Genomic DNA, 114474 nt, shown 5'->3' on the forward strand with positions numbered 1-114474 from the left:
AAGCTAAGCCTTTCAGCGCCGATGGTACTGCAGGGGGGACCCTGTGGGAGAGTAGGACGCCGCCGAACAATTTTTGGGGAAAGCCCCGCACCAGGTTCCTTCGGGATCACGGTGCGGGGCTTTTCCGCGTTTAGGGGTGGTGTGAAGAAGGAGGCGAAGCCTTCCCTTCTTCACACCACCCTTTCTTACAGTCGGCCTCCGGCCTTCAGCTCAAGGTATGCGTCGGCCAGTGTCGGGGCCAGATTGTCCGGGGTGGCATCGACGACTGTGACGCCCTGACGCATCAGTTTTTCGGCGGTGCAGCGGCGTTGTTCCTGGGTCTTGCTGGCGGCAGCGGCTTCGTAGACGGCTTCGACGGTGCCGCGTCTGGCTGACATCTCCTGGATGTGGGGGTCGGCCACTGAGGCGACCAGCACTGTGTGGCGCTTGGTGAGCTGGGGAAGCACCGGGAGCAGGCCTTCTTCGACCGGCGCTGCGTCAAGGCTGGTCAGCAGGACGAGCAGCGAGCGGCGGGGCGCGTGATTCAGGGCAGCTGCGCTGAGGCCACGGGCGTCGGTCTCCACCAGAGTCGGTTCGAGCGGGGCCATGGCGTTGACCAGCGCGGGCAGGAGTTCACCTGCGGGACGGCCCTGGACTTGGGCGCGTACCCGGCGGTCGTACGCGAGGAGGTCGACCCGGTCGCCGGCTCGCGAGGCGAGGGCGGCGAGCAGCAGAGCGGCGTCCATGGAGGCGTCGAGCCGGGGTACGTCTCCCACGCGGCCGGCCGAAGTGCGCCCCGTGTCGAGGACGACGAGGATGTGGCGGTCGCGCTCCGGGCGCCAGGTGCGTACGGCGACATTTCCCTGGCGGGCGGTTGCCCGCCAGTCGATGGAGCGGGTGTCGTCGCCGGGGACGTACGCGCGGAGGCTGTCGAACTCGGTGCCTTCCCCGCGGGTCAACACGCTGGTACGGCCGTCGAGTTCGCGGAGTCGGGCCAGCCGGGACGGCAGGTGCTTGCGGCTCGCGAACGGCGGCAGGGCGCGGACCGTCCAGGGGACCTGGTGGCTGCCCTGTCGGGCGGCCAGGCCGAGGGGGCCGTAGGAGCGGATCGTGATGCGGTCCGCCCGGCGGTCGCCGCGGCGGGTCGGCCGCAGCACGGTGGACAGTCGGCGCCGTTCGCCGGCCGGGATCGTCAACGGGTGCCGTGATGCTGTCTGTTCGGTGCCGGAAGGCCAACTGCTGGGCGGCCAGGCGTCCCTGAGCTGGGCGCGGAGACGGCGGTTCGACGGGTTGGTGACGGTGAGGACGACCTCGGCGGCTTCACCGAGTCGAACTGACGTATCACCACTTCGAGTGAACTGGAGCTTTTGCACTGGCGCGGCACATGCGTAGTCGCACAGAATTGCGAGTGCAAGGGGAGCGTTGACCGCCAGCATGCCGGTCCAGCCCGGGGCGAAGACACCGGCCGGGATGGAGCCGAGGGCGGCCAGGAGTGCGGAGCGTCCGGTGAGGGCCATGAGTCGCCTCAGCGGGGCACGGGGACGTGGGCGAGGACCGAAGTGATGACGGAGTCGGCGGTGACGCCCTCCATCTCGGCTTCGGGGCGCAGTTGGATGCGGTGGCGAAGTGTGGGGAGTGCCAGGGCTTTCACATCGTCCGGGATGACATAGTCCCGGCCGGTGAGCCAGGCCCAGGCCCGAGCCGTGGAGAGCAGGGCGGTGGCGCCTCGCGGGGAGACCCCGAGGCTGAGCGAGGGGGACTCACGCGTGGCACGACAGATATCGACGACATAGCCGGTGATCTCGGCGGAGACCGAGGTCTTGGCGACGGCGGCGCGGGCGGCTTCGAGGTCGGCGGGACCGGCCACGGGGCGTACGCCTGCCGCCTTCAGATCGCGAGGGTTGAAGCCGTCCGCGTGGCGGGTCAGTACGTCTATCTCGTCCTGGCGTGAGGGCAGCGGGACCGTCAACTTCAGGAGGAATCGGTCCAGTTGGGCCTCCGGGAGGGGGTACGTGCCCTCGTACTCGACCGGGTTCTGAGTGGCGGCCACCAGGAACGGGTTCGGCAGGAGGCGTGGGATGCCGTCGACCGTGACCTGTCGTTCCTCCATGGCCTCGAGGAGGGAGGACTGGGTCTTGGGCGGGGTGCGGTTGATCTCGTCCGCGAGCAGCAGGTTGGTGAAGACAGGACCGGGCTGGAAGGAGAACTCGGCGGTGCGGGCGTCGTAGATGAGAGAGCCCGTGACATCGCTCGGCATCAGATCGGGGGTGAACTGGACGCGCTTGGTGTCGAGTTCGAGGGAGGCTGCCAACGCGCGCACCAGGAGGGTCTTGGCGACGCCCGGCACCCCTTCGAGCAGCACATGGCCGCGGCAGAGGAGGGCGACGACGAGGCCGGTGACGGCGGAGTCCTGGCCGACCACGGCCTTGGCGATCTCGGCGCGCAGGGCTTCCAGCGAAGCGCGGGCGCTGTCCGGGTGCGCTGCGGTCTCCGGGGTGCGGTCGCTCATGAAGTGCGTACCTCTCTTTCGAGGGCGTCCAGTTCGTCCGCGAGGCGGACAAGTGCGGCGTCGTCGGCCGGTGTTGGGCCGAAGAGCAGGGAATGGGGGTCGCGGCCAACGGCGGGGAGCCGGGCCGAGACGGCGGGGACGAGAAGTTCGGGGGAGTGCGCCGACGAGGCGGGCACGCCGAGGAGGGGGGCCAGCCGGGCGCGGACGGCCGATCGGAGGGTGTCGGCGGCACGGTCGCGCGCCTTGGTCTTGCGGTAGAGGCGGGCGCGGCCCTCGGTGGCCTCGGACGCGCGGACGGCGACCGGGAGTTGCTCGGTCACGAGAGGGCCGAGCCGACGCGCTCGCCAGAGGGCGGCGAGTACGGCGGCGAGGGCGAGTTGGAGGGTGGCCCAGCGCCATCCGGACGGGATCAGGTCGAAGAAGGAGCGTTTGCCGCCGTCGGTGGCGGACGCATCACCCAACGAGGGGAGGTACCAGACCAGATGGGGACGAGTGCCGAGCAGTTGGAGGGCGAGGGAGGCGTTGCCCTCCTTGTCGAGCCGGTGGTTGAGGAGGATGTCGGGGGCGCCGAGGAGAATGGTGTCGCCCCGGCCCTGGGCCGTGGTGCGGAGCAGAGTGGGCAGGCCGTCCGCCGGGTAGCAGCCCTCGTCGTTCTCGCCGTCGGCCGAGTAGCGGACGCCGCCGGTGTCCGCGCGTCCGGCGCGGGTCGCTGTGGGCTGGGCGCAGGCGGGGTCGCGGGGCTTTACGGAGACGGGGGCCTCGGCGCGTACACCGGGGGCGAGGATGCCCAGGGACGGCGGGCCGGGTGCGATGAGGATCGTACGGCCGCCCGAGTCGGCGGTGGCGGTGCGGAGTTGGCGCTGCTGGTCCTCCGTCAGGAGATCGGGGACCGTGACCAGGAGCGTGTTGTCGGGGCCGGTGGCCGCCGTTGCCTCATCGAGGGTGGTGACGACCCGCGTGGAGACTCGCTGGGTCTTGAGGAGTTGGGCGACGGCGCGGCTGCCGTACTGATCGGCGGAGCGCGGGTCGAGGCTGCCGTGCTGGGCGTCGGAGCGCATCGCGGCGAGTGCGACGCCGGCCGCGATCAGGATCGCGAGGGCCAGGAGCAAGCCGCGGGTTCGGGTCCACAACTGGCGTGGTGTGACCGAGGTGGAGGTGGCGGCGGTCGTGGCGGTGGTCATTCGGCGGTCCCTTGGGCCGCGTCGCTCAACGCGGGCTTGGTGCGTTCGAGGTCCCGGTCGAGGTCGCGCAACCCCAGATACGCCGCTTCGTCCGCTGTGCGCCCGCCGTATGTGACGTCGTCGAATATGCGGGCCGCTTCGGCGGCGGCCTCGTCGGCGGTGCGGCCGGGGCGGGGGTCGAGGAGCGCGCGTTCCTCCAACGAGCGGACGATGGCACGCATCCGTTCCTGCACGGCCTCGTTCCAGCGGCGGGCTTCGGCGTGGGCCTCGGCCGCGGTGCGGTGTTCGGCGGCGCTGCGCGGGCGGTCGGCGAAGAGGGTTCCGCCCGAGGTGGAGGTCCGCTGCGGGGTGCCGAGGCGCCACCAGAGGGCGGCGATCAGAGCGAGCACGGCGATGACGATCACGAGCAGGCCGAGTGGGCCGCCGGGGACCGCACCGGAGGCCGAGTCGAAGAGCGAACCGACCCAGTCCCAGAACTTGTTGAGGACACGCTGGAGCAGGCTCGGGTCGTTCTGGTGGTACACCGGGTCGGACAGCTCGCGCCTGGCCGCTTCTCGGGCCGGGTCGCGAGGAATGTCCACCGGAGGTGCGCCGGATGCGCCGTTCAGTAGTCGTGCCGTGATGAAGCCCCCCGCTTCTGACACCCCATCAGCTCCCGGGTGTCTCGTAGCCGGGGACGCCCGCGGCGCGGGCGAGTTCGAGGTCGAGGGCCTCGCGGCGGATGCGCTGGTCGATGTAGAGCAGAACGCTCACACCGGCGGCGATGGGGTAGGTGATGGCGGAGGCGATCACGGCTCCGATGCCGGAGACGATCAGGTAGGCCCAGCCGAACTGCGGGGTGCCCCCGTTGAGGATGTCGCTGAAGGAGTTGCTGTCCACCGCCATCGCGATCGCGGAGAACGGGAACACGATGATCATCGAGACGATGGTCATCAGGATCGACGTCAGCAGCATGATGCCGAAGATGCGCCACCAGGAGCCGTTGACCAGCTTGGTGGAGCGGCGCAGGGACTGGACGATGCTCTGCCGTTCCAGCATCAGGGCCGGCGACGCGAGGCTGAACCGGATGTAGAGCCACAGGGCGACCACGGACGCGGCGAGACCGCCGAGCACGGCGAGTGCCGCGCCGCCGCCTCCGCCGATGAGGACCCCGGGAAGGATGCCGACGGCCATGATCGCGGCGAGCATGACGAACAGGAGGCTGAGCAGACCGAGCAGGCTCAGCAGCCGCGGGCGGGCCTCGGTCCAGGCGTCGCCCAGGCTCACCGGGCGGCCGAGGACGGAACGGCTGACCACGATGGTGAGTACGGCCGTGGTGAAGAGCGTCGCGAGCTGGCCGATGATCAGGGGCGGTGTCAGGTCGATCAGGCTGGACCGCAGCGCGTCGAAGGCCTGGTTGACGGCTTCGGTGCCGGTGGCGTTCGGGTCGACCGTGGCGGGGGCCGGCAGGATGAAGCGCGTGGCGAGGATCTGGGCCAGCTGCGAGATCACCGCGACGGTCAGCGTCAGACCGAGGACCGTGCGCCAATGGGCGCGCGCCGTGGAGACCGCGCCGTCCAGGATCTCTCCGACGCCCAGCGGACGCAGCGGGATGACACCCGGCTTGGCGGCGGGCGGGCGTCCGTAGTTCTGGTTCCAGTTGCCGCCCGGGGGCTGCCTCGGCACCTGGCCCCAGCCGCCGTGCCCCTGCTGGGGGCCACCCCAGCCGGGTGCCGGCGGGGGCGGCGTCTGGCCGGCGCCCGGCGCGGACCACTGGGCGGCCGGGGGCTGGTCCTGCGACCACTTCGAGGAGGCTCGGGCCCGGTCCGACGGCTCGGGCTGCGTGGGCGCGCCGGAGTTGTCGCCGTCGGAAGGGGCCGATCCGGGCGAGGCCCAGCCCGGAGAGTCGTTCACGGTGGTCCACCTCGTGGATTGGTCGCGGGACCGGCTGCGCGCGCCGGTTCCTTCGGGTTGGCTGCCATCGTGCCACGTGGACCGGGACCGCGGACCGGCCGCGGTATCTCGTTGGCACCTTCAATTGTCGGTGGCTCACGGGGCAGACTGGGCGGATGGCTGATCAGGACGTGCGAACCACGATGGAGCCCGGTGCCACGGGGCTGCCCTCGCTGCGCTGGGACGAGCCGCCGGAGGGCCCCGTGCTGGTCCTTCTCGACCAGACCCGGCTGCCCGCCGAGGAGGTGGAGCTCGTCTGCACGGATGTGCCGGGGCTGGTGCGGGCCATCCAGACGCTGGCCGTACGCGGCGCCCCGCTGCTCGGCATCGCCGGGGCGTACGGGGTGGCGCTCGCCGCGGCACGCGGGTACGACGTGGACGAGGCTGCGGCGCTGCTCGCGGAGGCTCGGCCCACCGCCGTCAACCTCGGCTACGGGGTGCGGCTGGCGGCCGGGGCGTACCGTGCCGCTGTCGAGAAGGGCGCGGGGCCGGTGGAGGCCGGGGCGGTGGCGCTGGCCGCCGCCAAGGAGCTGCACCGGGCCGATGCCGAGGCAAGCGCGCGGATGGCCGGGCACGGGCTTGCGCTCCTTGACGAACTGCTGCCCGGTGGCAGCCACCGCATCCTCACGCACTGCAACACCGGCCGACTGGTCTCCGGCGGCGAGGGCACCGCCTTCGCGGTCGCGCTGGCCGCACATCGGGTGGGCAGGCTGCGGCGGCTGTGGGTGGACGAGACGCGGCCGCTGTTGCAGGGGGCGAGGCTGACGGCGTACGAAGCGGCGGGCAGCGGGATGCCGTACAGCCTGCTGAGCGACAACGCGGCCGGGTCGCTGTTCGCGTCCGGTGAGGTGGATGCTGTGCTCATCGGCGCCGACCGGATCGCGGGCGACGGCTCGGTGGCGAACAAGGTGGGCAGTTATCCGCTCGCGGTGCTCGCCAAGTACCACCACGTGCCGTTCATCGTGGTCGCGCCGGTCACCACGGTGGATCTGGACACCCCGGACGGCGCCTCGATCGAGGTCGAGCAGCGGCCCGGCCAGGAGGTGACGGAGCTCACTGCCCCGCAGCTTCCCGGGGGCGGCTGGGGGGCCGGTTCCGGCCTCGCGGTGGCGCCGCTGGGGACGCAGGCGTACAACCCCGCCTTCGATGTGACACCACCCGAACTGGTCACGGCGATCGTCACGGAGGAAGGTGTGCTGTCCCCGGTGACAGGCGGCGGGCTGAGGGAGCTGTGTGCCAGGTCACGCCAGGTAACGATTAGCTAATGGGATGATGACGTTTATGAAGGGACGCGTCCTTGTCGTCGACGACGACACCGCACTGGCCGAGATGCTCGGCATTGTGTTGCGTGGAGAAGGTTTTGAGCCGTCGTTCGTAGCGGATGGCGACAAGGCACTGGCGGCATTCCGTGACGCCAAGCCCGACCTGGTGCTGCTCGATCTCATGCTGCCCGGACGGGACGGCATCGAGGTCTGCAGGCTGATCAGGGCCGAGTCGGGTGTGCCGATCGTCATGCTCACCGCCAAGAGCGACACCGTTGACGTGGTCGTCGGTCTGGAGTCAGGAGCCGATGACTACATCGTGAAGCCGTTCAAGCCGAAGGAGCTGGTCGCCCGGATCCGGGCCCGGCTGCGTAGGTCGGAGGAGCCGGCGCCCGAGCAGCTCGCGATAGGCGATCTGGTGATCGACGTGGCCGGGCACTCGGTGAAGCGGGACGGGCAGTCGATCGCGCTGACCCCGCTCGAGTTCGACCTGCTGGTCGCGCTCGCCCGCAAGCCGTGGCAGGTGTTCACTCGTGAGGTACTCCTCGAACAGGTCTGGGGCTACCGGCACGCGGCGGACACCCGGCTGGTGAACGTGCATGTCCAGCGGCTTCGTTCGAAGGTCGAGAAGGACCCCGAGCGGCCGGAGATCGTGGTGACCGTCCGCGGGGTCGGTTACAAGGCAGGACTGAGCTGAGATGACCCAAGAAGCTGGGCGCAAGACGTCCTGGGGCGGCCGGTTGCTCCAGGACGGAGCGCCCGGCGGTCCGGTGCTGCGCCTCGTCGTGCGCTGGGTGCGGCGGCCGCTGCTGCCCGCCGCGCGGCTGTGGCGGCGCAACATCCAGCTGCGGGTGGTCGCGGCCACCCTGTTGATGTCGCTGGGTGTGGTCGTGCTGCTCGGCTTCGTGGTCATCGGGGCGGTGCGCAACGGCCTGCTCGAAACCAAGGAGAAGGCGGCCGAGAGCCAGTCCGCGGGCGGATTCTCGGTGGCGAAGGACAAGGCCGGCACGCCCGTCTCGTCCGGCGACGACTCCACCGCGGGCGGTCGTGGCTCCGGCTCCTCGGTGAGCTGGCGCAACGACCTGGTGACCCAGCTCGCGAGCAGCGGCCAGGGCGCGTTCTACGTCGTCGCCCTGGGGTCGGCCTCGGCGGATTCGGACTCCGCGTCCAGCAACCGGGGGCCGCGCGCCTCCGGCTATGTGGACCCCCTCGCGAGCGTTCCGCAGAACCTGCGCGACAGCGTCGACGAGGGAACCGGCGCGTTCAAGACGTACACCTCCATCAAGTTCACCGACGGTCAGGACGCCGAGCCCGGTCTGGTGGTGGGCACCCGCCTCAAGGACGTCGACGGGCAGTCGTACCAGCTCTACTACCTCTTCCCGCTGGTGCAGGAGGAGAAGTCGCTCACCCTCGTCAAGACGACGCTGGCGACCGCCGGGCTCTTCGTCGTGGTGCTGCTCGGGGCGATCGCCTGGCTCGTGGTGCGCCAAGTGGTGACGCCGGTCCGGATGGCGGCCGGAGTCGCCGAGCGGCTCTCCACGGGCGTGCTCAGAGAGCGCATGAAGGTCACCGGTGAGGACGACATCGCCCGGCTCGGCGAGGCCTTCAACAAGATGGCGCAGAACCTTCAGGTCAAGATCAACCAGCTGGAGGAGCTGTCGCGGATGCAGCGGCGGTTCGTCTCCGACGTCTCTCACGAGCTGCGCACACCGCTGACGACCGTACGGATGGCAGCCGATGTCATCCATGAGGCGCGGGTCGACTTCGATCCGGTGACGGCGCGCTCGGCCGAGCTCCTCGCCGGGCAGCTGGACCGTTTCGAGTCGCTGCTCGCCGACCTCCTGGAAATCAGCCGCTTCGACGCGGGCGCGGCGGCCCTCGAAGCCGAGCCGATAGACCTGCGGGAGGTCGTGCGCCGGGTGATCGAGGGCGCCGAGCCGCTGGCCGAGCGCAAGGGAACCCGGATACGGGTCGTCGGCGACGAACAGCCGGTGGTCGCCGAGGCCGATGCCCGCCGCGTGGAGCGGGTGCTGCGCAACCTGGTCGTCAACGCCGTCGAGCACGGCGAGGGCAGGGACGTGGTGGTACGGCTCGCGGCGGCCGGCGGGGCCGTGGCGGTCGCGGTGCGCGACTACGGCGTGGGACTCAAGCCCGGTGAGGCGACCCGGGTGTTCAACCGGTTCTGGCGGGCCGATCCGGCGCGCGCCCGTACCACCGGTGGTACGGGGCTGGGCCTGTCCATCGCCGTCGAGGACGCGCGGCTGCACGCCGGCTGGCTGCAGGCCTGGGGAGAGCCGGGCGGCGGTTCGCAGTTCCGGCTGACCCTGCCGCGTACCGCCGACGAACCGTTGCGCGGATCGCCGATACCGCTGGAGCCGGAGGACTCGCGGGCGGCCCGTGAGCGCGCCAAGGCGGAGGCCGCGTCGGACCAGGCGCAGGGCAACCGGCTCTCGACCGTGCCGACGCCGCGGCTGGACCGTTCGACGCTGCCCGTGCCGCCCACCGCCCCGGCGCGTCCGCGCACCTCGGGTCCCGGGGCGAGCCCGGCCGGGCTGCCCGGAGGCGGCGGGGGCCGGGTGGTGGCCCGGCTCGGCGACGGGGAGCCGCCCGCACGGCCCGCCGCGGAACGTCCGGAGCAGCTCAGTGAAGCGACTGACCAGGAGGGATCGGCCCGTGGGCGCTGAGCGGGGGAGGGGCTTCGGCAAGCTGCCGCGGTTGGCGGTCGTGCTGGGCAGCGGGGCGTTGCTCGTGTCGGGCTGCGCGTCCATGCCGAGCAGCGGCGATGTGCACGGGGTCTCGGCGTCCCAGCGGGCCGATTCGCAGGTGCAGGTGTACGCCGTGCCGCCGCGGCCCGGGGCCGATCCCAATGAGATCGTCTCGGGCTTCCTGGAGGCGATGACCAGCGACGATCCGCAGTTCGCGATGGCCCGCCAGTATCTGACCGCGAAGGCGGCGCGGGACTGGCAGCCCAGCGAGGTCACGGTCCTCGCCGGCGGCCCGGACCCCCAGCCCAACCGGTCCAGCGACCGGGGCGCGGACTCGAACGGCTTCACCTTCACGGTGTCCGGCAAACCCGTAGCCGTCGTCGACCAGCAGCACGCGTACCAGCCGGCCAAGCCGCAGGACACCTACAGCCAGACGATCCACCTGGTGCGGCAGAGCGGCCAGGACGGGACGGGCAAGGAGTGGCGCATCGACGCGCTGCCGGAGGGACTGCTGCTCGGGCAGTCCGACTTCCAGCGCATCTACCGCTCCGTCAACACCTACTACTTCGCCGCGGGGCAGGACCGGCTGGTCGCCGACCCGGTGTACGTGCGCCAGCGCAACGACCCCGAGACGCAGATGAACCTGATCACGCAGACGGTGCAGTCGGTCCTGAACGGCCCGACCAACTGGCTGAAACCGGTGGTCACTTCGAAGTTTCCGTCCGGTACGGGACTCAAGAGCGACACCAAGTCGCTCGCCCTGGACGACCGCAACGCGCTGAAGGTGCCGCTGAACGAGCGGGCCTCGAACGCCGGTGAGGCGCAGTGCAAGCGGATGGCGGCCCAACTCCTGTTCACCCTGCGGGATCTGACGACCACTCGGATAGGCCAGGTGGAGCTCGACCGGGCCAACGGCTCGCAGCTGTGTGTGCTCAGCGGCGACCAGGCCGAGACGTACGCGCCGGACCGCATGTCGACCAGTCCCGGCCAGTACTTCGTGGACGCGGGCGGTCATGTGGCGCGCATGCGGGCCGCCGCCGCGAGCGCGGACAGCTCCGGCGGCACCGACGGGTCGAGCGGTACGGACGGTTCGGACGCCGCGGTGGTGACGGAGCCGGTGCAGGGCCCGTTCGGCAAGGGTGAGCAGCAGGTGCGTACGGTCGCGGTCTCGCGGGACGAGAAGCGGGCGGCCGGGGTGTCGGCGGACGGCAAGTCCCTGTTCGTGGCCCCGCTCGCGGCCGGCGCCGAGCTCGTGAGGACGCCGGTGACCAGCGACGACAGGGATGCGAAGAGCGGCGGCCTCTCGGCGCCGAGCTGGGACGGGCGCGGCGACCTGTGGGTGGCCGACCGCAATCCGGCCAGGCCGAGGCTGCTGCGCCTCGCCCAGGGCACGGGGGAGCCCGAGACAGTCGATGTCGCCGGTCTCAACGGTGCGCGCATCGAGCAGGTGCGGATGTCGGCGGACGGTGTACGGGTCGCGCTGCTCGTTTTCGAGGGCGGCCGTAAGACGCTGCGGATCGGCCGGGTCGAGCGGACCGGCGACGGCGACAAGAGTGTGGTCTCGGTGGTCGAACTGCGCGCCGGGGCACCGCAGATGGAGGACGTGACCGCCGTGTCCTGGGCCGGGCGCAGCCGCCTCGTGGTGGTCGGCAAGGAGTTCGGCGGGGTCTCCCAGCAGCTGCGCTATGTGCAGACGGACGGCTCGACCTCGGCGTCCGGCACGCTGCCGAGCGTCAACAAGGTGACGGACGTCGCGGCCACGGACGACGACCGGATGCCGCTGGTGGCGCATTCTCAGGAGGACGGCATCGTCCGGCTGCCGCCCGGCGCGAACTGGAGGACGGCCGTCAAGAAGGGCTCGGCGCCCGCCTATCCGGGGTAGCCGGGGCCGGTTGTCCACAGGGGTGGCCGGGGCTCGCGCCCCTTGGCACAGTGGATGCATGCGGGGGTGGTGGCAGGAGTTCTCCGGCCTTGTGCTGCCGACCGCGTGCGGCGGCTGCGGCAGGCCGCGCACGGCGCTGTGCGAGCGGTGCCGGGCGGCGCTGCTCGGTGCGCCCGCGCGCCGGGTGCGGCCGGCGCCGGAGCCCGCCGGGCTGCCCGTGGTGTACGCGGCGGCGCCGTACGAGGACGCCGTGCGGGCGGTGCTGCTCGGCCACAAGGAGCGGGGCGCGCTCGGTCTTGCCGGGGTGCTCGGGCAGGCGCTGGCGGGGGCCGTGCGGGCGGCTGGCGGTCCCGGTGGGCCTGGGCCGTTGCTGCTGGTCCCGATGCCTTCGTCACGGCGTGCGGTGCGTGCCCGCGGGCACGACGCGGCCCGCCGGATGGCCCTGGCCGCGGCCGGGGAGCTGCGGCGGACGGGTACGGATGCCCGGGTGGCCGCGGTCCTGCGGCAGCGGCGTGCGGTGGTGGACCAGGCGGGGCTGAGCGCCCCGCAGCGGCTCGCGAATCTGTCCGGGGCGCTGGTGGTCGCGGGCGGCGGCGAGCGGCTGCTGAGGGGCGGCCGGGTGGTGCTGGTGGACGATCTGATGACGACGGGTGCGTCGCTGGTGGAGGCGGCGCGGGCGATCCGCACCGCGCAGGCGCACGGGTACGGAGATGGATGCCATGGGCAGGGAATTCCGGGATTTCCCCCCATCGGAGCATCGCCGTACCGGCCGGGGACGGGCGAGGCCCTGCGCGACGCAGGTGTTCCGCGCCCGGTGGCCGCGGTTGTCGCGGCCACTCCGGAATCCTTCGCAATAAACCGGAACTGACGGATAACTTGCATCGTTGCAGGTAGTGAGAGGGCGGAAACACCTGAGTGGAGGTACGTGCGAGTAGCGGGTGCCGAGAACCGGCCGGGCGAGCTATGTTCGGTTGTGAGGAATGGCGAAAGACCGTTCACTTAATGCACGGCTGAGCTTCGGCGCGTTTTCACTTACCCCCGACTTGGTGGGGTGGGGATCTTCTCGACGGGGGAGGAGGAGGTGATACGTCACCGAGTCCGAGGCCCCGGCACTCACCGGGGTCTGGTGCAAAAGGGAGCAGCTCCGCACTGAGGCGGAGCGATCCGGGAACGGAGTTCTGCGTGGACATCGTCGTCAAGGGCCGCAAGACCGAGGTGCCCGAGCGGTTCCGCAAGCACGTGGCCGAGAAGCTGAAGCTGGAGAAGATCCAGAAGCTCGACGGCAAGGTAATCAGCCTCGACGTCGAGGTGTCCAAGGAACACAACCCGCGGCAGGCGGACCGGTCGGACCGGGTGGAGATCACCCTCCACTCGCGCGGTCCCGTGATCCGCGCGGAGGCGGCGGCAGCAGACCCGTACGCGGCGCTCGACCTGGCGACCGGCAAGCTGGAGGCGCGGCTGCGCAAGCAGCACGACAAGCGCTACACGCGCCGGGGCAACGGCCGGCTCTCGGCCGCCGAGGTCGTCGATGCCGTACCGGGTGTGGCGCAGATGAACGGAAGCGGCGAGCCTGTGGACGGTTCGAAGGAAGAGCGCATTCCCACCACCAGGATCGGTTCGCTCGAAGTGCAGGGCGAAGGACCGCTGGTGGTTCGCGAGAAGACGCATGTCGCAGCCCCGATGACGCTCGACCAGGCGCTCTACGAGATGGAGCTGGTCGGGCACGACTTCTACCTGTTCGTCGACTCGGAGACGAAGCACCCCAGTGTCGTCTACCGGCGGCACGCCTACGACTACGGCGTCATCCACCTGGAGACCGACCCGCTCGCCGGTGAGGACGCGAGCGGTGCGGGCGGTGCCCTGGGCGGCTGATCCTGGCCGGAAAGGACCACGGGCAACCGCCGGTCGGCGCGCTGAACGCATGCGGACCGCGCGCCGTACCACCGGGTGAAGGTGCCCCTGGAGCGCTTGTGCGCCCCCAGGGGCACCACCGTGCGACCACTGGATCACCGTTCTGCAGGCCGGGCATGAAATCATGGCGTCGCACGCCAACCGCTGCTCCCTGGAGCGGGGTTGGTGCCGCGACACCAACTCGGGCCACGGCCTTCAGGGGGAGGAACGATGGCGGACAGCTTCGGGCCGGTGCACGGCGGTTCATACGCCGAAAGCCCGAACGGTGGGGACAGCGAGACCGGGATGGACGCGGGGGCGTCCCGCAAGGAGCCGATCCGGGTCCTGGTGGTGGACGACCACGCCCTCTTCCGCCGGGGGCTGGAGATCGTGCTGGCGGCCGAGGAGGACATCCAGGTCGTCGGCGAGGCCGGGGACGGGGCGGAGGCCGTGGACAAGGCCGCCGACCTGCTGCCGGACATCGTGCTGATGGACGTGCGGATGCCCCGGCGCGGCGGCATCGAGGCCTGCACCTCCATCAAGGAGGTGGCTCCCAGCGCGAAGATCATCATGCTGACGATCAGCGACGAGGAGGCCGACCTCTACGACGCGATCAAGGCGGGGGCAACGGGTTATCTCCTCAAGGAGATCTCCACCGACGAGGTGGCCACCGCCATCCGGGCGGTGGCCGACGGGCAGTCGCAGATCAGCCCCTCGATGGCCTCCAAGCTGCTCACCGAGTTCAAGTCGATGATCCAGCGCACCGACGAGCGGCGCCTGGTGCCCGCGCCCCGGCTCACCGACCGCGAGCTGGAGGTCCTCAAACTGGTCGCCACGGGGATGAACAACCGCGACATCGCGAAGGAGTTGTTCATCTCCGAGAACACCGTGAAGAACCATGTGCGCAACATCCTGGAGAAGCTCCAGCTGCACTCCAGGATGGAGGCGGTGGTCTACGCGATGCGCGAGAAGATCCTTGAGATCAGATAGCCAGCGCCGAGGTCAGCGCCGCCGCCTGCTGCGGGGTCCCGGCCCGTTCGATCCGTACGGAGTCGCAGCCCACCCACTCGGCGGCCTCCAACAGGGCCTGGGCCATGGGCCGGACGGCCTTTTCCGATGCCAGGGAGACCTGCTTGGCGACCAGGGTGCGCCCCTCGCGCGCCGGGTCGACCCGGCCGATCAGCCGGCCGCCCGAGAGCAGCGGCATCGCGAAGTAGCCGTGGACGCGCTTGGGCTTGGGGACGTACGCCTCCAGCCGGTGGGCGAAGCCGAAGATGCGCTCGGTGCGGGCGCGCTCCCAGATCAGCGAGTCGAACGGCGAGAGAAGTGTGGTGCGGTGGCGGCCGCGCGGCTCGGTGGCCAGCGCCTGCGGATCCGCCCAGGCGGGCTTGGACCAGCCCTGCACGGTGACCGGCACCAGACCCGAATCGGCGACCACCGCGTCGAACTGCTCGCCCTTGAGACGGTGGTAGTCGGCGATGTCCGCGCGGGTGCCGACCCCCAGTGACTGCCCGGCCAGCCGCACCAGGCGGCGCAGGCACTCCGTGTCGTCCAGGTCGTCGTGCAGCAGGGCGTCCGGAACGGCCCGCTCGGCCAGGTCGTACACGCGCTTCCAGCCGCGCCGCTCGGTGCACACCACCTCGCCGTACATCAGCGCCCGCTCGACGGCGACCTTCGACTCCGACCAGTCCCACCACTCGCCCTTGTTCTTGGCGCCGCCCAAGTCCGTTGCGGTGAGCGGGCCTTCGGCGCGCAGCTGCTTGATCACCTGCTCGTAGGCGCCGTCGGGCAGGTGGTGGTGCCAGTGCGGCCGGGAGCGGTAGGCGCGGCGGCGGAAGGCGAAGTGCGGCCACTCCTCGACGGGCAGCACGCAGGCCGCGTGCGACCAGTACTCGAAGGAGTGGCTGCCGCTCCAGTAGGCGTCCTCGACCGCCTTGCGGCCGACGGCGCCCAGGCGCGCGTACGGGATCAGCTCGTGCGAGCGGGCGAGCACGGAGATGGTGTCGAGCTGGACCGCGCCCAGGTGGCGCAGGATCCCGCGCACCCCGCCCCGGCGGTCGGGCGCGCCGAGGAAGCCCTGGGCCCGTAGGGCTATCCGGCGGGCCTCGTCGGCGGACAGTTCGGCGGCGGGAGGCGGCAGGCTCGTCATCCTCCGCACGATAGCCGCCGCCACTGACAACGCGGGGGCGAAGATCAGCTCTGCGCGGGCAGGTGCGGAAGCACGCCCGGCAGGCCCAGGTCGGACGGGAGCAGGGCGCCGATCCAGCTGTCCAGGCGGGCGCTCCGGTGCACGGCCGCCGAGCGCAGCGTGCCCTCCATGACGAAGCCGGCCCTCAGGGCGACCGCGCGGGAGGCCTCGTTGCCGACGACCGCCCGCCACTCCAGGCGGTCGACGGCGGCCCGCTCGAAGGCCCAGCGGGCGACCGCCAGAGCCGCCTCCGTCATATAGCCGCGGCCGCGGTGCTCCTTGGCCGCCCAGAAGCCCAGCTCCGCGAGGCCCGGCCCGCGCCGCGCCACGCCGATCATGGCGACCAGGGTCGTACCGTCCGCAGTAAGTACTGCGAAGGTGTAGTCGGTGTCGTTGCGCCAGCCGTCCGGGCCGAAGTTCGTGGTGAAGCTCTCCGCGTGCTCGCGCAGGTACGGGGAGGGCACGGTGGTCCAGCGCTGGATGTCGGGGTCCTGACAGGCCGCGTAGGCGGCATCCGCGTCCTCGGGGCCGACGGGGCGCAGCAGCAGGCGTGCGGTGGTGAGGGTGACGGGCTCCATCGGCCGATTCTCCGCGCGGGCGGGCCGGGGAGCCAACACATTTCGCCGCCCGACCGGCACCTTCGGCGGGTCCTGTCCGTTGTCGTAACGGCAGACCTCCCGGCGCGGGCGGGTCCTCGCATACGATGACCGTTGCTGTAGCTACACCCAACCGCTCACTCGACCGCGCCAGGCCCGACCGGCAAGGAGACCAACCCCCGTGTCCGTCCTCTCAAAGATCATGCGTGCAGGCGAAGGCAAGATCCTGCGCAAGCTGCACCGCATCGCGGACCAGGTCAACTCCATCGAAGAGGACTTCGTCAACCTCTCCGACGCCGAGCTGCGTGCCCTCACCGACGAATACAAGGAGCGGTACGCGGACGGCGAGAGCCTGGACGACCTGCTTCCCGAAGCCTTCGCGACCGTGCGGGAGGCGGCCAAGCGCGTCCTCGGCCAGCGTCATTACGACGTCCAGATGATGGGCGGCGCCGCCCTGCACCTCGGCTACGTGGCCGAGATGAAGACCGGTGAGGGCAAGACCCTCGTCGGCACGCTGCCGGCGTATCTGAACGCGCTGTCCGGCAAGGGCGTGCACCTGATCACGGTCAACGACTACCTGGCCGAGCGCGACTCCGAAATGATGGGCCGGGTGCACAAGTTCCTCGGTCTTGAGGTCGGTTGCATCCTGGCCAACATGTCGCCCGCCGAGCGCCGCGCGCAGTACAGCTGCGACATCACGTACGGCACGAACAACGAGTTCGGCTTCGACTACCTCCGCGACAACATGGCGTGGTCCCAGGACGAGCTCGTCCAGCGCGGCCACAACTTCGCGATCGTGGACGAGGTCGACTCGATCCTGGTGGACGAGGCCCGTACGCCGCTGATCATCTCCGGCCCGGCCGACCAGGCCACCAAGTGGTACGGCGACTTCGCCAAGCTGGTGACGCGCCTCACCAAGGGCGAGGCGGGCAACCCGCTGAAGGGCATCGAGGAGACCGGCGACTACGAGGTCGACGAGAAGAAGCGCACCGTCGCCATCCACGAGCCCGGCGTCGCCAAGGTCGAGGACTGGCTGGGCATCGACAACCTCTACGAGTCGGTGAACACCCCGCTCGTCGGTTACCTCAACAACGCCATCAAGGCGAAGGAACTGTTCAAGAACGACAAGGACTACGTCGTCATCGACGGCGAGGTCATGATCGTCGACGAGCACACCGGCCGTATCCTCGCCGGCCGCCGCTACAACGAGGGCATGCACCAGGCGATCGAGGCGAAGGAAGGGGTGGACATCAAGGACGAGAACCAGACGCTCGCCACGATCACCCTGCAGAACTTCTTCCGCCTCTACTCCAAGCTCTCCGGCATGACCGGCACGGCGATGACCGAGGCCGCCGAGTTCCACCAGATCTACAAGCTGGGCGTCGTGCCGATCCCGACGAACAAGCCCATGGTCCGCAAGGACCAGTCGGACCTGATCTACCGCACCGAGGTCGCCAAGTTCGACGCGGTCGTGGACGACATCGCCGAGAAGCACGAGAAGGGCCAGCCGATCCTGGTCGGCACCACCTCGGTCGAGAAGTCCGAGTACCTCTCGCAGCAGCTCTCCAAGCGCGGCATCCAGCACGAGGTGCTCAACGCCAAGCAGCACGACCGTGAGGCGATCATCGTCGCCCAGGCGGGCCGCAAGGGCGCCGTCACCGTCGCCACCAACATGGCCGGACGAGGCACCGACATCAAGCTCGGCGGCAACCCGGACGACCTCGCCGAGGCGGAGCTGCGCCAGGCGGGCCTCGACCCCGTGGAGCACGTCGAGGAGTGGGCCGCCGCGCTGCCCGCCGCCCTGGAGAAGGCCGAGGAGGCCGTCAAGGCCGAGTTCGAAGAGGTCAAGGACCTCGGCGGCCTGTACGTCCTCGGTACCGAGCGGCACGAGTCGCGGCGCATCGACAACCAGCTGCGCGGCCGCTCCGGCCGTCAGGGCGACCCGGGCGAGTCCCGCTTCTACCTCTCGCTCGGCGACGACCTGATGCGCCTGTTCAAGGCCCAGATGGTCGAGCGCGTCATGTCGATGGCCAACGTTCCGGACGACGTGCCGATCGAGAACAAGATGGTGACGCGCGCCATCGCCTCGGCCCAGTCGCAGGTCGAGCAGCAGAACTTCGAGACCCGCAAGAACGTCCTGAAGTACGACGAGGTGCTCAACCGCCAGCGCGAGGTCATCTACGGCGAGCGCCGCCGCGTCCTGGAGGGCGAGGACCTGCACGAGCAGGTGAAGCACTTCATGGACGACACCATCGACGCCTACATCCAGGCCGAGACCGTCGAGGGCTTCGCCGAGGAGTGGGACCTGGACCGGCTGTGGGGCGCGTTCAAGCAGCTCTACCCGGTGAAGGTCACCGTGGAGGAGCTGGAGGAGGCGGCGGGCGACCGGGCGGGCATCACCGCCGAGTTCATCGCCGAGTCCGTCAAGGACGACATCTACGAGCAGTACGCCTCCCGCGAGGAGCAGCTCGGCTCGGACATCATGCGCGAGCTGGAGCGCCGCGTGGTGCTCTCGGTCCTGGACCGCAAGTGGCGCGAGCACCTCTACGAGATGGACTACCTCCAGGAGGGCATCGGCCTGCGGGCCATGGCGCAGAAGGACCCGCTGGTCGAGTACCAGCGCGAGGGCTTCGACATGTTCAACGCCATGATGGAGGGCATCAAGGAGGAGTCGGTCGGCTACCTGTTCAACCTGGAGGTCCAGGTCGAGCAGCAGGTCGAGGAGGTCCCGGTCCAGGACACCGCGCCCGCCGAGGCGACCTCCCTCAGCAAGGAGGACGTCATTCCGGCCGCGCGTCCCGAGATCCGGGCGAAGGGTCTGGACGCCCCGCAGCGCCCGGACCGGCTGCACTTCTCGGCGCCGACGGTGGACGGCGAGGGCGGCGTGGTCGAGGGCGACTTCGACAACGGTGACGAGCCGGCCCGCTCGGAGGCGGACGGCATGACCCGCGCCGAGCGCCGCAAGGCCCAGAAGAGCACGGGCGGCCGTCGCCGCAAGAAGTAACGGGCGGCTGTACGTCGTGGAGGGGCCCGGCACGGGAAGGTGCCGGGCCCCCTCCGGCTATGCCGGGACGCGTTCGCCGCCGAGCTCGACGGCCGCGCAGCGCCAGCGCAGATCGGCGCCCTGCTCCAGGCGGAAGGCCATGGCGCGCACCTGCTCGCCCGCCGCGATGCAGGCGGCCGCCTCCACGATCCCGCGATCCAGCGGCGCCGCACGGCAGGACCGTACGACGGGACGGGTGCCGCGGGTGCGGAACGGGGTGCGCGGGGCGAGGCGTACCAGCTGCTCGTACGCGTCTCCCACGGTCAGGCCCAGCATCCAGTGCACCGGGCGTTCGCCGCTGAGCACCGCGAGCAGTTTCTGCGCGAACAGGTCGTGCGGGGTCAGGCGCTGCGGCCGCCGGGTCCCGGTGCTGCCGGGCCTGCGCTGGTCGCCGCGTCCCGCCGGCCCGGTCGTGGTCCTGCTCATGGCTGCCGCCCCCTTGGATACCAGTGAGTAACTTCTGTTGGGGATCTTGTACGGGGGCGACGGGAGCGGCCGCAAGGACCGTGCCCGGGGCGGAGCAGGGGCGTACGGATTCACCTATCCGGATGAATGGACGCTCCGTCTTCCCAGGTGGGGGCCGGTCCGGCCGGGTCCGGCGGGGACCGGCGGCCAGCGGGCACCGGCAGCTCGAAGGGGGACTCCCGCGCGTATCCTGAACCCGTCTCCCGACCGGATGAGACGACGAGAAGAGAGCGGTCTGCCATGCGCGTGTACGTACCCCTGACCATCTCCGGTCTTGCGACGGCACACGGAGCGGGAGAGCTCGGCCCCGGGCCGCTCACCGCGTACGCCGTCACCCCCGGACTGCGCGAGTGGTACGTCTCCGACGACATCGAGGAGCTGGAGTACGCGGCGCTCAGCCGGGCCGCGGCCGCCTCGCTGCGGCTGCTCGCCGGCGAGCCCGGCACGGCCCGGCGCCGCGTCGTGATCGCCGCGGACGTGCCGGACGGGACCGTGAGCGCCGACCCGGACCGGGGTCTGGACGCGAGCTCGCTGGGCGAAGTGCGGATCGCCTCGCCGGTGGCGCTGGCCAAGGCCGCCGCCGTGCACGTGGACGCCGAGGACGCGGTGGCCGATGTGACGGCCGCCGTGGAGGCGCTCGGCGCGGCCGACCACGGCGACGACGACGCCCAGTTCACCGTGGACGGTGCCGAAGACCACGAGCTGCTGTGGTTCGGGGTGCAGGAAATCCCCAACCTGATCGCCTGACCTGCGGATTCTCCGGCTCCCGGTCGGTTGTCAGTGCCGGTGGGTACCGTTCTGACATGGGGAACGGCAGGCAGTACACGGGGAAGCGCCCGGCGCATCTCGTCTGGGACTGGAACGGCACACTGCTCGATGACAACGCGGCGGTCATCGAGGCGACCAACGCCGCCTTCGCGGAGCTCGGCCTGGAGCCGATCACGCTGGAGCGGTACCGCGAGCTGTACTGCGTGCCGATACCCCGCTTCTACCAGCGCCTGATCGGGCGGCTGCCCACCGATGCCGAGTGGCTGGTCATGGACGCGGCCTTCCACCGGCAGTACTGGGCGCGGGCGGATGCCTGCGGGCTCACCGAGGGGGCGGCCGAGCTCCTCGCCGCGCGGCGGGCGGCCGGGCTGAGCCAGTCGCTGCTGTCCATGGCGCCCCACGAGCACCTGGTGCCGATCGTGCGGCGGCACGGCATCACCGAGCACTTCATACGGGTCGACGGACGCACCGGGCCCTCGCACGGCAGCAAGGCGGAGCACATGGTGCGCCACCTGACCGCACTGCGGGCCGCGGACGCGGACATATCCGGGGAGCGGGTCGTGGTCATCGGGGACGCGGTGGACGACGCGGTGGCCGCGGCCGCGGTGGGGGCGGGGGCGGTGCTGTTCACCGGGGGGTCGCACAGCCGGGCCAGCCTGGCGGTGGCGGGCGTCCCGGTGGTCGACTCGCTCGCCGAGGCGGTTGCTGTCGCGGAGGAGCTGGTCGGCTGACCGGGGTGGCTGCGGGGACCTGGGGGCTTCTGCCCCCAGACCCCCGCTCCTCAACTCCCCCAAAGCCCAAAGGGCCAGGGGGACCCCATGAGGGGTTTGGTTCTCCCTACGTGACCGGCGCCTTCGCCCGCAGCACCGTGAGGAACTCCCTCATCCAGGCGGAGTGGTCCGGCCACGCCCTGGAGGAGACCAGGGTGCCGTCCACCACCGCCTCCGCGTCCTGGAAGGTGGCGCCCGCCGCCTGCATGTCCAGCTCAAGGGCCGGATACGCGGTGACCCGGCGCCCGGTCAGACCCCCGATCGCGGCCGTGAGCAGCGGGCCGTGGCAGATCTGGGCGACCGGTTTGTCGGTGTCGAAGAAGGCCTTCAGGATCTTCCTCAGCTCCGGGTCGTTGCGGAGGTACTCGGGGGCCCGGCCGCCCGGGATCACCAGTGCGGCGTACTGGCCGGGGTCGACTTCCGTGAAGGCCAGGTCGGCGGGCCAGGTGTAGCCGGGCTTCTCCGTGTACGTGTCGAAGCCGGGCTCGAAGTCGTGGATCACGAAGCGGAGCTTCTTGCGGGCGGGGGCCGCGATGTGGACCTCGTACCCCTCCTCGCGCAGGCGCTGGTACGGGTAGAGGACCTCAAGGGACTCGGCGGCGTCGCCGGTCACGATCAGGATCTTGGCTGCCATGGGTGCACTCCCTCACCGGGGGCTGGAGGCTCAAAGGGACCTGTGGCTCAACGTAACTGGAGGTCGATCGCACATGCGGATTGCGTACCGGTCAACGTGCCCGCGTGGCGCGGGTTTGCCAAGAGGGCTCGTTCCGGCCGTCGTGTCCTGTCCAGACCGTCCAACTTCTGGCCCGAGCTTTGTACACATGAGGCTCGTGACGGTTCGGGGGTCAAGGGCGATAGCCTTGTCCCGTGATCAGCGCGATATGTCGCGGAGGCACTGACGCCTCTGCCCTGCGCCCGGAGCGCCACCGCGCCCGGGTAGTCGCTGATTTCCTCCACCCGGAAGCACGGCGCGACGCCACTGAATTGGCCGGTAAGCGCCCGGGTATCTCTCATCGCGGCATAGCGTCGACACCGACCGGACACCCCGCGTCGTGGCGTTGCGCCGCTTCTTTCCCCTACGTCACGCAACGGCGCGCGACAGGAGCCAGAGGACATGCAGACCAAGCTGGACGAAGCCAAGGCCGAGCTGCTCGCACGGGCGGCCCGGGTAGCTGAGAACAGCCCGGTCGGGGGGCCCGGCGGCCTGGGGGCAGACCCCCTCGCCGATCGGGCGGCCGCGACCGGGTCCACGAGCGGCGAAGGCCCTGACCAGGGCAGCCTGCTCGGGTACCTCCAGCGCTATTACCTGCACACCGCACCCGAGGACCTCGCCGACCGCGACCCGGTCGACGTCTTCGGCGCAGCTCTCTCCCACTACCGGCTCGCGGAGAACCGGCCGCAGGGCACCGCCAACGTCCGGGTGCACACCCCGACCGTCGAGGAGAACGGCTGGACCTGCAGCCACTCCGTGGTCGAGGTCGTCACCGACGACATGCCCTTCCTGGTCGACTCGGTCACCAACGAGCTGTCCCGGCAGGGCCGCGGCATCCACGTCGTGATCCACCCGCAGGTCGTCGCCCGGCGCGACCTCACCGGCAAGCTCATCGAGGTGCTGGACACCGGCGCGGAGACCGCCGAGCTGCCGCACGACGCGCTCATCGAGTCCTGGATCCACGTCGAGATCGACCGCGAGACCGACCGCGCCGACCTGAAGCAGATCACCGCCGATCTGCTCCGCGTCCTGTCCGACGTACGGGAAGCCGTCGAGGACTGGGAGAAGATGCGCGACGCCGCGCTGCGCATCGCCGACGAGCTGCCCAAGGAGCCGAAGGCCGGCGACCTGCGCGACCAGGAGGTCGACGAGGCCCGGGAGCTGCTTCGCTGGCTCTCCGCCGACCATTTCACCTTCCTCGGCTACCGCGAGTACCAGCTCACCGACGACGACTCCCTGTCCGCCGTCCCCGGCACCGGTCTCGGCATCCTGCGCTCCGACCCGCACCACGGCGAGGACGACGGGCACCCCGTCTCCCCGTCCTTCAGCCGGCTGCCCGCCGACGCCCGCGCCAAGGCCCGTGAGCACAAGCTCCTGGTGCTGACCAAGGCCAACAGCCGGGCCACCGTGCACCGGCCCTCCTACCTCGACTACGTCGGCGTGAAGAAGTTCGACGAGAAGGGCAACGTGGTCGGCGAGCGCCGCTTCCTCGGCCTGTTCTCCTCGGCCGCGTACACCGAGTCCGTCCGCCGCGTGCCGGTGGTGCGCCGCAAGGTGGACGAGGTGCTGCGGGGCGCCGGATTCTCGCCCAACAGCCACGACGGCCGCGACCTGCTCCAGATCCTGGAGACCTACCCGCGCGACGAGATCTTCCAGACCCCGGCCGACCAGCTGCGCTCCATCGTGACCTCCGTCCTGTACCTCCAGGAGCGGCGCCGCCTGCGCCTGTACCTGCGCCAGGACGAGTACGGCCGCTACTACTCGGCGCTGATCTACCTGCCGCGCGACCGCTACACCACGGGCGTACGCCTGCGGCTCATCGACATCCTCAAGGAGGAGCTCGGCGGCACCAGCGTCGACTTCACCGCCTGGAACACCGAGTCGATCCTGTCCCGACTGCACTTCGTGGTCCGCGTCCCGGCCGGTACCGAGCTCGCCGAGCTCACCGACGCCGACTCCGAGCGCATCGAGGCCCGCCTCGTCGAAGCCGCCCGCTCCTGGGCCGACGGCTTCTCCGACGCGCTGACCGCCGAGTGCGGCGAGGAGCGCGCCGCCGAGCTGCTGCGCCGCTACGGCCACGCCTTCCCCGAGGGCTACAAGGCCGACCACTCGCCGCGCGCCGCCGTCGCCGACCTCGTCCACCTGGAACAACTCACCCACGGGCGCAACGACTTCGCGCTCTCCCTGTACGAGCCGGTCGGCGCGGCCCCCGGCGAGCGCCGCTTCAAGATCTACCGGATCGGCGAGCAGGTCTCGCTGTCCGCGGTGCTCCCGGTGCTCCAGCGCCTCGGCGTCGAGGTCACCGACGAGCGTCCCTACGAGCTGCGCTGCGCGGACCGGACGCACGCCTGGATCTACGACTTCGGCCTGCGCCTGCCGAAGAAGACCAACGGCAACGGCGACTACCTCGCCGACGACGCCCGCGAGCGCTTCCAGGAGGCCTTCGCCGCGACCTGGACCGGCGCCGCCGAGAACGACGGCTTCAACTCCCTGGTGCTGCGGGCCGGTCTCAACTGGCGCCAGGCGATGGTGCTGCGCGCGTACGCCAAGTACCTGCGCCAGGCCGGTTCGACCTTCAGCCAGGACTACATGGAGGACACCCTCCGCGACAACGTCCACACCACCCGGCTGCTCGTCTCGCTCTTCGAGGCGAGGCTCTCGCCGGACCGCCAGCGGGCCGGCACCGAGCTCATCGACGGGCTCCTCGAAGAGCTCGACGGCGCGCTCGACCAGGTCGCCTCGCTCGACGAGGACCGGATCCTCAGGTCCTTCCTCACGGTCATCAAGGCGACGCTGCGGACCAACTTCTTCCAGAAGACGGCGGAGGGTGCTCCGCACGCGTACGTCTCGATGAAGTTCGACCCGCAGGCGATCCCCGATCTGCCCGCGCCCCGACCGCAGTTCGAGATCTGGGTGTACTCGCCGCGCGTCGAGGGCGTCCACCTGCGCTTCGGCAAGGTCGCCCGCGGCGGTCTGCGCTGGTCCGACCGGCGCGAGGACTTCCGCACCGAGATCCTCGGCCTGGTCAAGGCGCAGATGGTGAAGAACACCGTCATCGTGCCGGTCGGCGCCAAGGGCGGCTTCGTCGCCAAGCAGCTCCCGGACCCGTCGGTGGACCGCGACGCGTGGCTCGCCGAGGGCATCGCGAGCTACAAGACGTTCATCTCGGCGCTGCTCGACATCACCGACAACCTGGTCGCGGGCGAGGTCGTCCCGCCGTCCGACGTGGTGCGCCACGACGAGGACGACACCTACCTGGTGGTCGCCGCCGACAAGGGCACCGCGACGTTCTCGGACATCGCCAACGACGTGGCGATCAGCTACAACTTCTGGCTCGGCGACGCCTTCGCCTCCGGCGGCTCCGCCGGATACGACCACAAGGGCATGGGCATCACCGCGCGCGGCGCCTGGGAGTCCGTCGAGCGGCACTTCCGCGAGCTCGGCCACGACACGCAGAGCGAGGACTTCACGGTCGTCGGCGTCGGCGACATGTCGGGCGACGTGTTCGGCAACGGCATGCTGCTCTCCGAGCACATCCGCCTCGTCGCGGCCTTCGACCACCGGCACATCTTCCTCGACCCGAAGCCGGACGCGGCCGTCTCCTACGCCGAGCGCCGCCGCCTGTTCGACCTGCCGCGCTCCAGCTGGGCCGACTACAACAAGGAACTGCTCTCGCCGGGCGGCGGCATCCACCCGCGCACGGCCAAGTCGATCCCGCTGAACACGCACATCCGCGAGGCCCTCGGCATCGAGCCCGGCATCACCAAGCTGACCCCGGCCGAGCTGATGCAGGCGATCCTGAAGGCGCCGGTCGACCTGCTGTGGAACGGCGGCATCGGTACGTATGTGAAGTCGTCCGCGGAGTCCAACGCGGACGTCGGCGACAAGGCCAACGACGCGATCCGCGTCAATGGCGAGGACCTGCGGGTCAAGGTCGTCGGCGAGGGCGGCAACCTGGGGCTGACCCAGCTCGGCCGGATCGAGTTCGACCGCAAGGGCGGCCCCGAGGGCCAGGGCGGCAAGGTCAACACCGACGCCATCGACAACAGCGCGGGCGTGGACACCTCCGACCACGAGGTGAACATCAAGATCCTGCTCAACGGCCTGGTCGCGGACGGCGACATGACCGTCAAGCAGCGCAACAAGATCCTCGCCGCGATGACCGACGAGGTCGGCCGCCTGGTTCTGCGCAACAACTACGCGCAGAACACGGCGCTCGCCAACGCGGTCGCCCAGTCGCCCTCGCTGCTCCACGCGCACCAGCGGTTCATGCGGCGCCTGGGCCGTGACGGACACCTGGACCGGGCCCTGGAGTTCCTGCCCAACGACCGCCAGATCCGTGAACTCCTCAACGGCGGACGGGGATTGAGCCAGCCCGAGCTCGCGGTGCTGCTCGCGTACACCAAGATCACGGTGGCCGAAGAGCTGGTCCACACGGTGCTGCCGGACGACCCGTACCTCGCCAAGCTGCTGCACGCCTACTTCCCGCAGCAGCTCCGCGAGAAGTTCACCGAGGCCGTCGACGGGCACCCGCTGCGCCGCGAGATCATCACCACCGTGCTGGTCAACGACACCGTCAACATCGGCGGTTCGACCTTCCTGCACCGGCTGCGCGAGGAGACCGGGGCATCGCTCGAAGAGATCGTGCGGGCGCATGCCGCGGCCCGCGAGATCTTCGGCGTGAGCGCGGTGTGGGACGCCGTGGAGGCGCTCGACAACAAGGTCGACGCCGCGGTCCAGACCCGCATCCGGCTGCACTCGCGCCGCCTGGTCGAGCGCGGCACCCGCTGGCTGCTCAACAACCGGCCGCAGCCGCTCCAGATCGCCGAGACGATCGAGGACTTCTCGGCCGGTGTGACGCAGGTCTGGGACACGCTCGTGGATCTGCTCAAGGGCGCCGACCTGGAGTGGCACCAGGGCATCCTGGACGAGCTGACCGGCGGGGGGGTGCCCGAGGAGCTCGCGCGGCGGGTCGCCGGGTTCTCCTCGGCCTTCCCGGCGCTCGACATCGTGGCCATCGCGGCCCGTACCGGCAAGGAGCCGCTGCAGGTCGCCGAGGTCTACTACGACCTGGCCGACCGGCTGCGGATCACCCAGCTCCTCGACCGGATCATCGAGCTGCCGCGGGCCGACCGATGGCAGTCGATGGCCCGCGCCGCCATCCGCGAGGACCTGTTCGCGGCGCACGCCGGGCTGACCCAGGACGTGCTGTCGGTGGGCAACGGCTCCACGTCGCCGGAGCAGCGCTTCAAGGCGTGGGAGGAGAAGAACGCGGCGATCCTGGGGCGGGCGCGCACCACCCTGGAGGAGATCCAGTCCTCCGACGCGTTCGATCTGGCGAACCTGTCCGTCGCGATGCGGACGATGCGGACGCTGCTGCGTACGCACAGCTAGCGCTGGCGTGGCTGAGTGCGGGGGGCTGGGTCGGCACCCGGGGTCTTTGCCGAGGTCCTGGGGGCTCTGCCCCCAGACCTCCGCTCCTCAATTGCTGGAGAGGCTGGATTTTGCCGCGTAGGCAGCGGAGGCGGACCCGGTCCACAGGCGCCGGCAGGACAGCAGTGCGGCCGCGAGCAACAGGGTGTTGCGCGCGGCCATGATGCCGGTGCCCAGTGCCGTCCCCGCCATGACCTCGGCGTACAGGCAGGGGAAGGCGAGGGCGCTCAACGCGGCGGCGGGGAGCAGGAGTTGGGCGACCGGGCGCTGGGTGGTCCGGCGTGAGGTGAGGCAGACGGCGGCCAGGCCGAGCAGCCAGACCAGGTACTGGGGGCTGATCACCCGGCTGGTCACGGTGAACAGCAGCACCGCGCACAGCGCCGCGTCCAGCGGCACCGCCACCGTCCAGCGGCGGGCGCGCAGCCGCCAGAACAGCAGCCAGCAGAAGGCGAGCCCGGTCAGCGCCAGGCTGAGCGCGGCCAGGGCGGACACGTACCGGCCGGTGAACTCCATGGCCCCGTACTGGTAGACGACCCGGCCGGGATGGCCCGTGGCCAGGTGGGCGAGCTGGAGCGCGGTCCCGGCGAGGGACTCGATCTGGATGCCCCGGCCGCCCTGCTGGCGGGCGAAGTCCAGGGTGTGGCTGAACGCGAGCGCGAGTACCCCGAGCAGCGTCACGGCCGCTCCGAGCGCGCCGAGCAGGGCGCGGCGGGTGGTGCGGCCGGGCGGGGCGCCGATGAGGGAGAGCAGCGGCCACACCTTGACCAGGGCGCCCAGCCCCGCGAGCGCGCCGCCGAGTCCGGGGCGGCGCCGCAGCGCGAGCAGGGCGCCCACCGCGAGCGCGGTGACCTCCACGTCGTAGCGGCCGTACGGGATGTGCAGGAGCAGCGGGAGGCCGCCCACCCACAGCCGGACGCCGGCCGCGCTGCCGCCGGGCCGGGTCCCGGCCCGCGCCAGCAGCAGGGCGATCAGCGCGTCGCAGGCGAGGGTGAGGGCGGTGAAGGCCTGGAAGAAGGTGAGGAAGGGGACGAGCGCCGGGGTCAGGATCACCGCTCCCGCGCCGGGCGGGTACTGCCAGGTGGGGTCCCCGAAGGGGAAGGCGCCCGCGCTGAGCTCGTCGTACCAGCGGCGGTAGAGGACGGAGACCTCCCCGGCCACCCCGCCGACGCCGAGCCGGTCGCCGACCAGGAGGTGGAGCATGAGCGCGCGGGTGGCGAGCCAGCCGACGGCGAGCGCGGCGTGCTGGGTGCGGCGGCCGAGGGCGCCCGGGTCGGGCGCGGGCGCCGGGGCGGGGATGCGGACCCGCAGGGGCGGCGGAGGCAGCTGGGAGGGCGTCATCCCGGGGAAGTGTATGCACCCTTTGTTCAGATAGTGCGGGACGCCGCGACGGCGCCCCGCACGACGCCGTACCCGCTACTTCTTCTTCGTGAACTGCTCGTACGCCGCGATGACCTCGTCCGTCGGGCCGTCCATCCGCAGCGTGCCCGACTCCAGCCAGAGCGTCCGCTCGCAGGTCTCCTTGATCGAGGCGTTGCTGTGGCTGACCAGGAAGACCGTGCCCGCCTCCTTGCGCAGCTCGGTGATCCGATCCTGGCTGCGCCGCTGGAAGCTGGCGTCACCGGTGGCCAGGGCCTCGTCGATGAGCAGGACGTCGTGGTCCTTGGCGGCCGCGATGGAGAAGCGGAGCCGGGCGCCCATGCCGGAGGAGTACGTGCGCATCGGGAGCGAGATGAAGTCGCCCTTCTCGTTGATCCCGGAGAACTCGACGATGTCGTCGTAGCGGTCCCGGACCTGTTCGCGGGTCATGCCCATGGCGAGCCCGCCGAGGGTGACGTTGCGTTCGCCGGTCAGATCGGCCATCAGGGCCGCGTTCACGCCGAGCAGCGAGGGCTGGCCCTGGGTGTAGATCTTGCCCCGGGCGGTCGGCAGCAGGCCCGCGACCGCCTTGAGCAGGGTCGACTTGCCCGAGCCGTTGGAACCGATCAGGCCGATGGCCTCGCCCCTGCGGGCCACGAAGCTGACGCCCTTGACGGCGTGCACCTCGCGCATGCCGGGCGTCTCCTTGCGCGAGACGATCCGGTTGAGGGCGGCGGTGGCCCCGCCCTTGCCCTTGGCGCCGGTCCCGTTGACCTTGTAGATGATGTGCACGTCGTCGGCGATCACGGTCGGGGTGCCGATCGCCGCGGTGGTGGCGCCCGCCTCGCGCATCCTGGTCTCAGCCACGTCCGTACTGCTCCTCTGCCTTCCAGAAGTAGATGAAGCCCAGGGCCAGCGCGACGACCGCCCAGCCGCCGGCCACCGCCCACACGTGCGGGGGCAGCTGCTTGGCGTGGAAGCTCTTGATCATCGAGAACCGGACCAGGTCGATGTAGACCGCGGCCGGGTTGAGCCCGAGCAGCTGGCCCACCAGGTGCGGCATCTTCTTGAGCTGCGGGCCCAGGTTCCACATCACGCCGGACATGTACATCCAGGTGCGCAGGATGAACGGCATCACCTGGGCGATGTCCGGGGTCTTGGCGGTGATCCGGGCCATCACCAGCGACAGGCCCGTGCAGAACATCGACTGGAGGAGCAGCGCGGGGATCAGCAGCAGCCACGAGACGCCGGGCAGCTGGCCGAAGCCCATGATGATGATCGCCAGCGCGGCCAGTGAGAACAGCAGTTGCTGGAGCTGCTGGAGGGCGAGCGAGACGGGCAGCGAGGCGCGCGGGAAGTGCAGCGCCCGCACCAGGCCGATGTTGCCGGTGATCGCGCGGGTGCCGGCCATGATCGAGTTGGCCGTGAAGGTCCAGATGAAGACGCCCGTGACCAGCCACGGGATGTAGTCCGGCGTGCTCTTCTTGTTGCCCATCAGGATGCCGAAGATGAAGTAGTAGACCGCCGCGTTCAGGAGCGGCGTCATCAGCTGCCAGATCTGGCCCAGCTTCGCCTCGCTGTACTGCGCGGTCAGCTTGGCGGTGGCGAACGCGGTGATGAAGTGGCGCCGGTCCCACAGCTGCCGCACGTACTCGGGCAGCGACGGACGGGCGCCGCTCACCTTCAGCCCGTACTTGGCGGCCAGCTCGGCCGGGGTGAGGGCCTGGTCGCCGGTGTACCGGGCGCGCTGCGCCGGAATGGAGTCCGATGGTGCTGCGGTCTCGCGCGCAGCTGCGGTCTGGCTCACAACGGTCGCTTTCGGCTGGGGTGCCCCGGGAGGCTTCCGGGGGCAAGGTCGTCGCTGGCGATGGGACGGACCCGTATCGTCGCTACGGCGAGAGTAGGACGCCCTTACGTCGCAACGCAACCGTCTCGTCGCAACGCTATGCTCAAGCCATGACCAAGACGGACCCGGAGACCCCCGCGAACCGCCCGCAGACACGGCGCGCCCCGGCCGGCGCCGCGGTGCTGCGCGAGGACGTGACGGACGCCATCCGGGCGGCCGTCTTCGAGGAGCTCGCCGCGGTCGGTTTCGCCCGGATGTCCATCGAGGGCATCGCGCGCCGCGCCGGGGTCGGCAAGACCGCGGTCTACCGGCGCTGGAAGTCCAAGCTCAGCCTGGTGCTCGACCTGGTGTCGGCCTTCGCCGAACAGGGCCTGCCGCTGCCGCACACCGGCTCCCTGTACGGGGACATCCGCGCCCTGCTCGCGGTCGCCTCGCTCGCCCTGCGCCACCCGATCGCCTCGCAGGTCATCCCCGACCTGCTGGTCGAGTCCGTACGCCACCCGGAGATCGCGGACGCGATCAAGGCGGCGCTGCTCGACGGCCAGCAGGGCGTGGCCGCGGTCGTCGTGCGCGAGGCGGTGGAGCGGGGCGAGCTGCCCGTGGGCGCGGACCCCGACCGGGCGCTCGACCTGATCGTGGGTCCGCTGTACTGGCGCCTCGTGGTGGTCAAGGGTCCGCTGCCCAAGGGCTACCTGGACGATCTGGCCAAGTCGGCGGTGGCGGCGCTCAAGGCGGTGGCCTGAGGGCGGGGGTGGGTGGCTGTTCGGCTTCGGCTGCCTGCCGTGCGGGGCCAGCCCCCGGGCCCCTGCTGGGTGGCTGTTCGGCTGCCGGCCGTGCGTGGCTGGTCGCGCAGTTCCCCGCGCCCCTAAGGGGGTTCGGCTAGCCCCCGGACCCTCGGCTGGGTGGTTGTTCGGCTGCCGGCCGTGTGTGGCTGGTCACGCAGTTCCCCGCGCCCCTAAGGGGGTTCGGCTAGCCCCCCGGACCCTCGGCTGGGTGGTTGTATGGCTGCGGGCCGTGTGTGGCTGGTCGCGCAGTTCCCCGCGCCCCTAGCAGGGTTCCTCCCAGCCCCGGCGTGCCCCTCGCAGGGTTCTGCCCCCTCCGCGCCCCCTGGCGGGGTTCCGCTAGCTCCCCTCGCGCCCCTGGCGGGGTTCTGCTAGCCCCCCTCCGCGCCCCCTGGCGGGGTTCCGCTGGCCCCCCTCGCGCCCCCCCTGGAGGGGTGCTGCCCCCCGGGCCATCGGCTCAGTGGGTTGCTCGGGGTCCTGGGGTTGTGGGGGTGAACTCTGTGGTGTGGGTGCGTTGTTCGGGCAGGGTGGGGGTGGTGGGGGCCGGATCGTTGAGGAAGACGCGGCGCACCACGCGCTCGGCCGCGTAGCCGTCGTCGTACGGGCAGAAGCGGGACCGGAACGCGGCGCGCAGCTGGGCCGAGCGGGAGCCGCGCCAGTGCCCGGAGGCGAAGATGTCGATCAGCTCGTCCTCGGTCCGCGCGACCGCGCCCGGCGGGCAGGCCCGCAGGTCGAAGTAGGTGCCGCGGGCCGCCTCGTAGGCCTCGCGGTCGTCGTCGAGGATGACGATCGGCCGGTCCAGATTGGCGTAGTCGAACATCAGCGACGAGTAGTCCGTGACGAGCGCGTCCGAGACCAGGCAGAGCTCCTCGACCGACGGGTGCCCGGTGACGTCCAGGACGCGCGGCAGCGGGGTCCGGCTCAGCGGCGCGCCGTAGGCGAAGTGGGCACGGCTCAGCAGGAAGAACTCCGGGCCGAGCGCCGGGCCGAGCCGCTCCAGATCGAGCGGCAGGTGCTGGCTGCGGCTGTAGTCGCGGTACGTCGGCGCGTACAGCACGACGGTCGACTGCCCCGGGATGCCCAGCCGTTCGCGCAGCCGGGCCGAGTCGGCGGGGGTGGCGCGCCGCAGCACGTCGTTGCGCGGGCTGCCGTATTCGAGCGTGGTGTAAGCGGCCGGGAAGGCGCGCTCCTGGGTGAGGGTGGAGTGCCGGTTGGCCGAGAGGACGAAGTCCCACTTGTCGGCGTCCGCGAGCAGTCGCGCGAAGTCGGTGCCGCGCGAGGCCGCCGGACGGTCCGTCAGATCCAGGCCCACCGACTTGAGCGGCGTCCCGTGATGGGTCTGGAGCAGGACCTGCCCCGGCCGCTTGACCAGGCCGTGGTCGAACTCGACGTTGTTCACCAGGTACTTGGCGCGGGCCAGCGCCGACCAGTACCCGAAGCCGCCCGGCCGCAGCCGGCGGGTGGCCGGCGGCACGGTGGCGTCATGCTCGGGCGTGGTGATCCAGGCGGTCCGCACCCGGGGGACGAGTTCGCGGACCTTCGCCTCGATGGCGGCCGGGCTGCACGCGTAGCCGCGGTTCCAGTACGCCGCGAACACGGCCAGGTCGCCGCGGACCGGCAGGCGCAGCTGGACGCGGTAGTGCAGCCGTAGCGCGGCCGAGCGCACCGGGCGCAGCAGCGCGGCGCCGAACGCCCTGGTGCGGGTGCGCAGCGCGCGGATCCCCCGGAGCGTGCGGTACGTGCGGTAGGTGCCGAAGCGGACCCCGGCGTACCGCAGCCCCGCCGCGCCCGGCACCCGGTGGCGGCCGTAGTGGGCGCGGGCCAGCCGGAAGAACTCGGCGCGGGTGCGCGCGGAGAGCCCGGGTGCGGTCAGGACGGTGGCGGACGCCGCGGCGAAGTGGTCCGCCATCCTGCGCGCGAGCACCGGCCGCCAACCGGCGAGTTCCGGGCGGGAGTCGATGAAGGCGAAGACGCGGTCGTACTGGGGGAAGACGTCGAAGTGGCGGCCGGGCGCGGCGGCCGGGGCGCGGCGCAGGCGGTGGTGCACGCAGACCCGCTCCAGGGTGCTGAGCGAACCCGCCGCGAGGAGCGCCGCGTACGTCCAGGAGGTGTCCGTGCGCAGGCCGGGCGCGAAGGCGAGCCCCTCGCGTTCGACGAACTCGCGCTTGTACGCCTTGTTCCAGGCCGGCGTCGGCTGCTTCAACAGGGCGGGCCGGTCGGCCAGTTGGAAGGACGCGGGGCCGGACTCGGTCAGGTGCGGCGGAACCGGAAGGTGCTCGGTCTCGCCCGACCAGTGGGTGCGGGCCTGGCCGAAGACCAGGACGTCGGGATCGCCGGAGGCCTTGAGCCGGTCGGCGATGTCGCGCAGGGCGTGCGGGGCGAGGGTGTCGTCGCCGTCGAGGAACAGCAGGTAGTCACCGGTGGCGCGGGCGAGTCCGGCATTGCGCGCGGGGCCGGGGCCCTGGCCCGGGTCGGCCGGGTCGGCGGGGAGGTGCACGGCGGTGACCCGGGGGTCGCGGGCGGCGAACTCGTCGATGATCTCGCCGCAGGAGTCGGGGGAGCCCGCGTCGACCGCGATCACTTCCAGTTCGGACGCGGGGCTCCCGTCGCTCTCGTACGTCTGACTCAGTACCGATTCCAGACAGGCGTGGAGATACGCCTGGAGCTTGTACGCGGGCACGACGACGCTGAACCGGGGCAACGGACATCCTGGGGGCGTGAGAGGACACGGGCAGATGGCCCGTGAACGTCCGATGGAGTGACCGGGTTACGCCGTCGGTGCCGTCCGGGGTAGTCGCGGGAACGCGTGCTTGACGTGGCGTCATTCCAGCGGGGTGCTTGATCGAACGATCGGGTGAGCGGTCGGCCGGTCGGCTCGGTCGATCGCGCGATCAAGCGGTCGGGATTCGGTCGCCGGGCGGTTACTTGACCGCTCCCGCCATCACCCCGGAGACGAACTGCCGTTGGAAGGCGAAGAAGACGGCGAGCGGGATGACCATCGAGACGAAGGCGCCCGGTGCCAGGACGTCGATGTTGTTGCCGAACTGGCGGACCTGCTGCTGCAGGGCCACCGTGATCGGCGGGTGCTTGGAGTCGGCGAAGATCAGCGCGACCAGCATGTCGTTCCAGACCCACAGGAACTGGAATATGCCGAGCGAGGCGATCGCCGGGCCGCCGAGCGGCATCACCACCCGGGTGAAGAGCCGGATCTCGCCCGCCCCGTCGAGCCGGGCCGCTTCGAGCAGCTCCCTCGGGATCTCCGCGAAGAAGTTGCGCAGCAGGAAGATCGCGAAGGGCAGCCCGAAGGCGACATGGAAGACGATCACGCCGAACGTCGTCTCGAAGATCCCGATCTGCCCGAAGAGCTTGGCGACCGGTACGAGGGCGACCTGCACCGGCACGACGAGCAGGCTCACCACGACCATGAACCACCAGTCGCGCCCCGGGAAGTCCATCCAGGCGAAGGCGTACCCGGCGAACGAGCCGATGACGACGACCAGGACGGTGGCCGGGACGGTGATCAGGACGGTCGAGAGGAGGGAGTTGGTGATCGTGCTGTTGTCGAGCAGGTTCGCGTAGTTGTGGAAGGTGAGCCGGGACGGGTCGGTGAAGGTCTTCCACCAGCCCGTCGAGGCGATGTCGGCCGGGCCGCGCAGCGAGGAGAGCAGCAGCCCGACAGTCGGCATCAGCCAGAAGAGCCCGACCAGGATCAGGAACACGCGCAGCGCCCCGCCGCCCGCGCGCGCCGCGATCCGCGCGGGCAGCGACTGCCTGGCCTTGACGATCCCGTCGACAGCGGTCACCGCTTCGCCTCCCTGCGCATGCGCCGGATGTTGCTGTGCTGTCCCGGGGGCCGACCCCCGGACCCCCGGCCGGAGGCGGTCGCGGCGCCCGGCGTGCTCATCGCTTCGCCTCCCGTCGCATGCGACGGATGTTGAAGAGCATCACCGGGATCACAAGGAGCAGCAGCAGTACGGCGATTGCGCTGCCGATGCCCAGGTCCGCCTCGGTGCCGAAGGAGGAGCGGTAGAGCTGGAGGGCGAGGACGTTCGCGTCGGCCTGGCTGGAGCCCGGCGCGATGATGAAGACCAGGTCGAAGATCTTCAGGACGTTGATCATCAGGGTGACGAGGACCACCGCGAGCACCGGCGCAAGGAGCGGGACGGTCACCCGGCGGAACACCTGCCATTCGTTCGCGCCGTCCACCCGCGCCGCTTCGAGCAGCTCGCGCGGCAGCCCCGCGAGCCCGGCCGCGATGAGCACCATCGCGAACCCCGCCCACATCCAGATGTACGAGCCGATGATGGCCGGGGTGACCAGCGTCGGGCCGAGCCATTGGACGCCGTTGTACGGCTCGTGGAAGTTGCTTTCGGGGAGCCGGAGTTGAGCCCCGTCGGCCTTGGCCGGAAGGGAGAAGGTGCCGTCCGCGCCGGCGGTGGCGGAGGCGACGACCTTGTTGTCCTTGACGGCCTCGATCTTCATGCCCTTGAGGCCGAGCTCCTTGGGGTCGATGACGCCCGGGTGGCCGCCGCCGCCCTTGGTGAAGTCGAGCCAGACCGTGCCGGTGACCTTGCCCGGGTCGCTCTTGGCGGCCTTGGCGGGCCCGGCCGAGGTCGGCATCTTGTCGGCGGCGACCCCGACGAGGGGGAGCAGGACGGGCTGCCCCGCGTGCACGGTGTCCTTGGTGACGAACGTCCCGCCGCCCCCGTCCTTCAGCGGCGCGGTGGGCAGCGGATGCGCCTTCGGATATCCGGCCGACTCGGCGAACGTGTCGTGCACGCCCACCCACACGGCGTTGGCCACCCCGCGCGCCGGGTCCTGCTCGTACACCAGGCGGAAGATGATGCCCGCGGCGAGCATGGAGATCGCCATCGGCATGAAGACGATGAGCTTGAACGCCGTTCCCCAGCGCACCCGTTCGGTCAGTACGGCGAAGATCAGGCCGAGGGCGGTGGCGACGGTCGGGGCGCAGATCACCCAGATCGCGTTGTTCTTCACCGCGGTCCGGATGGTGTGGTCGGTGAACAGCGTCTTGTAGTTGTCGAGTCCGGCGAACGAATGGCCGCTCTGATCGAAGAACGATCGATAGATCGAGAACCCGATCGGATAGACGACGAGCGCACCGAGCAGTACGAGCGCGGGCAGCAGGAACGCTGCCGCGATCCACTTGCGGGTGCCGGTCACGCTCTTGACGTTCCTGGGCGCGGGAGGCGTGGCGGGAGACGGGGAGCCTCCCGCCGTGGCGGTCGTCATCGCCGGGTCAGTTCTTGAACGCCGCGGCCGCGTCGGCCTCCAGCCTGGACTGGGTGCCCGCGATGTCGGCCGGGTTCTTCAGGAAGTCCTGGAGATCCTTCCACTCGCCCTTGCCGGGGGTGCCGCCGAAGGACTGCGGAGCCTGGTCCGACATGTCGAAGCGCACATTGTCACCGGCCGCGATCAGCGACTTGGCGATATTGCGCTGCACGTCATTGGGGTACGCGCCGAAGTCCAGGGCCTTGTTGGGCGAGACGAAGCCGCCCGCCGAGGCCCAGATCCTGGCGGCGTCGGCGGAGGCCAGCCAGGTGAGCAGCGCCTGGGCGCCCTTGGTGTCCTTCAGCGCCACCGCGGCGTCGCCGCCGATCACCGTGGGCGACTTGGCGCCGACCGCGGGGAAGGGGAACACCTTGGCGTCGGTGCCGATCTTCGCCGAGGTCTGGGCGATGTTGACGGCGGCGAAGTCGCCCTCGAAGACCATCCCCGCCTTGGGCTGGTCGCCACCGGTGAAGGTCTGGGTGACGGAGGCGGGGAACTCGGTCTGGAGCGCGCCGTCGGTGCCGCCCGCGATGAGGTTCGGCTTCCCGAAGAGCTGGGCGATGGTGGTCAGCGCGTCCTTGACGGACGGGTCGGTCCACTTGATCGCGTGCTTGGCCAGCTGGTCGTACTTCTCCGGACCGGCCTGGGACAGATAGACGTTCTCGAACCAGTCCGTCAGGGTCCAGCCGTCCGCGCCGCCGATGGACACGGGCGTCACCCCGGAGGCGGAGATGGTGTCGGCGGTGGCGAGGAAGGCCTTCCACGTGGTGGGCTCACTGGCGCCCGCGTTCTGGAAGACCTTGGTGTTGTACCAGATCAGGGACTTGTTGGCGGCCTTGAAGTAGACGCCGTACTGCGTGCCGTTGACCGCGCCCAGGTCCTTCCACGCCTTGGAGTAGTTCGCGTCGAGCTGAGCCTTCACCTCGGCTCCGGCCGGCTTGGCCCACTTCTTCTCCACGGCCTGCTGGATCGCGCCGACCTGGGGGAGCATCGCCACATCGGGCGGACTGCCACCGGCGATCTTCGTGCCGAGGAAGTTGACGATGGGGTCCTGGGCGGGCACGAAGGTGACGGTGGCGCCGGTCCGCGACTCGAACTCCTTGAGCACCTTGACGAAGTTGGCCTGCTCGGGCCCGGTCCACACGGCGGCGACCTCGATCTTCTCCCCATTGAGCTTGGGAAGCTGCACCCCGCCGCCGGAGGAGGCGGAGGTGGAAGCGCTGGCGGTAGGGGTGCTCTTCTTCCCCCCGTCGCCGCACCCGGCCGCGCCGAGCGCGAGACCGCCGATGGCCAGGGCCGAAATGAGGGTGCGACCTGTTGTGGTGGTGCGCGTTGTACGAGTGCTGCGCATGCGTGCCCCGTCTCTCCCGTGCGCGTACGAACCGCCGCGCCCGGTGACGCAGGCGCCGCCGCTCTCGTCCCGTGCGACAGTCCTACGCCGGGTGCGGGGGCGCCGCAATACCGCGTTGGCGGTCAGGTTGGTGATCGTGATGGGCTTGTGACGTTGGGTCAAGCGGGCCGATCCCACCGGCCCGCGCGTAACGCGGGGTCGAACCCCGCGGGGTCTGGGGCTGAGCCGTTCAACTCCGGGTCACGGGCGGGCGAGTGGGCGGCCCCCTGGCCCCGGGAGCCACCCCGCACGTCCCGAACCCTCACCCCAGCGGAGCCACCCGAACGGCGTTCACCAACGACGCGGCCCGGTCGAGCGCGCTGGCGAGGAGGGCCAAGTCGGTGGGGCCGTTGCCCAGTTCGCGTACGGGGCGGCGGGCCGGAGGGTCGCCCATGCGCTCCCACTCAAGCACCACCACCGTCGGCCGCAGCGTGGCGGTACGCGGTATGCGCCCCGTGACCCGCCCGCCCTGGAACGGCACGGACTGCCCGTCCGCCTGGTGCAGCCGCCCCCGCCCGGGGGACGGCTCGTCCGGCGACGGTGAGGCCGGCGGCGGGTCGAGCACGACCCGGTGCCGGGCGCCCCGCGCCAGTTCGGTGTCGGCCGTGCGGTCGGGCCGGGCCGTGGTCGCCACCAGGTGCACCCCGAGCCGCTCGCCGTCGCGGGCCACCGCCTCCAGGGCCCGTACGACCGAACCCGCGGCCGGCCGCCCGGGGCTGCCCAGCGCGGGCGCGACCAGCGCGTCCAGGTCGTCGACGAGGACGACCAGGCGGGGCAGCGAGGGCCCCGCGTCGGTCTGGCTGCGCGACACCGGCCGCAGCCGCAGCGTGCTGCTGCCCGGAGTGTCGAGGTCGCCCCGGCTCTCCGCGGCGGACGGCTGCCGCTGCCCGACCAGCCGCCCGGCGATCTCCCGCTGCGTCTGCCACTCCGCGAACCCCACCCCGCCGAGGAATTCGGCCCGGCGCTTCAGCTCCGCCCCGAGGGCCTGCGCGAACTCCCGCATCCGTACCGGATCGGAGGCGATCAAGTGGGTTGATACATGCGGCAGTTCGGTGCAGGGGCGCAGTCCCTCCCCGCGTTCGCCGCCCGCGCCGTCGACCAGGATCAGGCCGAGCCGGTCCGGTCGCGCGCCCGCCGCGAGCGATGCGGCGACGGCGCGCAGCAGCTCCGTACGACCGCTGCCGACCGGTCCCTCCACGAGGAGGTGGGGGCCGTCGGACGCGAGGTCCACGCCGACCGGGCCGTGCGGCCCGGTGCCGAGCACCACCGCCCCGTCCGGCGCCGACTCCCAACGGGCCATCAGGGAGGCGGGAGTGGCCCGTGCGAGCCCCAACTCGTCCAGGAGCCGCGACGATTGGGGCAGTGAGGACGCCAGCCGTCCGGTGGCGGCGCCCGCTTCGCCGGTGCGCAGGGGGGCCAGCGCGCGGGCGAACCGTTCGGCCCAGGGGCGCGACACCGCGTCCACCGCGGCCACCGTGCCGTATCCCGCGGGCCGCCCGCCCGCGATGCGCAGCAGCCGCAGCGCCGTCGCCACATCGCCGCTGAGCAGCGCCACGGCCCCGCACTCGCGGAACGCCAGCGACGCCGCGCACGCCGTCTCGTACGTCGCCGCGAGGGGCGAGGAGGCGGACGCGGGCGGCGCCTCGGCCAGGCACAGCAGATGGATCCCGGCCGCCGCGCCCGCCGCCGCCAGCCGGGCGGTGGTCTCGCGCAGCGGCGCCGAGCCGGGGTCGCCGTCCACGACGACCACCGTGTACGGACCGGTGTGCCGGGCGGCCGCCTCGGCCACCGCCGTCTGGTCCGCCGAGGCCCAGCCGGGACCCAGTGGCCCCGCGTCGAGCCTTCGGACCAGCTCGGCGGTGCGCGCCGTCGCCTGGTCGCGGTCGTACGCCAGGAGCAGCCGGCAGTCCTGGCCGTGCGCGGGGCGGACCTGGGGCAGCCAGCCCAGCCAGTCCCACTCGGCGGTGCGCGCCTGGAGGCTGCGCGCCCGGTCCGTACTGATGAGGACGATCTCCAGCGTGGTCGGCGCGTGCAGCGCGGCGAGCTGGGCGATGGCCGCGCGGGCGAGCCCGGCCAGCCGCTCGCGCGGCCCCGCGAGCCCGAGCGAGCCGACCTCGCGCAGCCCCACCGTGACCGGCACGGCCGCCAGCTCGCCCCGGTCCGCGGTGCCGACCCGCACGGCGAGCGCCTCCGGGTGGCCCGGCTCCCGCTCCCACAGCCGGGGTCCGGGGCCGAGCGCCGTGAGCAGCAGCGCGGCCGGATCGGGCCAGCTCTCCGGCAGCGGCTCGGCCGCGGGCCGCTGCTGTTCGGCGGGCGCCTGCTCGGGCACCGTCTCGCCCCGGCCGCCGGTCAGCCGCCGGGCCCAGGCGCTTATCCCGCCGCGCCGACGGCCGCCGTCGGACAGGTCCGCGCGGGCGTGCTCGGTCTCGTCCGGACCCGGCAGCCGGCTCGCGGGCAGCCGGGTGCCGCGCGTCGGAGTGCCCTGGCGCCTGCTCTGCCGCGCCGGGTCCCGCTCGCCGTCCGGGCCGTCGTGTCCGTACGCCGAGGGCGCGCCCAGCGCGTCGAACCCGGGCCCGTACGACTCCTCGTGCGAGCGCGGCCCCGCCGGGTCCATGGACGTACCCGGAGAAGCCGGTGGCGTACCGAACGGGGACGGCGACGGTGATGTGCCGCCGAAAGGAGCCGGTGACGTACCGAAGGAGTAAGCCGTCTCGCCGGACGGGGGTCCCAACTGCGGTGCGGGAGAGCCCTGTTCACCGTGTCCGGCGGGTGACGCCGTTCTGGCCGGCGCCGGGGTCGGGGTGATGCGGAGGTGGCCCTCGCCGTCCGCTGTCGTCGGCAGGGACGGCTCCGCCTCGGGGCCGCCGGGGGAGAGCCGCAGGGCCGACTCGCCGATCCGCAGCAGCGCGCCCGGGGCGAGCCGGACCGGCCGGCTGCCGATCTCCGTGCCGTCGACCCGGGTGCCGTTGGTGGAGCCGAGGTCGGCGACGCTGACGCGGCCGTCCTCGCCGACCGTCACCGCGCAGTGCTGGCGGGAGACGTCCGGATCGTCCAGCGGGACGTCGGACTCGGTGGAGCGGCCGATCCCGACCCGGCCGCCGTGCAGCAGATGGACGCCGCCCGCGTCCGGACCCGCGACCACGTGCAGCCGGGCGGGGGCCGGGCCGTCGTGGGCCGGTTCGTCCGCGGCCGGGGTCGCGAGGGAGAGCACCGCTCCGTCGAGCAGCGGTGGCTCGCCGAGGATGCGGCGCTGTGCGTCGAGCCGTTCGCGGCCCGCGAACAGCACCACCGTCGCGCCCGAGACCTCCGCGCCGCAAGCGGCCGAGGCCAGGCCGGACGCGACGGCCGCGAGTGCCGTCCCCGCCGGGGCGGTGACGAGCACGTCGCAGGCGCGCGCCGCAGCGTGGCCGCTGCGCGGCGCGAGGACGGTCAGCCGGATCTGCATCGCCTCGGCGGTCCCTTCTGCGCGGGGGTGCCAAGAAGGGGAGCAGCGCTGTGATTCCCCCCACCCGGCACACATTTCGTGCTGAGGGCATCCTCGCACCTGCCACTGACAACACGCCCGTCGCCCACCTCGAATTGATCTTGATTGGTCGGCTGAGGGAGCAAAAGTGGACGGAAAAGTGGCTGGTTGCGACCGAGTGCGGCCTGAGCAGGGGATGTCGGGCACGGCCGTTCGGCAACCTTCCGTGCGAAGACAGCGTCTTGCCTGTGCAGCATGAGAAGACCGTGAACAACCTGGTGGCGCCGACCGTACGACCCGTCTGCGGCGTCGGGGGCGGCACTAGAGTGGGCCGGAAAACCCCCACAGCAAGTGAAGCGAGCAGCAGGGAGCGCATGACGTGCGGCCGGTAGGCAGCAAGTACCTGCTCGAGGAGCCGCTCGGACGCGGCGCCACGGGCACCGTCTGGCGAGCCCGCCAGCGCGAGACCGCGGGTTCCGAGGCATCCGTCGCGGGCCAGCCGGGCGAGACCGTCGCGATCAAGGTCCTGAAGGAAGAGCTCGCCAACGACGCGGACGTGGTGATGCGCTTCCTGCGCGAGCGCTCCGTCCTGCTGCGGCTGCGCCACGACAACATCGTGCGCACCCGCGACCTGGTCGTCGAGGGCGACATGCTCGCCCTGGTCATGGACCTGATCGACGGTCCCGACCTGCACCGCTACATCCGCGAGAACGGCCCGCTCACCCCGGTCGCCGCCGCCCTGCTCACCGCGCAGATCGCGGACGCGCTCGCCGCCAGCCACGCCGACGGCGTCGTCCACCGCGACCTGAAGCCCGCCAACGTCCTCCTGGACGAGCGCGACGGCGCGATGCACCCGATGCTCACCGACTTCGGTATCGCGCGCCTGGCGGACTCCCCGGGCCTGACCCGGACGCACGAGTTCGTGGGCACACCCGCCTATGTCGCGCCGGAGTCCGCCGAGGGCCGCCCGCAGACCTCCGCCGTCGACATCTACGGCGCCGGAATCCTGCTGTACGAGCTGGTCACCGGCCGTCCGCCGTTCGCGGGCGGCACCGCGCTCGAAGTCCTCCACCGCCATCTGAGCGAGGAGCCGCGCCGCCCCACCACCGTGCCGGGACCGCTGTGGACGGTCATCGAGCGCTGCCTCGGCAAGGACCCGGACCGGCGGCCGAGCGCGGAGAACCTGGCGCGCGGGCTGCGCGTGGTGGCCGCCGGCATCGGCGTCCACTCGACCGCCGCCCAGGTCGAGGCGGCGGACGGCGTGGGCGCCCTGCTCGCGCCCGACCCGGCGCCGGCCCCCGTGCCGGACGCTCCCGGCGCCGCCGACCCCACGCAGGTGCTGCCCAGTAACGCGGCCTCGTACGACCCGGCCGCGCGCACCTCGGTCATGCCGCACACGCCGGGCCGGCCCCCGCACGGCGGCGCCGCGGCCCCGACGACCGCCATGCCGCCCGTGCCGCCGGGCCAGCCCCCGCGCCCGGAGGAGCCGCACCCCTGGCAGTCCCAGCTCCAGGCGGCCCGCGACCGCAACGAGCAGACCCAGGTCGGCTTTCTGTCCCCCGAGCAGGACCCGCTGCGCCGCCGCCCGCACCGCCAGCAGCAGCCCCCGCAGGGCTACGGCCAGCAGAGCCAGCAGCCGTACGGCCAGCAGGCCCCGCAGGGCTACCAGCAGGGCCGGCCGCCCCAGCCGCCGCAGCGCCAGCAGTACGCCCCGCCGCCGCAGCCCTACCAGCACCAGCCTCAGCAGTACCCCGGTGCAAGCACCGGCTCCACTGGAGCGGCTGGCGCCGCGCGTTATCCTGCGCCTCCTCAGCGCCAGCAGTACGCGCCCCCGCAGCCCCCGCCGCAGCAGCCGCAGGCCCCGGCGCGCGAGCCCCGGGAGCCCCGCGAGCCGCGTCGGCGCAGCCCGAACCGGATGCGGATCCCGGGTCTTGGCTGTCTGAAGGGCTGCCTCTTCACGTTCCTGCTGCTCTTCGTCGCGGGCTGGCTGATCTGGGATCTGACGCCGCTCCAGGACTGGGTCGCGCAGGGCAAGGGCTACTGGCAGGCGATCGGTGACGGGATTTCGACGGTATCCGGCTGGATCAAGAGCATCAGCGGCTCCGGAAAGTAGTGCGTACCGGCCTGTGAACGGCCTGGCACCGGCCTGTGAACCGCCTGGCCGGGACGCGACTTCGTGGATTTGTCGACTTCCAGAGGGTGATTTCGGCGCCAGAAGTGAAGGTTGGCGTCCCGGCCGCGTAGCCTCAGCGTGCACAGCCAGCCGCTGAGGGAGCAGTCTTGGCACGGAATATCGGCAGCCGGTACACCGCCCACCAGATCCTGGGCCGCGGCAGCGCCGGCACGGTGTGGCTCGGCGACGGCCCCGAGGGCCCCGTCGCCATCAAGCTGCTGCGCGAGGATCTGGCCGCTGACCAGGAGCTGGTCGGCCGCTTCGTCCAGGAGCGCACCGCCCTGCTCGGCCTCGACCACCCCAACGTGGTGGGCGTGCGCGACCTGGTGGTGGACGGCAACGACCTCGCCCTGGTCATGGACCTGATCCGCGGCACCGACGTCCGCACCCGCCTGGACCGCGAACGCCGGCTCGCCCCCGAGGCGGCCGTCGCCATCGCGGCGGACGTCGCCGACGGCCTCGCCGCGGCCCACGCGGCGGGTGTCGTCCACCGGGACGTCAAGCCGGAGAACATCCTCCTGGACATGCAGGGCCCGCTCGGTCCCGGCGGCGCCCACCCCGCCCTGCTCACCGACTTCGGCGTCGCGAAGCTCATCGACACCCCGCGCCGGACCAAGGCGACGCGGATCATCGGCACCCCGGACTATCTGGCGCCGGAGATCGTCGAGGGCCTCCCGCCGCGCGCGGCGGTCGACATCTACGCCCTCGCGACGGTGCTGTACGAACTGCTCGCGGGCTTCACGCCGTTCGGCGGCGGCCACCCCGGCGCCGTCCTGCGCCGCCACGTGACCGAGACCGTGGTCCCGCTCCCCGGCATCCCGGACGAGCTGTGGCAGCTGATCGTCCAGTGCCTGGCCAAGGCCCCGGCCTCCCGCCTGCGCGCCTCGGAACTCTCGGTCCGGCTGCGCGAACTGCTCCCCCTGGTCGCCGGCATGCCCCCGCTCGACGTGGACGAGCCGGACGCGGACGAGGCCGAGGACGAGGAGGCGTACGAGGATCCGTACCCGACCACCCCCACCACCCCGCGCCGCGGCGCGGTCCCGCTGGTGCCCGGGGCGCCCCACGACTCCGCCAACCGCGACACCCACACCAGCATGCGCGTGCCCGCCCCCGACGAGCTGGCCGGCGGTCCGCTGGGCACCGCTCGCGCCCCCCGCTCCTCGGGCGCCCCGCGTCCCGGCTCGGCCCGCCACCGCGCCGACCAGGTCCGCAAGCGCCGCCTGGTCCTGACGTCGGCGGCGGTCGTCCTCGCGGCGGCCGTCGGCGTGGGCGGCTGGCTCGCCCTGAGTGACGATTCGGGCAAACAGCACCCGCCGCAGGACACCAAGAACTCCGCGCCCGTCGTCCCCTAGGGGGTGCCGACCGGACGGCCCGGGGAACGCCGGAGCGCGCAGCCGTTACGCTGGACCCGTGGCAGTCGTCGATGTATCCGAAGAGCTGAAGTCCCTCTCCTCGACCATGGGGTCGATCGAGGCCGTCCTGGACCTCGACAAGATGCGGGCGGACATCGCCGTGCTTGAGGAGCAGGCGGCCGCCCCGTCCCTGTGGGACGACCCGGAGGCGGCACAGAAGATCACCAGCAAGCTGTCGCACCTCCAGGCGGAGCTGCGCAAGACCGAGGCCCTGCGTGGCCGGATCGACGACCTCGGGGTGCTCTTCGAGCTCGCCGAGGAGATGGACGACCCGGACACCCGCACCGAGGCCGAGGCCGAGCTGGATTCCGTGCGCAAGGCGCTGGACGAGATGGAGGTCCGCACCCTCCTGTCCGGCGAGTACGACGCCCGTGAGGCGCTGGTCAACATCCGTGCCGAGGCCGGCGGCGTCGACGCCTCCGACTTCGCCGAGCGCCTCCAGCGCATGTACCTGCGCTGGGCCGAGCGGCACGGCTACAAGACCGAGGTTTACGAGACCTCGTACGCAGAAGAGGCCGGCATCAAGTCGACCACCTTCGTCGTCAACGCGCCCTACGCCTACGGCACGCTCTCGGTGGAGCAGGGCACGCACCGCCTGGTCCGCATCTCGCCCTTCGACAACCAGGGCCGCCGCCAGACGTCCTTCGCGGGCGTCGAGGTGCTGCCGGTGGTCGAGCAGTCCGACCACGTCGAGATCGACGAGTCCGAGCTGCGCATCGACGTGTACCGCGCGTCGGGTCCGGGCGGCCAGGGCGTCAACACCACGGACTCCGCGGTCCGCATCACCCACATCCCCACCGGCATCGTCGTCTCCTGCCAGAACGAGCGCTCGCAGATCCAGAACAAGGCGAGCGCGATGAACGTCCTCCAGGCCAAGCTCCTTGAGCGCCGCCGCCAGGAGGAGCAGGCGCTGATGGACTCCCTCAAGGGCGACGGCGGCAACTCCTGGGGCAACCAGATGCGTTCGTACGTCCTGCACCCGTACCAGATGGTCAAGGACCTCCGCACCGAGTTCGAGGTCGGCAACCCGCAGGCGGTCCTGGACGGCGAGATCGACGGCTTCCTGGAAGCGGGCATCCGCTGGCGCAAGCAGCAGGAGAAGTAGTCCCCGTACGCGGACGACGACGCCGGGCCCCCTCGTTCGGGGCCCGGCGTCGTCGCGTACCCGGCCTCAGCTCAGCGCGTCGAACACCGGCCCCGCGATGACCGCCCCCGCGACGGCCCCCACCACGGTCTGCGCGGGCGTGTGGTCCCGCAGCACCACCCGGGACCAGCCGACCAGGACGACGAGCGGCCACAGCGCGCACGCCCACGGCCCGTAGGCGAGGATCAGCATGGTGACGGCCCCGGACGAGACCGCCGTATGGAAGGAGATCTTCCAGAAGGCCGTGACGCCGAGGAACACCACCAGGCAGACCAGCATCGCGACGACGAGCGCGAGGACCTCGCGGGGTGCGTCGAAGACCCGCATCAGGGTCAGCCCGGTCGCGACCGAGAGCATGATGCCGGGGATGACGATCAGCCGGTCCTGACGGCGCCGGACATGACGGTCGCCCCAGTACCCGCGGCGCTCGCCCCAGGTGATCCACAGGATGGGTATGACGGCCGAGAACACCCCGGCGCACAGGCCCCAGGCGACCCCGCCGACGCGGCCGGCGTGCCAGCCGATGAGCAGGGTGACGGCGAGGATCCAGTTCTTGGGTTCCAGCGCGTCGGTGACGCGTGCGGCCCAGCCGCCGGCGTCTCGCTGCTCGGTGTCGGCTGCTGTGCTGGTCATGTGTGTCCCCGGTGGTGGTGCGGTGCGCGGTGGGGCCAGAGTATGCGGTGGCGCCGAATTCGCTGGCGCAAGCGGGGACATGGGCGACTCGGCGCTTTGTCGACATCGGAACTCGCCTGCGGGAGGGGCCAGTTCCGGTCTTCTGTCACAGTCGTATTCCCGTACGCCAGGCAAGTTGGGCGATTTCGGGCATCGCGTACGCAACGACCTTGACGCCATCTTTAAAACTGGCAAAGCTAACGCGCGGCATGCGTAATTCTGGGGCGCGTGTGACAGGGGAGGGGCCCTATTGCTCCCCCGGCGTTGCCGCCCCGGGCGCTGCTCCATGACGAGACAGCTACTGGGGGTAGCAAGCAGATGACCAAGAACACGCGGGTCCGCGTCGCTCGGATAGCAGCCGGTGCGGTGATTGCCGCCGGCGCGTCCCTGACCGCCGCGGGGGCGGCCCAGGCCGTCGGTGGCGAGTCCGTGAGCGGTGGGACCAGCACCAAGGCGGCCGTCGGCTCGCCCTGCGACAACCCCACCTCCCCGATCTGCACCACCACGGGCGGTTCGGGCTCGACCGGTTCCACGTCCTCCGGCACCACGGGTGACACCACCTCTGGTTCGACGGGCTCGACCGGTTCCACGTCCACCGGCTCGACCGGTGACACCACGTCCGGTTCGACGGGTTCCACGAGCTCGACCGGGTCCACGACCTCCGGTTCGACGGGCTCCACCGGCTCGACCGGTTCCACCACGTCCGGTTCGACCGGTTCCACGAGCTCGACGGGTTCGACGACCTCCGGTTCGACGGGTTCGACCGGCTCGACCGGTTCCACCACGTCCGGTTCGACCGGTTCGACCAGCTCGACGGGTTCGACGACCTCTGGTTCGACGGGTTCCACGAGCTCGACCGGGTCCACGACCTCGGGTTCGACCGGCTCGACCAGCTCGTCCGGTTCCACCACCTCGGGCTCCACGGGCTCGACCGGCAGCACCGGGTCCACGGGCAGCACGGGCTCGACCGGTTCCACCGGTTCCACGGGCTCGACCGGCAGCACCGGCTCCACCGGTTCGACGGGCGGCACCGGCTCGACCGGCAGCACGGGCTCGACGGGCACCACCGGGTCCACCGGCACCACTGGCAACACCGGCACCAACCCCGACACCCTCGGGTCGCAGCCGGTCGAGCAGGGCAAGCCCAAGGAGCAGCTGGCCGCCACCGGTGCGGGCGGGACCACCTTCCTGCTCATCGGCGCCGCGACCATGATCGCGGGTGGCGTCGGCTTCCGCCTCATGCCGCGTCTCGTCAGCGGCCGTAACGTCGCGTAAGCAGTAAGCGGCAGACAGTACGCAAGAGGGCCCCGGGCGCTGGATGGCACCCGGGGCCCTCTTGCGTGTACGGACCGCAGTCCAGGTGGCCTAGTGGGCCAGCAGGGCCAGCGCTCCCAGCAGCACGATCAGCAGGGTCAGCAGCGCCGCCGGGCTCAGGGACGCCCACGGATTGCTCTCCTGCTGCAGACGCTCCCGGTTCGCCCGGCACACGCGGCAGCGGCCCTCGCTCACAGGCGCCGCGCAGTTGGCGCACACCAGTCGGTCATAGGTCATGCGCTCTCCTCCTCCCGCGCGGCGGAGCCGGCGCATACAGCCATCAACCCGCTATCTCTCCGCTCAACGCTCAGGGAAACGCAACCGTTCCCCCTACCACTGTGCCAGCTCCCGCGCGTTTCGGCGCGCGCCGCCTGATTCATCCCGGTCCTGCACCCGCAACCCAAGGGACATAAGGGGCATCCTTGGACGTGGCCTGCGCGGCCTCGTCCGGTTCGCGTAAGGTCACGCACACCTATACTCCCGGCCGACCCGTGGTGCACCCGTGATCCGATTCGACAATGTCTCCAAGACCTATCCCAAGCAGAACCGACCAGCCCTGCGGGAAGTCTCCCTCGACATCGAGAAGGGGGAGTTCGTCTTCCTTGTCGGCTCGTCCGGTTCCGGGAAGTCGACCTTTCTGAGGCTCGTCCTGCGTGAGGAGCGCGCCAGCCACGGGCAGGTGCATGTGCTCGGCAAGGACCTGGCCCGGCTCTCCAACTGGAAGGTGCCGCACATGCGGCGCCAACTCGGCACGGTCTTCCAGGACTTCCGGCTGCTCCCCAACAAGACCGTCGCGGAGAACGTCGCGTTCGCCCAGGAGGTCATCGGCAAGCCGCGCGGCGAGATCCGCAAGGCCGTTCCGCAGGTGCTCGACCTCGTCGGGCTCGGCGGCAAGGAGGACCGCAGGCCCGGTGAGCTGTCGGGTGGTGAGCAGCAGCGCGTGGCGATCGCGCGCGCCTTCGTCAACCGGCCCATGCTGCTCATCGCGGACGAGCCGACCGGCAACCTCGACCCGCAGACCTCCGTCGGCATCATGAAGCTGCTCGACCGGATCAACCGGACCGGTACCACCGTCATCATGGCGACCCACGACCAGAACATCGTCGACCAGATGCGCAAGCGCGTCATCGAGCTGGAGTCCGGCCGCCTCGTACGCGACCAGGCGCGCGGCGTCTACGGCTACCAGCACTGAGCGCCGTAGAGCACTCGTCGAGCACTGAAAGGCTGAAATCGTCGCCATGCGCGCTCAGTTCGTTCTCTCGGAGATCGGGGTCGGTCTCCGCCGCAACCTGACCATGACGATCGCCGTCGTCGTCTCGGTCGCCCTGTCCCTCGCCCTGTTCGGCGGGACGCTGCTGATGCGGGACCAGGTCAACAGCATGAAGGACTACTGGTACGACAAGGTCAACGTCTCCCTCTTCCTCTGCAACAAGGCGGACGCCGAGAGCGTCACCCGGTGCGCCAAGGGCGCCGTGACGGCCCAGCAGAAGAAGGACATCGAGGCCGACCTCAAGAAGCTCGACATCGTCCAGAGCGTGGTGTACGAGTCGCAGGACGAGGCGTACAAGCACTACAAGGACCAGTACGGCAGCACCCCGATGGCCAGTTCCATCACCCCCGACCAGATGCCGGAGTCGTTCCGGGTCAAGCTGAAGGACCCGCAGAAGTACAAGGTGGTCGCGACCGCCTTCGCGGGCCGGGACGGCATCGAGTCGGTGCAGGACCAGCGCGGCACCCTGGACACCCTCTTCAAGATCCTCAACGGCATGAACGCGGCGGCCCTCGCGGTCATGACGATCATGCTGATCGTCGCCGTGATGCTGATCGTGAACACGGTCCGGGTCTCCGCGTTCAGCCGTCGCCGCGAGACCGGCATCATGCGCCTGGTGGGTGCGTCCAGCTTCTACATCCAGGCGCCGTTCATCATGGAGGCCGCGTTCGCCGGACTGCTCGGCGGCATCGGGGCGGCCGGACTCCTCGTCATGGCGCGCTACTTCATAATCGATCACGGCATGTCGCTGGCGCAGAACCTGAGTCTGATCAAGTTCATCGGCTGGAACGCCGTGCTGGCGAAGCTCCCGCTGGTGCTCGCCTCCAGCGTCCTGATGCCCGCCGTGGCGGCCTTCCTGGCGCTCCGCAAGTACCTCAAGGTCTGACCCCGCGTGTGACACACGCCCCGGGCGCCGTAGGAGCAACACCCCCTACGGCGCCCGACGTTTGTCCTAGACTCGGCGCCATGTCGGGTCCGGACTTCTGTCCCAAGTCCCGCGGCGTGCGCCGCGGGACGGCTCTGGCCTTGGTCTTCGCGGGCGTCCTCGCGACGGCGGCCGCGGCCGACTGCCTGCCGCGCGCCGGGCGGACCCCCGCCGTGTTACCGGCCGCCGCGGCCGGTAACCCGCGCGCGGGGCACCCGGCACGCGACGTGGACCGCACCGCCGATGACGTGTCCGGGGCGGCCGCCCGCGCCGAGGCCGACGGCAAGTCCCCCGCCCGCGCCGCCGAGGAGGCCGTCGGCCGCAGCGGCGACCGCTGGGGCGCGGTGTACGACAAGGCGCAGTACGAGCAGTACGCGGCCGCCCTCGACGGCAGGTACACCGGCGTCGGGCTCTGGGTCGGGCGCCTGGGCGACGGGCGGATCGCGGTGACCGGGGTCCAGCCCGGCGGGCCCGCCGCCCGCGCCGGCATCGAAGCCGGCGACGTCCTGCGCTCCGTCGACGGATGGGCGGCCGCCGGGCAGCCCGTCACGGACGTGGTCGCCCGGCTGCGCGGTGACGCGGCCGGCAGCAAGGTCGTCGTCGCCCTGCAGCGCGGCACCCGCGGCTGGAGCCGCACACTGGACCGGGCGGTCCTGGACACCGAGGCCGTGGACGTCCAGAACCTCTCCGCCACGGCCGTGATGATCAAGGTGGCGGCCTTCACCAAGGGCTCCGGCGAGCGGGTACGGTCCGCGGTGCGCCGGGCCCCCAAGGACGCCGGGATCCTGCTCGACCTGCGCGGCAACAGCGGCGGCCTGGTCACCGAGGCCGTCACCGCCGCCTCCGCCTTCCTCGACGGCGGTCTCGTCGCCACGTACGACGTGCACGGCAAGCAGCGGGCGCTGTACGCGGACGACGACGAGTGCACGGCGAGACCCCTGGTCGTGCTGATCGACGGCGGCACCATGAGCGCGGCCGAACTGCTCACCGGCGCGCTGCAGGACCGCGGCAGAGCGGTCACCGTCGGTTCGCGCACCTTCGGCAAGGGGTCGGTCCAGATGCCCACCGGCCTTCCGGGCGGGTCGGTCGCCGAGCTGACCGTCGGCCACTACCGCACCCCCGCGGGCCACGGGCTCGACGGCAAGGGCATCACCCCCGACCTGCCGGTCACCGACCAGCCCCTCCAGCACGCCGAGACCGTGCTGAGCGGCCTGGGCGGTACGTCGTAAACCTGTTGCGCCATAGTGCGAAAATGGCCGCACTATGGTTAAGAACACGGGCAAGGACAAAGAGAAGGACAGCAAGCGCAAGCTGGTCGCGCAGAACAAGAAGGCACGGCACGACTACCTCATCATCGACACCTACGAGTGCGGTCTGGTGCTGACCGGCACCGAGGTGAAGTCGCTGCGCCAGGGCCGGGCCTCGCTGGTCGACGGGTTCGTGCAGATCGACGGCGGCGAGGCCTGGCTGCACAACGTGCACGTGCCGGAGTACGCCCAGGGCACCTGGACCAACCACAGCGCGCGGCGCAAGCGGAAGCTGCTGCTGCACCGGGCCGAGATCGACAAGCTGGAGTCGAAGTCGGGGGAGTCGGGTCACACGATCGTGCCCCTCGCGCTGTACTTCAAGGACGGCCGGGCCAAGATCGAGATCGCCCTGGCGAAGGGCAAGAAGGAGTACGACAAGCGGCAGACGCTGCGCGAGAAGCAGGACCGGCGCGAGACGGACCGGGCCATCTCGGCCGTCAAGCGGAAGGAGCGGGCGAGCCTGCGTCAGCACCGCGCGGAATAGGCTGGCACCCTCGGGCATCGGTCACGTACGATGGACCGTGCACCTCACAGAAGGTGTACGTTTTGAAAACACAACATGGGGATGATCGGTTTCGACAGCGGATGTCGAAGCAGGGGAAGCGTGTCGAGGAAGCGGCAATGATCTCGTAAACCATATGTCGCAAACAATAATCGCCAACACCAAGCGCGATTCCTTCGCCCTCGCTGCCTAAGTAGCGACTTGCGAAGTGTCAGCCCGGGGCTGTTCCCGACCCGGATCCTGGCATCAGCTAGGGAACTAAACTTCTAGACCCGGTCACGGGGCCCAGAAGGAAATCCAACAGTGACTGGGCCCGTCGGCGACTTGTTCGCGTGATTGCCGGGGCCGAGAAAATCGCAGCGAACTGCACACGGAGAAGCCCTGTTTTTGCACCGTTGGACGCGGGTTCGATTCCCGCCATCTCCACAATTCCCATGTGAGGCAGAGGCCCGGTCGCTTTCGAGCGACCGGGCCTCTGTCGTGCTCGGGGTCGTACTCAGGCGACCGGCCGGCCGGTCAGCATGCCGAGGAGCTGGTCCATCTCGTTGCGCCAGAGGCGGTGCACGTTCATGCGGGTCGGCTTCGGGCGGCCGGGCAGCTGGCAGCGGAACGAGCTCCACAGGGTGTTCCGCTTGACGTCGCCGATCATCCGCATCGCCTCGGCCGGCGGGATCGCGAAGACGATCTCCTGCGGGCGGTTGCTCATCCGGCTGGCCCGGTGGAGCAGCACGGCCTGCTGGGTCACGGTGATGAAGTAGTACGTCAGGAAGGCCTGGCCTATGACGCCGAACATGCTCATCAACCAGACGCTGGGGCCCGCTATCGCCTGGATCGTGACGATCGGGCGGTCCTGCGGATTGGCTTGCATGATCGCCTCGGCGACCTGCTGCTGGATGGTCGACTTCTTCATGGCCATGGGGACGGGCCTTTCCTGATACGCCGCGCACTCAAGCGGAGGGGGACGCCCCGCTTCTCATCGGGGCGGTGCAGCGTACCGCCCGTGTCCCCAGACACACACCACCAGGGCGAGCACCGCCGCGCAGACCGGGACGGAGTAGCCCAGCGCGGCGCCCGCTCGCTCGATCACCTGGCCGCCGGTCGCGGAACCGGCCGCGATGCCGCCCAGGATCGCGGTGACGGCCAGGGTCATGCCCTCGTTCAACTGCCCCTCGGGGGTGCGGCGCTGGACCAGTGTCATGCCGGTGACCATCGTGGGCGCGGTGGCGGCGCCCGCGCACAGCAGGGCGGCCGCGAGCACCGCGAGCGAGCCGGTGGTCCGCGCCGCGAGCAGCGGCAGGCACATCAGCGCCGCCATGGCCGCGACGCAGGCCACGAGCCGCCGGGGCAGGCTGCGTGCCGGGCGCACCGACCCGAACAGGAGCCCGGCGGCGCACGATCCGGCCGCCTGGAGGGCGAGCACCGGGCCCGCCGCCGAGGCGTGGCCGAGCCCGGCGGCGTACGCGAGCGTCACCACCTCCAGGGAGCCGAACACCGCGCCGGTGGCGAAGAAGACCGCGAGCAGCGGGGCGAACCCCCTTGTGCGGACAGGGGACTTGGCGGATGCCGTACGGGGAGCGGTGGGCGGTTCGGTCGTGCGCTGGGCGGTGAAGAGCAGCATGCCGGTCATCAGCAGGACCGCCCCGACCAGGGTTCCGGCCTCGGGGAAGAGGGCCGAGCAGAGGAACGCGGCGGCGACCGGGCCCAGCATGAAGCAGAGTTCGTCGGCGGCCTGCTCGAAGGAGTTGGCGGTGTGCAGGCCCGCCGGGTCCTCGCGCTGCAGATGGGCCCAGCGGGCGCGGGACATGCCGCCGGTGTTGGGGGTGGTGGCGGTCGCGGCGTACGCGGCGAACAGCGTCCAGTCGGGGGCGCCGAAGTGCACGCACAGCAGCAGCGCGAGCGAGCCGAGCACCGCAACCGTCGTGGCCGGTACGGCGATCCGGGCCTGGCCGTGCCGGTCCACGAGCCGGGCCGTCCACGGGGCGACCAGGGCGGTCGCGGCGAGTCCGGTGGCGGTGACCGCACCGGCCAGCGCGTACGAGCCGCGCGAACCCGCGATCATGATCACGGCGCTGACGCTGAACATGCCCATGGGGAGCCGGGCGATGAGGTTGCCGAGGGTGAAGGCGCGGGCGCCCGGGATGCGGAAGAGGCGTATGTACGGGTTCGGGCGGCGGGTGAGCGGGGTCGTTTGCGGCATGTCCCGATCCTTCGGGACCCGGGCGAAGGGGTCCAACACCTGATCAGCGCCCATTCACCCACTCTTGTTGTCAACGCCCGTGATGTTGTTGACTGCCGCGCGTGCCCCACGACATCGACCCCCGGCTGCTGCGCGCCTTCGCCGCGACCGCCGAGGAACTGCACTTCACCCGGGCCGCCGCCCGGCTGTTCGTCGCCCAGCAGGCGCTGAGCCGCGACATCCGGCGCCTGGAGCGGGAGTTGGGCGCCGAACTCTTCGTCCGCACCACCCGTGCCGTGTCCCTGACGGCGGACGGGGCGCGGCTGCTGCCGTACGCCCGCCGGGTGCTCTCCGCCCACGACGAACTCCGCGCCGCCTGGGCGGGCGCCGGGCCCGCGCGGCCGCTGCTCGTGGACGTCTCGGCGCCCGTCGGCACCGGTGCGCGGGTGCTCGCCGAGGCCCGCGAACAGGCCCCGGGCGTCGAGTTCGTGGCCCGGTTCATCAGCGGGCTCACGGGAGCCGCCGCCGAGATCCTGGCCGGCCGGCTCGACGTCTCCTTCGGCCGGGTGGCCGGGCTCGACCCGGCGCTGCTCGCCGGGCTCGGCCACCAGCCGGTGCGGTACGAGCGGATGGCGGTGCTGCTGCCCGAGGAGCACCGGCTCGCGGGTCTTGCCGAGGTGCCGCTGGACGCGCTGGCCGGCGAGACGCTGTACGTGGCGGCGGGCAATCCGGCCACCGCCGAGTGGACCGACCTCGCCGAGCGGCTGTTCGCGGGGCGCGGCATCCGGGCGGCCGCGCCGTTCCCGGAGATCGCGGGGGAGGAGGAGTTCGTCCGGGTGGTGCGCAAGCGGGGCTGGTCGGTGCTGGCCAGCACCGAGTTCATGGCGGTCCCGGGCATGGTCGTACGTCCGCTGACCGGGCCCGTACCGCTGGCGCCGGTCTCCCTGGTGTGGCGCCGGGGGCTGACCCATCCCGGAGTGACGGCGCTGCGGCGGGTCGCGGCCGGGGCCGCGGCGGAGCACGGCTGGCTGGAGCGACCGGCCGGAAGCTGGCTGCCGGAGGCCGACATGTCCCTGATGGTGGGCAATGCCCCGCATGTGGGGCGCTGGAGGTGAACTTCACGTGATACGTGGCCACATGTCTCAGGCTCGTGCGCTACATTCATCGCCCGGGTGCGGCGGGATGGTGGGGGCGCCCGGAACGGGTGAGGTTTCCCTGTTCCGGAGGCGGTGCCCCGAGAGTCGTGCGCGCTACCCGCGAAACACATTCAGGGAGTGCGTACGGAAATGGACAGTCGAATAACGGGTGGGCCGGGCGGACGGCTCAGTGACGCCCGGCCGGCGGACGAGCGCGCACCGCGCGACGCGACGATGCAACTCGGCGCCTTCGCGGTGGAGTTGACCAAGCCGGTGCCGGTCCAGCGGACCGCGGCCCCGGAGACCATCCGAACGGATACGGTCCCGAACATCCTGGCCGCCCAGCCCGGCGCGCCCGCCGCGCCGCTGCCGGTCGTCCCGGCCCAGCAGGGCGGCGACGGGCCGGTGTTCGTCGATGCCAGCGGGCGGCGCGGCAAGAAGGTCCGGTGGCTCGGCTGGATCTTCGGGCTCGCCTGCACCGGTTTCGCCGTCGCCCTCGTCGGCTCCCTGCTCGGCGACGGAGCTCGCGCCCCCGGCCTGACGCTGCCCGACGGCAGCAAGCCCGGCGCTGTGACGCCGTCGCCCAAGGCCCCCACCTCGAAGGCCCCGGAGCCGAAGGAGCCTCCGAAGGAGAGCGCCCCGCCGCACAGCGCGTCGAAGCCGCCCGCGCACAAGGCGTCCAAGCCGGCGCACTCGCCGAGCGGCAGCCCCAGCACACGGCACAGCCCGACGGGGAAGACCTCCCCGAGCGCCGGTTCCTCCCACAAGCCGTCCGCGCTGAAGGCATCCCCCTCAGCAGGCACGACCCGCATCTGACCACCGCTGTCCGAGCCTCCCCCCCCAGATCACGGCCCGGACACCGGCCCTGAGCACCAACCCCGTACGGCATTTCACGGCGTACCGGCCCCGAAGGCGTAACGACACCTCCCATGCGAACCACCCAGGCCAAGAAGCGGGCCCCGCGGCGCAAGCGGCTGCCCATGCGGTATCTGCTGCCGCTGCTGCTCCTCGGCGCACTCGTCGCCATGCTCATGCTGCGCGGCTATGTGCACAGTGAGATCTCCGCCGACCACCGCGTCCGCGACCCCGCACCCACCGACAAGGTGCCCGACAAGATCATCGACGGCGGGCCGGTCATCGACGCGCGCACCCCCGGAAAGCCGGTCAGCCTGCAGATACCGAAGCACAAGCTGGTCCTGACCTTCGACGACGGCCCGGACCCCACCTGGACGCCGAAGGTCCTGGACGAGCTGAAGAAGTACCACGCACACGCCGTCTTCTTCGTGACCGGAACCAACGCCTCGCGCTACCCGGACCTCATCAAGCGCATGGTCGCCGAGGGCCACGAGGTCGGTCTGCACACCTTCAACCACCCCGATCTGTCCTACCAGTCGAAGTCGCGGATCGACCGGGAGCTCGCGGAGAACCAGCTCGCGCTCGCGGGCGCCGCCGGTGTCCACAGCTCGCTGTTCCGGCCGCCGTACTCCTCCTTCGCCGACGCCATCGACAACGACACCTGGCCGGTCGTGCAGTACGTCGGCAGCCGCGGCTACATCGTGGCGCTCGACTCCACCGACAGCGAGGACTGGCAGCGGCCCGGGGTGAAGAAGATCATCCACAACGCCACCCCGGAGGACAACAAGGGCGCCATCGTCCTGATGCACGACTTCGGCGGCGACCGCTCGCAGACCGTGGCCGCGCTCGACAAGTTCCTGCCGGACATGCAGGAGTCGGGCTACACCTTCGTCAACCTCACCGACGCGCTGGGCGCCCCGAGCGCGCTGACCCCGGTCAGCGGCATGGACCTGTGGAAGGGCAGGGCGTTCGTCGGCGCCGTCCAGGTCGCCGAGCACACCACCGACGTCCTGGTCGTCGGCCTCGCCATCGTCGGCGTGCTGGTCTTCGCCCGCTTCGGCCTGATGCTGGTGCTCTCCTTCGTGCACGCCCGCAAGGTCCGCAAGCGCGACTTCCAGTGGGGCCCTCCGGTCACCGAACCGGTCTCGGTGCTGGTGCCCGCGTACAACGAACGCGAATGCATCGCCAATACCGTTCGTTCGCTCATGGCCAGCGATCATCCGATCGAAGTGATCGTCATCGACGACGGTTCGACCGACGGCACCGCCGACATCGTGGAGGCGCTCGGCCTGCCCAATGTGCGGGTGGTGCGGCAGGAGAACGCGGGCAAGCCCGCCGCCCTCAACAACGGGATCGCGCACGCCCGTTACGAGATCGTCGTGATGATGGACGGCGACACCGTCTTCGAGCCGACCACCGTGCGCGAACTCGTGCAGCCCTTCGGCAACCTGCGTGTCGGCGCCGTCGCCGGCAACGCCAAGGTCGGCAACCGGAATTCGCTCATCGGCGCCTGGCAGCACATCGAGTACGTGATGGGCTTCAACCTCGACCGCCGCATGTACGACCTGATGGGCATCATGCCCACCATCCCCGGCGCGATCGGCGCGTTCCGCCGCCAGGCCCTGGAGCGGGTCGGCGGCATGAGCGAGGACACCCTCGCCGAGGACACCGACATCACCATGGCGATCCACCGCGACGGCTGGCGCGTGGTCTACGCCGAGAACGCCCGCGCCTGGACCGAGGCCCCCGAGTCCGTCCAGCAGCTCTGGTCGCAGCGCTACCGCTGGTCGTACGGCACCATGCAGGCGATCTGGAAGCACCGCGGCGCCATCAAGGACCGGGGCCCCTCGGGCCGCTTCGGCCGCTTCGGCCTGCCGCTGGTGGCGCTGTTCATGGTGGTCGCCCCGATGCTCGCCCCGCTCATCGACATCTTCCTGCTGTACGGGATCGTCTTCGGCAAGACCCAGCAGACGATCCTGGCCTGGCTCGGCGTGCTCATGATCCAGGCGGTCTGTGCCGCCTACGCCTTCCGGCTCGACAAGGAACGCCTGACCCATCTGCTGTCGCTGCCGCTCCAGCAGGTCCTGTACCGGCAGTTGATGTACGTCGTGCTGCTCCAGTCCTGGATCACCGCGGTGACCGGCGGCCGGCTGCGCTGGCAGAAGCTGCGCCGCACCGGCGTGGTCGAGGCCCCCGGCGGCCCGACGACCCGCGGCGCCTAGGTGCCGGGCGGCGGCGGTCTCACCGCCGCCGCCCGGCACCCGTGAAGACAAGGTTGCACCCCGGTCACCGGGCGGCACGTGGCCGAAACCCCCCGTCCCTACGGTCGCTCCCACGAGACGCAAACCGACCGTGGAGGCATGATGGCTGGCCGTTGGATCGAGCGGTGGGAGCCGGAGGACGACACCTTCTGGCGGGAGACCGGCGAGCGGGTGGCCCGCCGCAACCTGTATCTGTCCGTGTTCTCCGAACACATCGGGTTCTCCATCTGGAGCCTGTGGTCGGTCATGGTGCTCTTCATGGGACCCGGGTACGGGGTGGACCCGGCGGGCAAGTTCTTCCTGATCTCGGTGGCGACCCTCGTCGGCGCCCTCGCCCGCATCCCGTACACCTTCGCCGTGGCCCGCTTCGGCGGCCGCAACTGGACCGTCATCAGCGCCCTGCTGCTGCTCGTGCCGGCCGTCGCCGCCTACCTCGCCATGCGGCCCGGCACCTCGTACACCACCTTCCTCCTGGTCGCCGCGCTCGCCGGGATCGGCGGCGGCAACTTCGCCTCCTCGATGACCAACATCAACGCCTTCTTCCCGCTCCGCAAGAAGGGCTGGGCGCTGGGGCTGAACGCGGGCGGCGGCAACATCGGCGTACCGGTGGTGCAGCTCGTCGGGCTGCTGGTCATCTCCACCGCGGGCGCCACCCACCCGCGCATCGTGCTCGCCGTCTACCTGCCGCTGATCGTGCTGGCCGCCCTCGCCGCCGCCCTGCGGATGGACAACCTGGCGCCGGTACGCAACGACACCGGCACCGCCAAGGAGGCGCTGCGGGACGCGCACACCTGGATCATGGCGCTGCTCTACGTCGGGACCTTCGGCTCCTTCATCGGCTACAGCTTCGCCTTCGGCCTGGTCCTGCAGACCCAGTTCGGGCGCACCCCGCTGCAGGCCGCCTCGCTCACCTTCGTCGGCCCGCTGCTCGGCTCCGTGATCCGGCCCCTCGGCGGCCGGCTCGCCGACCGGTACGGGGGCGCCCGCATCACGCTGTGGAACTTCGCCGCGATGGCCGCCGCCACCGGAGTGGTCCTGTACGCCTCCGTCCAGAAGTCGCTGCCCGTCTTCCTGACCGGGTTCATCGCCCTGTTCGTGCTCAGCGGGCTCGGCAACGGCTCCACGTACAAGATGATCCCCGGCATCTTCCAGGCCAAGGCGCTCGCGCGGGGGCTGGTGGGGGAGGCCGCCGCGGCCCACGGGCGGCGGCTCTCGGGGGCGGCCATGGGGCTCATCGGGGCGCTCGGCGCGCTCGGCGGGCTCGCCATCAACCTCGCCTTCCGGCAGTCCTTCCAGACCGCGGGCACCGGTACCACCGCCTTCGCGGCCTTCCTGGCCTGCTACGCGGTGTGCTCCACGGTCACCTGGGCGGTATACGTGCGCCGACCCGCCCGAACCGGTGCTTCCGCCGTGCCCGCGCCCGCCTACGCCGAGGTGTGATCCTGATCGCCGGGGTGTGACGTAACAGCAGGGAAACCGAGGTGAACCGCGTGCGTCACGCCCCCTTGGCAGGCTCGGTCGCCACCGCACCACCCCCTGGAGAGTCATGTCCGCAGGACCAGAAGTGGCCGGGCCGCACGGGCCGCTCGCCGGGTTCACCGTCGGCGTCACCGCCGCCCGCCGTGCCGAGGAGCTCGCCGCGCTGCTCACCCGCCGCGGGGCCGCCGTGCTGCACGCGCCCGCCCTGCGCATCGTGCCGCTCGCCGACGACAGTGAACTCCTGGGCGCCACCCGGGAGTTGATCGCCAGGGTGCCCGACACGGTGGTCGCCACCACCGCCATCGGGTTCCGCGGCTGGATCGAGGCGGCCGACGGGTGGGGGATCGGCGACGAACTGCTCAGGACGCTCAAGGGCGTCGAACTGCTCGCCCGCGGGCCCAAGGTCAAGGGGGCGGTCCGGGCCGCGGGGCTGACCGAGCAGTGGTCGCCGTCCTCGGAGTCGATGGCCGAGGTGCTCGACCGGCTGCTCGCCGAGGGCGTCGAGGGCCGGCGGATCGCGATCCAGCTGCACGGCGAACCCCTGCCGGGCTTCGTGGAGTCGCTGCGCGCGGGCGGCGCCGAGGTGGTGGGGGTGCCGGTGTACCGGTGGATGCCGCCGGAGGACATCGCGCCCCTCGACCGGCTCCTGGACGCGGCCGTCTCGCGCGGCCTGGAAGCGCTCACCTTCACCAGCGCCCCGGCCGCGGCCTCCCTGCTGTCCCGGGCCGAGGAGCGCGGCATGCTCGCCGAGCTGCTGTACGCGCTCCACCACGAGGTGCTGGCCGTCTGCGTCGGCCCGGTCACCGCGCTGCCGTTGCAGGCCCGCGGGGTGCCCACGCTCGCCCCCGAACGCTTCCGCCTCGGCCCGCTGGTCCAGCTGCTGTGCACCGAACTCCCGGCCCGTGCAAGGGTGTTGCCGCTGGCCGGCCACCGCGTCGAGATCCGCGGCCACGCCGCCCTGGTGGACGGCGCCCTGCGCCCCGTACCGCCGGCCGGAATGGCCCTGCTGCGGGCGCTGTCGCGGCGCCCCGGCTGGGTGGTGGCCCGCGCCGAACTGCTCCGCGCGCTACCCGGCTCGGGCACGGACGAACACGCCGTGGAGACCGCGATGGCCAGACTCCGTACGGCACTTGGCGCCCCCCGGATCGTCCAGACCGTGGTCAAACGCGGCTACCGCCTGGCCCTCGACCCGGCGGCCGACGCCAAGTACGCGGACGGCTGAGCGGGCCCCGGGCACGCCCGGAAGCGTCGGCGTTCTACCGTACGGGCATGATCACGTTCCGTCCCGCGGTCCTCGACGACGCCACCGCCCTCGCCGCGGCCCTGCTGCGCAACCGGGAGCACATGCGGCCCTGGGAGCCGCACCGGCCCGATGCCTTCTACACGCCCGCCGGGCAGGCGGAACGGCTCTCCGACGTGGGGGCGCACCGGATCGTGCTCGCCGACGGGGAGCGGATCGTCGGGCTCGCCACGCTGTCCGGGGTGGCGCTCGGGCCGTTGCGCAGCGCGAGTCTGGGGTACTGGATCGACGCCGAGCAGACCGGGCGCGGCCTGGCCACCCGGGCCGTCGAGGAGGCCTGCCGGGTGGCGCTGGACCAGCTCGGGCTGCACCGCGTCGAGGCGGGCACCGTGCTGCACAACGCCGCCTCCCAGCGTGTCCTGCACAAGGCCGGCTTCCAGGAGTACGGGCTCGCGCCGCGCTATCTGCACATCGACGGCGAGTGGCGCGACCACCGGCTCTTCCAGCGGATCCTGCACGACGGGCCGCCCGAGCGGTAACCGCCCGGTAGGAGGGGTTCCGGGGGCGGCCCCGGGCAGGCACTCTGGGGGGTGGCACTCAGTCTCACCGGTAACCCCCTAGGCGGTGACAGGCGCATGGTGCGGTTCGACTCCGGGCGGATCTGTCTGGATCTGCTGGCGACCGGGGCGTACGAGAGGGAACAGCTCGGCGGCACCGCACAGCTGGGCCAGTGGCTGCTCCGCGCCGGCCTGCTCCCGCGCGGCACCCCGCTCACCGGAATCGGCGGCGACTGGCCGCTCAGATTCGTCGAACTGCGGTGCTGCATCGGCCAGTTGGTCCACGCCGAGCTGGGCGGACCGGCCGACGGGGCGCCCGCCGCGCTGGAGCGGGTCAACGCGCTCGCCGCCGCCGCACCCCCGGGCGTACGTGCGATCCGGGGCGCGGACGGCGGACTCGTCCGCACCCTGAGCCGCGCCCCCGAATGCGGCGCGCTGCTCGCCGCCGTCGCCCGGGACGCCGTCGACCTGCTCACCGACCCCGAGGCCCGGGGCCGGCTGCGCCAGTGCGAGGGCGACAACTGCCGGCTGCTGTACGTGGACACCTCGCGCGGGCGCCGGCGCCGCTGGTGCTCCAGCGAGGTGTGCGGGAACCGGGAGCGGGTGGCCCGGCACCGGCGCCGCGTCGCCGCGCTCTGAGCGGCCCGGCGGGAAGAAGACCGGCCCCGCGCTGAGTGGATCGCGGCCACCGTCCGTATGGAGGGGTGAACCGGCTCGCAGCCGCGCGCCGGGATGGTCTCGACCTGGAGGTGCCGGTTGCGCAAGGATGCCGCCGTGGCCGATGACCGCCCGCTCGGGGCCCGGCACCGCTCCGTGCCCGACGAGGAGCTGATGCGGGCGCTGTACCGCGAACACGCGGGACCGCTGCTCGCGTACGTCATGCGCCTGGTCGCCGGTGACCGCCAGCGCGCCGAGGACGTCGTGCAGGAGACGCTCATCCGTGCCTGGAAGAACGCCGGTCAGCTCAACCGGGCCACCGGTTCGGTCCGCCCCTGGCTGGTGACGGTCGCGCGCCGCATCGTCATCGACGCCCACCGCAGCCGGCAGGCCCGGCCGCAGGAGGTCGATCCGTCGCCGCTGGAGGTCATGCCCGCGGAGGACGAGATCGACAAGGCGTTGTGGCTGATGACCCTCTCCGACGCGCTCGACGACCTGACCCCGGCCCACCGGGAGGCGCTGGTCGAGACGTACTTCAAGGGACGTACGGTCAATGAGGCGGCCGAGGCGCTGGGCGTACCCAGCGGGACCGTGCGGTCCCGGGTGTTCTACGCGCTGCGCTCCATGAAACTCGCACTGGAGGAACGGGGGGTGACGGCATGACGACCGGGGAATTCGCCGAAGGCTCACTGCACGAGGCGGTCGGCGCTTACGCGCTCGGCATCCTGGACGACGCCGAGTCCACCGCCTTCGAGGCCCACCTCGCCGGCTGCGAGCTGTGCGCCGCGGAACTCGACGCCCTCGCGGGCATGGAACCGATGCTGGCCACGCTGAAGGAGTTCCCGGGCCCCGCCGCCCAGCCCCTGCGGCCGGTGCCGCCGGGCATGGCCGAGGCCCTCATCGGCCAGGTCGCGGTCCAGCGCGCCAAGCGCCGGCGGCGCGGCGCGTACCTGCTGGCGGCCTCGGCCGCGCTGATCATCGGCGGTCCCGCGGTCGCGGTCGTGGTGACCTCCGCGGACACCGGCACCCACCAGAGCGCCGAGGCGCACCCGACCAGCCCCGCCGAGGACGCCTTCTTCAACCACATGACCCAGAAGGTCTCGGCCACCGACCCGGCGACCCAGGTCACCGCGACCGTCGGCACCGAGTCCAAGGGCTGGGGCACCCATACCGTCCTGGAGCTGAAGAACGTCAAGGGCCCGCTGAAGTGCAGCCTGATCGCGGTGGGCAAGAACGGCGAGCAGGAGACCGTGACCTCCTGGGCGGTGCCCGCCTGGGGTTACGGGATCAAGGACAGCCCGCACGCGTCGGCGCAGTACCCGCTGTACGTGCACGGCGGCACCGCCCTGAACCGCGACCAGATCGACCACTTCGAGGTGCGTACGTTCGACGGGAAGGCCCTCGTGGACGTCCCGGCGTGAGCCCCGCCCCGCCCCGCGCGTCCCGACATGCGGTCAGGTGCCGGATTGTGGCCTGACAGAGGGTCCCCCGTCGCGTACGGTTGACGGCTGCCCAATGCACGTCAGAAGGGGGCCTCGGTGGCCGCGCAGGATGCCGCTGTCGATTCCGCTGCCGGTACGTCGAAATCCGCTGTGGATTCGGTCCGGGAACGCGAAATCGCTGGGGAACAGGTACATCTCGACCAGGTGTACCGCCGCCTGGAGGAGAAGATCCACGAGGCGGAGTTCCTGATGAACGACGCCGCCAAGCGCGGTCAGGTCGGCACGCCCGGCGCGCTCGCCGAACGCGACGCCCAGGTCTTCCGGGCGGGGGTCCATCTCAACCGGCTCAACAACGAGTTCGAGGACTTCCTCTTCGGCCGGATCGACCTGCTGCTCGGCAAGGACGGCAAGAAGGGCCCGGACGGCGCGTACACCTCGGTCGACCCGGCCGAGGACGCCGTGCGCGCCGACAACACGGCCGACATCGCGGAGACGCTCCACATCGGCCGGATCGGCGTCCTGGACGCCGACTACACGCCGCTGGTGATCGACTGGCGGGCGCCGGCCGCGGCGCCCTTCTACCGCTCGACGCCGGTCGACCCCGGCCGGGTCGTGCGCCGCCGGGTGATCCGCTCCAAGGGCCGCAAGGTCCTCGGCGTCGAGGACGACCTGATGCGCCCGGAGCTGACGGCGACCCTGGACGGCGCCGAGCTGCCCGTCATCGGCGACGGCGCCCTGATGGCCGCGCTCGGCCAGGCCCGCAGCCACACCATGCGGGACATCGTCGCCTCCATCCAGGCCGAGCAGGACCTGGTGATCCGCGCGCCGGCCGCCTCCGTGACGTACGTGGAGGGCGGACCCGGCACCGGCAAGACCGCCGTCGCGCTGCACCGCGCGGCCTACCTGCTCTACCAGGACCGCCGCCGCTACGCGGGCGGCATCCTGATCGTCTCGCCGACCCCGCTGCTCGTCGCGTACACCGAGGGCGTGCTGCCCTCGCTCGGCGAGGAGGGCCAGGTCGCGATCCGGGCCGTCGGCAACCTCGTGGACGGCGCGGAGGCCACCGAGTACGACGATCCCGCGGTCGCCCGCATCAAGGGCTCCTCGCGGATGCTCCACGTGCTGCGCAGGGCCGCCAGGGGCGCTCTCGAAGGGCCGGGGGAGCACGGCGGGCGCTCCAGGCGGCGCGGCGGCCGCCAGCTCGCCCTCGGCGAGGAGGCGCCCGCGCCCCAGCCCGGCCAGCGGCTGCGGGTCGTCGCGTTCGGCGCCCGCGTCGAGCTGGAGGCCGACGAGCTGCGGCGGATCCGCCAGACCGTGCTGGGCGGCACCGCCCCCGTCAACCTGCTGCGCCCGCGCGCCCGCAGGCTGCTGCTCGACGCGCTGTGGTCGAAGTCGGGCGCGGCCGGGCGGCACACCGATCCGGAGCTCGCCGCCGAACTGCGCTCCTCCTTCGACGACGACATCGCCTCCGAGGACAGCTTCATCGCCTTCCTCGACGCGTGGTGGCCGGAGCTCACGCCGCGCGGGGTGCTCGCCGCGATGGCCGACGAGCGGCGCCTTTCCCGCTGGGCCCGCCGGATCCTCAACCAGGGCGAGGTGCGCCGCCTCGCCCGCTCCCTGGCGCGCGTCGCCGACGGCGCCTTCTCGGTGCACGACGTGGCGCTCCTGGACGAGCTGGAGACGCTGCTGGGCACCCCGGCCCGGCCGCGCAAGAAGCGCGAGTACGACCCGCTGGACGCGCTCACCGGCCTGGAGGAGCTGATGCCGCAGCGCGAGGAGACCCAGCGCGAGCGCGCGGAGCGGCTCGCCCAGGAGCGCACCGAGTACGCGCACGTCATCGTCGACGAGGCGCAGGACCTCACGCCCATGCAGTGGCGGATGGTCGGCCGCCGCGGCCGCACCGCCACCTGGACGGTGGTCGGCGACCCCGCGCAGTCCTCCTGGTCCGACCCGGACGAGGCGGCCGAGGCCCGCGACGAGGCGCTGGGCACCCGCCCGCGCCGCCGCTTCGAGCTCACCGTGAACTACCGCAACCCGGCCGAGATCGCCGAACTGGCCGCCAGGGTACTGGCGTTGGCGATGCCGGGCATGAAGTCCCCGGCCGCGGTCCGCTCGACCGGGGTCGAGCCGCGCTTCTCGGTCGTACGCGACGGTGACCTAGCCCGGTCCGTACGGGAGGAGGCGGCGCGGCTGCTCGACCGGGTGGACGGGACGGTCGGCGTGGTCGTCGCGATGCGGCGCCGCGAACAGGCGGCGCGCTGGCTCGCGGGGCTCGGCGAGCGGGTGGTGGCGCTGGGCAGCCTGGAGGCGAAGGGCCTGGAGTACGACGCCACCGTCGTGGCCTCCCCGGCGGAGATCGCGGACGAGTCCTCGGCCGGACTGCGGGTCCTGTACGTGGCGTTGACCCGCGCGACCCAGCAGCTCACGGTCGTCTCCGGCGAGCGCGACGAGCCCGACGCGGACGGGGTGCCGGACCTGCTCCGCGATTGAATGCGAGTCAACTCGCGATGCGGGGATCACTTCCCGGAGTGGTTTGTTAGCCTGGGTGTGGCACCGGCTCGATCCAAGCCCCCGGGCCCAACCTTAGTCGCTCAGAGCGACCACTTGCCGCGAGGCGAGCATGGCGGGTCGGTGTCATTAACGTGTGCGACAGGCCCACGTCATCTGCGGATGGCGTGGGCCTGTTGTCGTTGGTGGATCATCGCCAGGGGCTTCCGCCGGACCGTCACTCTCTCGTATGGTGGAAACTACTTTCCGAAAAAGGGCGTCCATTATCGGCTACCAGCCGGTAGGTGCGACCATCGGAGGGCGTCGCCACGCCACAGCCGAGGCGGCGTCAGCAACGAAGCCAGGGAAAGCAGAGGAACACGGTCATGGCAACGGCGCCCAGCGTCTCGTACTCGATGACGGTCCGTCTTGAGGTGCCCGCCAGCGGCACGGCGGTCTCCCAGCTCACCACCGCCGTGGAGTCCTCCGGCGGGTCGGTGACCGGCCTCGACGTGACCGCCTCCGGCCACGAGAAGCTGCGGATCGACGTCACCATCGCGGCCACCTCCACCGCGCACGCCGACGAGATCGTCGAGGAGCTGCGCGGCATCGAGGGCGTCACCCTCGGCAAGGTCTCCGACCGTACGTTCCTGATGCACCTCGGCGGCAAGATCGAGATGCAGTCGAAGCACCCCATCCGCAACCGCGACGACCTCTCGATGATCTACACGCCGGGCGTCGCCCGCGTGTGCATGGCGATCGCCGAGAACCCCGAGGACGCCCGCCGCCTCACCATCAAGCGCAACTCCGTCGCAGTCGTGACGGACGGCTCCGCGGTGCTCGGCCTCGGCAACATCGGCCCGATGGCCGCACTGCCCGTCATGGAGGGCAAGGCGGCCCTCTTCAAGCGCTTCGCCGGCATCGACGCCTGGCCGATCTGCCTGGACACCCAGGACACCGACGCCATCGTCGAGATCGTCAAGGCGATCGCCCCCGGCTTCGCGGGCATCAACCTGGAGGACATCTCCGCGCCCCGCTGCTTCGAGATCGAGGCCCGCCTGCGCGAGGCCCTCGACATCCCCGTCTTCCACGACGACCAGCACGGCACCGCCATCGTGGTGCTCGCCTCGCTGACCAACGCACTGCGCGTGGTGGGCAAGGGAATTGGCGACGTACGCGTCGTCATGTCCGGCGCCGGCGCGGCCGGTACGGCCATCCTCAAGCTGCTGCTCGCCGCCGGTGTCAAGAACGCCGTCGTCGCCGACATCCACGGCGTCGTGCACTCGGGCCGCGCCGACCTGGTCGACGCGAGCCCCGAGTCGGCGCTGCGCTGGATCGCGGACAACACCAACCCCGAGGGCCTGACCGGCACGCTCAAGGAGGCCGTCGTCGGTGCCGACGTCTTCATCGGCGTCTCCGCCCCGAACGTCCTGAACGGCGACGACGTGGCCGCGATGGCCGACGGCGCGATCGTGTTCGCGCTCGCGAACCCGGACCCGGAGGTCGACCCCGCAATCGCCCGCCGGAGCGCGGCAGTTGTGGCCACCGGCCGCTCGGACTTCCCCAACCAGATCAACAACGTGCTGGTCTTCCCGGGCGTCTTCCGCGGCCTCCTGGACGCCCAGTCCCGCACCGTCAACACCGAGATGATGCTGGCCGCCGCAGGCGCGCTCGCCGACGTCGTCGCCGAGGACGAGCTCAACGCCAACTACATCATCCCGTCGGTCTTCAACGACAAGGTCGCGGGAGCCGTCGCGGGAGCCGTCCGCACCGCCGCCAAGGCGGCCGGCGCCACTGTGACGGCGCCCACGTCGGCCTGAGCTACGGCGCGTCGCGGGATGCGGGCCAAGTAACGCCCCCTTAGGGTGACGGACCATGACCCGCATCCGCGTCGGCAGCCCCCCGGGATCTCCCGAGGGGTCTCTCCACGCAGTGCATACGGAGTCGACGGAGCGTCACCACGTCGAGGAAGTGGCGCTTTTCGTGTGACTCGGTGTGACTCGGGAGGGTGCCGGATTGGCTTTCCCGCCACAGGTGGGGGCAGGATGCTCCCCCAAGGACTTCGTCCAGGGGGAACCCCCAGGACACGAGGATCGTGAGAACGGACCCGGGTCCGGGGGCTGTCCGAGGGCCCTGGCAGCATCGGCTTCGATCTCACGCCTCACAGGCAAGAAGAACACGGGAGTAACAACATGAACCGCAGTGAGCTGGTGGCCGCGCTGGCCGACCGCGCCGAGGTGACCCGCAAGGACGCCGACGCCGTGCTGGCCGCTCTCGCCGAGACCGTCGGCGAGATCGTCGCCAAGGGCGACGAGAAGGTCACCATCCCCGGCTTCCTGACCTTCGAGCGCACCCACCGTGCCGCTCGTACCGCTCGTAACCCGCAGACCGGCGACCCGATCAACATCCCGGCCGGCTACAGCGTGAAGGTCTCCGCGGGCTCGAAGCTCAAGGAAGCCGCCAAGGGCAAGTAAGCGCCCTTAGCTTGTAAGGCCGCTTGGCAGCAACACTGAGGGCGGCCACCCTGTTCCGGGGTGGCCGCCCTCTTGCATGCCCCTGGGGCGGAGCCCCGGGGGAGGGGTCAGACCAGCGAACCGTTGGGGAGTTCGACCTTTGCGCCGAGGCTCTCCAGTTTCTCCATGAAGTTCTCGTAGCCGCGGTTGATCAGGTCGATGCCGTGGACGCGGGAGGTGCCCTGGGCCGCCAGAGCCGCGATGAGGTACGAGAAGCCGCCCCGGAGGTCCGGGATGACCAGATCGGCGCCCTGGAGCTTGGTGGGGCCGCTCACGACCGCGGAGTGCAGGAAGTTGCGCTGGCCGAAGCGGCAGTCGGAGCCGCCCAGGCACTCGCGGTACAGCTGGATGTGCGCGCCCATCTGGTTCAGCGCCGAGGTGAAGCCGAGCCGGGACTCGTACACCGTCTCGTGGACGATGGACAGACCGGTGGCCTGCGTGAGGGCGACGACCAGCGGCTGCTGCCAGTCGGTCTGGAAGCCCGGGTGCACGTCCGTTTCGAGGGCGATGGACTTGAGCGAGCCGCCGGGGTGCCAGAAGCGGATGCCCTCGTCGTCGATCTCGAAGGCGCCGCCGACCTTCCGGTAGGTGTTCAGGAACGTCATCATCGAGCGCTGCTGGGCGCCGCGGACGTAGATGTTGCCCTCGGTGGCCAGCGCGGCGGACGCCCAGGAGGCGGCCTCCAGACGGTCCGAGAGGGCGCGGTGGGTGTAGCCGCCGAGGCTGTCGACACCGGTGACGCGGATCGTCCGGTCGGTGTCCATGGCGATGATCGCGCCCATCTTCTGCAGGACGCAGATGAGGTCCTCGATCTCCGGCTCGACCGCGGCGTTGGAGAGCTCGGTCACACCCTCCGCCAGCACGGCGGTCAGGAGCACCTGCTCGGTCGCGCCGACCGACGGGTACGGCAGCCTGATCTTGCAGCCGCGAAGCCTCTGCGGGGCCTCCAGGTACTGGCCGTCCGCGCGCTTCTCGATGGTCGCGCCGAACTGGCGGAGCACCTCGAAGTGGAAGTCGATGGGCCGGCCGCCGATGTCGCAGCCGCCGAGGCCCGGGATGAAGGCGTGGCCCAGACGGTGCAGCAGCGGGCCGCACAGCAGGATCGGGATCCGCGAGGAACCCGCGTGCGCGTCGATGTCGGCGACGTTGGCGGACTCGACGTGGGAGGGGTCGAGGATCAGCTCGCCCGGCTCCTCGCCGGGCCGCACCGTCACGCCGTGCAGCTGCAACAGGCCCCGTACGACGCGGACGTCACGGATGTCGGGCACGTTGCGCAGTCTGCTCGGGCCGCTGCCGAGCAGGGCGGCGACCATCGCCTTCGGCACGAGGTTCTTCGCGCCGCGGACGCGGATCTCGCCCTCGAGCGGGGTTCCGCCGTGGACAAGCAGTACATCGTCTGTGCCGGTCATGAATCTCGCGTTCCGGAGTGGTCGGGCAAGGGGCAGGGGTAAAGGGTAAGGGGCGTTCACCCCTGCCCCATAAGGCCAAGGACGGTTCACGTGTGTAATGAATTCGCTACAGCACGCTCCGCGCAGGGACTCCTGCGGAGGGTCACGGAGCGCGTCCCGGCTCCCGGGCGCGGATCGGCGGGCGCGAAATCGGCGTGCGCCCCATTGCTGCCGTGCGCCTGCCCGTCACCCGACCGCCGCCCCTCAACGACGCGCTTCGCGCGGCACCTTGTCTCCCGTACGGGCCGGTTATGCGGGATCATGTCGGCATGACCGAGGTGTCCTCGCTCACAGGGCGGCTGCTCGTCGCCACCCCCGCCCTCGAGGACCCGAACTTCGACCGGGCGGTGGTGCTGCTCCTCGACCACGACGAGGAGGGCACGCTCGGCGTGGTCCTGAACCGGCCGACGCCGGTCGGCGTCGGCGACATCCTGGAATCCTGGGCGGGCCTCGCGGGCGAACCCGGGGTGGTGTTCCAGGGCGGCCCGGTCTCGCTGGACTCGGCCCTCGGCGTGGCGGTGATCCCCGGCGACGAGGGGCCGCTGGGCTGGCGGCGGGTGTACGGGGCGATCGGCCTGGTCGACCTGGAGGCCCCGCCGGAACTGCTCGCGGCGGCGCTCGGCTCGCTGCGCATCTTCGCGGGCTACGCGGGCTGGGGGCCGGGCCAGCTGGAGGACGAGCTGACGGACGGCGCCTGGTACGTGGTCGAGTCGGAGCCCGGTGACGTCTCGTCCCCGGAGCCGGAGAGCCTGTGGCGGGCGGTGCTGCGCCGCCAGCGCAGCGAGCTCGCGATGGTCGCCACCTATCCGGACGATCCCTCGCTCAATTGACGCCCTGGCGACACCCTTCCACTCAATCCGGTTGCCTTCAGTACCCTTGGTGGTCATGAGCACTCTTGAGCCCGAGCGCGGGGCAGGTACGGGGACCCTCGTAGAGCCGACGCCGCAGGTGTCGAACGGCGACGGCGACCACGAGCGCTTCGCCCACTACGTCCAGAAGGACAAGATCATGGCGAGCGCGCTCGACGGTACGCCCGTCGTCGCGCTCTGCGGCAAGGTCTGGGTACCGGGGCGCGACCCGAAGAAGTACCCGGTCTGCCCGATGTGCAAGGAGATCTACGAGTCCATGGGCGCCGGCGGCGACAAGGACAAGGGCGGCAAGGACAAGAAGTAACCCTGCCCCCGAAATGAACCGGCCCCCGAGGCGTGCCACAGGCACACCTGGGGGCCGTTCTGCATACCGCGGGCCAAATCGAGCCGCTCCGGCAATCGAGGAGCGGGGTCCGGGGCGGAGCCCCAGGACCACCGGCCCGCACCTGCCCCGCCACTCACCCCCGGAGGGTCTCGGGAAGGGGCGGGAGAAGAAAGACCCACACCACCCGGAGGACACCCCATGGACATGGACGGCCTGATCCCCGCACCCCGCACCGTGGAGCAGCGGGCGGCACCACCGCGCACCCTCGACGCCCACACCACCCTGCACGCGGCAACCGGCACCGAAGCCACCGCCACCCTCCTGCGCGCCGTGATCGGCCCCGCCACCGGCCTTCCCCTCCCCACCGGAACCACCGCCGTCCCGGGCCCCAACAGCGTGCTCCTGCGTATCGACCCCGCCCTCGCGGCCGAACACGGCCCGGAGGGCTACCGCCTCTCCACCGACGGCACCGTCGAGGACGTCGCCGTCCTCATCGAGGGCGCCACCGCGGCCGGTGTCTGCCACGGCGTGCAGACGCTCCGCCAGCTGCTCGGCCCCGACGCGTTCCGCCGCGCCCCGCTGGCCGCCGGACGCGACTGGCACCTCCCCGGCGTCACGGTCGAGGACGGCCCCCGCTTCGGCTGGCGCGGCCTGATGCTCGACGTCTCACGGCACTTCATGCCGAAGGACGGCGTGCTGCGCTACCTCGACCTCATGGCCGCCCACAAACTCAACGTGTTCCACTTCCACCTGACCGACGATCAGGGGTGGCGGATCGAGATCAAGCGCTACCCCCGGCTCACCGAGGTCGGCGCCTGGCGGTCGCGCACCAAGTACGGGCATCGCGCGTCGCCCCTGTGGGACGAGAAGCCGCACGGGGGTTACTACACCCAGGACGACATCCGCGAGATCGTCGCGTACGCCGCCGAGCGGCATATCCGCGTCGTCCCCGAGATCGACATCCCGGGGCACTCGCAGGCCGCCATCGCCGCGTACCCCGAACTCGGCAACACCGATGTCATCGACACCGCCTCCCTCTCCGTCTGGGACACCTGGGGCGTCAACGCGAACGTACTCGCCCCCACTGACACCACCCTCCGCTTCTACGAAGGGGTGCTGGAGGAGGTGCTGGAGCTGTTCCCCGAAGCCACCTCGCCGTTCGTCCACATCGGCGGGGACGAGTGCCCCAAGGAGCAGTGGCTGAAGTCGGACGTCGCGCAGCAGCGCATCCGCGAGCTCGGGCTCACCGGTGAGAACGAGCTCCAGTCCTGGATCATCCGGCACTTCGACACCTGGCTCAGCGCCCGCGGCCGCCGGCTCATCGGCTGGGACGAGATCCTGGAGGGCGGCCTCGCACCCGGCGCCGCCGTCTCCTCCTGGCGCGGCTACGGCGCCGGGATCGCCGCCGCCGAGGCCGGCCACGACGTCGTCATGTGCCCCGAGCAGCACGTGTACTTGGACCACCGCCAGGCCGGCGGCGAGGACGAGCCGATGCCCATCGGATACGTACGGACGCTGGAGGACGTCTACCGGTTCGAGCCCCTGCCGTCGCAGCTCGGCCCGGCGGCCGCCGCACACGTGCTCGGCACCCAGGCCAACGTGTGGACCGAGGTGATGGAGAACCAGGCCCGCGTCGACTACCAGGTGTTCCCCCGCCTCGCCGCCTTCGCCGAGGTGGCCTGGAGCCGGCTGCCCGCGCCCGCCGAGCGCGACTTCGCGGGTTTCGAACGGCGAATGACCGCCCACTACAAGCGCCTTGACGCGCTCGGCGTCGACTACCGGCCGCCCACCGGCCCGCTGCCCTGGCAGCGGCGTCCGGTTCCGGAAGGAGTGGAAGGAAGCCTCGGACGCCCGATCGAGGGGTCGCCCCCAAACGTGTGAGCCGGGGCCCAACAACGGTGTCCGGCGGCCGTGGTCTGGGAGCCTTGCCCCCGGTCACGGCCGCCCCGGCCGCGAGGAAGGCACCGTGGCCGACGCCCGGCGTGCGGAACAAGGCGTACCGCATAAGTCGTACAAGACTCGTGAAACCGGAACATTCCCCAGGTCGGGGACGGAAGTGTGCTTCGTGGACCCTCCCGTCGGCCGGTCCGGAAGATGTGCCAGAGTTGCCACGTCCGGGCTGTGAGCACGTACGGTACGGCCATCATCAGGTGGCGACAGACGGCACAGTCGGTACGGCCGGGACACCGGGAAGGGGCAGCTGGGTTGACCACGCACGCACCGCAGGCGACGCAGTCGGTGACGCTGCCGGCCTCGCTCGACGAGGCCGTGGCGGCTCTCGCGGCCATGCCCGCCGCCGTGCCCGTCGCGGGCGGCACCGATCTCATGGCGGCCGTGAACCGGGGCCTGCTGCGCCCCGCGGGCCTCGTCGGACTCGGCCGGATCAACGAGATCCGGGGCTGGCAGTACCAGGACGGCCACGCCCTGCTCGGCGCCGGTCTCACCCACGCCCGAATGGGGCGCCCGGACTTCGCGGCGCTCATTCCGGCGCTCGCCGCGGCCGCGCGCGCCGCGGGCCCCCCGCAGATCCGCAACGCCGGCACCCTCGGCGGCAACATCGCCTCCGCCGCCCCGACCGGCGACGCGCTGCCCGTGCTCGCCGCGCTCGAAGCCACCCTCGTCATCGCGGGTCCCGAAGGCGCCCGGCGTGAAATTCCCGTGTCGCACCTCCTGGCGGGCCGGGACCTGCTCGCCCCGGCCGAGTTGATCGGTTATGTCCGGGTGCCGCTGCTGCACGCCCCGCAGGTCTTCCTCAAGGCGACCGGCCGCACCGGCCCCGGCCGTGCCACCGCCTCGGTCGCCGTCGTCCTCGACCCGGCCCGGCGCGGGGTGCGCTGCGCGGTCGGCGCCATCGCGCCGATGCCGCTGCGGCCCCTTGAGGCCGAGGGCTGGATCGCCTCGCTGATCGACTGGGACGGCGAGCGCGCGGCGCTGGCCCCGGAGGCGCTCGGCGCGTTCGGCGAGTACGTGGCCGCCGCCTGCATCCCGGACCCGGCGCCCGGCGCCGACGGGACCCAGGCCCCGCCGCTCTCGCCCGCCGTACTGCACCTGCGGCGCACGGTCGCCGCGCTGGCCCGACGAGCACTGGGGAGGGCACTGTCGTGACCGACCGCAACCACGAGCACGAGACCGAACACGAGCACGGCTACGGTCAAGTGCCCCGGCACGGCGGCTGGGAGCCGGTTCCGCACGGCGGCGAGTACGAGCCCGACGCCACCGCCTTCGTGCAGCTGCCCCCCGACATGGACCTGATGGGCGCCCCGCTGGCGGCGCCAGGCCACGGCTACGTACCGCCGATGATCGTGCCGCTCACCCCGGCCGCGGCGACGGATCCGGCGGCGACCGGTGTCTGGCGCATCCCGACCGAACTGACCGAGCAGGGCACGTCCGGCAGCGCGTCGGCGCAGGGCGCGCAGACCGTGGTGTGGCCGGAGCCCGCCGCGTCGGCCCCCACGCCCGCGACCCCGTCCGAGCCCGCGCACGACCCGGGCGCCACGGCGCAGTGGACCTTCGCCGACGAGCCCTCGCTCGTGGGCACCGGTCAGTGGACGATTCCGGTCGCCGAGGGTGAACTCCCCGAGGAATCGGGCGAGTTCACCACCTCCTCGCTGATCGAGCAGTGGGGTTCGACCCCGCCCGCCACCCTGCCCGGCGGCGCGCCCGCCCCCTGGGCCGCCCAGCTTCCCGAGCCGGAGCCCGCACCCCAGGAGCCCGCCCAGGAGGCAGCGCCCGAGCCCGCCCCGGCCGCCGCCGGGATCGCGGACGTACGAGAAGTACCGGCGGAGGTGCCGGGCGTACCGGAGGCGGCGGCGGAAGTGCCGGGCGCGTCCGAAGCGCCGGGGGAAGGCGCCGACGTAACGCCCGCCGCCCTCCCGCAGCCCGAGCCCGAAGCCGTGTCCGAGCCGGAGCCGGTGCGGCCACAAGCGCCGGTCGCCGTCGAGGCCGCACCCGAACCGGCCGCCGAAGAACCCGCCGGTGAACCCGTCGCCGAAGCTCCGGCCGAAGCGACCGGGGCAACCGACGCTCCCGAAGTCCCCGAGCCCGAGCCCGCCGCGGAGGCCCTTCCCGCTCCCGATCTCGAACACCCCCGCGCCTCCTACGTGTTGCGGGTGAACGGGGCCGACCGGCCCGTCACCGAGGCCTGGGTCGGCGAATCGCTGCTCTACGTGCTGCGGGAGCGGCTCGGGCTCGCCGGGGCCAAGGACGGCTGCTCGCAGGGCGAGTGCGGGGCCTGCAACGTCCAGGTGGACGGGCGGCTCGTCGCCTCCTGCCTGGTGCCCGCGGCGACCGCCGCCGGCAGCGAGGTCCGTACCGTCGAGGGGCTCGCCACCGACGGCGAACCCTCCGACGTCCAGCGGGCGTTGGCCGGGAGCGGCGCGGTGCAGTGCGGCTTCTGCATCCCCGGCATGGCCATGACCGTGCACGATCTGCTCGAAGGCAACCACGCTCCCACCGAGCTGGAGACCCGCCAGGCGCTCTGCGGCAACCTGTGCCGCTGCTCCGGCTACCGCGGTGTGCTCGACGCCGTGAAGGACGTCGTGGCGGGCCGCGAGGCGGCCGGAGCCCTGGCCGAAGAGGCCCGCATTCCGCACCAGGCACCCCCCGGGGCCGGCAGCGCCAAGCCCCAGCACACGCACGACGGAGGCATGGCGTGAGCAACGACGCAGCCACCGCGACGGTCGAAGGCGCCACCCCGGTGGCGGGGCCGGAGCAGTCGCCCGAGCACGGCATCGGCGCGTCACTCGCGCCCGCCGACGCACGGGCCAAGACCGAGGGCACCTTCCCCTACGCGGCCGACCTGTGGGCCGAGGGGCTGCTGTGGGCGGCCGTCCTGCGCGCCCCGCACGCGTACGCCCGCATCGTGTCCATCGACACCTCGGCCGCCGCCGCCATGCCGGGCGTACGGGCCGTGGTGACCCACGCCGACGTGCCGGGCGACCCGGCGTTCGGCCGCCGGATCGCGGACCGGCCGGTCTTCGCGGCCGAGTTCGTACGCCACCACGGCGAGCCCATCGCCGCCGTGGCCGCCGACCACCCGGACACCGCACGCCTGGCCGCTGCGGCGATCGCGGTCGAGTACGAGGTGCTCGAACCGGTCACCGACCCGGAGAAGGCGTTCGCCGCCGAACCGCTGCACCCCGACGGCAACCTGATCCGCCACATCCCGCTCCAGTACGGCGACCCGGAGGTCACCGGGGAGGTCGTGGTGGAGGGCCTGTACCGGATCGGCCGCCAGGACCCGGCCCCGGTCGGCGCCGAGGCGGGCCTCGCGGTGCCGCGGCCCGACGGCGGCGTCGAGCTGTACACCGCGTCCACCGACCCGCACACCGACCGCGATCTGGCCGCCGCCTGCTTCGGCCTCGAACCGGACCGGGTGAAGGTCGTCGTCACCGGCGTGCCCGGCGCGACCGGCGACCGCGAGGACCTGGGCTTCCAACTCCCGCTGGGACTCCTGGCGTTGCGGACCGGCTGCCCGGTCAAGCTGACCGCGACCCGTGAGGAGTCCTTCCTCGGCCACGCCCACCGCCACCCGACCCTGCTGCGCTACCGCCACCACGCGGACGCCGAGGGCCGTCTGGTCAAGGTCGAGGCGCAGATCCTGCTGGACGCCGGCGCGTACGCCGAGGCCTCCGCCGAGTCCCTGGCCGCCGCCGTCGCGTTCGCCTGCGGCCCCTACGTCGTGCCGCACGCCTTCGTGGAGGGCTGGGCGGTGCGCACCAACAACCCGCCGTCCGGGCACGTCCGGGGCGAGGGCGCGTTGCAGGTCTGCGCGGCGTACGAGGGCCAAATGGACAAGCTGGCCGCGAAGTTGGGCATCGACCCGGCCGAGCTGCGGATGCGCAACGTCCTGGCGACCGGCGATCTGCTGCCGACCGGCCAGACGGTGACCTGCCCGGCCCCCGTGGCCGAACTCCTGGGCGCGGTAAGGGACTTCCCGCTGCCCGTGCTGCCGAAGGACGCGCCCGAGGACGACTGGCTGCTGCCGGGCGGCCCCGAGGGCGCGGGCGAGCCGGACGCGGTCCGCCGCGGTGTCGGCTACGCGCTCGGCATGGTCCACATGCTCGGTGCCGAGGGCACCGACGAGGTCTCCACAGCCACCGTCAAGGTCCACGACGGCGTCGCGACGGTCATCTGCGCGGCCGTCGAGACCGGCCAGGGCTTCGCCACGCTGGCCCGCCAGATCGTCCAGGAGACCCTGGGCATCGAAGAGGTCCACGTGGCGCCCGTCGACACCGACCAGCCCCCGGCGGGCCCCGCCACCCACGGCCGCCACACCTGGGTGTCCGGCGGCGCGGTCGAGCGCGCGGCCAAAATGGTCCGCACCCAGCTCCTCCAGCCCCTGGCGCACAAGTTCGGCATGTCCACCGAGCTGCTCCAGATCGCCGACGGCAAGATCACGTCGTACGACGGTGTGCTGTCCACGACGGTGACCGAGGCGATGGACGGCAAGGAGCTGTGGGCCACCGCCCAGTGCCGCCCGCATCCCACCGAGCCGCTGGACGAGACGGGCCAGGGCGACGCGTTCGTGGGCCTCGCCTTCTGCGCGGTCCGCGCGGTGGTCGACGTGGACATCGAGCTCGGCTCGGTGCGCGTGGTCGAACTCGCCGTCGCCCAGGACGTCGGCCGGATCCTGAACCCCCGTCAGCTCATGGCTCGCATCGAAGCGGGCGTGACCCAGGGCGTGGGCGCCGCCCTGACCGAGAACCTGCGCACCGTCCGCGGCCGGATCCGCCACCCCGACCTCACGGGCTACGCCCTGCCCACCGCTCTGGACGCCCCCGACATCCGGATCGTGAAGCTGGTCGAGGAGCGGGACGTGGTGGCCCCCTTCGGCGCGAAGGCGGCGAGCGCGGTCCCGGTCGTCACCTCCCCGGCCGCGATCGCCTCCGCGGTCCGCGCCGCCACGGGCCGCCCGGTCAACCGCCTCCCGATCCGGCCGCAGGCGGCGGTGGCCCAGCAGGGGTAGCCGACCGCGCTGCCAGGGCAGCCGAACGCCGGGAAGGGCGGACTCCGTCGAGGAGCCCGCCCTTCCGGTACCCCCGGGTGGGGGCCGTGGAGGCCGTGGCGGGAATCGAACCCACGTAACTCGCTTTGCAGGCGAGCCCCTGTAACCACTCGGGCACACGGCCGTGTGCTGGTGCGTCGAGACGACCGTAGGCCGGGGCGCGGGGGAGGGGGAAGAGGAACCGGCGGGCTGCAATACGACTGCCATGCGGCGTTCACGGTCGTACGACCATCGACGGAGCCGCAGTCCCGCCCACGGGCCGGGGTCAGGTCCGGACACGCCTCCTACGCTGGGCGGATGACCGCCCTTGAACCCTCCGATGCCGAACTGGCCGACCTCCCCGCCGGAGGTGTCGGGGGCGGCATCCTCGGCCGGGAGCACCGTGCGCTGAGCCTCGGGGTCATCACCGTCGTGCTGCTCATCGCCTTCGAGGCGACGGCGGTGGGCACCGCGATGCCCGTCGCGGCGCGGGAGCTCGACGGGGTGTCGCGGTACGCCTTCGCCTTCTCCGCGTACTTCACGACGAGCCTGTTCGGGATGGTCGTGGCGGGGCAGTGGGCCGACCGGCGCGGGCCGCTCGGGCCGCTCGCCGTCGGGATGTCGGGCTTCGCGGGCGGGCTGCTGCTGTCCGGTACGGCCCTGGACATGTGGACGTTCATCGCCGGCCGGGCCGTGCAGGGGCTCGGCGGCGGTCTGGTGATCGTCGCGCTGTACGTCGTCATAGGGCGGGCCTATCCCGCCCGGCTCCAGCCGGCGATCATGGCGGCGTTCGCGGCGGGCTGGGTGGTGCCCTCGGTGGTGGGGCCGCTGGTGGCGGGGACGGTCACCGAACAGCTGGGCTGGCGCTGGGTGTTCATCGGGATCCCGGCGCTCGTGGTGTTCCCGCTGGCGCTCGCGCTACCCGCGACCCGGCGGACGGCGGCCGGTCCCGCCGATCCGTCGGCGCCCGTCGAGCCCTTCGACCGGCGGCGGATCCGGCTGGCGCTGGGGATCTCGGTGGGCGCCGGGCTGCTCCAGTACGCGGGGCAGGAGCTGAGGTGGCTGTCCCTGATCCCGTGCGCGGCGGGCGCGGCCCTGCTCGTCCCGGCGGTCGCGGGACGGCGCGGGCTGCTGCCGCGCGGCACCTGGCGGGCGGCGCGCGGGCTGCCGGCGGTGGTGCTGCTGCGCGGGTTCGCGGCGGGGTCGTTCATCGCGGCGGAGTCGTTCGTGCCGCTGATGCTGGTCACCCAGCGGGGGCTGACACCGACGATGGCCGGGCTCTCGCTCGCCGTCGGCGGGGCGACGTGGGCGCTGGGTTCGTACGTCCAGGCCCGGCCGCGCCTGGAGGCGTACCGGGAGCGGCTGATGGTGGCCGGGATGGTGCTGGTGGCCCTGGCGATCGCGGCCGCGCCGAGCGTGCTGGTCGCGGCGGTGCCGGTGTGGGTGGTCGGGGTCGCCTGGGGCGTGGGCTGCTTCGGCATGGGCGTGGTGATCGCCTCGACGAGCGTGCTCCTGCTGAAGCTCTCCCCGCCGCAGGAGGCCGGCGCGAACTCGGCCGCCCTCCAGATCTCGGACGGCCTGTCCAACGTGCTGCTGCTCGCGGCGGGCGGCGCGGCGTTCGCGGCCCTGGGCGGCGGCGATCCGGGCCCGCATCCTGGGGCGTTCGCGGCGGTGTTCCTGCCGGTGGGGGCGGTGGCGCTGGCGGGGGCGTGGGTGGCGGGGCGATGCGGGACCCCGGCCCGCAGAGTGGTACCAGAATGACCCCATCAGTGGTACCGTTTTGGTATGGCTACGAACCTGCGTCTCCGTGACGACCAGACCGAAGCTCTCAAGCAGCGCGCCGAACAGGAGGGCACCAGCATGCACGCCATACTGCTCCGGGCCGTGGACGACTACTTGGCCAGGACGGCGCACGAGGCCATCGTGCGGAACACCGCCAAGGAGCAGGTCGCCAAGTGGTCGGAGCTGCTGGAGCGGCTCAAGTGACGTACGTGTACCTGACGGCCGAGGACGTTCTGGCGATCGCCGAACAGGCTGTGGACGACCAGGCCGTCGCGGTACGCGATCTGGGGCTGCTGGAGTCGGCCGTGCATCGGCCCTCGGCTTCCATGTTCGGGCAGGAGGCCTACTCCGACCTGTTCGACAAGGCCGGCGCCCTCTTGCAGTCGCTTGCCATCAACCATCCTTTCCTCGACGGGAACAAGCGCACAGCCTGGGTGTCCTGTGTGGTCTTCCTGGCGATGAACGGGGCCCAGCTGAGGCTGGACGTCGACGCGGCCGAGCGTCTGGTGATTCAGGTGGCCACGGGGCGGATGGAGGACGTGAAGGCGATCGGGCAGGCCTTGCGGGAGCTGACCGAAAAGCCGTAGTCCCAGTGTGAAGACGGTCTCAGCCCCCGCCCACCCCGGGGCGTTCCGCCGTGGTGGGGTGACGCGCGCCGGTAAGGTGGCCCGGTTGTCGTACGTAACGCAGCCCCCTCCGGGCCCCCGCCCGGATGCCCGTGACCCCGTACACCGAGAGCCCCGAACCGGAGACCGTGACTACTACCGCCTCCCACCACCTCTCACCCGCCTTCCCCGGCCGGGCCCCCTGGGGCACCGCCAACAAGCTGCGCGCCTGGCAGCAGGGCGCCCTGGAGAGGTACGTCCAGGAGCAGCCGCGCGACTTCCTCGCCGTCGCGACGCCCGGCGCCGGCAAGACCACCTTCGCGCTGACGCTCGCGTCGTGGCTGCTGCACCACCACGTGGTGCAGCGGATCACCGTCGTCGCGCCGACCGAACACCTCAAGAAGCAGTGGGCGGACGCGGCGGCCCGGGTCGGCATCAAGCTCGACCCGGACTACAGTGCCGGGCCGCTGAGCAGGGAGTACCACGGCGTCGCCGTGACGTACGCCGGTGTCGGCGTGCGCCCGATGCTGCACCGCAACCGGTGCGAGCAGCGCAAGACCCTGGTCATCCTCGATGAGATCCACCACGCCGGCGACTCCAAGTCGTGGGGTGAGGCGTGTCTTGAGGCCTTCGACCCCGCCACCCGCCGGCTCGCCCTCACCGGCACCCCCTTCCGGTCCGACACCAACCCGATCCCCTTCGTCACGTACGAGGAGGGCAACGACGGCATCCGGCGGTCGTCCGCCGACTACACCTACGGCTACGGCAACGCCCTGGCCGACGGGGTCGTGCGGCCCGTCATATTCATGAGCTACAGCGGCAACATGCGCTGGCGCACCAAGGCCGGTGACGAGATCGCGGCCCGGCTCGGCGAGCCCATGACGAAGGACGCCATCTCGCAGGCCTGGCGCACCGCGCTCGACGCGCGCGGCGACTGGATGCCCAATGTGCTCCGGGCCGCCGACCAGCGGCTGACCGAAGTCAGGAAGGCCATCCCGGACGCCGGGGCGCTCGTCATCGCGTCCGATCAGGACTCCGCCCGCGCCTACGCCAAGCTGATCCGGGAGATCACCGGCAGCAGGGCGACCGTGGTGCTCTCCGACGACACCGGCGCCTCCAAGCGGATCGACGAGTTCAGCGAGGGCGACGACCGGTGGATGGTCGCCGTCCGCATGGTGTCGGAGGGCGTCGACGTGCCCCGGCTCGCCGTCGGCGTGTACGCCACCACCATTTCGACCCCGCTGTTCTTCGCCCAGGCGGTCGGCCGTTTCGTACGGTCGAGGCGGCGCGGCGAGACCGCTTCGGTATTCCTCCCCACCATTCCCATGCTCCTCGGCTTCGCCAACGAGATGGAGGTCGAGCGCGACCACGTGCTCGACAAACCCAAGAAGGACGGGGAAGAAGACCCGTACGCCGAGTCCGAGCAGGAAATGGACGACGCGAACAAGCAGCAGGACGAGGACACCGGGGAAGGGGACATGCTCCCCTTCGAGGCGCTCGAATCCGATGCCGTCTTCGACCGGGTGATGTACAACGGCGCCGAATTCGGCATGCAGGCGCACCCGGGAAGCGAGGAGGAGCAGGACTACCTCGGCATTCCGGGCCTGCTCGAACCCGACCAGGTGCAGATGCTGCTCCAGAAGCGGCAGGCCCGGCAGATCGCGCACAGCCGCCAGAAGCCGGCCGAGCAGGCCGACCTCCTGGAGATGCCCGCCGAGCGGCGGCCGGTCGTCTCGCACAAGGAACTGCTCGAACTGCGCAAGTCGCTGAACACGATGGTCGGCGCGTACGTCCACCAGAGCGGCAAGCCGCACGGCGTCATCCACACCGAGCTGCGCCGGGTGTGCGGCGGGCCGCCGAGCGCGGAGGCCACGGCCGGGCAGCTGCGCGAGCGCATCAAGAAGGTCCAGGAGTGGGCGACCCGCATGAAGTAGCGGTCCGCCCTGACCATGCGTGGAGCGGGGCCCGGTGTGCGTTGCCGGGCCCCGCTCGATCCCGGAGGAACGGGATGCGTACGAGGACCGGCCCCCACGGACGCCCCTCGAACGCCTGCCACAGTAATCTCCCGGTAAATCCGTGTCGGTCGCCCAAGGTCCCCCCTGACCCGGACTTTGGTCCCGAAGGTGATCGAAAAGGGATCAAATTCTTCACCGCCGGTCTCTATTTGCCCATCTGTTGGGCCCACTTTTGCCCATTTCACGGGAGCCGGAATTCCGTTCGCGCCCGGATTCTGGACGAGGTCTTCCGCTGAGCGGTGTCCGCTCGCTACTGTCCCCGCCATGCAAACGCCCCGTGGCAACGTCGCCGCGGAGCGCAGCCGGTGCCATGGCCTGCCGGCGGCCTCTCCGCGCGTCGCCAACGGGACCGGTGGCGACCATGACGTGAGAAAGCCGCCAGCGACTCACCACTTAAGGAGTGGGCGTCGTGACCGCGGAGACCTCCCAGACGCTCGACCGGGGACTACGTGTCCTCAAGCTGCTCGCCGACACCGACCACGGTCTGACGGTCACCGAGTTGTCCAACAAACTCGGCGTCAACCGGACGGTCGTCTACCGTCTGCTCGCCACGCTGGAGCAGCACGCTCTCGTACGACGTGATCTGGGCGGCCGCGCCCGGGTGGGTCTGGGCGTGCTGCGCCTGGGCCGCCAGGTGCATCCGCTGGTGCGGGAGGCCGCGCTGCCCGCGCTGCGCTCGCTCGCCGAGGACATCGGGGCCACCGCGCACCTCACCCTGGTCGACGGCTCGGACGCGCTCGCCGTGGCCGTGGTCGAACCGACCTGGACCGACTACCACGTGGCCTACCGGGCCGGGTTCCGCCACCCCCTGGACCGGGGCGCCGCGGGCCGGGCGATCCTCGCGGCCCGCCAGAGCGGCGGCCTCGCCGAGCCCGGCTTCACCCTCACCCACGGCGAGCTGGAGGCCGGGGCCAGCGGCGCCGCGGCCCCGCTGGTCGGGGTCACCGGGATAGAGGGGAGCGTGGGCGTGGTCATGCTGGCCGACGCGGTACCGGAACGGGTCGGGCCCCGGGTGGTGGACGCGGCGAAGGAGGTCGCGGACGCCCTGCGCTGAGGGCCGCGCTCCTTGGGGCGGGCGGCGGACGAGGCCGGAGCGGCCCCGAGCCCCTGGCCACCCCCGGGCCGGGCGGTGCGTACGGCTAGATTGGAGCCGTGCTCACTCGTCACTCCCGCCTCCGTAACCTCGCCATCGGCGCCGCGCCGGTCGTCGCGCTGCTCGCCGTCGCCTGTTTCGCGCCGCTGCCGTTCGCGGTGGCCCAGCCGGGTCCGACCGCGAACGTGCTGGGCGACGACGGCGGCAAGCCGGTGATCACGATCTCCGGTGCGCCCACCCGCCCCACCACCGGGCAGCTGCGGATGACCACCATCGAGGCGACCGGACCCAACGCCGAAGTGGGCCTCTCCGATGTCGTCGACGGCTGGTTCCGCACCGACCGGGCCGTCATGCCCCGCGACGCGGTCTATCCGAGCGGCGGCAGCGAGAAGCAGATCTCCGAGCACAACCAGGCGGAGATGAAGCAGTCGCAGGACGCCGCGGCCGTCGCGGCCCTCGGCCACCTCGGCCTCAGCCCCGACAAGGTCAAGGTCGATCTGCACCTCGCCGACGTCGGCGGCCCGAGCGCGGGGCTGCTCTTCACGCTCGGCATCATCGACAAGCTGAACGGCGACGGCTCGGGCGGTGACCTGACCGGCGGCCGCAGCATCGCCGGTACGGGGACGATCACCCCCGGCGGCGAGGTCGGCGCGGTCGGCGGGGTCGCGCTCAAGACGCAGGCCGCCGCCCGGGACGGCGCGACCGTCTTCCTCGTACCGAAGGCGGAGTGCGCGGACGCGCGGGCCGAACTGCCCAAGGGGCTGCGGCTGATCCCGGTGACTACGCTGAAGGGCGCGGTGTCCGCGCTCCAGGCGCTGCAGAAGGGCGCCCCGGTTCCGTCCTGCTGACGGCGTCGGCGGCATCCCCGGCACCCGCGTCCAGGTCCTGCCACGCCGGGAACACCAGCGGGCTCAGCGTCGCGAGGAGGTACACCCCGCCGACCGCGAGCAGCGCGGCCCGCAGCCCCGCGCCCTCCACGAGGAAGCCCGTCGCGAGCCCGCCGAGCGGCATCGCCATCTCGCAGCCCGCCGCGAGCACCCCGGCGACCCCGGCTGCGCAGCTCGTCGGGGACCTTTTCGTAGATCACCGTCGTGAGGATCGGGTTGAGCGCGCCGCCCGCGAGCCCGGCCACCAGCATCGTCACCGCGAGCGGCGGCGTGGTGCCGGTCAGCGCGGCGACGGCGTACCGGGGCGCTCCGCACAGCAGGACGCAGACGGCGAAGACCGTACGGCGCGAGAAGCGGTGGCCGGCCAGGCCGTACAGCAGCGCGCCGCACAGCCCGCCCGCCCCGAACAGCGCGGCCAGCAGGCCGAGTTGGGTCGCGCCGCCCAGGTCCCGCTCGACGTGCACCGGGAGCAGCACCGCGCTCCAGCCCTGGTCGGTGCCGTTCATCAGCATCACCATGGCGACCACCGCGAGCAGCAGCCGGGTGCGCGCCAAGTAGGCGTATCCCTCGCGCAGTTCGGCCTTGTACGTACGCAGCGAGACGGGCGGCGCGTCGCGCCGGGGCTGGGCCGCGCGCACCCCGCGCAGGCCCCACGCGACGAGCAGCGCGGAGACGGCGAAGGTCGCGCCGTCGATGAGGAGCACGGTCGCGGCGCCGGTCAGCGCGATGAGCACACCGGCCAGGGCCGCGCCGGTCATCCGGGCGCCGCGCGCGACGGCGTCGTACCCGCTGGCCGCGCGCGACAGGGTCGTACCGGACTGCCGGGCGAGGTCCGGCAGCAGGACGTAGCGGGCGGTGACGCCCGGGTTGTGGGCGAGGCCGCCGAGCGCCATCAGGGCGCACAGCATCCAGAACGGGAGGAGTCCGGCGCCGTGCAGGAGCGGGATCGCGGCGACCGCGAGTCCGCACACGACATCGGATCCGACCGATGTCCGGCGGCGGCCGACGCGGTCGATGACCGGCCCGCCGATCAGCGCCGAGACCACGATCGGCAGCGTCGCGCAGAAGGCGACGACCCCGGCCCGTCCCGCGCTGCCGGTGCTCTGGAGCACGAACCACGGCACACCGATGAGGGTGAGTGAACTCCCGGTCGCCGAAACGGCGTTGGCGGTCAGGACGGCGGCGAGCGGCCTCCTGTCGCGGCGTCCCCCCGGGCCGCTCATACGAGGCGGGCTGCTCGTCGGGGCGGCTGCTGGGTCAGGCGCAGCCCCAACTCGACCAGGATCCAGCCAAGTCGGGTACGCAGGCGCCGCTCGCGGGGGAGTGAGGGGCGGGCGGCGGCGGCTTCGAGTTCGGCGGTGCGCAGGCGGTGCAGCAGGAGGTGGCTCTCGGGGTACACGGCGGTGGTCCCTTTCAGCGGGTCTGGGAGGAGCGCGGGAAGGAGTGCAGATGGACGCGGACCTGGGCGGCGTCCGCACTGTCCGAGGCGTCCGGGGTGATCGTGCGGTAGGTCTCCACGACGGCGTGCAGCTTCTCGTTGAGCTCCTGGAGCTGGGCCGCGGTGAGGTTCAGGGTGAAGTCGCTCAGGTCGCCGCTGGTGGCCCAGGGCTCCGGCCAGTCGTGCTTGGTGCCGAGCCAGGTCGCGAGCTCCTGGGTGTGGATGCTGGCGATCTCGTGCATGAACAGGTCGGCCGCGCCCCGCACTTCGGGGTCGGTGCTGGTGTGCAGGCCCTCGGCGAAGGAGGTGCCCTTGTGTGCGGCCTTCCACCAGCGCTCGCGGCCCTTGCCGCGCTCGGGGTCGTCCGTCACGAAGCCGTGCGCGGCTAGCTGGCGCAGGTGGTAGCTGGTGGCGCCGCTGGACTCGCCGAGCCGCTCGGCGAGTTGGGAGGCGGTGGCCGGGCCGTCGTGGCGCAGCGACTTCAAGAGCTGGATCCGCAGGGGATGGGCGAGGCCGCGCAGGGCGCGGGCGTCGAGGATGCGCTCCCCGGACGCGTTCTCGGGGGGCTTGCCGCCGGGCTGCTTGTTCTCGGACATGACTCCACCGTAGCCATGCAAAGAGAGTGTTGCAACGCTTTCTTTGCATCAACTTCTTTGCAGGGTGTTCTTTGCATCGGGTTCTGTGCGAGGCCGTCCGAGCGGCACCGCTCACCCCTTCTTGACGAACCCCTGCTCCACCAGCCAGTCGAGCGCCACGTCGTGCGGGTCCTGGCCCGCCACGTCGACCTTGGCGTTCAGGTCCTGGGCGACCTGCGTGGTGAGCTTGGCGCTGACCGGGTCCAGGAGGGCGGCGATCGCCGGGTACTTCTCGTACGTCCTGCTGTGCAGCTCCGGCGCCGCGTTGTAGTTGGGGAAGAAGTGCCGGTCGTCCTGGAGGGTCGCCAGGTTCATCGCCTTGATCCGGCCGTCGGTGGTGAACACCTCGCCGAGCAGGCAGGAGCTGGACTTGGACACCTGGGTGTAGATGATCCCGGCGTCCATCTTCTGGATGTTGGAGGCGGGGACCGACATCCCGTACGCCTTCTGCATGCCGGGCAGTCCGTCCTCGCGCGAGGCGAACTCGTTCTCCACGCAGATCGTCACCGCCGAGGGATCCTTCTTCGACAGCGCGGCCACGTCCGAGAGCGTCCTGAGGTGGTACTTGGCGTTGTTGGCCTGGCTGATGCCCAGCGCGTAGGTGTTGTTGAGGGTCGACTGGGGCAGCCAGGTCACACCGTTCTTCAGATCGGCGTCGCGCACCGCCTGCCACTGCGCCTGCGGGTCGGTGATCGGCTTGCTGTTGCCCTGGTACGTGATCCACGCCGTGCCCGTGTACTCGTACATCGCATCCGCGTCACCCTTGACGACGGCCTCGCGCGCGCTGATCGAGCCGGGCAGGTTGGTGCGGTCGAGGACCTCGGCGCCGGCCGCCTTGAAGACCAGGCCGACCATCTGGCCCAGGATGATGTTCTCGCTGAAGTTCTTCGAAGTGACCGTCAGGGAAGCCCCCTTGAGGGGCAGGCCCCGGCCGACCGAGCCGGGCACCACGTCGTCCACCATCGGCGAGCCGGACTTGAGCCCGCAGCCGCAGACCACGGCGAGCAGCGCCAGCGAGCCCCCGGCGGCGGCCAGTGCCGTACGGAGGTGCCGCATCACTCCGCCTCCAGTCCGCGCGGGGTCAGCGCCACCTCGGCCAGCGAGGCCAGCCAGTCCACCAGCAGGGCGAGCGCCACCGTCAGGACGGAGCCGAGGACCAGGACCGGCATGCGCTGGGTCTGGATGCCGGAGGTGATCAGGTCGCCGAGGCCGCCACCGCCCCCGAAGGTGGCGAGCGTGGCGGTGCCCACGTTCAGGACGAGCGCGGTGCGCACACCCGCGAGGATCAGCGGGACGGCCAGGGGCAGTTCGACCTTGCCCAGGGTGCCGAGCGCCGACATGCCGATCCCCCGGGCCGCTTCGACCAGGTGGGGCTCGATGGCCCGCAGCCCGGCCACCGTGTTGGAGAGCACCGGGAGCACCGCGTAGATCACCATGCCGATGACGGCGGTGCCCGGACCGATGCCGAGCCAGATCACCAGGAGCGCGAGCAGGCCGATGGCCGGGGTGGCCTGGCCGATGTTGGCGATCGCGGTGACCGGCGGGGCGGCTCTGCTCACCCCGCGCCGGGTCAGCGCGATGCCCAGCGGAATCGCGATGACGAGCACCCAGAAGGTGGAGATCGCCGTCAGCTTGACGTGCTGCCACAGGCGCAGCTGGACGTTGCCGTTGGCGAGGGAGTTCTTGGCGATCGAGTCCAGGTGGGCGTTGGTGATCCAGAAGTACGTGATCAGGAGGACCACCACGAGCACGGCCGGCAGGAGGGCCAGTTTCTGCCAGGTGATCCGGCGGGCCGGTCCGCCCGCCGCCGGGCCCGGCTCCTCCTCCGCTTCCGCCTCCGGGTCCGGCAGCTCGTCGCGGAAGGCGTGGCCCTTGACCTCGTGCTCACCCGGCGGGCGTTCGGCGGGAGCGGGGCTCCTGGGCGTCATGACTGCTCCGCACCGCCCTCCAGCTCCTGTTCCGTCTGGTGGTGGCGGAGCTCCTCCAGGTCGTGCTGGTGCTCGATGGCGGCGAGCCGGTCGGCCTCCAGGAGCTCGTGCACGGAGTTCATCAGCGTCTCCATGTCCACGACGCCGATGTACTCGCCGCGCCGCCCGGTCACCGCGACCCGGCCGCCGGAGTCGATGAGGACCGCCTCCAGGGCGTCGTGCAGCGTGGCGTCCCTGGTCACCGTGTCGTGCACCAGCTGCCCCGCCCGCGCGAGCGAGCCCTTGGCGCGCATCAGGTCGCCGCGCCGCAGCCACTTGTAGGGCCGGTTCCTGCGGTCCAGCATGAGGAGCTCGTTGTGGGGGCCGCTGCGCAGCTTGTTGAAGATCGACTGGAGCGGGTCGTCCACGGTGACCGTGGGGAACTCCGCCATCTCCACATCCCGTACGCGGGTGAGGTTGAGCCGCTTGAGCGCCGCGCCCGCACCCACGAATCCGGAGACGAAGTCGTCGGCCGGGTTGGTCAGAATGGCCTCGGGCGTGTCGAATTGAGCGATGTGCGAGCGTTCGCGCAGCACCGCGATCCGGTCGCCCAGCTTGATCGCCTCGTCGAAGTCGTGGGTGACGAAGACGATCGTCTTGTGCAGCTCGTGCTGGAGGCGGATCAGTTCGTCCTGGAGGTGGTCCCGGGTGATCGGGTCGACCGCGCCGAACGGCTCGTCCATCAAGAGCACCGGCGGATCGGCCGCCAACGCCCGTGCCACGCCCACCCGTTGCTGCTGTCCGCCGGAGAGCTGGCGCGGATAGCGGCCGTGGAACTCGCGCGGATCGAGCCCGACCAGGTCGAGCATCTCCTCGACCCGGTCCTTCACCCTCGACTTGGACCAGCCGACCATCTTCGGTACGAGCGCGATGTTCTCGGCGACCGTCATGTGCGGGAACAGCCCGGACGACTGGATCGCGTACCCGACCTTGCGGCGCAGCTTCACCGGGTCGATGTCGGTGACGTCCTCGTCGTTGATCCGGATGCGACCGGACGACGGTTCGATCAATCGATTGATCATCTTGAGGGTGGTCGACTTCCCGCAGCCCGAAGGGCCCACGAAGATCACGGTCTCGCCGGCCTTGATCTCCATGTTGACGCTGTCCACCGAGGGGTTGGGGTTGCCCGCGTACCGCTTGGTGAGGTTCTCCAGCTGGATGGAGGCCCCCGAGGCCGAGGCGCTGCCGGACTCAGACACGGATCCCCCTCGGGATGGTGAGACGGCCGATCAGTACGTACGCCGCGTCGAAGAGCAGGGCGAGCACGACGATGCCGAGGGTGCCCGCGAGGACCTGGTTGATGGCGTTGGCGCTGCCGAGCGAGGCGATCCCGCGGAAGATCTCGTTGCCGAGCCCGGGGCCCGAGGCGTACGCCGCGATGGCCGCGATGCCCATCAGCATCTGCGTGGAGACCCGGATGCCGGTGAGGATCGGCGGCCAGGCCAGCGGGAGTTCGACCCGCGCCATGCGGGCCGTGCGCGACATGCCGATGCCCTTGGCCGCGTCCACCAGGGAGGGGTCGACACCGCGCAGGCCCACGATCGAGTTGCGGACGATCGGCAGCAGCCCGTACAGCGTCAGCGTGACGACGGTGGGCGCAACGCCGAGACCCACCAGCGGGATCAGCAGGCCGATCATGGCGAGCGAGGGGATGGTGAGGACCGTCGAGGTGGAGGTGATGGCGAGTCCCGCCGCCCAGCCGCTGCGGTAGGTGACCACACCGATGAGGATGCCGAGGACCGTCGCGATCACCATGCACTGGAACACCGCGCTCGCGTGCTGGAGGGCGTCGGTGAGCAGCTGTTGGTGCCTGCTGGACAGGTAGTCCCAGAAGCTCACACGCGCTCCCCTCGACCCTACGGTGCCCCGCCGCCCCGGCTCCCGGTCTCCCGGACGTCGTCCTGTGCGGCCTGCTCCACCAGCGGGATGATCCGCAGCGGGACCGGGTTCTCCATGACGATCGCCGTGGAGGCCCGGACGATGCCATCAAAACCGACAACCCGGTCGATCACACGTTGGAGATCGGCGTTGGAGCGGGCCACCAGGCGGCACAGCATGTCGCCGTGCCCGGTGGTCGTGTGCAGCTCCAGGACCTCGGGCACGGTCGCCAAGTGGGCCCGCACATCGGCCCCCTGGCCCTGTTTGATCTCCAGGGTGGCGAAGGCGGTGACCGGGTATCCGAGGGCGGCGGGATCGACATCGGGACCGAAGCCGCGAATGACTCCATTCGACTGAAGCCGGTCGAGCCGCGCCTGCACCGTGCCGCGCGCGACCCCCAGCCGCCGGGACGCCTCCAGGACCCCGATCCGGGGCTCGCGGGCGAGCAGCACGATCAGGCGCCCGTCCAGATGATCGATCGACATGCCCGCCTCCGGATGGTCATCATGTACAGAACGTCCTCCCATACTGGCCAGTCGCTGCACAGATTGACCAGTGGAATCGCGAACTATTGCGCAGCTTGCCGGACAGAGAGACTCTGCCGCCATGACTGAGACCATTCACACCCCCGAAACCGCGCGGCAGGCCGACCCCTTCCCGGTGAAGGGCATGGACGCGGTCGTCTTCGCCGTGGGCAATGCCAAGCAGGCCGCGCACTACTACTCGACGGCCTTCGGCATGAAGCTGGTCGCCTACTCCGGACCGGAGAACGGCAGCCGCGAGACCGCCAGCTACGTCCTGAGCAGCGGCGCCGCCCGCTTCGTGTTCACCTCCGTCATCAAGACCGCCACCGACCGGGGCCGCTTCCTCGCCGAGCACGTCGCCGAGCACGGCGACGGCGTGGTGGACCTCGCCATCGAGGTGCCGGACGCGCGGGCCGCGTACAAGTACGCCACCGAGCACGGCGCCACCGGCTTGGAGGAGCCGCACGAGATCAGCGACGAGCACGGCACCGTCGTCCTCGCCGCGATCGCCACGTACGGCAAGACCCGGCACACCCTGGTCGAACGCTCCGACTACACCGGCCCCTACCTGCCGGGCTTCGTCGAGGCCGCGCCGATGGTCGAGCCGGTCCAGAAGCGGATCTTCCAGGCGATCGACCACTGCGTCGGCAACGTCGAGCTCGGCAAGATGAACGAGTGGGTGGCGTTCTACAACAACGTCATGGGCTTCACCAACATGAAGGAGTTCGTGGGCGACGACATCGCCACCGAGTACTCCGCGCTCATGTCGAAGGTCGTCGCCGACGGCACCCGCAAGGTGAAGTTCCCGCTCAACGAGCCGGCCATCGCCAAGAAGAAGTCGCAGATCGACGAGTACCTGGAGTTCTACGGCGGCCCCGGCGTCCAGCACATCGCGCTCGCCACCAACGACATCGTCGCCTCGGTGAAGGCCATGCGGGCGGCCGGCGTCCAGTTCCTCGACACCCCCGACTCGTACTACGACACCCTCGGCGAGTGGGCCGGCGAGACCCGGGTGCCGGTCGAGGTGCTGCGCGAGCTGAAGATCCTGGTCGACCGCGACGAGGACGGCTATCTGCTGCAGATCTTCACCAAGCCGGTCCAGGACCGCCCGACCGTCTTCTTCGAGATGATCGAGCGGCACGGTTCGATGGGCTTCGGCAAGGGCAACTTCAAGGCGCTCTTCGAGGCGATCGAGCGCGAGCAGGAGAAGCGTGGCAACCTCTGACCCGCAACTGGTCACACCTGCGCGGTAATTGAGTTACCGTCACTACTCTGCGGCCCCACGGACCTGACCCGTGGGGCCGCAGTGCGCGCCGGGCGCGCGGTCAGCGGCGCCGGTGCGGCTTCGCGGGCTTGGCCGGGCGGGGCCTGCCGGGGCGGCGGCCCGTGTTGGAATTCGACGAGGAACCCGAGCCGGCCGAGGAGCCGGAGCCGCCCGAACCCGCCTGCTCGGCGGCCGCCACATAGCCGTACACGTCCCGCGGGCCGCCCTCCGGCGGTTCGCCGAGCGCGGCGAGCGCCTGCTTCGCCTGCGGCGCGAGCAGCGGGGAGAAGTACGGGTTGGTGCGCAGCGCGTCCTCCAGATGGCGCCGGGCCGCGCCCGTCTGGCCGAGCCGGCGCTCGATCGTGCCCTGGTGGTAGGCGAACAGGGCGTCGCGCACCCCCGAGTCGGTCGCCTTCCTCGCGTGGGCCAGCGCCTCCTCCGGATCTCCCGCCCGGTACATCGCCCACGCCAGCGCGTCCTCCGCCGCCGGGCTCGGATGCGCCCGCCACTCGGCTTCGAGCCGCTCCACCGCCGCGGGCGCCGCCCCGTGGTCGGCCTCGAACCGGCCGAGCACCACGGCGTCGTCCACCCCGTTGGCGCCGTCCCGCCCGGCGAGCTCGCGCAGCTTGTCGAACCAGGTCTTCGCATCGCCGTCCAGGCTCTGCGACTCGTACAACTCACCCAGTTCCAGGACGTATTCGGGCCGGGGGAGGCGGGCCACCGCCGCCAGGTAGTCGCGCTGGGCGTCCGCCTTGCGGCCGAGCGCCGCCTCGGCCCTGGCCCGGCCCGCGAGCGCCGCATTGGCCTCCGGGTCGGTGCGCAGCGCCGCCTCGTACTGCGCCAGGGCCCCCTCCGGCTCGCCCCGCTCCCACGCCAGATCACCCATCGCCACCAGGCAGGCCGCCTTCTGCGGGGCCGATCCGGCGTGCCCGACCGCCTCGTCGAGCATCGCCGACGCGTCCTCGCGCCAGCCCCGCTCCCGGTACACCTCGGCCGCCTGCGCGAACGAGGCCGAACCGCCCCGGAGTTCGAGCAGCTGCTCCACCGCCTTCGCGGCGGCCTTCGCGTCGCCGAGCCCGTTGTACGCCTCGATCAGCGCGGGATACACCGTCCAGCGGCCCGCCGCGCGGGCGTGCACCCCCTCGGCCAGGGTGCGCGCCGCCGCGTAGTCGTGCCGGACGTTGGCGAGCGACGCGAGCCCGATCTCCGCGTCCGCGTTGTCCTTCGGCCGCACTTCGAGGGAGCGCCGCAGCGCCCACTCGGCGCGCGGGTAGTACGAGGGGTCGGCGGCCCGTGCCCCCCGCTCCAGATAGGCCGAGCCGAGCACCGCCCAGGACGCGTCGTCGCCGGGATGGGTCCGTACCCAGGCGGCCCGGTCCGAGATGAGCGCGGTGAGATCGCCGACCGAGGCGGGCGCCCCCGCCGCCACCGCCGTCAGGGCCCGCGCCGCCGGACCCGGGGCGGGCGGCGGCGCCTTCGGCCCCCGGTCCTCCGGCATCAGCAGCACCACGCCGCCGATCAGCACGGCCGCCGCCAGCGCCACCAGGACGGCCCGCCTCAGGGCGCGCGGCGGCCCCGGCCGCCGCGAGGTCTGCCGCGCCGTGGCGGAGGCCGACAGCCAGGCCGCCCGCCGTGCCGAGTCCTGTTCGGTCTTAGCGATCTCCATGGCGCACACTGTGCGTCAATACGAAGAGCGCACCCGGCCCCGCCCGTCCGAGGCGGGAAAGGGTTCACACCGATGGCCCCGGGTGCCAGGCTGAGGACATGGACGATCTTCTCGAACGGCTGCGTGAGGAACTCCCGGCGGACGCCGTCATCACCGACCCGGACGTCACCGCCTCCTACGCCCACGACATGGCGAGCTTCTGCGCGGCGGGCAGTCCGGCGGTGGTCGTGCTGCCCCGCACCGTCGAGCAGGTCCAGCACGTGATGCGCACGGCGACGGCGCTGCGCGTGCCCGTCGTGCCGCAGGGCGCCCGCACCGGCCTGTCCGGCGCGGCCAACGCCAGCGACGGCTGCATCGTCCTCTCGCTCGTCAAGATGGACCGCATCCTGGAGATCAGCCCCGTCGACCGGATCGCGGTGGTCGAGCCCGGCGTCGTCAACGCCGTGCTGTCGCGCGAAGTCCATGAACACGGGCTCTACTACCCGCCGGATCCCTCCAGTTGGGAGACGTGCACCATCGGCGGGAACATCGGCACCGCGTCCGGCGGCCTGTGCTGTGTGAAGTACGGGGTGACGGCCGAGTACGTGCTCGGCCTGGAGGTCGTGCTCGCCGACGGTCGGCTCATGAGCACCGGCCGGCGCACCGCCAAGGGCGTCGCCGGATACGACCTGACCCGGCTGTTCGTCGGCTCCGAAGGCAGCCTCGGGATCGTCGTCAAGGCGGTGCTCGCGCTCAGGCCCGCGCCGCCGCAGCAGCTCGCGCTCGCCGCGGAGTTCGAGTCGGCCGCGGCCGCCTGCGCCGCCGTCGTGCAGATCATGGAGCGCGGGCACACCCCGTCCCTGCTCGAACTCATGGACCGCACCACCATCCAGGCCGTCAACCGCATGGCGAACATGGGGCTGCCCGACACCACCGAGGCCCTGCTGCTCGCCGCCTTCGACACCCCGCACGCGGCCGCCGACCTCGCCGCCGTCGGCGAGCTGTGCGCCGCCGCGGGCGCCACCCAGGTGGTCCCGGCCGAGGACGCCGCGGAATCCGAACTCCTCCTCCAGGCCCGCCGGTTGTCCCTCACCGCCCTCGAAACGATCAAAACGGCCACGATGATCGACGACGTGTGCGTTCCGCGGTCGAAGCTCGCCGCGATGCTCGAAGGAACAGCCTCGATCGCCGCGAAGTACGACCTGACCATCGGCGTCTGCGCGCACGCGGGCGACGGCAACACCCACCCCGTGGTCTGCTTCGACTCCGCCGACCAGGACGAGTCGCGGCGCGCCCGCGAGTCCTTCGACGAGATCATGGCGCTGGGTCTGGAGCTGGGCGGCACCATCACCGGCGAACACGGCGTCGGCGTACTGAAGAAGGAGTGGCTGGCCCGCGAACTCGGCCCGGTCGGTGTCGAGATGCAGCGCGCGGTCAAGCACGCCTTCGACCCGCTGGGCCTGCTGAATCCGGGCAAGCTCTTCTGACGTGGCGCTCTCACGCCCCCTCATCGGGGCGGGACTCGTCCGACGGCCACGGGTCGCGCAGCCACAGCTCGTCGCTCCCGACGCGGCCGGTGGTGGGGGCGAGCAGCTCGGCGAGGCCGTCGTCGATGCCGAGCTGCTCGGTCTCAGAGCCCGGCGGGACCACCCGCAGCGTCCGCTCCAGCCACGCCGACACCTGCGCGGACGGCGCTTCGAGCAGCGCGTCGCCGTCCGGCGAGCTCAGCGCCATCAGGATCACGCTGCGGCCCTCGACCTTGGTCGGCCAGATCCGCACATCGCCGTGCCCGCACGGCCGGAAGACCCCCTCGACCAGGAGCTCGCGCGCGAAGGTCCAGTTGACGGGCGTCTCGGAACTGATGTGGAAGGCGATGTGCACGGCATAGGGGTCGTCCGTGCGGTAGGTGAGGCGGGCCGGTACGGGGATGCTGCGCTCGGGCGACAGCACCAGTTTGAGTTCCAGTTCGCGTTCCACCACGGTGTGCATGAGGGGCCTCTCTTTCCCTTGCTGTACGCATTCGTACGAGGGCCCAGGAGCGGGCCGTACAGGGTGAGAGCGCGTTCCCCCGCGGTCATTACGCGACTTCGGGAAGTTTTTTTCTGAAGAGTCCTACCGGCGGCCCGGCGGCGGGCCCGCCGTCACGGCGGACCCGAGCCGTTCAGCCAGCTCGCACCGTACACCGCCGAGCCGAGGGCGAGGGCGGCGACGACGGGGACCGACCGGGACGCGCGCAGCCGGGCGAGCGCCACCGCCACCGGCAGCAGCAGCGGGAACGCGGGCAGCAGCAGACGGGGCTTGGAGCCGAAGTACCCCGATGAGCACAGCGCGAGGACCAGCACGATGCCGGTGTAGACGAGCAGGGGGAGCGGCTGGCGCCCGCGGACGCACACCACGTACGCCCCGATCGCGAGCGCCGTGCCGATGACCAGGCCGAGACCGGCGAGCACGACCGGCCGGCCATCGAGGTGGTCCGCGATGAACTCCCCGTACGCGAGGCCCCCGTCGAAGCCGTTGCCCCAGGCGGCCTGGACGTCGAGATACCCCAGCAGGCCGCCCTGGCGGGCGCCCACCCACAGCACATACCCCGCCGCGCCCAGCGGGGCGAGCACGGCCCCGGTGAGCATCCGCGCGTCGACGTGCCGGGTGCGCCGCGCCTCGACGGCGGCCCCCGCCCACAGCGCGGCGGCGACCGCCAGCCCCACCGGCCGGGTCAGACCGGCCAGCGACGCGAGCAGCCCGGCCTCGACCCAGCGGTGCCGCAGCACGCCGTACAGCGCCCAGGCGGAGAGCGCCACGAACAGGGCCTCGCTGTACGCCATCGACTGGACGATCCCGACCGGAACCGCCGCCCACAGCGCCACGATCAGGACTCCGGCCCGGTGACCGTGGAGGTGATGACCCGTCAGATACAGGCCCCAGGCGGCGGCCGGACCCGCGACCGCGCTGACCAGCAGGCCCGCGTCGGCCGGCTCCAGCGGGCTCACCGCGGCGACGGCCCGCTCCAGCCAGGGAAGCAGCGGGAAGAACGCCAGGTCGGACAGGACCCGGCCGTCCGGCGCGGTCAGCGTGAAGTCGTAACCGGACTCGGCGACCCGCACGTACCAGAGGGAGTCCCAGCGCGCGGACAGCAGCGTGTGGGCGTCATTTCCGGCGATACGGGACCACAGCGCCAGGACCAGCAGGCCGAGCGCGCGGACCGCCGCGAAGGCCGCGACCGCCGTCCAGGCCCGCCGCAGTGCGGGAGCCGCCGCCGGGGGGCCGACGGCCGCTTCGCTGCGACCGGTTCGACCAGACCCCACACGCATCGTCCACTCGCCTTCCTGACCGGCCGTTCCTGGCGCACCAGTTCGGTGCGCCACGACTGTACGCACTGGTGGGACCCGGTTCGTACGCACTGCCGGGAGCCCGGCCCGGAGCCCGGCCCCCGGCCGCGGTGCGGCCCCCGGCGTCGCTCGTACGCGGGCTTCCTCCCCGGCTTGCTCCTACCGGCCCCGGGTTCTTCGTTAATGTCCTCCTGGGACAAGCGGAAGCGTGCGATCGGCGGCTGGGCCGGGCGGCGCGCCGCGGCTGAGATCAAGTGTGCTGGATCGGAACGGAGTTGGGGACATGGCGGTTCCTCCTGACGGCGGCGGGAGCGGAGCCCGGGAAGGGTATTACCCAGATCCTTCGATTCCCGGATATGTCCGGTACTGGAACGGTGCCTCCTGGGTGCCCGGCACGAGCCGGCCCGCCCCGGCCCCGGGCGAGGCGCCGCCCACCCCGCCGACGGGCGCGGCCCCCGCGCCCGCCCCGGCCCTCGCGTCCGCGCCACCGGCCCCGGTGGCACCCGCCGAGGAGACGGGCCCGGTCTTCCTGGACGAGCCCGACGCCGGTCCCGCCCCTGCCGCGCAGGGACAGCAGCCCACCTGGCGCGCGGACGCCGCCCACCAGTCCGGCTTCGGCGGCGACCAGGACCGCCTGGTTTCCTGGGGCCGCCCGGTCGACCCGCGCGGACTGCCCGAAGCGGCCGACCCGCGCCGACTGCCCGACCCCCGGCGGCCCGAGGCCCCGCAGCCCCTACCGCCCGTCGCCCCCGCGCCGCACCAGCAGCGGCTCACCGGGGCCGTGCCGCCCGCCGCCGTCGACCCGGCGCCCGCGCGGGCCGCGCTGCCCGCCCCGGCCCGCCCGACGCCGACCGGCTACCGGGACGTCCCGCAGTCGCCCCCCGTACACATGCCCGCACAAGCCCCCGCACCAGCGCCCATCCCGCCGCAGCCGCAGCCGCCGCAGTCGTATCCCCAGCCCCAGCCGCAACCCCCCGCCCACTCCTCGTACCCCGGTCCCGGAGCGCTCGGCTCGCCGATGAGCGCGGGGGCCGGGGGAGGGGCCACCTCCTGGGCGCAGCAGGTGCACCAACTCGCTCAGCCGGAGCCGCAGGAACCGGTCGTGCCGTGGAAGCCCCCGGTGGTCGACCCGTTCCTCCAGGCCGCCCAGGCGCAGGCCGCGGCCAGGCCCGCCGGGCTCGGTCGGCGGCTCGCCGCGCGGCTCGTGGACACCGTGCTGCTCGGCAGCGTCGTCGCGGGCTTCGCCGTGCCGCTCATCACGCGGGCGGGCGACCACATCCAGGGCAAGATCGACGCGGCGAAGCTGTCGGGCCGGACGGTCACCGTCTACCTCCTCGACGGCACCACCGCGGGCTACGCCGGCATCGTCCTCGGCGCCTTCCTCCTCCTTGGGCTGCTGTACGAGGCGCTGCCCACCGCCAAGTGGGGCCGCACCCTCGGCAAGAAGCTGTGCGGGGTGCAGGTGCGCGGCATCGAGTCGTACGAGCCGCCGACGTTCGGCCAGGCGGTGCGCCGCTGGCTGGTCTACGGGGTGCTCGGCCTGCTCGCGGTCGGCGTGGTCAATGTGCTGTGGTGCCTGTTCGACCGGCCGTGGCGGCAGTGCTGGCACGACAAGGCGGCCCACACCTTCGTCGCCGAGGGTTAGCCGACGGTTAGAGGCCGGGTGTTGAAAGGGGAAGCGCCCGATCCGCCCGCCGCACCCCTGGCGCAATCCGGCCCGATCCTCCCCCGAACGGCGTCCGTACCGTTGCGGGCGCCTCGCGCGCGCGGTGCACTACGGCCATGAGCACCGATCAGCCGCCGCCCGATCAGCCGCCCGAGAACGACCCGTTCCTCAAGAAGCCGTCGGAACCTCCGCAGAGCGGTTCTCCCCACGGCGCCTCGCAGCCGCCGCCCGCGGGGCCGCCGGGCGACTCCCCCTACGGCTCGGGCCCGCCGCCCGGCGGCGGGGGTCCGTACGGCTCGCCGCCTCCCCCCGGTGGCGGATCGCCGTACGGCAGCGCCCCGCCACCGCCGTCCGACCCCTACGGGGGCCAGTACGGCGGTGTCGACCCGCTGGCCGGAATGCCGCCGCTCGCCGACTACGGCAAGCGGTTCCTGGCCCGCTTCATCGACTTCCTCATCATCGCCGTCCCGCTCGGTCTGATCGAATGGGCGACCAGCAAGCGGATCGTCATCGCCACGAGCAACAGCGATTCGGGCACCGAGGTGATCAGCAAGGCGTACTCCGGCAGCGGGCTGCTCTGGCTGCTGATCTCGCTCGCCGCCTACATCGGCTACGACACCCTGATGGTGTCGAAGTCCGGCCAGACCCTCGGCAAGAAGTGGCTGGGGCTCAGGGTCGCGATGCTCAACGACGGCAGTGTGCCCACCACCAACGCCGCGCTCGCGCGGGCCGCCGTGCTGTGGGCACCGTTCGTGATCTGCTGCTACTGCCTGTGGGACATCATCCTGATCATCACGATCATGGCGGACAAGCCGTACCGGCAGGGCTGGCACGACAAGGCCGGGAAGACGGTGGTGGTCTCAGCCGCGCAGTGAGTGCTCACGCCTGGGCTGCCGCTGGGGGCCCGGGACCCTCAGGGCGGCGGAAGTCTCCACGACGGCCGCACGGTTCGCAGGCGCCGGGGTACCGGCCCGCACCGTGCGGCCGTCGGCGTCCGCGCGCACCCGGCGGGGCAGCGGCATCGGCACGGTGACGGCGACGAGCAGGCCGAGCAGCAGCGCGGCGAGCACTATGACGGCCACTCCGACCCCGGACTCGGTCCGTGAGAGCAGCAGCATGGCGACGGTCGAGAAGACGACGGTGGCCGAACCGTAGGAGAGCTGTGCGGCAGTGGGACGCGGCATGGCGTTATCCGTCCTGATGGTTCGGATAGGGGGGTGAGCCTCTCAACCGTTCTCAACCGGCCGACGTGACAACCGGATCGCACTGTCAAGCGACTCTACGACGGTCCATGCCCGAGCGGAACTGCTGGTAAGCGTGACCTAACCCACGGTGCCGGAGCACGGGGGGCGCACGGAGTCATTCCGCGACGCGCCACCGTCCGCATGCCGAGACGCGCGCACCCGTTGTCGCCGCGCACCCGGCCCAGCCGGGTCGAGCGCTACCCGTACCAGAAAGGGCCTGCTCGTCCGGCTCTGGGACCTCTCGCGCCCTTCAGTGCGTACCCGACGGACGGCTTCACCCCCGCACAAGGCGGACGTCGCGACCAAGATCGGTCCGCAGTCCGGCGTCCCGGTCTTCGACGACCACCGCGGGAAGTACTGGCACGAGGAGAACCCGACCGGAAGCGTCAAGGTTCCTGACACCAAGACCCGGATCTCCATCGTCCACCAGCCGCTGGACGGCTCGACGATCACCGTGAAGGTCGGCCGCTCGACCAAGTAATTCTCAAAACCGCAGGTCAGGCCATGATCGGCCGTCGCCCTCTAGCGGGGCGACGGCCGGTCGTGTTTAGGTGCGTCCTACGAGTCCTTATTGACAGCGAGTCCAACGCGTCGTCCTACAGGGGGAGTGGTCCGGCATGCCCGGCGGAGGTTTCTGCAAGTTGCCCGGCGGCAGCGTCGTGGTGGCGCTCACGCTGCCGAACCCGGCGGCGCCCGGCACGAACGTGCGGGTCCTGGTGCACGCGGTCAACCGCGCCCGCGCCCTGACGAGGCTGCGCAACCTCGGCCTGCGCGCGGTCTACCTGCGCGGCAACACCCAGCCGCCGACCCTGGACGAGATCACCGCCGTCCTCCACCACCCCGACGGCCTCCTGTGGCGCACCACCCCGGAGGCGACGGCGGAAGAACTGTGGCACCCGATACGGGCGCTGCTGAGGTAGTCATCGCGCCCCGCGAACAGCCCCGCGCGGCGGAAAATCAAGCCTCTCCGGCGCTTGAGGAGCGGGGTCCGGGGCGGAGCCCCGTGCCGACGGGCCACGGAAGGCCGCCGGGAGCTCAGACCACGGGTTTGCCGGACAGCTCGACACCCGCGGCCCGCATCTCCTCCAGCGCCCGGGACGTCGTGGGCTCGGCCACCCCCGCGGTCAGGTCGAGCAGCACATGGGTGGTGAACCCGGCCCGCACCGCGTCGAGCGCAGTCGCCCGCACGCAGTGGTCCGTGGCGATCCCCACCACGTCGACCTCGGTGACCTGGCGCGCCCGCAGCCAGTCCGCCAGCGAGACCCCGTTCTCGTCAAGACCTTCGAAGCCGCTGTACGCCGCCGCGTACGCCCCCTTGTCGAAGACCGCGTCGATCGCCCCGCAGGCGACGGCCGGCGCGAAGTTGGGGTGGAAGCCCACCCCCTCCGTACCGGCGACGCAGTGCACCGGCCAGGAGTGCTCGAAGTCGGGCGTGTCCGAGAAGTGCGTGCCCGGGTCGACGTGGTGGTCGCGGGTGGCCACCACATGGCGGTAGGCGGACCCGGCCGCCTGGCCCACCAGGTCGGTGATCGCGGCGGCGACGTCCGCGCCGCCCGCGACCGCGAGGGAGCCGCCCTCGCAGAAGTCGTTCTGGACGTCCACGACGATCAAGGCGCGGTGCATGTCGGCTGTCCTTCGGTCTGCGGGCCCCGCGGTCAGGGAGGGGCTGTTCTACGAGCGTAGAGACTTCGACCACCGCGCGGCAGGGGGCAAAGGGGGGCGGAAACCCGGCCGGGCCGCTCAGGCGTACTCGGTCGGGATGACCGGCTCGCCGCGCGACAGCTGGATCGCGGACATCGGCAGCGCGGCCAGCGCGTCGATGTGCCGCTGCCGGACGGTCTCCAGCGGTTCGCGGGCCACGACGGTGCCGCCCTTGACGAGCTCGACCAGGAGCTGGCGGTCGGCGAGCGCGGTCGGCACCGGCCCGGTGCCGATGACCTCGGCCTCGGCGATCCCGTACGCGTCGGAGCGGCGCGCGGCCCACTTGCGGCCGCCCATCGAGGACTTCGCGCCGAGCGACTTCTTGGCGACCGGGTGCAGCGGGGCCTTCGGGTCGGCGGACTGGGCGCGGGCGACCAGCTTGTAGACCATGGAGCAGGTCGGGTGCCCGGAGCCGGTGACCAGCTGGGTGCCGACGCCGTACGCGTCCACGGGGGCCGCGGCGAGCGAGGCGATGGCGTACTCGTCGAGGTCGGAGGTGACCACGATCTTGGTGTTGGTCGCGCCGAGCTCGTCGAGCTGCTGGCGCACCCGGTGGGCGACCAGGAGCAGGTCGCCGGAGTCGATGCGGACCGCGCCGAGCTCGGGTCCGGCGATCTCGACGGCGGCGCGGACCGCCTCGGCGACGTCGTACGTGTCGACCAGGAGGGTGGTGCCGCGGCCGAGCGAGTCGACCTGGGCCCGGAAGGCGTCCCGCTCGCTGTCGTGGAGCAGGGTGAAGGCGTGCGCGCTGGTGCCGACGGTCGGGATGCCGTAGCGGAAACCGGCCGCGAGGTCCGAGGTGGTGCTGAAGCCGCCGACGTAGGCGGCCCGCGCGGAGGCGACCGCGGACAGCTCGTGGGTGCGGCGCGCGCCCATCTCGATGAGCGGGCGCCCGCCGGCGGCGGCCGACATCCGGGACGCGGCGGCGGCGATCGCGGAGTCGTGGTTGAGGATGGAGAGGATCACGGTCTCCAGGAGCACGCACTCGGCGAAGGAGCCCTCGACGCGCAGGATCGGTGAGCCCGGGAAGTAGACCTCGCCCTCCGGGTAGCCCCAGATGTCACCGCTGAAGCGGTAGGAGGCCAGCCAGCGCAGGGTGGGCTCGTCCACGATGTCGCGGTCGCGCAGGAAGCCGAGCACGCCCGCGTCGAAGCGGAAGTTCTCGACGGCGTCCAGGACCCGTCCGGTACCCGCGACCACGCCGTACCGGCGGCCCTCGGGGAGCCTGCGGGTGAAGACCTCGAAGACCGAGCGCCGCTCGGCCGTGCCGGCCTTCAGCGCGGCCTGGAGCATCGTGAACTCGTACTGGTCGGTGAAGAGCGCTGTCGACGGCACGTCCACCGGCAGCCCAAGGTCCGCAGCGTTCACAACGAGCTACCTCGCACTTTCGTCCGGGCCGAGCACGGTTCGGCCGGGGATCCGGGGGCTGCCCCCGGGAGATGGGGCATGGGGGGATGCTACCCCGAATACTCGTCACTTTGACGATTTCTAGGAGCCCGTTTGTGCGATGACCCGCCCCGGGTGGCAGCATGGAGGCCGTGGCTGTGATTTCCGGGGGCGCCCCCCGGACCCCCGGCAGAAGAGATAAAGGTCGCCCAGAGCCGTGAGTGTTGCTCCCGTAGAGATCGAACGCCCCGAGTCGGCGGAGTCGAGCCAACCCGTCGCCGAACCCGATGTGCCCTGGGTGACGCTCGTCCACAACGACCCCGTCAATCTGATGAGCTACGTGCAGTACGTCTTCCAGTCCTACTTCGGCTACTCGAAGGACAAGGCCCACAAGCTGATGCTCGACGTGCACCACAAGGGCAGGGCCGTGGTCTCCAGCGGCAGCCGCGAGGAGATGGAACGCGACGTGCAGGCGATGCACGGCTACGGGCTGTGGGCCACGCTCTCCCAGGACCGCAACTGATGGCCGGGCACTTCGAGGTGCTCCCCGGCGGCGGCGCGGCCGTCGCGCTCGACGAGGTCGAGATCGCCATCCTGCGCTCGCTCGCGGTCCAGCTGCTCGAACTCGTCGGTCCCGGCGACGAACCGGCCGAGGGCGCCGACCCGCTCGCCGCGCTGTTCGCCGAGGGCCCGAGCGAGCCGCCCTCCGACCCGGCACTCGCCCGCCTCTTCCCCGACGCGTACGCCAGTGACGAGAGCGACGAACTGCGCGACAAGTCAAGCGAGTTCAGGCGCTTCACCGAGAACGACCTGCGCTCGCGCAAGCGGGCCGACGCGCTCGCGGTGGTCCACGGCCTCGACGCGCTGACCCCCAAGGGCGACGGCGGAGCTGTCCTGAAGCTGACCGCCGAGGACTCCCGGCACTGGCTGGGCGCGCTCAACGACCTGCGGCTGACCATCGGCACCCGCCTGGAGGTCACCGACGAGGACGAGAGCGGCGAGCTGTACCGGCTGCCGGACGACGATCCGCGCAAGCCGATGGTGATGGCCTATCTCTGGCTGGGTGTGCTGCAAGAAACACTCGTCGAAACGCTCATGCCCTGACCGATCGACCAGGAGATGGCTGTTCGCTCAGCGGACGCTCAAATCCGTATAACGATCCCATCACCGCATCGACCTGCTTTGTCACGTCGAGGGACTTTTGTCCGCTTCTTCCTGTGGGGTGCGCCACAGTGGCTGAAATGGATCACCCATAAGGCCGTGATAAATCTTCACGACCACCCGGGGACGCCACCCATGTTCCCCGGGGGCGCTTCGACCGGCTGACCGCCGGTGGCACTCCATCCACATCCGGGGGGATCAGGACCTGATCCGCCGCTTCGCGACCGAGGCGGGCGGGTCAGCATGGAGAAAGGCGCACCACCATGACCTCAGTGCAGGTCGACCAGCACGGCGACCGTCCTGCCGGCAATGAGGCCGCGGGGACCGACGTCGGCAACGGACCGGGCGAGGGCGCGGGCGAGGGATACCAGCGGGGCCTCGGGGCCCGGCAGATCCAGATGATCGCGATCGGCGGCGCCATCGGCACCGGCCTCTTCCTCGGCGCGGGCAAGGCCATCTCGAAGGCCGGGCCCAGCCTCATCCTGGCCTACGCCATCGCGGGCCTGGTCATCTTCTTCATCATGCGCGCGCTCGGCGAGCTGCTCATGTACCGCCCGGTGTCGGGCTCCTTCTCGGAGTACGCCCGGGAGTTCGTCGGCCCGTTCTGGGGCTTCGTCACCGGCTGGACGTACTGGCTCTTCTGGGTCGTCACCGGCATCACCGAAGTCACCGCGGCCGCCCAGTACATGTCGTTCTGGACCCACAACAGCGTGCCGCAATGGGCCTACGCGCTGGTCTTCACGCTCATCCTGTACGCCGTGAACCTGATCTCCGTGAAGCTCTTCGGCGAGCTGGAGTTCTGGTTCTCCATGGTCAAGGTGACCGCCATCGTCGGCATGATCCTGATCTGCGCCGGCATCCTCACCGTCGGCTTCTCGAACGCCGCGGACACCGCGTCGGTGTCCAACCTGTGGAACGACGGCGGCTTCTTCCCGCACGGCATCGGCTCCACGCTGATGACGCTCCAGATCGTGATGTTCGCCTTCCTCGCGGTCGAGCTGGTCGGCGTCACCGCCGGCGAGTCCAAGGACCCCGAGAAGACCCTGCCCAAGGCCATCAACACCGTGCCGTGGCGCATCGCCGTCTTCTACATCGGCGCGCTGATCATGATCCTCTCGGTCATCCCGTGGCACGAGTTCCAGCCGGGCGTGAGCCCCTTCGTCCTCGCCTTCGAGAAGATGGGCCTGGGCGTCGGCGCCGCGATCGTCAACTTCGTCGTCCTGACCGCCGCGCTCTCCTCCTGCAACTCGGGCATGTACTCCACCGGCCGCATGCTGCGCGACCTCGCGCTCAACGGCCAGGGCCCGAAGGTCTTCACCAAGCTGACCAAGAGCGGCACCCCGCTGGTCGGCACCACGGTCTCCGCCGCGCTGATGCTGGTCGGCGTCTGGATCAACTACGTCGCCCCCGGCAAGGCCTTCGACTACGTCGTCTCCTTCGCCACCATCTCCGGCATGTGGGCCTGGATCATGATCCTGGTCTGCCAGATCCGCTACCGCGCCCGGTCCGACCGCGGCGAACTGCCGAAGTCGACCTTCCGCGCCCCGGGCGCCCCGTGGAGCAGCTGGTTCGCGCTGCTCTTCATCGGCATGGTCATCGTGATGATGGGCATCGACAAGGACTCCCGCGTCTCGCTGTACTGCGCGCCGCTGTGGGGCCTGATCCTCGGCGTCTCCTACCTGGTCCTGCGGGCCAAGAACCCGGAGAACAAGGCGTTCGCCAAGCGCAGCTGAGGCTCTGACCTGCCAGTTCTCACCATGCGGGCCGTTCCGTACCATCACTCGGTACGGAACGGCCTGTCTGCTTATCCTTGCCGACATGCTGACCATCACCCAGGCCCTGTACGACCAGCTCGTCGCGCACGCCCGCGCCGACCACCCCGACGAGGCGTGCGGTGTGGTCGCCGGCCCGGCGGGCACCGGCCGCGCCGAGCGCTTCGTCCCGATGCTGAACGCGGCCCGCTCGCCCACCTTCTACGAGTTCGACTCCCAGGACCTCCTCAAGCTGTACCGCGAGATGGACGACCGCGACGAGGAGCCGGTGATCGTCTACCACTCCCACACGGCGACCGAGGCCTACCCCTCGCGCACCGACGTGACGTACGCGAACGAGCCCGGCGCCCACTACGTCCTGGTCTCGACGGCGGACACGGACGGGGCGGGGGAGTTCCAGTTCCGCTCGTACCGCATCGTGGACGGCGTGATCACGGAGGAAGACGTCAAGATCGTCGAGGCATACTGACCGTACGCAATTGACCGATTTGGGCGGCAGGAGCCAGGAAGCCGGTGTGAATCCGGCCCGGTCCCGCCACTGTGACCGGCGCTTGGCGGCGCCGGAAGTCAGGAACTGACCTGCCGCCTTCTCCCACCGACAGGGGACGTGGAAATCCCCTTGGAGGAGCTCAGCCATGCTCTGGCGCCGCGCGGCACTCGCCGCCGCCCTGCTGTTCCCGCTTGCCGCGTGCACGACCCCGCCGCGCCCCGACGCCGCGGGCGGCCCGGCCCCCGGCTTCCCGTACACGGTCACCAACTGCGGGGTGACGACCACGTTCACCGCGCCCCCGAAGCGGGCCGTGACGATGAACCAGCACGCCACGGAGGTGATGCTGGAGCTGGGCCTCGCCAAGTCCCTTGCCGGGACCGCCTACTTGGACGACAAGGTGCTGCCGAAGTACGAGCGGGACTACCGGTCGGTCCCGGTCCTCGCGGCCGAGTACCCCTCGTACGAGAAGCTCCTGTCCGCCAACCCGGACTACGTGTACGGCGGTTACGCCTCTGCGTTCTCGCCGAACGAGGGCCGCACGCGCGAGGCGCTGGCCAAGAGCGGCATCAAGACCCGCCTGAACGTGGAGAACTGCCCCAAGGGGGCCGCGACCACGATGGACGACGTGTACGAGGAGGTCCGCGAGGTCGGCCGGACCTTCGGGGTCGCGGACCGGGCCGAGTCGTGGGTGCGGTCGGCCGAGGCCGCCAACGCGCGCACCCGGACGGCGCTCGCGGGCGCGGCGCCGCTGTCCGTCTTCGTCTACGACAGCGGCGACAAGACGGCGTTCACGGCGGGCGGGAAGGGCATCGGCAACGACATCGTGACGCGGGCGGGCGGCCGCAACGTCTTCGCCGCCGATCTGAAGGACAAGTCCTTCGGGGACGCGAGCTGGGAAAACGTGGTGGCCCGCGCCCCCGAGGTCATCCTGATCCTGGACTACGGCGGCACGACGGCGGAGGCGAAGAAGCAACGCCTGCTCGCCGACCCGGCCCTGGCCTCGGTCCCGGTCGTCAAGAACAACCGCTTCGCGGTCCTCCCGCTCTCCGACATGGTGACGGGCGTCCGCGCCCCCCAAGCGGTGTCGAAACTCGCGGAACAGCTGCGCGGGGGGACGAAGCGATGAGAGCGGCAAGGGAGGCTGCCGCCGCGCGTTCGGCGGTGGTGCCGGGTTCGGCGGGGTGCGTGGCGGTGGGTTCGCGTTCGGTGGGGTGTGTCGCGGTGGGTTCGCGTTCGACGGTGGTGGTGCCGGGTTCGGTGGCGTGTGTCGTGGTCGGCTCGCGTCCGGCGGCGGTGTCGGGTTCGGCGGGGTGCGTCGTGGTCGGCTCGCGCTTGGCGGTGGTGCCGGGTCCGGCGGGGTGTGCAGTGGTCGCCCTGCGCCCGGCGGTGCTGGCGGGTTCGGCGGGGCGCGCCGTGGTGGGTTCGCGTTCGCCGGGGCGCGTCGTGGTCGGGCCGCGCCCGGCCGTGCTGCCCGGTTCGGCTGGGCGTCGCGTGGTCGGTCCGCAGTCGCCGACGGCGGGCGAGGGCCGGCGGGAGGAACCGCACCTGCCCTCCCGTCCGCACGGGTGGTGCGGGTGGGAGACGAGGGACCGGCCGGAGGCCGCAGCGTCCGGGGTGCGGCGGTGACCCCGCGTTGGCGGTACCCCGTACTCATGGGCGCCCTCGCCACCGCGCTGGTGGCCGCCGCCGTCGCCGGCCTCGCGCTCGGCTCGGTGGCGATCCCGGCCGACCAGATCCTGGCCATCGTCACCGGGGAGGCCGACCCCTCCCCGTACCGGACCATCGTGCTCGACGTGCGGCTGCCCCGCGTCGTGCTCGGCGCGGTCACCGGCGCCGGTCTCGCCGTCATCGGCACCGTCCTCCAGGCCCTCGTGCGCAACCCGCTCGCCGACCCGTTCCTGCTCGGGGTCTCCAGCGGGGCCTCCGCCGGAGCCGTCGCGGTGATCGTCCTCGGCGTGGGCGCCGGGGTGACCACCACCGTCGCCCTCCCCGCCGCCGCCTTCGCGGGCGCACTCGTCGCCCTGGTCCTCGTGTACGCCCTGGCCGGACGCGGCGGTTCGATGACCGGCGGCCGACTCGTGCTCGCCGGAGTCGCCGTCTCGTACATCCTGTCCGCGCTCACCAGCCTGCTCCTGGTCACCTCGGCGAGCGCCGAACACCTCCAGGAGGTGCTGCACTGGACGCTCGGCGGACTCGGCGGCGCCCGCTGGGACATGCTGGCCCTGCCCACCGCCGTCCTCGCCGCGGGCACCCTCGTCCTGATCGCGCTGGCCCGACCGCTGGACCTGCTCCTGGTGGGGGAGGAGGGCGCCACCGTCCTCGGCCTGGACACCGGCCGCTTCCGCGCGGGCGTCTTCGCGCTGGCCTCCCTGCTCACCGGCGCGCTCGTCGCGTACAGCGGGGCGATCGGATTCGTCGGCCTGATGGTTCCGCACGCCGCCCGCGCGGTCGTCGGCGCCGCCCACCGCACCCTGCTCCCGGTCGCAGCCCTCGGCGGCGCCGCCTTCCTGGTCCTCGCCGACCTCGCGGCCCGCACCGTCGCCGCCCCGCAGGACATCCCGGTCGGCGTGCTCACCGCGCTCACCGGCGGCCCGTTCTTCCTGTGGATGCTGCGCGGCCGCAGGGCCGGCGCGGAAGGCGGCCCCGCATGACGACCCTGCGCGCCGAGTCGCTCTCGTACACCGCACCGCAGGGCCGCGAACTGCTCTCCGGCATCGAACTCACCGCCCGCGACGGCGAGACCGTCGGCCTGGTCGGCCCCAACGGCAGCGGCAAGACGACCCTGCTGCGCTGCCTCTACGGAACCCTGCGCCCCACCACCGGCCGCGTCCTGCTCGACGGCGGCGACCTGCACGCCCTGCCGGTGAAGGCGCGCGCCCGCCGCATCGCGACCGTCCCGCAGGACGCCCACGCGGGCGGCATCGAGCTGACCGTCCGCGAGATCGTCGCCATGGGCCGCTCCCCGCACCACCGCTTCTGGGAGGCGGACACCGCCACGGACCGCGCCCTCGTGCACGAGGCACTCGCCCGCGTCGGCATCGCGGACCTCGCCGGCCGCCCCTTCCCGTCCCTCTCCGGCGGCGAACGCCAGCGCGCGCTGGTCGCCAGGGCCCTCGTACAGCAGCCGGACGTCATCGTCCTGGACGAGCCGACCAACCACCTGGACATCCGCTACCAGCTCGAAGTCCTGTCCCTGGTAAGGGAGTTGGGCACGGCAAGCCTGCTCGCCCTGCACGACTTGAACCTCGCCGCGCACTACTGCGACCGGATCTGCGTGCTGGCCGGAGGCCGGATCGTCGCGGCGGGCCCGCCCGCCGACGTCCTGACCGCCGGACTCCTCCTGGCGGTGTACGGGGTCGACGCCGAGGTGAGTGTCCACCCCGTCACCGGCGCACCGACCGTCGTCTATCTGCCGCCCACAGCCGCGGCGACCACATCCTGAGCGGGATCCGTCCAGGATGCGAGATCACATTCCGGGAAGCGGACCGGGAATCTATACGATGACCCCATGGTTTCGAACGACGTGAGCGACAAGACGCCGAGCAGCGGCCCCGCCCTGCTGCTCGTGGCGCGGCTGCACGTCGACCTGTGCCGCCTCGCCAGCGCGATCTGTACGGCCCGCGCAGCCGCCGTCTGACGCCGCGCGCTCCACCAGCACCAACGCACCACCGCACGCCCCGGGGCGTGCGGCGCGCGGACCCGAGCACGAGCCGCGCCCACCTGCCTCTCACTCCCGACAGGAGCCCACGCCATGGCCATCGAGGTCCGCATCCCGACCATCCTCCGCACCTACACCGACGGCGCCAAGGCCGTCGAAGGCGGCGGCGCCAGCATCGACGCGCTCTTCAAGGACCTGGAGACCCGCCACCCCGGCATCCGCGAGCGCCTGGTCGACGAGAGCGGCGAGCTGCGCCGCTTCGTGAACGTCTACCTCAACGACGAGGACGTCCGCTTCCTCGCCGGCATCACCACCGAGCTGTCCGACGGCGACAACGTCACGATCCTGCCCGCCGTAGCGGGCGGCTCCGTCTGACATGCGCTACGACTCCCCGCTCGCCGCGGTCGGCAACACCCCGCTGGTCCGCCTCCCGCGCCTGTCGCCCTCCGACGACGTACGGATCTGGGCCAAGCTGGAGGACCGCAACCCGACTGGTTCGATCAAGGACCGGCCGGCCCTCCACATGGTCGAACAGGCCGAGAAGGACGGCCGGTTGACCCCCGGCTGCACCATTCTCGAACCCACCAGCGGCAACACCGGCATCTCGCTCGCGATGGCCGCGAAGCTCAAGGGCTACCGCATCGTGTGCGTGATGCCGGAGAACACCTCCCAGGAGCGCCGCGACCTGCTCGCGATGTGGGGCGCGGAGATCGTGTCGTCCCCGGCGGCGGGCGGCTCCAACACGGCCGTACGGGTCGCCAAGGAGCTGGCCGCCGAGAACCCGTCCTGGGTGATGCTCTACCAGTACGGAAACCCGGACAACGCGGGCGCCCACTACGCCACCACGGGCCCGGAGATCCTCGCCGACCTGCCCTCGATCACCCACTTCGTGGCGGGCCTCGGCACCACCGGAACGCTGATGGGGGTGGGCCGCTACCTGCGCGAGCACGTCCCCGGCATCAAGATCGTCGCGGCCGAACCCCGCTACGACGACCTGGTCTACGGCCTGCGCAACCTGGACGAGGGCTTCGTACCGGAGCTGTACGACGCCTCCGTGCTGACCACCCGCTTCTCGGTCGGCTCGGCCGACGCGGTGACCCGCACCCGTGAACTCCTCCAGCAGGAGGGCATCTTCGCGGGCGTCTCGACGGGCGCCGCGCTGCACGCGGCGATCGGGGTCGGCAGGAAGGCCGTCAAGGCGGGCGAGAGCGCCGACATCGTCTTCGTGGTCGCCGACGGCGGCTGGAAGTACCTGTCGACCGGCGTCTACACCGCGCCGACCACCGAGGCCGCGATCGAAACCCTGCACGGGCAGCTCTGGGCCTAGGGGGACCGGGCGTCACCCCGACAGGTGGCGGACCTGGTCCCACAGGGTCGGGTCCACCACGCCCACCCGGCGGCGGAACGCCCACACCCCGACGTCGCGCAGCTCGTCGGTCTCCAGGAAGCTGGGCCGGCCGTGCGCGTCGGCGACCGTGCCGGGCGGCAGCGGGATCACCCCGGCCCGCTCGTCGTGGTACTTGCTGGTGATCTTCGCGACGGTCACCGCGTCCCCCCGCACCCGCAGCACCAGACAGGGCCGGTCCTTGCCGCCCGGGACATCCTCGTAGGGCACCTCCGCCCACCAGATCTCCCCGGCCTTCGGCACCCGCCCGGGACCCGGGCGAGGCCCGGCCGGGCGCCCCGGGGGCCGCGCCCGGCCGCCCGGCCGACGGCGGGAGCGCCCGCGCCCGTCCATGGCGGCCGCGACCAGCGCGAGAGCCACCACGGCCGCGAGCGCCAGCCACCACGAGGTGTCCATATCCCAGACGTTACCGGCGCACCACCCACCGCGCGCGCTCCGCGCGAACACCATCCGAACCGGTGACAGGGCAGGTGAGTTCCCCCACAACGGCCCGCCGCGAAGGAGCGACGGGCCTTGTGGCGCCTTACGCTCGTCGCACCGCAGCCCTCCCCGCGGCCTCCCGCCCCGCCCGTCCGCCCCCTCAACGACAGGCTTCGCCTGGCCCCTCTGTTCCGGAGGTTCACGCTCCATGAAGCTCACCGTCGTCGGCTGCTCCGGGTCGTTCCCGTCAGCGGATTCGGCCTGCTCCAGCTACCTGGTCGAGGCAGACGGCTTCCGGCTGCTGCTCGACATGGGCAACGGGGCCCTCGGTGCGCTGCAGCGCCACATCGGTCTGTACGACCTCGACGCGATCTTCCTGTCGCATCTGCACGCCGACCACTGCATCGACATGTGCGGCTACTTCGTGGCCCGCTACTACCGGCACGAGGGCGGCCGCTGCGGGCCCATGCCGGTGTACGCGCCGGAGGGCGCCGAGGAGCGCCTCACCACGGCGTACGCCGACACCCCCTCCGCCTCCTCGATGAGCGAGGTCTTCGACTTCCACACCCTGAAGCCGGGCGCCTTCGACATCGGCCCCTTCTCGGTGCGTACGGAGCGGGTGCGCCACCCCGTCGAGGCGTACGCCATCCGGGTCGAGCACGGCGGCCGCTCGCTCACGTACTCCGGGGACACCGGCCCCTGCCCCGCCCTCGGCGAACTGGCCGCCGACGCCGACCTGTTCCTGTGCGAGGCGTCGTTCACGTACGGCAAGGAGGACATCCCGGCGCTGCACCTCAACGGCCGCGAGGCCGGCGAGCACGCGGCCCGCGCCGGGGCCGGCCGCCTGGTGCTGACCCACATCCCGCCGTGGACGGACGCCGAGATCAACCTGGCGGACGCCCGAGCGGTCTACTCCGGCCCGGCGGAACTGGCCGTGCCGGGCGCGGTGTACGAGATCTGAGCCCCGGCGGACAGGAGAAGGCCCCCGGAACCGCGAGGTTCCGGGGGCCTTCTTCGGGCGTCGGCGGGGCTTACTTCGCCTCGGCCTTGAGCAGTTCGGCCAGCTCCTCGTCGGACTCGCGGCCCGGCGTCGGCAGGTTGAACTTGGTGATCGCGAACCGGAAGATCACGTAGTAGACCGCCGCGAAGCAGAGGCCGACCAGCGCCAGGCCCCACGGGTTGGTGGCGATCCCCAGGTTGAGTACGTAGTCGATCGCGCCGGCCGAGAAGCCGAAGCCGTCCTTCATGCCGAGCGCCCAGGTCAGCGCCATGGAGACACCGGTGAGCACCGCGTGGATCGCGTACAGGACCGGGGCGATGAACATGAAGGTGAACTCGATCGGCTCGGTCACACCCGTCACGAAGGCGGTGGCCGCGAGGGAGAACATCATGCCGCCGACGACCTTGCGGCGCTCGGGGCGCGCGCAGTGGACGATCGCGAGGCAGGCCGCAGGGAGGGCGAACATCATGATCGGGAAGAAGCCGGTCATGAACTGTCCGGCGGACGGGTCGCCCGCGAGGAAGCGGGCGATGTCGCCGTGCTTGCCGTTGTAGTCGCCGGCCTGGAACCACGGGAAGGAGTTGAGCAGGTGGTGCATGCCGATCGGGATCAGCGCGCGGTTGGCGATGCCGAAGATTCCGGCGCCGACCGCGCCCGAACCGACCAGCCACTCACCGAAGTTGTGCAGTCCGGCGCCGAGCACCGGCCAGATCAGACCGAAGACGATGCCGATGAACAGGCCCGCGAAGGCGGACAGGATCGGCACGAGGCGGCGGCCGCCGAAGAAGCCCGCCCAGTCGGGCAGCTTGGTCCGGTAGAACTTCTGGTAGAGCAGCGCGACGACGACACCCATGACGACACCGCCGAGCACGCCGGCGTTGACCGGGGCGTCATTCATGACGATCTTGCCGTCGGCGAC

98 protein-coding genes, 1 tRNA gene, 1 other RNA gene, 2 pseudogenes and 1 riboswitch (1 of these 103 only partly in view) are annotated in these 114474 nt (G+C 71.7%); of the genes and pseudogenes, 62 read left to right on the forward strand and 40 right to left on the reverse strand.

Annotated features, from left to right (window positions below):
- Positions 1–185: 185 nt before the first annotated feature.
- From ACIQ8J_RS25850 to ACIQ8J_RS25870, 5 genes are read right to left on the reverse strand one after another with little or no spacing between them, the layout of a single operon-like run.
- Positions 186–1496: a DUF58 domain-containing protein gene (locus tag ACIQ8J_RS25850; protein WP_403274760.1), complete on the reverse strand. Its 1311-nt coding sequence runs from the start codon at positions 1494–1496 to the stop codon at positions 186–188.
- Positions 1497–1504: 8 nt separating this feature from the next.
- The gene (locus ACIQ8J_RS25855) at positions 1505–2488 is read right to left on the reverse strand and encodes an AAA family ATPase (protein WP_403274762.1); all 984 of its coding nucleotides are present in this window, start codon (positions 2486–2488) and stop codon (positions 1505–1507) included.
- On the reverse strand, positions 2485–3669 hold the full coding sequence (locus tag ACIQ8J_RS25860; protein ID WP_403274763.1) for a DUF4350 domain-containing protein: 1185 nt from the start codon (positions 3667–3669) through the stop codon (positions 2485–2487). The genes ACIQ8J_RS25855 and ACIQ8J_RS25860 overlap by 4 nt, the downstream gene beginning before the upstream one ends.
- The gene (locus tag ACIQ8J_RS25865; RefSeq protein ID WP_403274764.1) at positions 3666–4313 is read right to left on the reverse strand and encodes a DUF4129 domain-containing protein; all 648 of its coding nucleotides are present in this window, start codon (positions 4311–4313) and stop codon (positions 3666–3668) included. The genes ACIQ8J_RS25860 and ACIQ8J_RS25865 overlap by 4 nt, the downstream gene beginning before the upstream one ends.
- Positions 4314–4317: 4 nt before the next feature.
- Positions 4318–5562, reverse strand: coding sequence for a glycerophosphoryl diester phosphodiesterase membrane domain-containing protein (locus tag ACIQ8J_RS25870; protein ID WP_403274765.1), 1245 nt, complete (start codon positions 5560–5562; stop codon positions 4318–4320).
- 155 nt (positions 5563–5717) lie between these two features.
- On the opposite strand from ACIQ8J_RS25870, the gene mtnA reads away from it, so the two are divergent.
- From mtnA to ACIQ8J_RS25905, 7 genes are all read left to right on the forward strand, one after another.
- Positions 5718–6866 carry an S-methyl-5-thioribose-1-phosphate isomerase gene (gene mtnA / locus ACIQ8J_RS25875; RefSeq protein WP_403274767.1) on the forward strand — a complete coding sequence of 383 codons (1149 nt, stop codon included), beginning with the start codon at positions 5718–5720 and terminating at the stop codon, positions 6864–6866.
- Positions 6867–6870: 4 nt separating this feature from the next.
- Complete coding sequence (mtrA, locus tag ACIQ8J_RS25880; RefSeq protein WP_403274768.1) at positions 6871–7560, forward strand: two-component system response regulator MtrA; 690 nt, start codon at positions 6871–6873, stop codon at positions 7558–7560.
- Between the two features lies 1 nt (position 7561).
- A complete protein-coding gene (gene mtrB, locus ACIQ8J_RS25885) occupies positions 7562–9547 on the forward strand; it encodes an MtrAB system histidine kinase MtrB (protein ID WP_403274769.1) in 1986 nt (661 codons plus the stop codon).
- Entirely contained in the window at positions 9537–11450 is a 1914-nt protein-coding gene (locus ACIQ8J_RS25890; protein ID WP_403274770.1) for an LpqB family beta-propeller domain-containing protein, read from the forward strand. Before mtrB ends, ACIQ8J_RS25890 begins: the two co-directional genes overlap by 11 nt.
- Before the next feature lie 58 nt (positions 11451–11508).
- Positions 11509–12318 carry a ComF family protein gene (locus tag ACIQ8J_RS25895; protein ID WP_403274771.1) on the forward strand — a complete coding sequence of 270 codons (810 nt, stop codon included), beginning with the start codon at positions 11509–11511 and terminating at the stop codon, positions 12316–12318.
- Between the two features lie 314 nt (positions 12319–12632).
- Positions 12633–13322 carry a ribosome hibernation-promoting factor, HPF/YfiA family gene (gene hpf, locus ACIQ8J_RS25900; protein ID WP_403274772.1) on the forward strand — a complete coding sequence of 230 codons (690 nt, stop codon included), beginning with the start codon at positions 12633–12635 and terminating at the stop codon, positions 13320–13322.
- A gap of 249 nt (positions 13323–13571) precedes the next feature.
- Entirely contained in the window at positions 13572–14330 is a 759-nt protein-coding gene (locus ACIQ8J_RS25905; RefSeq protein ID WP_403274773.1) for a response regulator, read from the forward strand.
- Here the strand turns inward: ACIQ8J_RS25905 and ACIQ8J_RS25910 are convergent.
- Positions 14323–15489: a winged helix-turn-helix domain-containing protein gene (locus tag ACIQ8J_RS25910; RefSeq protein WP_403274774.1), complete on the reverse strand. Its 1167-nt coding sequence runs from the start codon at positions 15487–15489 to the stop codon at positions 14323–14325. The genes ACIQ8J_RS25905 and ACIQ8J_RS25910 overlap by 8 nt on opposite strands.
- 44 nt (positions 15490–15533) lie before the next feature.
- Positions 15534–16106, reverse strand: coding sequence for a GNAT family N-acetyltransferase (locus tag ACIQ8J_RS25915; protein ID WP_403274775.1), 573 nt, complete (start codon positions 16104–16106; stop codon positions 15534–15536).
- Between the two features lie 199 nt (positions 16107–16305).
- On the opposite strand from ACIQ8J_RS25915, the gene secA reads away from it, so the two are divergent.
- A complete protein-coding gene (secA, locus tag ACIQ8J_RS25920) occupies positions 16306–19128 on the forward strand; it encodes a preprotein translocase subunit SecA (RefSeq protein WP_403274777.1) in 2823 nt (940 codons plus the stop codon).
- 57 nt (positions 19129–19185) lie between these two features.
- Here secA and ACIQ8J_RS25925 read toward each other — a convergent pair whose 3' ends face one another.
- A complete protein-coding gene (locus ACIQ8J_RS25925; protein WP_403274778.1) occupies positions 19186–19593 on the reverse strand; it encodes an Rv3235 family protein in 408 nt (135 codons plus the stop codon).
- 279 nt (positions 19594–19872) lie between these two features.
- Here ACIQ8J_RS25925 and ACIQ8J_RS25930 point away from each other — a divergent pair, with 279 nt between their 5' ends.
- Both ACIQ8J_RS25930 and ACIQ8J_RS25935 read left to right on the forward strand, forming a co-directional pair.
- Positions 19873–20379: a DUF6912 family protein gene (locus ACIQ8J_RS25930; RefSeq protein ID WP_403274780.1), complete on the forward strand. Its 507-nt coding sequence runs from the start codon at positions 19873–19875 to the stop codon at positions 20377–20379.
- A gap of 56 nt (positions 20380–20435) precedes the next feature.
- Positions 20436–21131 (forward strand): HAD family hydrolase, encoded by a 696-nt coding sequence (locus ACIQ8J_RS25935; RefSeq protein ID WP_403274781.1) that lies wholly within the window; start codon positions 20436–20438, stop codon positions 21129–21131.
- A 106-nt stretch (positions 21132–21237) separates the two neighbouring features.
- Here ACIQ8J_RS25935 and ACIQ8J_RS25940 read toward each other — a convergent pair whose 3' ends face one another.
- Positions 21238–21804 (reverse strand): DJ-1/PfpI family protein, encoded by a 567-nt coding sequence (locus ACIQ8J_RS25940; protein ID WP_403274782.1) that lies wholly within the window; start codon positions 21802–21804, stop codon positions 21238–21240.
- 480 nt (positions 21805–22284) lie between these two features.
- Between ACIQ8J_RS25940 and ACIQ8J_RS25945 the strand changes: the two genes are divergently transcribed.
- The gene (locus tag ACIQ8J_RS25945) at positions 22285–27276 is read left to right on the forward strand and encodes an NAD-glutamate dehydrogenase (protein WP_403274783.1); all 4992 of its coding nucleotides are present in this window, start codon (positions 22285–22287) and stop codon (positions 27274–27276) included.
- Between the two features lie 87 nt (positions 27277–27363).
- Here ACIQ8J_RS25945 and ACIQ8J_RS25950 read toward each other — a convergent pair whose 3' ends face one another.
- From ACIQ8J_RS25950 to ACIQ8J_RS25960, 3 genes are all read right to left on the reverse strand, one after another.
- The gene (locus ACIQ8J_RS25950) at positions 27364–28653 is read right to left on the reverse strand and encodes a glycosyltransferase 87 family protein (protein ID WP_403274784.1); all 1290 of its coding nucleotides are present in this window, start codon (positions 28651–28653) and stop codon (positions 27364–27366) included.
- A gap of 75 nt (positions 28654–28728) precedes the next feature.
- A complete protein-coding gene (locus ACIQ8J_RS25955) occupies positions 28729–29523 on the reverse strand; it encodes an ABC transporter ATP-binding protein (RefSeq protein WP_403274897.1) in 795 nt (264 codons plus the stop codon).
- A gap of 7 nt (positions 29524–29530) precedes the next feature.
- Positions 29531–30430: an ABC transporter permease gene (locus ACIQ8J_RS25960; protein WP_403274899.1), complete on the reverse strand. Its 900-nt coding sequence runs from the start codon at positions 30428–30430 to the stop codon at positions 29531–29533.
- A 197-nt stretch (positions 30431–30627) separates the two neighbouring features.
- Here ACIQ8J_RS25960 and ACIQ8J_RS25965 point away from each other — a divergent pair, with 197 nt between their 5' ends.
- Positions 30628–31260, forward strand: coding sequence for a TetR/AcrR family transcriptional regulator (locus ACIQ8J_RS25965; RefSeq protein WP_403274785.1), 633 nt, complete (start codon positions 30628–30630; stop codon positions 31258–31260).
- A gap of 496 nt (positions 31261–31756) precedes the next feature.
- Here the strand turns inward: ACIQ8J_RS25965 and ACIQ8J_RS25970 are convergent, their stop codons facing one another.
- The 5 genes from ACIQ8J_RS25970 to ACIQ8J_RS25990 all read right to left on the reverse strand — a co-directional run bounded on the left by ACIQ8J_RS25970 (position 31757) and on the right by ACIQ8J_RS25990 (position 41426).
- Positions 31757–34000 carry a CDP-glycerol glycerophosphotransferase family protein gene (locus ACIQ8J_RS25970; protein ID WP_403274786.1) on the reverse strand — a complete coding sequence of 748 codons (2244 nt, stop codon included), beginning with the start codon at positions 33998–34000 and terminating at the stop codon, positions 31757–31759.
- A gap of 220 nt (positions 34001–34220) precedes the next feature.
- A complete protein-coding gene (locus ACIQ8J_RS25975; RefSeq protein WP_403274787.1) occupies positions 34221–35102 on the reverse strand; it encodes a carbohydrate ABC transporter permease in 882 nt (293 codons plus the stop codon).
- A 97-nt stretch (positions 35103–35199) separates the two neighbouring features.
- The gene (locus ACIQ8J_RS25980) at positions 35200–36552 is read right to left on the reverse strand and encodes a carbohydrate ABC transporter permease (RefSeq protein ID WP_403274788.1); all 1353 of its coding nucleotides are present in this window, start codon (positions 36550–36552) and stop codon (positions 35200–35202) included.
- A 7-nt stretch (positions 36553–36559) separates the two neighbouring features.
- Positions 36560–37942, reverse strand: a complete 1383-nt coding sequence (locus ACIQ8J_RS25985) for an ABC transporter substrate-binding protein (RefSeq protein WP_403274789.1) — start codon at positions 37940–37942, stop codon at positions 36560–36562.
- A 301-nt stretch (positions 37943–38243) separates the two neighbouring features.
- Entirely contained in the window at positions 38244–41426 is a 3183-nt protein-coding gene (locus tag ACIQ8J_RS25990; protein ID WP_403274791.1) for an FHA domain-containing protein, read from the reverse strand.
- 397 nt (positions 41427–41823) lie between these two features.
- Between ACIQ8J_RS25990 and ACIQ8J_RS25995 the strand changes: the two genes are divergently transcribed.
- The 3 genes from ACIQ8J_RS25995 (at position 41824) to prfB (ending at position 46134) form a co-directional block, all read left to right on the forward strand.
- A complete protein-coding gene (locus ACIQ8J_RS25995) occupies positions 41824–43557 on the forward strand; it encodes a serine/threonine-protein kinase (protein WP_403274792.1) in 1734 nt (577 codons plus the stop codon).
- 167 nt (positions 43558–43724) lie between these two features.
- A complete protein-coding gene (locus ACIQ8J_RS26000) occupies positions 43725–44969 on the forward strand; it encodes a serine/threonine-protein kinase (RefSeq protein ID WP_403274794.1) in 1245 nt (414 codons plus the stop codon).
- A gap of 58 nt (positions 44970–45027) precedes the next feature.
- Positions 45028–46134, forward strand: coding sequence for a peptide chain release factor 2 (gene prfB / locus ACIQ8J_RS26005; RefSeq protein WP_403274795.1), 1107 nt, complete (start codon positions 45028–45030; stop codon positions 46132–46134).
- A gap of 66 nt (positions 46135–46200) precedes the next feature.
- Here the strand turns inward: prfB and ACIQ8J_RS26010 are convergent, their stop codons facing one another.
- The 3 genes from ACIQ8J_RS26010 to ACIQ8J_RS26020 form a co-directional block, all read right to left on the reverse strand.
- Positions 46201–46806 (reverse strand): phosphatase PAP2 family protein, encoded by a 606-nt coding sequence (locus tag ACIQ8J_RS26010; protein ID WP_403274796.1) that lies wholly within the window; start codon positions 46804–46806, stop codon positions 46201–46203.
- A 236-nt stretch (positions 46807–47042) separates the two neighbouring features.
- Positions 47043–47945 carry a hypothetical protein gene (locus ACIQ8J_RS26015; RefSeq protein ID WP_403274798.1) on the reverse strand — a complete coding sequence of 301 codons (903 nt, stop codon included), beginning with the start codon at positions 47943–47945 and terminating at the stop codon, positions 47043–47045.
- 265 nt (positions 47946–48210) lie between these two features.
- On the reverse strand, positions 48211–48396 hold the full coding sequence (locus tag ACIQ8J_RS26020; protein WP_403274799.1) for a hypothetical protein: 186 nt from the start codon (positions 48394–48396) through the stop codon (positions 48211–48213).
- 265 nt (positions 48397–48661) lie between these two features.
- Here ACIQ8J_RS26020 and ftsE point away from each other — a divergent pair, with 265 nt between their 5' ends.
- The 5 genes from ftsE (at position 48662) to ssrA (ending at position 52592) form a co-directional block, all read left to right on the forward strand.
- The gene (ftsE, locus tag ACIQ8J_RS26025; RefSeq protein ID WP_053727228.1) at positions 48662–49351 is read left to right on the forward strand and encodes a cell division ATP-binding protein FtsE; all 690 of its coding nucleotides are present in this window, start codon (positions 48662–48664) and stop codon (positions 49349–49351) included.
- Positions 49352–49397: 46 nt separating this feature from the next.
- Complete coding sequence (gene ftsX / locus ACIQ8J_RS26030) at positions 49398–50315, forward strand: permease-like cell division protein FtsX (RefSeq protein WP_399048350.1); 918 nt, start codon at positions 49398–49400, stop codon at positions 50313–50315.
- Between the two features lie 80 nt (positions 50316–50395).
- Positions 50396–51583 carry a S41 family peptidase gene (locus ACIQ8J_RS26035; RefSeq protein ID WP_403274801.1) on the forward strand — a complete coding sequence of 396 codons (1188 nt, stop codon included), beginning with the start codon at positions 50396–50398 and terminating at the stop codon, positions 51581–51583.
- Positions 51584–51617: 34 nt separating this feature from the next.
- Complete coding sequence (smpB, locus tag ACIQ8J_RS26040) at positions 51618–52145, forward strand: SsrA-binding protein SmpB (RefSeq protein ID WP_403274803.1); 528 nt, start codon at positions 51618–51620, stop codon at positions 52143–52145.
- A gap of 77 nt (positions 52146–52222) precedes the next feature.
- Positions 52223–52592: a transfer-messenger RNA gene (gene ssrA, locus ACIQ8J_RS26045) on the forward strand.
- Positions 52593–52659: 67 nt separating this feature from the next.
- Here ssrA and ACIQ8J_RS26050 read toward each other — a convergent pair.
- Positions 52660–53079 carry a hypothetical protein gene (locus ACIQ8J_RS26050; RefSeq protein ID WP_403274805.1) on the reverse strand — a complete coding sequence of 140 codons (420 nt, stop codon included), beginning with the start codon at positions 53077–53079 and terminating at the stop codon, positions 52660–52662.
- 57 nt (positions 53080–53136) lie between these two features.
- Positions 53137–54360 (reverse strand): MFS transporter, encoded by a 1224-nt coding sequence (locus ACIQ8J_RS26055; RefSeq protein ID WP_403274806.1) that lies wholly within the window; start codon positions 54358–54360, stop codon positions 53137–53139.
- A gap of 101 nt (positions 54361–54461) precedes the next feature.
- Between ACIQ8J_RS26055 and ACIQ8J_RS26060 the strand changes: the two genes are divergently transcribed.
- The 12 genes from ACIQ8J_RS26060 (at position 54462) to ACIQ8J_RS26115 (ending at position 68927) form a co-directional block, all read left to right on the forward strand.
- On the forward strand, positions 54462–55454 hold the full coding sequence (locus ACIQ8J_RS26060) for a LysR family transcriptional regulator (RefSeq protein ID WP_403274808.1): 993 nt from the start codon (positions 54462–54464) through the stop codon (positions 55452–55454).
- Positions 55455–55625: 171 nt separating this feature from the next.
- The gene (locus tag ACIQ8J_RS26065; protein ID WP_403274809.1) at positions 55626–56291 is read left to right on the forward strand and encodes a hypothetical protein; all 666 of its coding nucleotides are present in this window, start codon (positions 55626–55628) and stop codon (positions 56289–56291) included.
- Between the two features lie 164 nt (positions 56292–56455).
- On the forward strand, positions 56456–58552 hold the full coding sequence (locus tag ACIQ8J_RS26070) for a bifunctional polysaccharide deacetylase/glycosyltransferase family 2 protein (protein ID WP_403274901.1): 2097 nt from the start codon (positions 56456–56458) through the stop codon (positions 58550–58552).
- Between the two features lie 141 nt (positions 58553–58693).
- On the forward strand, positions 58694–60031 hold the full coding sequence (locus ACIQ8J_RS26075; protein ID WP_403274903.1) for an MFS transporter: 1338 nt from the start codon (positions 58694–58696) through the stop codon (positions 60029–60031).
- A gap of 106 nt (positions 60032–60137) precedes the next feature.
- Complete coding sequence (locus tag ACIQ8J_RS26080; RefSeq protein WP_403274811.1) at positions 60138–61292, forward strand: uroporphyrinogen-III synthase; 1155 nt, start codon at positions 60138–60140, stop codon at positions 61290–61292.
- A gap of 47 nt (positions 61293–61339) precedes the next feature.
- On the forward strand, positions 61340–61849 hold the full coding sequence (locus ACIQ8J_RS26085) for a GNAT family N-acetyltransferase (RefSeq protein ID WP_403274813.1): 510 nt from the start codon (positions 61340–61342) through the stop codon (positions 61847–61849).
- A gap of 96 nt (positions 61850–61945) precedes the next feature.
- The gene (locus ACIQ8J_RS26090) at positions 61946–62506 is read left to right on the forward strand and encodes a CGNR zinc finger domain-containing protein (protein WP_403274815.1); all 561 of its coding nucleotides are present in this window, start codon (positions 61946–61948) and stop codon (positions 62504–62506) included.
- Between the two features lie 93 nt (positions 62507–62599).
- Positions 62600–63187 (forward strand): sigma-70 family RNA polymerase sigma factor, encoded by a 588-nt coding sequence (locus tag ACIQ8J_RS26095; protein ID WP_403274816.1) that lies wholly within the window; start codon positions 62600–62602, stop codon positions 63185–63187.
- Positions 63184–63945, forward strand: coding sequence for an anti-sigma factor family protein (locus tag ACIQ8J_RS26100; protein WP_403274817.1), 762 nt, complete (start codon positions 63184–63186; stop codon positions 63943–63945). The genes ACIQ8J_RS26095 and ACIQ8J_RS26100 overlap by 4 nt, the downstream gene beginning before the upstream one ends.
- 117 nt (positions 63946–64062) lie before the next feature.
- Entirely contained in the window at positions 64063–66456 is a 2394-nt protein-coding gene (locus ACIQ8J_RS26105) for a HelD family protein (protein WP_403274818.1), read from the forward strand.
- Positions 66457–66839: 383 nt separating this feature from the next.
- Positions 66840–68273: an NAD-dependent malic enzyme gene (locus ACIQ8J_RS26110; RefSeq protein WP_399048330.1), complete on the forward strand. Its 1434-nt coding sequence runs from the start codon at positions 66840–66842 to the stop codon at positions 68271–68273.
- A 372-nt stretch (positions 68274–68645) separates the two neighbouring features.
- The gene (locus ACIQ8J_RS26115; protein WP_003968811.1) at positions 68646–68927 is read left to right on the forward strand and encodes an HU family DNA-binding protein; all 282 of its coding nucleotides are present in this window, start codon (positions 68646–68648) and stop codon (positions 68925–68927) included.
- Positions 68928–69034: 107 nt separating this feature from the next.
- Here the strand turns inward: ACIQ8J_RS26115 and murA are convergent, their stop codons facing one another.
- On the reverse strand, positions 69035–70375 hold the full coding sequence (gene murA / locus ACIQ8J_RS26120; protein WP_403274819.1) for a UDP-N-acetylglucosamine 1-carboxyvinyltransferase: 1341 nt from the start codon (positions 70373–70375) through the stop codon (positions 69035–69037).
- Positions 70376–70683: 308 nt separating this feature from the next.
- On the opposite strand from murA, the gene ACIQ8J_RS26125 reads away from it, so the two are divergent.
- From ACIQ8J_RS26125 to ACIQ8J_RS26150, 6 genes are all read left to right on the forward strand, one after another.
- A complete protein-coding gene (locus tag ACIQ8J_RS26125) occupies positions 70684–71244 on the forward strand; it encodes a YqgE/AlgH family protein (protein ID WP_403274820.1) in 561 nt (186 codons plus the stop codon).
- Between the two features lie 55 nt (positions 71245–71299).
- Positions 71300–71587: a DUF3039 domain-containing protein gene (locus tag ACIQ8J_RS26130; protein WP_078966510.1), complete on the forward strand. Its 288-nt coding sequence runs from the start codon at positions 71300–71302 to the stop codon at positions 71585–71587.
- A gap of 219 nt (positions 71588–71806) precedes the next feature.
- Positions 71807–73489 (forward strand): beta-N-acetylhexosaminidase, encoded by a 1683-nt coding sequence (locus ACIQ8J_RS26135; protein ID WP_403274822.1) that lies wholly within the window; start codon positions 71807–71809, stop codon positions 73487–73489.
- A gap of 324 nt (positions 73490–73813) precedes the next feature.
- Positions 73814–74713: an FAD binding domain-containing protein gene (locus ACIQ8J_RS26140; protein ID WP_403274824.1), complete on the forward strand. Its 900-nt coding sequence runs from the start codon at positions 73814–73816 to the stop codon at positions 74711–74713.
- A complete protein-coding gene (locus ACIQ8J_RS26145; RefSeq protein ID WP_403274826.1) occupies positions 74710–76263 on the forward strand; it encodes a 2Fe-2S iron-sulfur cluster-binding protein in 1554 nt (517 codons plus the stop codon). Before ACIQ8J_RS26140 ends, ACIQ8J_RS26145 begins: the two co-directional genes overlap by 4 nt.
- A complete protein-coding gene (locus tag ACIQ8J_RS26150; RefSeq protein WP_403274827.1) occupies positions 76260–78575 on the forward strand; it encodes a xanthine dehydrogenase family protein molybdopterin-binding subunit in 2316 nt (771 codons plus the stop codon). Before ACIQ8J_RS26145 ends, ACIQ8J_RS26150 begins: the two co-directional genes overlap by 4 nt.
- An 87-nt stretch (positions 78576–78662) precedes the next feature.
- On the opposite strand, the gene ACIQ8J_RS26155 is transcribed toward ACIQ8J_RS26150, so the two are convergent.
- Positions 78663–78738, reverse strand: a tRNA-Cys gene (locus ACIQ8J_RS26155).
- A gap of 173 nt (positions 78739–78911) precedes the next feature.
- Between ACIQ8J_RS26155 and ACIQ8J_RS26160 the strand changes: the two genes are divergently transcribed.
- The 6 genes from ACIQ8J_RS26160 (at position 78912) to ACIQ8J_RS26185 (ending at position 84936) form a co-directional block, all read left to right on the forward strand.
- Complete coding sequence (locus ACIQ8J_RS26160) at positions 78912–80354, forward strand: MFS transporter (RefSeq protein ID WP_403274828.1); 1443 nt, start codon at positions 78912–78914, stop codon at positions 80352–80354.
- Between the two features lie 24 nt (positions 80355–80378).
- Complete coding sequence (locus ACIQ8J_RS26165; RefSeq protein WP_403274829.1) at positions 80379–80579, forward strand: ribbon-helix-helix protein, CopG family; 201 nt, start codon at positions 80379–80381, stop codon at positions 80577–80579.
- On the forward strand, positions 80576–80962 hold the full coding sequence (locus ACIQ8J_RS26170) for a type II toxin-antitoxin system death-on-curing family toxin (RefSeq protein ID WP_403274831.1): 387 nt from the start codon (positions 80576–80578) through the stop codon (positions 80960–80962). Before ACIQ8J_RS26165 ends, ACIQ8J_RS26170 begins: the two co-directional genes overlap by 4 nt.
- Before the next feature lie 167 nt (positions 80963–81129).
- A complete protein-coding gene (locus ACIQ8J_RS26175; protein WP_403274904.1) occupies positions 81130–82914 on the forward strand; it encodes a DEAD/DEAH box helicase in 1785 nt (594 codons plus the stop codon).
- A gap of 490 nt (positions 82915–83404) precedes the next feature.
- Positions 83405–84049, forward strand: a complete 645-nt coding sequence (locus ACIQ8J_RS26180; protein WP_399048309.1) for an IclR family transcriptional regulator — start codon at positions 83405–83407, stop codon at positions 84047–84049.
- Positions 84050–84147: 98 nt separating this feature from the next.
- Positions 84148–84936 carry a S16 family serine protease gene (locus ACIQ8J_RS26185; RefSeq protein ID WP_403274832.1) on the forward strand — a complete coding sequence of 263 codons (789 nt, stop codon included), beginning with the start codon at positions 84148–84150 and terminating at the stop codon, positions 84934–84936.
- Here ACIQ8J_RS26185 and ACIQ8J_RS26190 read toward each other — a convergent pair.
- The 8 genes and pseudogenes from ACIQ8J_RS26190 to ACIQ8J_RS26225 all read right to left on the reverse strand — a co-directional run bounded on the left by ACIQ8J_RS26190 (position 84869) and on the right by ACIQ8J_RS26225 (position 91378).
- Positions 84869–86198 (reverse strand): annotated as a pseudogene (locus ACIQ8J_RS26190) (MFS transporter). The gene ACIQ8J_RS26185 and the pseudogene ACIQ8J_RS26190 overlap by 68 nt on opposite strands.
- On the reverse strand, positions 86195–86374 hold the full coding sequence (locus ACIQ8J_RS26195) for a hypothetical protein (RefSeq protein ID WP_403274834.1): 180 nt from the start codon (positions 86372–86374) through the stop codon (positions 86195–86197). The pseudogene ACIQ8J_RS26190 and the gene ACIQ8J_RS26195 overlap by 4 nt, the downstream one beginning before the upstream one ends.
- A 14-nt stretch (positions 86375–86388) precedes the next feature.
- Positions 86389–87009, reverse strand: a complete 621-nt coding sequence (locus ACIQ8J_RS26200; protein ID WP_403274835.1) for an ArsR/SmtB family transcription factor — start codon at positions 87007–87009, stop codon at positions 86389–86391.
- Between the two features lie 111 nt (positions 87010–87120).
- A complete protein-coding gene (locus ACIQ8J_RS26205) occupies positions 87121–88104 on the reverse strand; it encodes a glycine betaine ABC transporter substrate-binding protein (protein WP_403274837.1) in 984 nt (327 codons plus the stop codon).
- Entirely contained in the window at positions 88104–88976 is an 873-nt protein-coding gene (locus ACIQ8J_RS26210) for an ABC transporter permease (protein WP_403274838.1), read from the reverse strand. The genes ACIQ8J_RS26205 and ACIQ8J_RS26210 overlap by 1 nt, the downstream gene beginning before the upstream one ends.
- Positions 88973–90214, reverse strand: coding sequence for an ABC transporter ATP-binding protein (locus ACIQ8J_RS26215; RefSeq protein WP_403274840.1), 1242 nt, complete (start codon positions 90212–90214; stop codon positions 88973–88975). Before ACIQ8J_RS26215 ends, ACIQ8J_RS26210 begins: the two co-directional genes overlap by 4 nt.
- On the reverse strand, positions 90207–90854 hold the full coding sequence (locus ACIQ8J_RS26220) for an ABC transporter permease (RefSeq protein ID WP_403274842.1): 648 nt from the start codon (positions 90852–90854) through the stop codon (positions 90207–90209). Before ACIQ8J_RS26220 ends, ACIQ8J_RS26215 begins: the two co-directional genes overlap by 8 nt.
- A 17-nt stretch (positions 90855–90871) precedes the next feature.
- Positions 90872–91378, reverse strand: a complete 507-nt coding sequence (locus tag ACIQ8J_RS26225; protein ID WP_403274844.1) for an Lrp/AsnC family transcriptional regulator — start codon at positions 91376–91378, stop codon at positions 90872–90874.
- Between the two features lie 121 nt (positions 91379–91499).
- Here ACIQ8J_RS26225 and hppD point away from each other — a divergent pair, with 121 nt between their 5' ends.
- Positions 91500–92642 (forward strand): 4-hydroxyphenylpyruvate dioxygenase, encoded by a 1143-nt coding sequence (hppD, locus tag ACIQ8J_RS26230; protein ID WP_403274847.1) that lies wholly within the window; start codon positions 91500–91502, stop codon positions 92640–92642.
- Positions 92643–92742: 100 nt separating this feature from the next.
- Here hppD and ACIQ8J_RS26235 read toward each other — a convergent pair whose 3' ends face one another.
- Positions 92743–94347 (reverse strand): tetratricopeptide repeat protein, encoded by a 1605-nt coding sequence (locus ACIQ8J_RS26235; RefSeq protein WP_403274849.1) that lies wholly within the window; start codon positions 94345–94347, stop codon positions 92743–92745.
- 98 nt (positions 94348–94445) lie between these two features.
- Here ACIQ8J_RS26235 and ACIQ8J_RS26240 point away from each other — a divergent pair, with 98 nt between their 5' ends.
- Positions 94446–95813 carry an FAD-binding oxidoreductase gene (locus ACIQ8J_RS26240; protein WP_403274851.1) on the forward strand — a complete coding sequence of 456 codons (1368 nt, stop codon included), beginning with the start codon at positions 94446–94448 and terminating at the stop codon, positions 95811–95813.
- A 10-nt stretch (positions 95814–95823) separates the two neighbouring features.
- Here ACIQ8J_RS26240 and ACIQ8J_RS26245 read toward each other — a convergent pair whose 3' ends face one another.
- Together ACIQ8J_RS26245 and ACIQ8J_RS26250 are read right to left on the reverse strand one after the other, a co-directional pair.
- Positions 95824–96315, reverse strand: coding sequence for an SsgA family sporulation/cell division regulator (locus tag ACIQ8J_RS26245; RefSeq protein WP_403274852.1), 492 nt, complete (start codon positions 96313–96315; stop codon positions 95824–95826).
- A 152-nt stretch (positions 96316–96467) separates the two neighbouring features.
- Positions 96468–97634: a hypothetical protein gene (locus ACIQ8J_RS26250; protein WP_403274854.1), complete on the reverse strand. Its 1167-nt coding sequence runs from the start codon at positions 97632–97634 to the stop codon at positions 96468–96470.
- A 301-nt stretch (positions 97635–97935) separates the two neighbouring features.
- Between ACIQ8J_RS26250 and ACIQ8J_RS26255 the strand changes: the two genes are divergently transcribed.
- The gene (locus tag ACIQ8J_RS26255) at positions 97936–99297 is read left to right on the forward strand and encodes an RDD family protein (protein WP_403274855.1); all 1362 of its coding nucleotides are present in this window, start codon (positions 97936–97938) and stop codon (positions 99295–99297) included.
- Positions 99298–99434: 137 nt separating this feature from the next.
- Complete coding sequence (locus ACIQ8J_RS26260) at positions 99435–100193, forward strand: RDD family protein (protein WP_403274857.1); 759 nt, start codon at positions 99435–99437, stop codon at positions 100191–100193.
- Here ACIQ8J_RS26260 and ACIQ8J_RS26265 read toward each other — a convergent pair.
- On the reverse strand, positions 100179–100502 hold the full coding sequence (locus ACIQ8J_RS26265) for a hypothetical protein (RefSeq protein WP_403274858.1): 324 nt from the start codon (positions 100500–100502) through the stop codon (positions 100179–100181). The genes ACIQ8J_RS26260 and ACIQ8J_RS26265 overlap by 15 nt on opposite strands.
- A 303-nt stretch (positions 100503–100805) precedes the next feature.
- On the opposite strand from ACIQ8J_RS26265, the pseudogene ACIQ8J_RS26270 reads away from it, so the two are divergent.
- Positions 100806–101043, forward strand: a pseudogene (locus ACIQ8J_RS26270) (protease); the annotation flags it as partial.
- Between the two features lie 136 nt (positions 101044–101179).
- Positions 101180–101482: a hypothetical protein gene (locus ACIQ8J_RS26275; RefSeq protein ID WP_403274860.1), complete on the forward strand. Its 303-nt coding sequence runs from the start codon at positions 101180–101182 to the stop codon at positions 101480–101482.
- Positions 101483–101597: 115 nt separating this feature from the next.
- Here the strand turns inward: ACIQ8J_RS26275 and ACIQ8J_RS26280 are convergent, their stop codons facing one another.
- Positions 101598–102185 carry an isochorismatase family protein gene (locus ACIQ8J_RS26280; protein ID WP_403274861.1) on the reverse strand — a complete coding sequence of 196 codons (588 nt, stop codon included), beginning with the start codon at positions 102183–102185 and terminating at the stop codon, positions 101598–101600.
- 117 nt (positions 102186–102302) lie between these two features.
- A complete protein-coding gene (locus ACIQ8J_RS26285; RefSeq protein ID WP_403274862.1) occupies positions 102303–103631 on the reverse strand; it encodes a nicotinate phosphoribosyltransferase in 1329 nt (442 codons plus the stop codon).
- A 235-nt stretch (positions 103632–103866) separates the two neighbouring features.
- Between ACIQ8J_RS26285 and clpS the strand changes: the two genes are divergently transcribed.
- The 11 genes from clpS (at position 103867) to ACIQ8J_RS26340 (ending at position 112057) form a co-directional block, all read left to right on the forward strand.
- Positions 103867–104172: an ATP-dependent Clp protease adapter ClpS gene (gene clpS / locus ACIQ8J_RS26290; RefSeq protein ID WP_403274865.1), complete on the forward strand. Its 306-nt coding sequence runs from the start codon at positions 103867–103869 to the stop codon at positions 104170–104172.
- The gene (locus ACIQ8J_RS26295; RefSeq protein ID WP_403274866.1) at positions 104172–104753 is read left to right on the forward strand and encodes a DUF2017 domain-containing protein; all 582 of its coding nucleotides are present in this window, start codon (positions 104172–104174) and stop codon (positions 104751–104753) included. Before clpS ends, ACIQ8J_RS26295 begins: the two co-directional genes overlap by 1 nt.
- 320 nt (positions 104754–105073) lie before the next feature.
- Positions 105074–106543 carry an amino acid permease gene (locus ACIQ8J_RS26300; RefSeq protein WP_403274869.1) on the forward strand — a complete coding sequence of 490 codons (1470 nt, stop codon included), beginning with the start codon at positions 105074–105076 and terminating at the stop codon, positions 106541–106543.
- An 85-nt stretch (positions 106544–106628) separates the two neighbouring features.
- On the forward strand, positions 106629–107051 hold the full coding sequence (locus ACIQ8J_RS26305; protein ID WP_403274871.1) for a Mov34/MPN/PAD-1 family protein: 423 nt from the start codon (positions 106629–106631) through the stop codon (positions 107049–107051).
- Positions 107043–107180, forward strand: a riboswitch (cobalamin riboswitch). (Overlaps the previous gene by 9 nt.)
- 37 nt (positions 107181–107217) lie before the next feature.
- Positions 107218–108198, forward strand: a complete 981-nt coding sequence (locus tag ACIQ8J_RS26310; RefSeq protein ID WP_403274872.1) for an ABC transporter substrate-binding protein — start codon at positions 107218–107220, stop codon at positions 108196–108198.
- Positions 108195–108698, forward strand: coding sequence for a hypothetical protein (locus ACIQ8J_RS26315; RefSeq protein ID WP_403274873.1), 504 nt, complete (start codon positions 108195–108197; stop codon positions 108696–108698). Before ACIQ8J_RS26310 ends, ACIQ8J_RS26315 begins: the two co-directional genes overlap by 4 nt.
- A gap of 26 nt (positions 108699–108724) precedes the next feature.
- Positions 108725–109723, forward strand: coding sequence for a FecCD family ABC transporter permease (locus ACIQ8J_RS26320; RefSeq protein WP_403274874.1), 999 nt, complete (start codon positions 108725–108727; stop codon positions 109721–109723).
- The gene (locus ACIQ8J_RS26325) at positions 109720–110514 is read left to right on the forward strand and encodes an ABC transporter ATP-binding protein (RefSeq protein WP_403274875.1); all 795 of its coding nucleotides are present in this window, start codon (positions 109720–109722) and stop codon (positions 110512–110514) included. Before ACIQ8J_RS26320 ends, ACIQ8J_RS26325 begins: the two co-directional genes overlap by 4 nt.
- A gap of 66 nt (positions 110515–110580) precedes the next feature.
- Entirely contained in the window at positions 110581–110709 is a 129-nt protein-coding gene (locus ACIQ8J_RS26330) for a putative leader peptide (protein ID WP_264198279.1), read from the forward strand.
- A 114-nt stretch (positions 110710–110823) separates the two neighbouring features.
- Positions 110824–111105 (forward strand): MoaD/ThiS family protein, encoded by a 282-nt coding sequence (locus ACIQ8J_RS26335; protein ID WP_403274876.1) that lies wholly within the window; start codon positions 110824–110826, stop codon positions 111103–111105.
- Between the two features lies 1 nt (position 111106).
- A complete protein-coding gene (locus tag ACIQ8J_RS26340; RefSeq protein ID WP_403274878.1) occupies positions 111107–112057 on the forward strand; it encodes a PLP-dependent cysteine synthase family protein in 951 nt (316 codons plus the stop codon).
- A gap of 12 nt (positions 112058–112069) precedes the next feature.
- Here ACIQ8J_RS26340 and ACIQ8J_RS26345 read toward each other — a convergent pair whose 3' ends face one another.
- Entirely contained in the window at positions 112070–112531 is a 462-nt protein-coding gene (locus ACIQ8J_RS26345) for a type II toxin-antitoxin system PemK/MazF family toxin (RefSeq protein WP_403274879.1), read from the reverse strand.
- Positions 112532–112763: 232 nt separating this feature from the next.
- Between ACIQ8J_RS26345 and ACIQ8J_RS26350 the strand changes: the two genes are divergently transcribed.
- Positions 112764–113516: an MBL fold metallo-hydrolase gene (locus tag ACIQ8J_RS26350; protein WP_403274881.1), complete on the forward strand. Its 753-nt coding sequence runs from the start codon at positions 112764–112766 to the stop codon at positions 113514–113516.
- A 70-nt stretch (positions 113517–113586) separates the two neighbouring features.
- Here the strand turns inward: ACIQ8J_RS26350 and ACIQ8J_RS26355 are convergent, their stop codons facing one another.
- Positions 113587–114474: the 3' portion of a PTS transporter subunit EIIC gene (locus tag ACIQ8J_RS26355; protein WP_403274882.1), read on the reverse strand. It continues 378 nt past the right edge of the window; 888 of the gene's 1266 nt are visible here — the last part of the coding sequence; the start codon falls outside the window, past its right edge; its stop codon occupies positions 113587–113589.

Source organism: Streptomyces sp. NPDC094147, assembly GCF_044764265.1.
Taxonomy (GTDB): domain Bacteria; phylum Actinomycetota; class Actinomycetes; order Streptomycetales; family Streptomycetaceae; genus Streptomyces.

Bases quoted from the DNA above. Each gene is read 5' to 3' on its own strand.
- ACIQ8J_RS25850 (WP_403274760.1), bottom strand. From the start codon at position 1,496: ATGGCCCTCACCGGACGCTCCGCACTCCTGGCCGCCCTCGGCTCCATC.
- ACIQ8J_RS25855 (WP_403274762.1), bottom strand. From the start codon at position 2,488: ATGAGCGACCGCACCCCGGAGACCGCAGCGCACCCGGACAGCGCCCGC.
- ACIQ8J_RS25860 (WP_403274763.1), bottom strand. From the start codon at position 3,669: ATGACCACCGCCACGACCGCCGCCACCTCCACCTCGGTCACACCACGC.
- mtnA (WP_403274767.1), top strand. From the start codon at position 5,718: ATGGCTGATCAGGACGTGCGAACCACGATGGAGCCCGGTGCCACGGGG.
- mtrA (WP_403274768.1), top strand. From the start codon at position 6,871: ATGATGACGTTTATGAAGGGACGCGTCCTTGTCGTCGACGACGACACC.
- mtrB (WP_403274769.1), top strand. From the start codon at position 7,562: ATGACCCAAGAAGCTGGGCGCAAGACGTCCTGGGGCGGCCGGTTGCTC.
- ACIQ8J_RS25895 (WP_403274771.1), top strand. From the start codon at position 11,509: ATGCGGGGGTGGTGGCAGGAGTTCTCCGGCCTTGTGCTGCCGACCGCG.
- ACIQ8J_RS25905 (WP_403274773.1), top strand. From the start codon at position 13,572: ATGGCGGACAGCTTCGGGCCGGTGCACGGCGGTTCATACGCCGAAAGC.
- ACIQ8J_RS25910 (WP_403274774.1), bottom strand. From the start codon at position 15,489: ATGACGAGCCTGCCGCCTCCCGCCGCCGAACTGTCCGCCGACGAGGCC.
- ACIQ8J_RS25915 (WP_403274775.1), bottom strand. From the start codon at position 16,106: ATGGAGCCCGTCACCCTCACCACCGCACGCCTGCTGCTGCGCCCCGTC.
- ACIQ8J_RS25925 (WP_403274778.1), bottom strand. From the start codon at position 19,593: ATGAGCAGGACCACGACCGGGCCGGCGGGACGCGGCGACCAGCGCAGG.
- ACIQ8J_RS25930 (WP_403274780.1), top strand. From the start codon at position 19,873: ATGCGCGTGTACGTACCCCTGACCATCTCCGGTCTTGCGACGGCACAC.
- ACIQ8J_RS25935 (WP_403274781.1), top strand. From the start codon at position 20,436: ATGGGGAACGGCAGGCAGTACACGGGGAAGCGCCCGGCGCATCTCGTC.
- ACIQ8J_RS25940 (WP_403274782.1), bottom strand. From the start codon at position 21,804: ATGGCAGCCAAGATCCTGATCGTGACCGGCGACGCCGCCGAGTCCCTT.
- ACIQ8J_RS25945 (WP_403274783.1), top strand. From the start codon at position 22,285: ATGCAGACCAAGCTGGACGAAGCCAAGGCCGAGCTGCTCGCACGGGCG.
- ACIQ8J_RS25950 (WP_403274784.1), bottom strand. From the start codon at position 28,653: ATGACGCCCTCCCAGCTGCCTCCGCCGCCCCTGCGGGTCCGCATCCCC.
- ACIQ8J_RS25955 (WP_403274897.1), bottom strand. From the start codon at position 29,523: ATGCGCGAGGCGGGCGCCACCACCGCGGCGATCGGCACCCCGACCGTG.
- ACIQ8J_RS25965 (WP_403274785.1), top strand. From the start codon at position 30,628: ATGACCAAGACGGACCCGGAGACCCCCGCGAACCGCCCGCAGACACGG.
- ACIQ8J_RS25980 (WP_403274788.1), bottom strand. From the start codon at position 36,552: ATGACGACCGCCACGGCGGGAGGCTCCCCGTCTCCCGCCACGCCTCCC.
- ACIQ8J_RS25985 (WP_403274789.1), bottom strand. From the start codon at position 37,942: ATGCGCAGCACTCGTACAACGCGCACCACCACAACAGGTCGCACCCTC.
- ACIQ8J_RS25990 (WP_403274791.1), bottom strand. From the start codon at position 41,426: ATGCAGATCCGGCTGACCGTCCTCGCGCCGCGCAGCGGCCACGCTGCG.
- ACIQ8J_RS26010 (WP_403274796.1), bottom strand. From the start codon at position 46,806: ATGACCAGCACAGCAGCCGACACCGAGCAGCGAGACGCCGGCGGCTGG.
- ACIQ8J_RS26020 (WP_403274799.1), bottom strand. From the start codon at position 48,396: ATGACCTATGACCGACTGGTGTGCGCCAACTGCGCGGCGCCTGTGAGC.
- ftsX (WP_399048350.1), top strand. From the start codon at position 49,398: ATGCGCGCTCAGTTCGTTCTCTCGGAGATCGGGGTCGGTCTCCGCCGC.
- ACIQ8J_RS26035 (WP_403274801.1), top strand. From the start codon at position 50,396: ATGTCGGGTCCGGACTTCTGTCCCAAGTCCCGCGGCGTGCGCCGCGGG.
- smpB (WP_403274803.1), top strand. From the start codon at position 51,618: ATGGTTAAGAACACGGGCAAGGACAAAGAGAAGGACAGCAAGCGCAAG.
- ACIQ8J_RS26050 (WP_403274805.1), bottom strand. From the start codon at position 53,079: ATGGCCATGAAGAAGTCGACCATCCAGCAGCAGGTCGCCGAGGCGATC.
- ACIQ8J_RS26055 (WP_403274806.1), bottom strand. From the start codon at position 54,360: ATGCCGCAAACGACCCCGCTCACCCGCCGCCCGAACCCGTACATACGC.
- ACIQ8J_RS26065 (WP_403274809.1), top strand. From the start codon at position 55,626: ATGGACAGTCGAATAACGGGTGGGCCGGGCGGACGGCTCAGTGACGCC.
- ACIQ8J_RS26070 (WP_403274901.1), top strand. From the start codon at position 56,456: ATGCGGTATCTGCTGCCGCTGCTGCTCCTCGGCGCACTCGTCGCCATG.
- ACIQ8J_RS26075 (WP_403274903.1), top strand. From the start codon at position 58,694: ATGGCTGGCCGTTGGATCGAGCGGTGGGAGCCGGAGGACGACACCTTC.
- ACIQ8J_RS26080 (WP_403274811.1), top strand. From the start codon at position 60,138: ATGTCCGCAGGACCAGAAGTGGCCGGGCCGCACGGGCCGCTCGCCGGG.
- ACIQ8J_RS26085 (WP_403274813.1), top strand. From the start codon at position 61,340: ATGATCACGTTCCGTCCCGCGGTCCTCGACGACGCCACCGCCCTCGCC.
- ACIQ8J_RS26090 (WP_403274815.1), top strand. From the start codon at position 61,946: ATGGTGCGGTTCGACTCCGGGCGGATCTGTCTGGATCTGCTGGCGACC.
- ACIQ8J_RS26095 (WP_403274816.1), top strand. From the start codon at position 62,600: ATGGTCTCGACCTGGAGGTGCCGGTTGCGCAAGGATGCCGCCGTGGCC.
- ACIQ8J_RS26100 (WP_403274817.1), top strand. From the start codon at position 63,184: ATGACGACCGGGGAATTCGCCGAAGGCTCACTGCACGAGGCGGTCGGC.
- ACIQ8J_RS26110 (WP_399048330.1), top strand. From the start codon at position 66,840: ATGGCAACGGCGCCCAGCGTCTCGTACTCGATGACGGTCCGTCTTGAG.
- ACIQ8J_RS26115 (WP_003968811.1), top strand. From the start codon at position 68,646: ATGAACCGCAGTGAGCTGGTGGCCGCGCTGGCCGACCGCGCCGAGGTG.
- murA (WP_403274819.1), bottom strand. From the start codon at position 70,375: ATGACCGGCACAGACGATGTACTGCTTGTCCACGGCGGAACCCCGCTC.
- ACIQ8J_RS26125 (WP_403274820.1), top strand. From the start codon at position 70,684: ATGACCGAGGTGTCCTCGCTCACAGGGCGGCTGCTCGTCGCCACCCCC.
- ACIQ8J_RS26130 (WP_078966510.1), top strand. From the start codon at position 71,300: ATGAGCACTCTTGAGCCCGAGCGCGGGGCAGGTACGGGGACCCTCGTA.
- ACIQ8J_RS26135 (WP_403274822.1), top strand. From the start codon at position 71,807: ATGGACATGGACGGCCTGATCCCCGCACCCCGCACCGTGGAGCAGCGG.
- ACIQ8J_RS26160 (WP_403274828.1), top strand. From the start codon at position 78,912: ATGACCGCCCTTGAACCCTCCGATGCCGAACTGGCCGACCTCCCCGCC.
- ACIQ8J_RS26165 (WP_403274829.1), top strand. From the start codon at position 80,379: ATGGCTACGAACCTGCGTCTCCGTGACGACCAGACCGAAGCTCTCAAG.
- ACIQ8J_RS26200 (WP_403274835.1), bottom strand. From the start codon at position 87,009: ATGTCCGAGAACAAGCAGCCCGGCGGCAAGCCCCCCGAGAACGCGTCC.
- ACIQ8J_RS26205 (WP_403274837.1), bottom strand. From the start codon at position 88,104: ATGCGGCACCTCCGTACGGCACTGGCCGCCGCCGGGGGCTCGCTGGCG.
- ACIQ8J_RS26210 (WP_403274838.1), bottom strand. From the start codon at position 88,976: ATGACGCCCAGGAGCCCCGCTCCCGCCGAACGCCCGCCGGGTGAGCAC.
- ACIQ8J_RS26225 (WP_403274844.1), bottom strand. From the start codon at position 91,378: ATGTCGATCGATCATCTGGACGGGCGCCTGATCGTGCTGCTCGCCCGC.
- hppD (WP_403274847.1), top strand. From the start codon at position 91,500: ATGACTGAGACCATTCACACCCCCGAAACCGCGCGGCAGGCCGACCCC.
- ACIQ8J_RS26235 (WP_403274849.1), bottom strand. From the start codon at position 94,347: ATGGAGATCGCTAAGACCGAACAGGACTCGGCACGGCGGGCGGCCTGG.
- ACIQ8J_RS26240 (WP_403274851.1), top strand. From the start codon at position 94,446: ATGGACGATCTTCTCGAACGGCTGCGTGAGGAACTCCCGGCGGACGCC.
- ACIQ8J_RS26245 (WP_403274852.1), bottom strand. From the start codon at position 96,315: ATGCACACCGTGGTGGAACGCGAACTGGAACTCAAACTGGTGCTGTCG.
- ACIQ8J_RS26250 (WP_403274854.1), bottom strand. From the start codon at position 97,634: ATGCGTGTGGGGTCTGGTCGAACCGGTCGCAGCGAAGCGGCCGTCGGC.
- ACIQ8J_RS26255 (WP_403274855.1), top strand. From the start codon at position 97,936: ATGGCGGTTCCTCCTGACGGCGGCGGGAGCGGAGCCCGGGAAGGGTAT.
- ACIQ8J_RS26260 (WP_403274857.1), top strand. From the start codon at position 99,435: ATGAGCACCGATCAGCCGCCGCCCGATCAGCCGCCCGAGAACGACCCG.
- ACIQ8J_RS26265 (WP_403274858.1), bottom strand. From the start codon at position 100,502: ATGCCGCGTCCCACTGCCGCACAGCTCTCCTACGGTTCGGCCACCGTC.
- ACIQ8J_RS26275 (WP_403274860.1), top strand. From the start codon at position 101,180: ATGCCCGGCGGAGGTTTCTGCAAGTTGCCCGGCGGCAGCGTCGTGGTG.
- ACIQ8J_RS26280 (WP_403274861.1), bottom strand. From the start codon at position 102,185: ATGCACCGCGCCTTGATCGTCGTGGACGTCCAGAACGACTTCTGCGAG.
- ACIQ8J_RS26295 (WP_403274866.1), top strand. From the start codon at position 104,172: ATGGCCGGGCACTTCGAGGTGCTCCCCGGCGGCGGCGCGGCCGTCGCG.
- ACIQ8J_RS26300 (WP_403274869.1), top strand. From the start codon at position 105,074: ATGACCTCAGTGCAGGTCGACCAGCACGGCGACCGTCCTGCCGGCAAT.
- ACIQ8J_RS26305 (WP_403274871.1), top strand. From the start codon at position 106,629: ATGCTGACCATCACCCAGGCCCTGTACGACCAGCTCGTCGCGCACGCC.
- ACIQ8J_RS26310 (WP_403274872.1), top strand. From the start codon at position 107,218: ATGCTCTGGCGCCGCGCGGCACTCGCCGCCGCCCTGCTGTTCCCGCTT.
- ACIQ8J_RS26315 (WP_403274873.1), top strand. From the start codon at position 108,195: ATGAGAGCGGCAAGGGAGGCTGCCGCCGCGCGTTCGGCGGTGGTGCCG.
- ACIQ8J_RS26320 (WP_403274874.1), top strand. From the start codon at position 108,725: ATGGGCGCCCTCGCCACCGCGCTGGTGGCCGCCGCCGTCGCCGGCCTC.
- ACIQ8J_RS26325 (WP_403274875.1), top strand. From the start codon at position 109,720: ATGACGACCCTGCGCGCCGAGTCGCTCTCGTACACCGCACCGCAGGGC.
- ACIQ8J_RS26330 (WP_264198279.1), top strand. From the start codon at position 110,581: ATGGTTTCGAACGACGTGAGCGACAAGACGCCGAGCAGCGGCCCCGCC.
- ACIQ8J_RS26335 (WP_403274876.1), top strand. From the start codon at position 110,824: ATGGCCATCGAGGTCCGCATCCCGACCATCCTCCGCACCTACACCGAC.
- ACIQ8J_RS26340 (WP_403274878.1), top strand. From the start codon at position 111,107: ATGCGCTACGACTCCCCGCTCGCCGCGGTCGGCAACACCCCGCTGGTC.
- ACIQ8J_RS26345 (WP_403274879.1), bottom strand. From the start codon at position 112,531: ATGGACACCTCGTGGTGGCTGGCGCTCGCGGCCGTGGTGGCTCTCGCG.
- ACIQ8J_RS26350 (WP_403274881.1), top strand. From the start codon at position 112,764: ATGAAGCTCACCGTCGTCGGCTGCTCCGGGTCGTTCCCGTCAGCGGAT.